This is a genomic window from Flavobacterium xueshanense (assembly GCF_900112975.1).
Lineage (GTDB): Bacteria > Bacteroidota > Bacteroidia > Flavobacteriales > Flavobacteriaceae > Flavobacterium > Flavobacterium xueshanense.
The window spans coordinates 115,343-230,685 of the sequence record NZ_FONQ01000002.1; the positions used below are offsets into that span (position 1 = coordinate 115,343).

Annotated in this window: 98 protein-coding genes and 1 tRNA gene (2 of these 99 running past the window's edge); 53 read left to right on the forward strand and 46 right to left on the reverse strand. The window is 35.8% G+C overall.

The features are described 5' to 3' along the window. Positions 1-214 carry the 5' portion of an aspartate--tRNA ligase gene (gene aspS, locus BMZ76_RS02705; protein WP_091203186.1) on the reverse strand. Its footprint begins 1,532 nt before the window's first position, so only the first 214 of its 1,746 coding nucleotides appear in the window; it begins with the start codon at positions 212-214; its stop codon lies beyond the left edge, outside the window. A gap of 226 nt (positions 215-440) precedes the next feature. Here aspS and BMZ76_RS02710 point away from each other — a divergent pair, with 226 nt between their 5' ends. Beyond that, a complete protein-coding gene (locus tag BMZ76_RS02710) occupies positions 441-785 on the forward strand; it encodes a toxin-antitoxin system YwqK family antitoxin (RefSeq protein ID WP_091203187.1) in 345 nt (114 codons plus the stop codon). Positions 786-1,075: 290 nt separating this feature from the next. On the opposite strand, the gene BMZ76_RS16355 is transcribed toward BMZ76_RS02710, so the two are convergent. From BMZ76_RS16355 to BMZ76_RS02720, 3 genes are all read right to left on the reverse strand, one after another. Then, positions 1,076-1,411 (reverse strand): hypothetical protein, encoded by a 336-nt coding sequence (locus BMZ76_RS16355; RefSeq protein WP_317615045.1) that lies wholly within the window; start codon positions 1,409-1,411, stop codon positions 1,076-1,078. A 76-nt stretch (positions 1,412-1,487) separates the two neighbouring features. After that, entirely contained in the window at positions 1,488-1,874 is a 387-nt protein-coding gene (locus BMZ76_RS16360; RefSeq protein WP_317615046.1) for a sodium:solute symporter family transporter, read from the reverse strand. 150 nt (positions 1,875-2,024) lie between these two features. Next, a tRNA-Leu gene (locus tag BMZ76_RS02720) sits at positions 2,025-2,104 on the reverse strand. Positions 2,105-2,393: 289 nt separating this feature from the next. Here BMZ76_RS02720 and BMZ76_RS02725 point away from each other — a divergent pair. The 3 genes from BMZ76_RS02725 to pth all read left to right on the forward strand — a co-directional run bounded on the left by BMZ76_RS02725 (position 2,394) and on the right by pth (position 5,054). Continuing rightward, positions 2,394-3,335, forward strand: coding sequence for a ribose-phosphate pyrophosphokinase (locus BMZ76_RS02725; RefSeq protein WP_091203188.1), 942 nt, complete (start codon positions 2,394-2,396; stop codon positions 3,333-3,335). Between the two features lie 106 nt (positions 3,336-3,441). Continuing rightward, entirely contained in the window at positions 3,442-4,053 is a 612-nt protein-coding gene (locus BMZ76_RS02730; RefSeq protein WP_091203189.1) for a 50S ribosomal protein L25/general stress protein Ctc, read from the forward strand. 326 nt (positions 4,054-4,379) lie between these two features. Next, positions 4,380-5,054, forward strand: coding sequence for an aminoacyl-tRNA hydrolase (gene pth, locus BMZ76_RS02735; RefSeq protein ID WP_091203190.1), 675 nt, complete (start codon positions 4,380-4,382; stop codon positions 5,052-5,054). Between the two features lie 51 nt (positions 5,055-5,105). Here the strand turns inward: pth and BMZ76_RS02740 are convergent, their stop codons facing one another. Next, entirely contained in the window at positions 5,106-7,787 is a 2,682-nt protein-coding gene (locus tag BMZ76_RS02740) for a zinc-dependent metalloprotease (RefSeq protein ID WP_091203191.1), read from the reverse strand. Between the two features lie 215 nt (positions 7,788-8,002). On the opposite strand from BMZ76_RS02740, the gene BMZ76_RS02745 reads away from it, so the two are divergent. From BMZ76_RS02745 to bioB, 3 genes are all read left to right on the forward strand, one after another. Further along, positions 8,003-8,956: a bifunctional riboflavin kinase/FAD synthetase gene (locus tag BMZ76_RS02745; protein ID WP_091203504.1), complete on the forward strand. Its 954-nt coding sequence runs from the start codon at positions 8,003-8,005 to the stop codon at positions 8,954-8,956. 115 nt (positions 8,957-9,071) lie between these two features. Continuing rightward, positions 9,072-9,527, forward strand: coding sequence for a hypothetical protein (locus BMZ76_RS02750; protein WP_091203192.1), 456 nt, complete (start codon positions 9,072-9,074; stop codon positions 9,525-9,527). A 284-nt stretch (positions 9,528-9,811) separates the two neighbouring features. Further along, a complete protein-coding gene (gene bioB, locus BMZ76_RS02755) occupies positions 9,812-10,897 on the forward strand; it encodes a biotin synthase BioB (RefSeq protein ID WP_091203193.1) in 1,086 nt (361 codons plus the stop codon). A gap of 63 nt (positions 10,898-10,960) precedes the next feature. Here bioB and BMZ76_RS02760 read toward each other — a convergent pair whose 3' ends face one another. From BMZ76_RS02760 to BMZ76_RS02775, 4 genes are all read right to left on the reverse strand, one after another. Then, complete coding sequence (locus BMZ76_RS02760) at positions 10,961-14,860, reverse strand: T9SS sorting signal type C domain-containing protein (RefSeq protein WP_091203194.1); 3,900 nt, start codon at positions 14,858-14,860, stop codon at positions 10,961-10,963. 267 nt (positions 14,861-15,127) lie between these two features. Further along, positions 15,128-19,885, reverse strand: coding sequence for a T9SS sorting signal type C domain-containing protein (locus tag BMZ76_RS02765; protein ID WP_167547405.1), 4,758 nt, complete (start codon positions 19,883-19,885; stop codon positions 15,128-15,130). Positions 19,886-20,306: 421 nt separating this feature from the next. After that, positions 20,307-22,481 (reverse strand): T9SS sorting signal type C domain-containing protein, encoded by a 2,175-nt coding sequence (locus tag BMZ76_RS02770; protein WP_091203196.1) that lies wholly within the window; start codon positions 22,479-22,481, stop codon positions 20,307-20,309. Then, complete coding sequence (locus BMZ76_RS02775) at positions 22,394-24,562, reverse strand: beta strand repeat-containing protein (protein ID WP_091203197.1); 2,169 nt, start codon at positions 24,560-24,562, stop codon at positions 22,394-22,396. The genes BMZ76_RS02770 and BMZ76_RS02775 overlap by 88 nt, the downstream gene beginning before the upstream one ends. Before the next feature lie 467 nt (positions 24,563-25,029). On the opposite strand from BMZ76_RS02775, the gene BMZ76_RS02780 reads away from it, so the two are divergent. Continuing rightward, positions 25,030-25,527: a regulatory protein RecX gene (locus BMZ76_RS02780; protein WP_091203198.1), complete on the forward strand. Its 498-nt coding sequence runs from the start codon at positions 25,030-25,032 to the stop codon at positions 25,525-25,527. Between the two features lie 171 nt (positions 25,528-25,698). Here BMZ76_RS02780 and BMZ76_RS02785 read toward each other — a convergent pair whose 3' ends face one another. The 5 genes from BMZ76_RS02785 to BMZ76_RS02805 all read right to left on the reverse strand — a co-directional run bounded on the left by BMZ76_RS02785 (position 25,699) and on the right by BMZ76_RS02805 (position 30,647). Then, a complete protein-coding gene (locus BMZ76_RS02785) occupies positions 25,699-26,853 on the reverse strand; it encodes a beta-ketoacyl synthase N-terminal-like domain-containing protein (RefSeq protein ID WP_091203199.1) in 1,155 nt (384 codons plus the stop codon). 314 nt (positions 26,854-27,167) lie between these two features. Then, positions 27,168-28,472: an adenosylmethionine--8-amino-7-oxononanoate transaminase gene (gene bioA / locus BMZ76_RS02790; RefSeq protein ID WP_091203200.1), complete on the reverse strand. Its 1,305-nt coding sequence runs from the start codon at positions 28,470-28,472 to the stop codon at positions 27,168-27,170. A gap of 2 nt (positions 28,473-28,474) precedes the next feature. After that, positions 28,475-29,092: a dethiobiotin synthase gene (bioD, locus tag BMZ76_RS02795; protein ID WP_091203201.1), complete on the reverse strand. Its 618-nt coding sequence runs from the start codon at positions 29,090-29,092 to the stop codon at positions 28,475-28,477. Beyond that, positions 29,093-29,503, reverse strand: a complete 411-nt coding sequence (locus BMZ76_RS02800; RefSeq protein WP_091203202.1) for a hypothetical protein — start codon at positions 29,501-29,503, stop codon at positions 29,093-29,095. It abuts the gene before it with no gap. Positions 29,504-29,507: 4 nt separating this feature from the next. Continuing rightward, positions 29,508-30,647: an aminotransferase class I/II-fold pyridoxal phosphate-dependent enzyme gene (locus BMZ76_RS02805; RefSeq protein ID WP_091203203.1), complete on the reverse strand. Its 1,140-nt coding sequence runs from the start codon at positions 30,645-30,647 to the stop codon at positions 29,508-29,510. 344 nt (positions 30,648-30,991) lie between these two features. On the opposite strand from BMZ76_RS02805, the gene BMZ76_RS02810 reads away from it, so the two are divergent. From BMZ76_RS02810 to BMZ76_RS02830, 5 genes are all read left to right on the forward strand, one after another. After that, positions 30,992-31,480: a hypothetical protein gene (locus tag BMZ76_RS02810; RefSeq protein WP_143071044.1), complete on the forward strand. Its 489-nt coding sequence runs from the start codon at positions 30,992-30,994 to the stop codon at positions 31,478-31,480. Between the two features lie 532 nt (positions 31,481-32,012). Further along, entirely contained in the window at positions 32,013-32,936 is a 924-nt protein-coding gene (locus BMZ76_RS02815; protein ID WP_091203205.1) for a transporter, read from the forward strand. Then, a complete protein-coding gene (locus BMZ76_RS02820; protein WP_091203206.1) occupies positions 32,926-34,482 on the forward strand; it encodes a vanadium-dependent haloperoxidase in 1,557 nt (518 codons plus the stop codon). Before BMZ76_RS02815 ends, BMZ76_RS02820 begins: the two co-directional genes overlap by 11 nt. 123 nt (positions 34,483-34,605) lie before the next feature. Beyond that, the gene (locus BMZ76_RS02825) at positions 34,606-35,004 is read left to right on the forward strand and encodes a DUF2975 domain-containing protein (protein WP_091203207.1); all 399 of its coding nucleotides are present in this window, start codon (positions 34,606-34,608) and stop codon (positions 35,002-35,004) included. Between the two features lie 2 nt (positions 35,005-35,006). After that, positions 35,007-35,216, forward strand: coding sequence for a helix-turn-helix domain-containing protein (locus BMZ76_RS02830; protein WP_091203208.1), 210 nt, complete (start codon positions 35,007-35,009; stop codon positions 35,214-35,216). Between the two features lie 167 nt (positions 35,217-35,383). Here BMZ76_RS02830 and BMZ76_RS02835 read toward each other — a convergent pair whose 3' ends face one another. The 7 genes from BMZ76_RS02835 to BMZ76_RS02865 form a co-directional block, all read right to left on the reverse strand. Beyond that, positions 35,384-35,665, reverse strand: a complete 282-nt coding sequence (locus BMZ76_RS02835) for a FoF1 ATP synthase subunit delta/epsilon (RefSeq protein WP_091203209.1) — start codon at positions 35,663-35,665, stop codon at positions 35,384-35,386. Positions 35,666-35,734: 69 nt separating this feature from the next. Further along, the gene (gene atpD, locus BMZ76_RS02840) at positions 35,735-37,246 is read right to left on the reverse strand and encodes a F0F1 ATP synthase subunit beta (RefSeq protein WP_091203210.1); all 1,512 of its coding nucleotides are present in this window, start codon (positions 37,244-37,246) and stop codon (positions 35,735-35,737) included. 257 nt (positions 37,247-37,503) lie between these two features. Continuing rightward, positions 37,504-38,997, reverse strand: coding sequence for an SGNH/GDSL hydrolase family protein (locus BMZ76_RS02845; protein WP_091203211.1), 1,494 nt, complete (start codon positions 38,995-38,997; stop codon positions 37,504-37,506). Between the two features lie 34 nt (positions 38,998-39,031). Next, positions 39,032-41,857, reverse strand: a complete 2,826-nt coding sequence (locus BMZ76_RS02850; RefSeq protein WP_091203212.1) for a carboxypeptidase-like regulatory domain-containing protein — start codon at positions 41,855-41,857, stop codon at positions 39,032-39,034. A 376-nt stretch (positions 41,858-42,233) separates the two neighbouring features. Then, on the reverse strand, positions 42,234-44,081 hold the full coding sequence (gene glmS, locus BMZ76_RS02855; protein ID WP_091203213.1) for a glutamine--fructose-6-phosphate transaminase (isomerizing): 1,848 nt from the start codon (positions 44,079-44,081) through the stop codon (positions 42,234-42,236). 9 nt (positions 44,082-44,090) lie between these two features. Continuing rightward, positions 44,091-45,752 carry a BamH family beta-barrel-assembly machinery protein gene (locus BMZ76_RS02860; protein WP_091203214.1) on the reverse strand — a complete coding sequence of 554 codons (1,662 nt, stop codon included), beginning with the start codon at positions 45,750-45,752 and terminating at the stop codon, positions 44,091-44,093. Positions 45,753-45,772: 20 nt separating this feature from the next. Beyond that, on the reverse strand, positions 45,773-46,579 hold the full coding sequence (locus tag BMZ76_RS02865; protein ID WP_091203215.1) for a glycogen/starch synthase: 807 nt from the start codon (positions 46,577-46,579) through the stop codon (positions 45,773-45,775). A gap of 108 nt (positions 46,580-46,687) precedes the next feature. Between BMZ76_RS02865 and panC the strand changes: the two genes are divergently transcribed. The 9 genes from panC (at position 46,688) to BMZ76_RS02910 (ending at position 55,782) form a co-directional block, all read left to right on the forward strand. Further along, on the forward strand, positions 46,688-47,536 hold the full coding sequence (gene panC, locus BMZ76_RS02870) for a pantoate--beta-alanine ligase (RefSeq protein ID WP_091203216.1): 849 nt from the start codon (positions 46,688-46,690) through the stop codon (positions 47,534-47,536). A gap of 14 nt (positions 47,537-47,550) precedes the next feature. After that, entirely contained in the window at positions 47,551-47,901 is a 351-nt protein-coding gene (gene panD / locus BMZ76_RS02875) for an aspartate 1-decarboxylase (RefSeq protein WP_091203217.1), read from the forward strand. A gap of 251 nt (positions 47,902-48,152) precedes the next feature. Beyond that, the gene (locus tag BMZ76_RS02880) at positions 48,153-49,301 is read left to right on the forward strand and encodes an alpha/beta hydrolase (RefSeq protein WP_091203218.1); all 1,149 of its coding nucleotides are present in this window, start codon (positions 48,153-48,155) and stop codon (positions 49,299-49,301) included. After that, a complete protein-coding gene (gene radA, locus BMZ76_RS02885) occupies positions 49,301-50,662 on the forward strand; it encodes a DNA repair protein RadA (RefSeq protein ID WP_091203219.1) in 1,362 nt (453 codons plus the stop codon). Before BMZ76_RS02880 ends, radA begins: the two co-directional genes overlap by 1 nt. 316 nt (positions 50,663-50,978) lie before the next feature. Then, positions 50,979-51,638 carry a hypothetical protein gene (locus BMZ76_RS02890; RefSeq protein WP_091203220.1) on the forward strand — a complete coding sequence of 220 codons (660 nt, stop codon included), beginning with the start codon at positions 50,979-50,981 and terminating at the stop codon, positions 51,636-51,638. A 170-nt stretch (positions 51,639-51,808) separates the two neighbouring features. Beyond that, a complete protein-coding gene (locus BMZ76_RS02895) occupies positions 51,809-52,183 on the forward strand; it encodes a hypothetical protein (protein WP_244281734.1) in 375 nt (124 codons plus the stop codon). Positions 52,184-52,456: 273 nt separating this feature from the next. Continuing rightward, complete coding sequence (locus tag BMZ76_RS02900; RefSeq protein ID WP_091203221.1) at positions 52,457-52,861, forward strand: hypothetical protein; 405 nt, start codon at positions 52,457-52,459, stop codon at positions 52,859-52,861. A gap of 307 nt (positions 52,862-53,168) precedes the next feature. Next, positions 53,169-53,609, forward strand: coding sequence for a hypothetical protein (locus BMZ76_RS02905; RefSeq protein WP_091203222.1), 441 nt, complete (start codon positions 53,169-53,171; stop codon positions 53,607-53,609). Positions 53,610-53,814: 205 nt separating this feature from the next. Next, entirely contained in the window at positions 53,815-55,782 is a 1,968-nt protein-coding gene (locus BMZ76_RS02910; RefSeq protein WP_091203223.1) for a transglycosylase domain-containing protein, read from the forward strand. A gap of 51 nt (positions 55,783-55,833) precedes the next feature. On the opposite strand, the gene BMZ76_RS02915 is transcribed toward BMZ76_RS02910, so the two are convergent. From BMZ76_RS02915 to BMZ76_RS02925, 3 genes are all read right to left on the reverse strand, one after another. After that, complete coding sequence (locus BMZ76_RS02915; protein ID WP_091203224.1) at positions 55,834-56,871, reverse strand: aldo/keto reductase; 1,038 nt, start codon at positions 56,869-56,871, stop codon at positions 55,834-55,836. A 263-nt stretch (positions 56,872-57,134) separates the two neighbouring features. Further along, positions 57,135-58,076 carry an OmpA/MotB family protein gene (locus BMZ76_RS02920; protein ID WP_091203225.1) on the reverse strand — a complete coding sequence of 314 codons (942 nt, stop codon included), beginning with the start codon at positions 58,074-58,076 and terminating at the stop codon, positions 57,135-57,137. A 195-nt stretch (positions 58,077-58,271) separates the two neighbouring features. Beyond that, the gene (locus tag BMZ76_RS02925) at positions 58,272-59,033 is read right to left on the reverse strand and encodes an exodeoxyribonuclease III (RefSeq protein WP_091203226.1); all 762 of its coding nucleotides are present in this window, start codon (positions 59,031-59,033) and stop codon (positions 58,272-58,274) included. A 205-nt stretch (positions 59,034-59,238) separates the two neighbouring features. On the opposite strand from BMZ76_RS02925, the gene BMZ76_RS02930 reads away from it, so the two are divergent. Next, positions 59,239-61,041 (forward strand): GNAT family N-acyltransferase, encoded by a 1,803-nt coding sequence (locus BMZ76_RS02930; RefSeq protein ID WP_091203227.1) that lies wholly within the window; start codon positions 59,239-59,241, stop codon positions 61,039-61,041. Positions 61,042-61,096: 55 nt separating this feature from the next. On the opposite strand, the gene BMZ76_RS02935 is transcribed toward BMZ76_RS02930, so the two are convergent. From BMZ76_RS02935 to BMZ76_RS02945, 3 genes are all read right to left on the reverse strand, one after another. Continuing rightward, the gene (locus BMZ76_RS02935) at positions 61,097-61,378 is read right to left on the reverse strand and encodes a TM2 domain-containing protein (protein ID WP_091203228.1); all 282 of its coding nucleotides are present in this window, start codon (positions 61,376-61,378) and stop codon (positions 61,097-61,099) included. Positions 61,379-61,463: 85 nt separating this feature from the next. Next, entirely contained in the window at positions 61,464-61,790 is a 327-nt protein-coding gene (locus BMZ76_RS02940; RefSeq protein ID WP_091203229.1) for a VOC family protein, read from the reverse strand. Positions 61,791-61,802: 12 nt separating this feature from the next. Further along, the gene (locus tag BMZ76_RS02945) at positions 61,803-62,774 is read right to left on the reverse strand and encodes a 2-hydroxyacid dehydrogenase (protein WP_091203230.1); all 972 of its coding nucleotides are present in this window, start codon (positions 62,772-62,774) and stop codon (positions 61,803-61,805) included. Between the two features lie 144 nt (positions 62,775-62,918). Here BMZ76_RS02945 and nhaA point away from each other — a divergent pair, with 144 nt between their 5' ends. Beyond that, positions 62,919-64,082, forward strand: coding sequence for a Na+/H+ antiporter NhaA (nhaA, locus tag BMZ76_RS02950; protein ID WP_091203505.1), 1,164 nt, complete (start codon positions 62,919-62,921; stop codon positions 64,080-64,082). A gap of 110 nt (positions 64,083-64,192) precedes the next feature. Here the strand turns inward: nhaA and BMZ76_RS02955 are convergent, their stop codons facing one another. Continuing rightward, a complete protein-coding gene (locus BMZ76_RS02955) occupies positions 64,193-64,573 on the reverse strand; it encodes a Dabb family protein (RefSeq protein ID WP_244281735.1) in 381 nt (126 codons plus the stop codon). A 153-nt stretch (positions 64,574-64,726) separates the two neighbouring features. Further along, positions 64,727-65,134 carry an MFS transporter gene (locus tag BMZ76_RS02960; RefSeq protein ID WP_091203231.1) on the reverse strand — a complete coding sequence of 136 codons (408 nt, stop codon included), beginning with the start codon at positions 65,132-65,134 and terminating at the stop codon, positions 64,727-64,729. Positions 65,135-65,554: 420 nt separating this feature from the next. Here BMZ76_RS02960 and BMZ76_RS02965 point away from each other — a divergent pair, with 420 nt between their 5' ends. Next, on the forward strand, positions 65,555-66,004 hold the full coding sequence (locus tag BMZ76_RS02965; RefSeq protein WP_091203232.1) for a PA2169 family four-helix-bundle protein: 450 nt from the start codon (positions 65,555-65,557) through the stop codon (positions 66,002-66,004). Positions 66,005-66,262: 258 nt separating this feature from the next. Here the strand turns inward: BMZ76_RS02965 and proC are convergent, their stop codons facing one another. The 10 genes from proC to BMZ76_RS03010 all read right to left on the reverse strand — a co-directional run bounded on the left by proC (position 66,263) and on the right by BMZ76_RS03010 (position 75,923). Then, positions 66,263-67,039 carry a pyrroline-5-carboxylate reductase gene (proC, locus tag BMZ76_RS02970; RefSeq protein WP_091203233.1) on the reverse strand — a complete coding sequence of 259 codons (777 nt, stop codon included), beginning with the start codon at positions 67,037-67,039 and terminating at the stop codon, positions 66,263-66,265. 233 nt (positions 67,040-67,272) lie between these two features. Then, on the reverse strand, positions 67,273-68,625 hold the full coding sequence (mgtE, locus tag BMZ76_RS02975; RefSeq protein ID WP_091203234.1) for a magnesium transporter: 1,353 nt from the start codon (positions 68,623-68,625) through the stop codon (positions 67,273-67,275). Next, complete coding sequence (rsmA, locus tag BMZ76_RS02980) at positions 68,615-69,394, reverse strand: 16S rRNA (adenine(1518)-N(6)/adenine(1519)-N(6))-dimethyltransferase RsmA (RefSeq protein WP_091203235.1); 780 nt, start codon at positions 69,392-69,394, stop codon at positions 68,615-68,617. The genes mgtE and rsmA overlap by 11 nt, the downstream gene beginning before the upstream one ends. A 193-nt stretch (positions 69,395-69,587) precedes the next feature. After that, positions 69,588-69,899: a DUF4286 family protein gene (locus BMZ76_RS02985; RefSeq protein WP_091203236.1), complete on the reverse strand. Its 312-nt coding sequence runs from the start codon at positions 69,897-69,899 to the stop codon at positions 69,588-69,590. Positions 69,900-69,967: 68 nt separating this feature from the next. After that, positions 69,968-71,743 (reverse strand): tetratricopeptide repeat protein, encoded by a 1,776-nt coding sequence (locus BMZ76_RS02990; protein ID WP_091203237.1) that lies wholly within the window; start codon positions 71,741-71,743, stop codon positions 69,968-69,970. Positions 71,744-71,798: 55 nt separating this feature from the next. After that, positions 71,799-72,380, reverse strand: a complete 582-nt coding sequence (locus BMZ76_RS02995) for an LOG family protein (protein ID WP_091203238.1) — start codon at positions 72,378-72,380, stop codon at positions 71,799-71,801. A 29-nt stretch (positions 72,381-72,409) separates the two neighbouring features. Next, positions 72,410-73,681 (reverse strand): serine--tRNA ligase, encoded by a 1,272-nt coding sequence (serS, locus tag BMZ76_RS03000; protein WP_091203239.1) that lies wholly within the window; start codon positions 73,679-73,681, stop codon positions 72,410-72,412. Positions 73,682-73,914: 233 nt separating this feature from the next. Then, positions 73,915-74,454: a DMP19 family protein gene (locus BMZ76_RS03005; RefSeq protein ID WP_091203240.1), complete on the reverse strand. Its 540-nt coding sequence runs from the start codon at positions 74,452-74,454 to the stop codon at positions 73,915-73,917. Between the two features lie 68 nt (positions 74,455-74,522). Further along, positions 74,523-74,693 (reverse strand): hypothetical protein, encoded by a 171-nt coding sequence (locus BMZ76_RS15830; RefSeq protein WP_167547406.1) that lies wholly within the window; start codon positions 74,691-74,693, stop codon positions 74,523-74,525. 99 nt (positions 74,694-74,792) lie between these two features. After that, a complete protein-coding gene (locus tag BMZ76_RS03010) occupies positions 74,793-75,923 on the reverse strand; it encodes a mycothiol transferase (RefSeq protein ID WP_091203241.1) in 1,131 nt (376 codons plus the stop codon). Positions 75,924-76,251: 328 nt separating this feature from the next. On the opposite strand from BMZ76_RS03010, the gene metG reads away from it, so the two are divergent. The 5 genes from metG (at position 76,252) to BMZ76_RS03035 (ending at position 82,067) form a co-directional block, all read left to right on the forward strand. Beyond that, entirely contained in the window at positions 76,252-78,312 is a 2,061-nt protein-coding gene (gene metG / locus BMZ76_RS03015) for a methionine--tRNA ligase (RefSeq protein WP_091203242.1), read from the forward strand. A gap of 74 nt (positions 78,313-78,386) precedes the next feature. Then, positions 78,387-78,977, forward strand: a complete 591-nt coding sequence (locus BMZ76_RS03020; protein ID WP_091203243.1) for a transposase — start codon at positions 78,387-78,389, stop codon at positions 78,975-78,977. A 64-nt stretch (positions 78,978-79,041) separates the two neighbouring features. Beyond that, positions 79,042-79,725, forward strand: coding sequence for an HAD family hydrolase (locus tag BMZ76_RS03025; RefSeq protein ID WP_091203244.1), 684 nt, complete (start codon positions 79,042-79,044; stop codon positions 79,723-79,725). A gap of 279 nt (positions 79,726-80,004) precedes the next feature. Continuing rightward, positions 80,005-81,261 (forward strand): OmpA family protein, encoded by a 1,257-nt coding sequence (locus BMZ76_RS03030; protein WP_091203245.1) that lies wholly within the window; start codon positions 80,005-80,007, stop codon positions 81,259-81,261. A gap of 176 nt (positions 81,262-81,437) precedes the next feature. Then, positions 81,438-82,067 (forward strand): chloramphenicol acetyltransferase, encoded by a 630-nt coding sequence (locus BMZ76_RS03035; RefSeq protein ID WP_091203246.1) that lies wholly within the window; start codon positions 81,438-81,440, stop codon positions 82,065-82,067. 84 nt (positions 82,068-82,151) lie between these two features. Here BMZ76_RS03035 and BMZ76_RS03040 read toward each other — a convergent pair whose 3' ends face one another. Then, positions 82,152-82,484 (reverse strand): single-stranded DNA-binding protein, encoded by a 333-nt coding sequence (locus BMZ76_RS03040; protein WP_091203247.1) that lies wholly within the window; start codon positions 82,482-82,484, stop codon positions 82,152-82,154. Positions 82,485-82,669: 185 nt separating this feature from the next. Between BMZ76_RS03040 and BMZ76_RS03045 the strand changes: the two genes are divergently transcribed. The 5 genes from BMZ76_RS03045 (at position 82,670) to BMZ76_RS03065 (ending at position 88,727) form a co-directional block, all read left to right on the forward strand. Beyond that, the gene (locus BMZ76_RS03045; protein ID WP_091203248.1) at positions 82,670-84,199 is read left to right on the forward strand and encodes a carbon-nitrogen hydrolase family protein; all 1,530 of its coding nucleotides are present in this window, start codon (positions 82,670-82,672) and stop codon (positions 84,197-84,199) included. Beyond that, positions 84,196-84,546 (forward strand): hypothetical protein, encoded by a 351-nt coding sequence (locus tag BMZ76_RS03050; protein WP_091203249.1) that lies wholly within the window; start codon positions 84,196-84,198, stop codon positions 84,544-84,546. The genes BMZ76_RS03045 and BMZ76_RS03050 overlap by 4 nt, the downstream gene beginning before the upstream one ends. 103 nt (positions 84,547-84,649) lie before the next feature. Further along, on the forward strand, positions 84,650-86,968 hold the full coding sequence (locus BMZ76_RS03055) for a M28 family peptidase (protein ID WP_091203507.1): 2,319 nt from the start codon (positions 84,650-84,652) through the stop codon (positions 86,966-86,968). A 12-nt stretch (positions 86,969-86,980) separates the two neighbouring features. Next, entirely contained in the window at positions 86,981-87,784 is an 804-nt protein-coding gene (locus BMZ76_RS03060) for an NAD(P)H-binding protein (protein WP_091203250.1), read from the forward strand. Position 87,785: 1 nt separating this feature from the next. Further along, entirely contained in the window at positions 87,786-88,727 is a 942-nt protein-coding gene (locus BMZ76_RS03065) for a DMT family transporter (RefSeq protein WP_244281737.1), read from the forward strand. A 104-nt stretch (positions 88,728-88,831) separates the two neighbouring features. Here BMZ76_RS03065 and BMZ76_RS03070 read toward each other — a convergent pair whose 3' ends face one another. The 3 genes from BMZ76_RS03070 to BMZ76_RS03080 all read right to left on the reverse strand — a co-directional run bounded on the left by BMZ76_RS03070 (position 88,832) and on the right by BMZ76_RS03080 (position 93,029). Next, positions 88,832-89,653: a hypothetical protein gene (locus tag BMZ76_RS03070; RefSeq protein WP_143071045.1), complete on the reverse strand. Its 822-nt coding sequence runs from the start codon at positions 89,651-89,653 to the stop codon at positions 88,832-88,834. 99 nt (positions 89,654-89,752) lie between these two features. Beyond that, entirely contained in the window at positions 89,753-90,679 is a 927-nt protein-coding gene (locus BMZ76_RS03075; protein ID WP_143071046.1) for a M23 family metallopeptidase, read from the reverse strand. Between the two features lie 286 nt (positions 90,680-90,965). Continuing rightward, positions 90,966-93,029 carry a M13 family metallopeptidase gene (locus BMZ76_RS03080; RefSeq protein WP_091203509.1) on the reverse strand — a complete coding sequence of 688 codons (2,064 nt, stop codon included), beginning with the start codon at positions 93,027-93,029 and terminating at the stop codon, positions 90,966-90,968. A gap of 225 nt (positions 93,030-93,254) precedes the next feature. Between BMZ76_RS03080 and BMZ76_RS03085 the strand changes: the two genes are divergently transcribed. The 4 genes from BMZ76_RS03085 to BMZ76_RS03100 all read left to right on the forward strand — a co-directional run bounded on the left by BMZ76_RS03085 (position 93,255) and on the right by BMZ76_RS03100 (position 98,744). Continuing rightward, positions 93,255-93,920, forward strand: coding sequence for an SCO family protein (locus BMZ76_RS03085; RefSeq protein WP_091203253.1), 666 nt, complete (start codon positions 93,255-93,257; stop codon positions 93,918-93,920). Positions 93,921-94,077: 157 nt separating this feature from the next. Further along, complete coding sequence (locus BMZ76_RS03090; RefSeq protein WP_091203254.1) at positions 94,078-94,320, forward strand: FeoA family protein; 243 nt, start codon at positions 94,078-94,080, stop codon at positions 94,318-94,320. Next, positions 94,314-96,416 (forward strand): ferrous iron transport protein B, encoded by a 2,103-nt coding sequence (feoB, locus tag BMZ76_RS03095; protein ID WP_091203255.1) that lies wholly within the window; start codon positions 94,314-94,316, stop codon positions 96,414-96,416. Before BMZ76_RS03090 ends, feoB begins: the two co-directional genes overlap by 7 nt. Before the next feature lie 99 nt (positions 96,417-96,515). Further along, positions 96,516-98,744, forward strand: a complete 2,229-nt coding sequence (locus BMZ76_RS03100) for a TonB-dependent receptor family protein (RefSeq protein WP_091203256.1) — start codon at positions 96,516-96,518, stop codon at positions 98,742-98,744. 197 nt (positions 98,745-98,941) lie between these two features. On the opposite strand, the gene BMZ76_RS03110 is transcribed toward BMZ76_RS03100, so the two are convergent. Genes BMZ76_RS03110 through BMZ76_RS03120 form a run of 3 tightly spaced genes read right to left on the reverse strand, consistent with a single transcriptional unit; the run spans position 98,942 to position 100,875 of the window. Then, entirely contained in the window at positions 98,942-99,358 is a 417-nt protein-coding gene (locus BMZ76_RS03110) for a hypothetical protein (RefSeq protein WP_091203258.1), read from the reverse strand. A gap of 48 nt (positions 99,359-99,406) precedes the next feature. Continuing rightward, on the reverse strand, positions 99,407-100,225 hold the full coding sequence (locus BMZ76_RS03115) for a ZIP family metal transporter (RefSeq protein ID WP_091203259.1): 819 nt from the start codon (positions 100,223-100,225) through the stop codon (positions 99,407-99,409). A gap of 2 nt (positions 100,226-100,227) precedes the next feature. Continuing rightward, positions 100,228-100,875: a metal-dependent transcriptional regulator gene (locus BMZ76_RS03120; RefSeq protein WP_091203260.1), complete on the reverse strand. Its 648-nt coding sequence runs from the start codon at positions 100,873-100,875 to the stop codon at positions 100,228-100,230. A 198-nt stretch (positions 100,876-101,073) separates the two neighbouring features. Here BMZ76_RS03120 and BMZ76_RS03125 point away from each other — a divergent pair, with 198 nt between their 5' ends. From BMZ76_RS03125 to BMZ76_RS03185, 14 genes are all read left to right on the forward strand, one after another. After that, the gene (locus BMZ76_RS03125) at positions 101,074-103,317 is read left to right on the forward strand and encodes a TonB-dependent receptor (RefSeq protein ID WP_091203510.1); all 2,244 of its coding nucleotides are present in this window, start codon (positions 101,074-101,076) and stop codon (positions 103,315-103,317) included. Next, positions 103,317-103,784 carry a thioredoxin family protein gene (locus tag BMZ76_RS03130; protein WP_091203261.1) on the forward strand — a complete coding sequence of 156 codons (468 nt, stop codon included), beginning with the start codon at positions 103,317-103,319 and terminating at the stop codon, positions 103,782-103,784. The genes BMZ76_RS03125 and BMZ76_RS03130 overlap by 1 nt, the downstream gene beginning before the upstream one ends. 35 nt (positions 103,785-103,819) lie before the next feature. Beyond that, positions 103,820-104,971 (forward strand): lycopene cyclase family protein, encoded by a 1,152-nt coding sequence (locus tag BMZ76_RS03135; RefSeq protein WP_091203511.1) that lies wholly within the window; start codon positions 103,820-103,822, stop codon positions 104,969-104,971. A gap of 101 nt (positions 104,972-105,072) precedes the next feature. Next, positions 105,073-105,483 carry a BrxA/BrxB family bacilliredoxin gene (locus BMZ76_RS03140; protein WP_091203262.1) on the forward strand — a complete coding sequence of 137 codons (411 nt, stop codon included), beginning with the start codon at positions 105,073-105,075 and terminating at the stop codon, positions 105,481-105,483. Between the two features lie 461 nt (positions 105,484-105,944). After that, entirely contained in the window at positions 105,945-106,244 is a 300-nt protein-coding gene (locus BMZ76_RS03145; protein ID WP_091203263.1) for a hypothetical protein, read from the forward strand. Between the two features lie 573 nt (positions 106,245-106,817). Further along, positions 106,818-108,173 carry an oxygen-dependent tRNA uridine(34) hydroxylase TrhO gene (gene trhO, locus BMZ76_RS03150; protein ID WP_091203264.1) on the forward strand — a complete coding sequence of 452 codons (1,356 nt, stop codon included), beginning with the start codon at positions 106,818-106,820 and terminating at the stop codon, positions 108,171-108,173. A gap of 21 nt (positions 108,174-108,194) precedes the next feature. Then, a complete protein-coding gene (gene tnpA / locus BMZ76_RS03155) occupies positions 108,195-108,635 on the forward strand; it encodes an IS200/IS605 family transposase (RefSeq protein WP_091203265.1) in 441 nt (146 codons plus the stop codon). A 288-nt stretch (positions 108,636-108,923) separates the two neighbouring features. Next, entirely contained in the window at positions 108,924-109,088 is a 165-nt protein-coding gene (locus BMZ76_RS15835; RefSeq protein ID WP_167547407.1) for a hypothetical protein, read from the forward strand. Positions 109,089-109,271: 183 nt separating this feature from the next. Beyond that, positions 109,272-110,513 (forward strand): peptidase U32 family protein, encoded by a 1,242-nt coding sequence (locus BMZ76_RS03160; protein WP_091203266.1) that lies wholly within the window; start codon positions 109,272-109,274, stop codon positions 110,511-110,513. Further along, positions 110,513-110,743: a ferredoxin gene (locus BMZ76_RS03165; protein WP_091203267.1), complete on the forward strand. Its 231-nt coding sequence runs from the start codon at positions 110,513-110,515 to the stop codon at positions 110,741-110,743. Before BMZ76_RS03160 ends, BMZ76_RS03165 begins: the two co-directional genes overlap by 1 nt. 187 nt (positions 110,744-110,930) lie before the next feature. Beyond that, positions 110,931-112,205, forward strand: a complete 1,275-nt coding sequence (locus BMZ76_RS03170) for a PSP1 domain-containing protein (protein ID WP_091203268.1) — start codon at positions 110,931-110,933, stop codon at positions 112,203-112,205. After that, positions 112,189-112,668, forward strand: a complete 480-nt coding sequence (locus tag BMZ76_RS03175) for a gliding motility lipoprotein GldH (protein ID WP_091203269.1) — start codon at positions 112,189-112,191, stop codon at positions 112,666-112,668. The genes BMZ76_RS03170 and BMZ76_RS03175 overlap by 17 nt, the downstream gene beginning before the upstream one ends. Positions 112,669-112,677: 9 nt before the next feature. After that, a complete protein-coding gene (locus tag BMZ76_RS03180; RefSeq protein WP_091203270.1) occupies positions 112,678-114,987 on the forward strand; it encodes a penicillin-binding protein 1A in 2,310 nt (769 codons plus the stop codon). A gap of 230 nt (positions 114,988-115,217) precedes the next feature. Continuing rightward, positions 115,218-115,343, forward strand: the start of a protein-coding gene (locus tag BMZ76_RS03185; RefSeq protein WP_091203271.1) for a CoA transferase subunit A. The gene runs 576 nt beyond the window's last position; only the first 126 of its 702 coding nucleotides appear in the window; its start codon is at positions 115,218-115,220; the stop codon falls past the right edge of the window.

Below are 115,343 nucleotides of genomic sequence, written 5' to 3' on the forward strand. Positions count from 1 at the left end.
TTACAAATTCACGACCGAGTGTTTTAGCCAGTTCAAAAACGGACTTTTCAGAACGACTTTCGTCAAAAATTAATTGCGTAATACCATAACGATCGCGCAAATCGACCCAATTCATAAAACCTTTATCACGCGATTTTTGAACCCATCCCGCAAGGGTAACTTCTGTATTAATATGAGTGGCATTTAATTCGCCACAATTATGACTTCTATACATGATTCAAATTTTAGATTATTTTCCCCTTTGGAGACGGGTGCAAATTTAGGACTAATTATGAATAATGAATTGAGAAACAAGAAATTTTAGTAATTGGTTTTTTGGCAAACTTTATAACTAATGTTAAATTTTACTCCAATGTTATTAAATTGTTAACTAAAAGTTTTTTTATTGTAAAGTGTTTTATACATTTGTTAAGCTAATATGAATTTAAAAAACCAAACACATGAAAAAATATATAATATTAACCGCACTGCTTTTTTCAGGAATAGCATTCGCTCAAGAAAATAATCCAAAATTAGAAGCTGTAGGTGAATTAGTTAAAACTACTTACTACTTTGAAAATGGAAAAGTACAACAAGAAGGTTTCTTTAAAAATGGAAAATTGGAAGGGGCTTGGACTTCATACGATACAAATGGAAACAAAAAATCGGTTGCTACCTATAAAAACGGAGAAAAAACTGGAAAATGGTTATTCTGGAATGGCAATAACTTAAGCGAAGTAGATTATTCCAACAGCAGAATTGCTTCTGTAAAAACTTGGAAACAAGACGCATTGGTGAATAATTAAAAAGAAATTCAAATATCACACAAAGCTTTCGTAATTCGAAGGCTTTTTTTGTGCCTTATATTTTTTGATTTGGCTACACATCAGAGTTTTGTTGCTTCCAATAAAAACAATTTACGTAAAAGACAACTTGCAAACACATATTTTCTTAAAAAAATATGAATCAGGTATTAAACAAACTTTACACGAATCTAAATTACTTCTACCAATTCTTTTTATACCTTACTTTTAAATAAAAAAGCGATGAATTCAATATAATTGAACGCATCGTTTTTTAGAATTTAGGCTATTTTCTAACAAAAAATTGTATAGAAAGCAGCAATAATCGAAAGTACAATCAACAACCCGACAGTAAAACCTGGTGACATTTTAAACATCGTACGGTCAATTTCAAGACCATTTGTTTTAACGCCTCTCGCTGTTTCGTACATACTTATGCTGTACATTCCGATTACGCAAATTAAGAATACAAATCCCATTCGGCCAATAAAAGGAATTTCATAAACACCATCAGCATTTGGTACTGAAAAACCAGTTGAATGGAGGAACGATAAGTCTACAAAAGCTGGCATGAATTTGAAAAGGATAGACAGCATAAATCCACCAATTGTTGCAAACAAAAGCCGCATTAGAAGTTGTTTTTTTCCAAAAGAAGCCTAAAATAAACATAGCGAAAACTCCCGGACTTACAAATCCCGTATATTCCTAAATGTACTGAAATCCTCCTTTTTTATCAATTCCTAAAAAAGGTGCCACCACAACTGCAATCAACATCGCCACTACAATTACTTTTTTGCCCACATTAACTAATTTTTTTTCATCGGCATTTACGTTCAGTTTTGTTTTATAAATACCCAATGTAAAAATAGTAGCGATACTATTCGCTTTTCCAGCCAATGACGCTATAATCGCCGCAGTCAAAGCAGCAAATGAAAGCCCTTTTAATCCCACCGGAAGCAAGTTTAGCAAAACAGGATACGCACGATCAGGATTTACAGTACCGTCTTGTAACATTTCGGTTCCAAAATGTCCGTTCTGATACAAGACAAAAGCCGCAATTCCCGGCAAAACAACAATTACAAGCTTTAACAATTATAATCAATTTTGAAGTCATGGGAAAGTTACTGGCACAAATGATTTTGAAAGGCAAAAAAGAGCAAATTGAGAACAAAAGTGCTTTGATTATCAGGAATTCATTGTGATATAAAACCAAAAAAACCGCTTCTTTCGAAGCGGTTTTTGTACCCGGAGCCGGAGTCGAACCGGCACGGTTTCCCACAGGTGTTTGAGACCAGCGCGTCTACCAATTCCGCCATCCGGGCTTAGCAGACATGAAATAACGACAGTTATTTCAACGCAATAAAAGAGGTGATTGTGTTTAAATCAACCATCAATTCCTTTAACACGGTGCAAATGTAAAAAATAATATTAAATGTTCAACTAAAAATACTTAATTTTTTCCTTTCAGAGTTGAATAAATTTTATAAATTTGCACCTCGTTAAAAACGGAACACACAACTAACTACACCCGAGGTATATACAAACTTACGGCTTTATTCAAATGACAAAGCCAACAGTATGAAGCGCAGCGGAATAAAAACAATAAATTAAATGTCACACCTAGAACCAGAAGCTAAAATTTTTGCTTGTTCACAAAGTGTCTATCTGGCTGATAAAATCGCAGAGCAATACGGAATCCCATTAGGGAAAATCACCATGTCAAAATACAGCGACGGTGAATTTCAACCTTCTTACGAAGAGTCTATCAGAGGATTACGCGTTTTTATCGTTTGTTCAACTTTTCCAACGGCAGATAATTTGATGGAAATGTTACTGATGATTGATGCTGCAAAACGAGCTTCGGCAAGACACATTACAGCAGTAATTCCTTACTTTGGTTGGGCGAGACAAGATAGAAAAGACAAGCCAAGAGTTCCGATAGGAGCTAAATTAGTAGCTAATTTATTAGATGCTGCAGGCGCAACAAGAGTAATGACCATGGATTTGCACGCAGATCAAATTCAAGGGTTCTTTGAAAAACCGGTAGATCATCTTTTTGCATCAACTATCTTTTTACCTTACGTAAAAAGTTTAGGTTTAGACAATCTGACTATTGCTTCTCCAGACATGGGAGGTTCAAAAAGAGCCTATGCGTACTCTAAATTCTTAGAATCGGATGTGGTGATTTGCTACAAGCAAAGAAAAGAAGCCAACATTATCGACACCATGGAATTAATTGGTGAGGTAAAAGGTAGAAATGTAATCTTAGTGGATGACATGATTGATACCGGAGGCACTTTGGCGAAAGCCGCAGATTTAATGATCGAAAAAGGAGCATTGAGCGTAAGAGCGATTTGTACCCACGCGATTTTATCTGGGGATGCTTACGAAAAAATAGAAAATTCTAAATTATTAGAATTAATAGTTACCGATTCTATTCCGTTGAAGAAAGAATCAAGCAAAATAAGAGTGTTGAGTTGTGCACCTCTTTTTGCTGAAGTTATGCACATGGTGCACCACAACAATTCCATTAGTGGAAAATTTATAATGTAGTACATTAGTCGTAAAGTCAAATGTCTTAAAATTATAAAGTCATGCTGATAGCCAAAAGCTAGAAGCCAAACAAGTAATATTATTTAATAACTATATTTTTTTTACAATGAAATCGATTACAATTAAAGGATCAGAAAGAGAAAGCGTGGGTAAAGTTGCGACTAAAGCCCTACGTAATGCTGGATTGGTTCCTTGCGTACTATACGGAGGAAATCAGGCAGTTCATTTCTCAGCAGAAGTTATGGCTTTCAAAAACTTGGTTTACACTCCAAACGCTCACACAGTTGAGATCGATCTTGGAAAAGGAAAATCATTTAACGCAATTTTACAAGACATTCAGGTTCACCCGGTGTCTGACAAGATTTTACACATTGACTTCTTTCAATTATTTGATGATAAAGAAATCACTATGGAAGTTCCTGTGAAAATTGTTGGAACTTCTCAGGGAGTTCTTGCTGGTGGTGTTTTACGTTTGAATACTCGTAAACTTAAAGTAAAAGCTTTACCAAAAAATCTTCCAGATTTTATTGAAGCTGACATTACTCCACTTGAAATGGGGAACAAATTGTACGTTACTAAATTAGTTAACGACAACTACAAGTTGGTTCACCCAGACAACACTGTTGTTGCTCAAGTAAGAATTTCTCGTGCGGCTATGAAAGCAGCTCAAGAAGCAGCAAAAGCAGCAAAAGCTCCTGTAAAAGGAAAGAAAAAATAATATTTTTTCAATCATTCAAGAAAGCATCAGTTGTAAAACTGGTGCTTTTTTTATGCGCATTACTTTTTGTCATTGCTAGGAACGAAATAATCTCATTATTCCATTCTTTATTATTAGGAGCACAAATATCTCCATTTCAATCACGAATCTTCCTGCTGTCCGTTGTATCTTTTACCTATTTACCCGGTCAGGATTTTGAACCCTGACCCGGTAAATAGGAAAAAGGATGCCACTTCCATCAGGGCTATTCAGAACTATTTTGTTCTCAATAACGATTTTTTAAAAATCTAATAGTCCGATACTCTAATTAAGTCTATTTTTGCAGCATGATAAAATGGTTTTCAAATTTATTCTCATCACCAAAAACAGAGGACATTACAGATTGTATGAAACCGGAGGTTCACGAACACCAAAAAAACAATATAGAAAGCGTGAGTAATAAATTTTTAATAGTTGGACTCGGCAACATTGGCGCCGAATATGTAAACACAAGACACAACATCGGATTTAAAATAGTGGATTTCCTCGCCCGAAAAGAAGGAGTCAATTTCGAAACCGTAAAACTTGGCGCACTGGCCGAATTTAGATTCAAAGGAAGAACCTTTTTACTGCTAAAACCCAACACTTACATGAATTTGAGTGGCAAAGCAGTTCAATATTGGATGGACAAAGAAAATATTCCGCTAGAAAATATTCTGGTTATTACCGATGATTTGAATCTTTCCTTTGGAACTATTCGCATCCGACAAAAAGGAAGCGACGGCGGGCACAACGGACTTAAAAACATCAACCTTGTGCTGAATACACAAAATTACGCACGATTCCGTTTTGGCATCAGCGATGAATTTAAAAAAGGAAAACAAGTTGATTATGTTCTTGGCGACTGGGACGATACTGAAAAAACAGCGCTTCCGGAGCGATTAGAACTAGCTTCAGAAATCATAAAATCTTTTGGAACAGCAGGATTAGAAATTACAATGACCGCATTTAACGGGAAATAGAAAAAGGGAAGCGTTTTACAACGCTTCCCTTTTTTAGTACTTCTATTTTAACTACTTAATTAAAATTTTTCTAACCTCTTTCCTATTTCCGTCAATAACCGTCAATAAATAAAGTCCGGGTTGAACATTTTTCAATTGGATGTTTTCATTAAAAATTGACTTGTTTTCAAATTCATTTTCGAAAAGCTTTCTTCCTAATAAATCATGCACCATTACCTTTACTCCAGCAGAGGATTTGTTTGTAAATTGAATATTAAAATTCCCTTTGTTTGGATTAGGATACACCACAAAATCATTGATTTCTACATCTGATATTCCTAAAGTATATGTTTTCGTACAAATTGTTATTGATGCCTGATCTACAGTCCCTATTTTTGTAGCATCCACATCTCGAACCCTAAAAGTCCAGACTCCTTGTGGATTTTGCCCATTAAATGCTGCCAATGGCTCAAATGGAGAAACGGTTTGAGCAGTAGTGCTTCCACAAACAAGTGAGCCTCCTAAGTCATCATAATCAAGTATCAAAGCATTGTTGGTACTTCCACAACTTCTATCAAATAATTTCACCTTAGTGCCTAGCGGACTTACTATCTCCATTTGTACATCAGACAAATACGAATGCGTAAGACTAACAGCAAAATTCACATCGGATATACTTCCTGTTGAAGTTGGAACTGTTATCGTTCTTGTAGTATAAGTAGCTATTGCATCCGGAATTACAACAGGAGTTGCAAACGTATATGTAGCACAGGATGAGGCAACTGAATAACCAATCGCAAAGGATTTGCTATTCACAGCATAATAAATATTTGCCGTAGGCTCAATTAAAATCCTACAATTGGTTGCTGTAATATTGGGTACAGTTATCGTTTCTGATCCGTCATTTGGAGTATTGGCGATTAAAAGTGTTGAAAACGTCAAACCTCCATCAGTAGAAAGCTTAATATTTATAGAGGCAGAACCTTCTAAACCATTTGATCCATTCACATTCCAAGTAATTGTTTGATTTGTGCCTTGGACCCAACTTAAATTTTCTGTATTTTGTGATGTAACTGCAAATGGGCCAACTGTTCCGTTTACAGTAACAATCATTTCATCGGTATTAGTTTGGGCAGTGCCAAGGGCAGCATTGTCTCTGCCTGTTAAAACAAAGTGAAGCGTTCTAGCAACTGTGGAAACGGATTCCCAAGTTGTGGTTAATTTATTGGACAATACCGTGCTGTAAGCAGGCATATAGCGAATTGGCGAACTACTTGGATATAAAGACCTAAAAAGAGGACCATCAATTTTAGTGGGAAAAGCGACGCTATTAACCCCACTCGTTGTTATAGCGCTATCATTTTGCTCCCAACAGTACGTAATAACATCACCATTACTGTCAGATCCCGAGCCTTTTAATATAAAGGCCGTACCATTAGGAATTGTATAATCTAAACCTGCACTGATTGCTGGAGGATTATTGGTAAGAACAGTACTCACGGGGCAAGTTTTAGACAAAAGATTATCTTGTATTTGCTTTATACTTGCATACGCAAAGTAATCGTCGGAACTAGCCTGAACATCATAATCCGAAGTAATTCCGGCATACCCCATAATGGTAGAACCACTTCCCGGCTCTACACTTATACCTGTTCCTTCTATTTCATAAGAAAAGGTATGATTCGCCCCTAACTGATGCCCCATTTCATGAGCGACAAAATCAATATCAAACGTATCTCCTTCCGGTTTCGCATCACTTGGTGATGTAAAGGCACTCCCTTTTGCTAATGGTTTAACCGTTGAAGGATTTACACATACGCAGCCTATACACCCTGCATTACCTCCACCTCCCGAGGCACCAAATAAATGTCCTATATCATATCCGCCATTTGTAATCACATTAGTTAAATTATCCTGCAACTCCTGATTCCAAGAACCCCCTGCTCCGGCAGTGGCATTAGAATACGGATCCGTAGCGGCATTGGTATAAATTATGAGATTGTTATTTGCAATGATTTGTAATTTTATGGCGAGGTCTTTATTAAATACACCATTAACTCTGGTCATAGTGGCATTCATAGCTGCCAAAGCTAAAGAAACAGTACCTCCATGATACGCAGTATATTCACCCGTACATGACAAAGCCAATCTCAAAGTTTTAAAAACTTTATTATTCGCTGAAATTTTGCCTGTTGTATTTAGCAACTGTTTGTTTAAAACTATATCCTCCGTTTTGCAGGTAAAGGGCAAACTACCTTTATTTCTGTTTTTGGAACGAAAAAGTACATAAACAGTACTATCTTTAGAATAGGGTTCAATAAATTCAGAACCACTATCCCCTCTTAAAATCATGCTCTGAATTCCCTTTGGTGATAAACTAAAATAAAGAGAAGCATTTCGATCTGTAATTCCAATACCGTTGTAAGCTCTTATATTAGGAAATTGCGTTTGCAGTTCCGGTTCAAAATTAGAAGATTCCCAAACTAAAAATCGTTCTAAATCACCATTCATGTTTGGAATAGTAATTTCAATTTTGCCCTCCGCAACTGTTTTATTTTGGAGTAATTCCAAAGTTTTTTTTATAGCAACTTCATTCAAATTAAACAATAACTGATTAGCAGCAATTGACTTTATATCGCTTCGATCAGAAACGCTACCGTTATTTTGAGCAATTTTTTTCCAATAAGTACCTTCTTGCGCATGAATTGCTGTAGTTGAAAAAATAATTATAAAAAACAGTAAAATTCTTTTCATAATTTTATATTATTTGAACTTCAAAATTAAGGCATTTATAGTAATGGTTGATTCATTTGTTTGATATTTTAAATCAAATATTGGAAAATTCAACAATTTTTTATTTTTAAAGCTTTTTTTTATGTTTTTTCTTAAAATTATATTGAAATTCAATCAGTCATACCGTTACTTTTGAATTAGATACCTTATTTTTGCACTTTTATAAAACACTTGCTTTGAAGATTTTTCATTCTATAAACGATTTTGCTTCCACAAAAAAAACAATCTTAACGTTGGGTACCTTTGATGGAGTTCACATTGGTCACAAAAAAATTCTTAATAAACTAACACAATCTCGTCCCGACGCTTCGGGATCGGGGACGGAGAACGAGAAATATGAAAGCGTGGTGCTTACCTTTTTTCCACATCCTCGCATGGTTTTACAGGAACATTCTGATATAAAATTGCTCAACACCATAGATGAAAAAATAGATTTGCTGAAAAAAATTGGCATCGAAAATTTAGTGATTCATCCTTTCGATGAAACATTTTCGAGATTGACTGCCGAAGAATTCGTAAGCACTATTCTTGTTGATCGATTTCACATTCACAAGATAATCATTGGGCATGACCATCGATTTGGAAGAAATCGAACGGCTAATATTGATGATCTTATCGATTTTGGAAAACAATATGATTTTAAAGTAGAACAAATATCCGTTCAGGAAATCAATGATATTTCCGTAAGTTCCACCAAAATCAGAAATGCTTTAATGGAAGGAGATATGGCTTTGTCCAACGAATATTTAGGGTATGAATATTTTTTAACGGGAAATATAATTCAAGGGAAACAATTGGGAAGAACCATTGGTTTTCCAACGGCTAATTTAAAAATCGACGAAAATTACAAATTAATTCCCAAAAACGGAGTTTATATTGTAAAAAGCTTAATTGATGGACAGACCATTTTTGGAATGATGAATATTGGTTTTAATCCTACTATTAACGGAAAAAAACAGTCTATTGAAATTCATTATTTCGATTTTAATTCTGATTTGTATAATCAAAAAATCAAGGTTTCAATACTGCAGAGGATTCGTTCAGAACAAAAATTTGAATCGGTAGATCTCCTAAAAGAACAACTTAAAAAAGACAAAAAAACAGCACTCAGTTTCTTGCAAAAATTTTAAATCGGAATAAAATCTTTTCTGTTTTTCATAAAAATTTATTATTTTTTCTGTAAATTTGATATAATATACCTATTTTCTCATAAAGGTATAATTCTTAAATTTTAAAACTGGATGTATGAAACTACCTAAAGAATTAATAAACGGATTCATTATTTTTATAGGAATAGGCTTTTATTTCTTATTAATGGAGCTTTTAGGTCTGGCAGATATTTATTTACTACGTCTGTTTAATGTTTTATTTGTGTTTTATGGAACGTACAGAACATTAAAATCTAATTTCATCGAAGGAAAAGCCGTATTAGTTACTAATGCTGTTTCGGCACTTTTTACAGCACTAACAGGAATATTCTTGAGCATTATTGGTTTAATTGCATACAGTTATATCAAAGGTGGAGACGCATACGTTGGGTCATTATCAAAAACTTTTTTATTTGGTGGTGAGCCATCTGTAATGACGTATTCTATTTCCTTATTGTTTGAAGGAATTGTATCCGCAGTAATTGTTACATTCATGCTCATGTTATACTGGGATACGCGTTATTCCTCAGACAAACACGGTGCTGAATCTTAAGTCAAACTACTGTTTACAGCCCGTAATTCTCTACTAAAACAAGCACCCCAATCAGAACATTAAAATCTATTTTTACGATGTTTATTTCTTAATAATTCCCAAATCCTTATACCCTTTAAGTGTAGTATTAAAATCCCCGTAACCCGAATTTAAAAATTCCAGAAAAAGCCTTACCCAATTGCATAACTTTAGTCATTAAAAATTTTACATCAGGCTTTTCAATACTATTGCATTGGTTCTTTAGAACAATTTAACTACTTTTGAAGCATCAAAAACCAGTATCGATGAGCATTACAAAACACAATTGGACCAAAGACGAAATTATCGCAATATATAACAAACCCATGATGGACTTGCTTTATGAAGCAGCTTCTATTCATAGGGAACATCACGATCCTAACGTGGTTCAGGTTTCAACTTTACTCTCTATAAAAACAGGTGGGTGTCCAGAAGATTGCGGCTATTGCCCGCAAGCTGCACGATATCATACTGAAATTGAAGGCAATGATTTAATGTCTGTTAGTCAAGTAAAAGCGCAAGCTTTACGTGCAAAATCCAGCGGATCGTCTCGTGTATGTATGGGAGCGGCTTGGAGAAATGTAAAAGATGGTCCTGAATTTGACCAAGTTCTTGAAATGGTGCGTACCATAAACAAACTGGACATGGAAGTGTGCTGTACCCTTGGAATGATTACTGAAAATCAAGCACATCGATTGGCGGAAGCTGGTTTATATGCCTACAATCACAATTTAGATACCTCTGAAGAATATTATAAAGAAGTAATCTCGACCCGTGGATTTGAAGACCGTTTGCAAACCATAGAAAATGTTCGTAAAACAAATGTTACCGTTTGTAGCGGCGGAATAATCGGGATGGGAGAAAGTATTGAAGACCGAGCCGGAATGCTTGTAGCTCTTTCTACTTTAAATCCGCAACCGGAATCAGTGCCTATAAATGCGTTGGTTGCCGTAGAAGGAACTCCGATGGAAGAAGAAAAACCAGTTGAAATATGGGAGATGATCCGAATGGTAGCAACAACCAGAATCATCATGCCCGAAACCCAAGTTCGTCTTTCCGCAGGAAGAATGAACATGAGCCGCGAAGGTCAAGCCATGTGCTTTTTTGCTGGTGCCAATTCCATTTTTGCGGGAGATAAGTTATTGACGACTCCAAATCCAGATGTAAATGAAGACATGAAAATGTTTGAAATGTTAGGGCTGAATCCACAAAAACCATTCACAAAAGTTTCTCAACCGCAAACTGTTGAGGCGCAAGATTCTCAATTTGCGCCATTAGGTGAAAAACCAAAATGGTCAAGACCAGGACATACTATCGAGCGAAATCTTGAAGCATCAGGTAAAGAAAAATAAACTTTATTTTAAATGAATATTTAAACCATCTTGTCTCGCAAGATGGTTTTTTTTTAGTTTATTTCAATGTAGCACTTTCTTGGTAACTGAATAACCACCCTGCAAAACTATTTTCACCAATACAATTTGATGCCCAGCAAGCAAATTCAACACCGAAAAATCACCAGCATTTATTTCCCTTTTTTGATATATTTTTCTTCCTGCCAAATTGTATATTGTAACCTCATCTATCAATTCTTTGGTTGAGTTTATTAGCAACTGTTTGTTTTTACTCGATACTAAAACGGATTTATTATCTTTTGCGAATTCATCTAAAGTCAAGGTTTTGTCTGTGTAACGCAATACAAAGCGATTATCAAATGTTCCCGCCGCTGTAGTAAAAGCAAAGCTTTCGTTTGTTATATCAACAGTGCTATTGTTTAATTTATCCTCAATAAAAACATTTTTATTGGCTAACAATCCATCTGTCTGATCAATTTTAATTCTAAAAGTTCCTTCAAGTGTACTTCTGAAACCCAATCTAATTTCATCTGTTTCTTCAAATGGCAACGCTCTTCCTTGAATGACTAAATTCTTATCCTGATTGATGCTATAAAAGTCTAAATATTGGTTTCCATCAAAACTCTCGCCGTCAAATGAACTGTCAAAATCATTAGTGGCTCCCGTTGCATATCCTACCAATATTTGTTTGAAAGCACCTTTCGCATTACTCAAATTCAACCAAATACGATGTTTTTCAATCTCATTCGATTTCAACTTTTTAGGTGAACTTGATTTAAAAAAGCTTCCATTCTGCCCAACTACGCGCATACTGTTGTTAAAAACGGCTGGTCCTCCACCATTAATACTGGTCACAAAAAAGGATTGCCCAGAGGCTATTTTACCATCAGGAATTGTATTATTAACTCCCGAATTTGTGGCAGCGCTCGTACCTACTCCTCCCAATAAGTTATAAACCGCATAATCATCTGAAGTATAAACATTTTTAGTGATTGCAGTATTGTGTGTCCAAAGATAGATAGTCCCGTCCATAATTTCTTTGTTCCTATTAATAAACAAATCTGCGTTTATCGCTGAAGGATACGGATTCCCAATTAGATTTGATGTGTCCGATATACTAATGGGAATTGATACTTCGCCATTATTTGGCACTCCAATAAAAACAGCTTCGTGGCGTGCGCCAACAGTTTCAGAAAAAGTTTGTGGCCCGCGAATAATGTAGCCTTTGCCAACAGTCATTACATTTGTTGCAATCTCATTAGCCCAAGAATCTTTAAAGGCATCAAAAGAATAAAACTTATCTGAAGGCGTATCAGGAGAAACATCAATCAATTTTTGACTTGAAACTGGCGATGACCAATAGGTATAATCTGTTATCAGAATAGGCGTTGTTTTTCTTTTCAATCGAATAATTCCGGAGTTACTTACTTTATCTTCGGATTGATACAATGCTGCATTATTTTCTAAAATCAATGTGCCTGAACCAGAATAATCGAAAACCAAACCTAAAGTATTTCCGTCTGGAATTGTAACTGTTTTTCCAGAACTGATTGTACATGAACAGGAATTTACAGTTACTGATGCGGTATAATTTTCGTTAAAAAAAAGTGTTTTTTCAGCTGACGGAATTCCATTACTCCAAGAAATCCCATTCCAATTAGAGCTATTTGTACAAAGCTTAATCCGAGCCACACGATGTTTTGTTACACCCGAAACAGAATTGAAATTACCACCGATAAGCACTTTATTATCTGGAGTAAAACAAATACTGTACAGCGTATTATTTAAATTCACTGAAAATGTAGTGTCATAAACTCCGCTTGCAAGCAGGCGAACCATGCGCTTTACAGCTGTTCCGTTGTAAGTTCCAGAAAACGTTCCACCAATTAATAATCGATCATCGGGTTGGATTAATACAGCTCTAATTTCACCATTGCTAAAGCCCAAACCCGTTGCAAAAGAGGTATCTGAACTCCCATCGCTGTTCAATCTCAAAAGTCTTTTTGCGGAAATGCCTTTATAACTTGTAAATGTCCCGCCAACAATCAGTTTATTGTCTGACTGTAATGCGACTGAATACACATTTTTGTCAAAACCGACTCCAATGAAAAAACCCGTATCTATACTTCCATCTGTATTCAAACGAACCATCCGATTATACGAAATCCCATTAAAAAAAGAAAACTGGCCACCCAAAACGATCTTTCCGTCTGGTTGTAACAAAATACTGTCTACGATAGCATCGGCTCCAGAACCAATTGTAAAACTAGAATCCAAAGTTCCATCAGGTAATAACCTTACTATTCTGTTCATCAAAACTCCATTGTAACTTGTGAAATTCCCGGCGACAATTATTTTTCCATCTGGCTGTAATACCAAGGCATATACTTGATTATTGAAGCCCGCTGTAATAGAGAAAGTCGCATCAATTTCTCCATTTACCAGAATTCTCGCAATTCTGTTTTTAACGATCCCATTGTAATTTGTAAAAACACCTGCAAAAACAACTTTCCCATCCGTTTGTACAACTGCGGTTTTAATAGTGTTATTTGCTCCGGTACCAGAATTATTAAAAGAAGAATCAATCGTACCGTCTTCAGATAACCGCGTAATTCTATTGCATATCGTTCCGTTGAATGTGGTGAAATTTCCGAAAGCCATCGTTTTGTTATCCGCTAAAGCGATTACTTTAAAAACAGAACTATCAAAACCGACCCCAGCAGTAAGATATCCAAAATCTAAAGTGCCAGAACCATCTATTTTAGCCAGCCGTCCATGAATCTGGGAATCGAAAACAGTAAATGACCCGCCAACATACCAAGAGTTCGCTAAATCCTCTGTAAGCGTATTCACTGTACCATTATGCGGTCCAGAACCGATATCAAATCCTGGATTTATCACTCCAGAACTATCCAAAAAAATTACTCTATTAACATCAGTTCCATTATAATTTCCCGTAAACGAACCCCCAACCATAATAGAGCCGGCAGCATTTACTTTTATAAATTCAACCACGCCATTACTAAATCCTGATCCGAAAATAAAGGAGCTGTCAATACTCCCATCAGGATTCAACCGAATTATTCTACTGGCGCCAACACCATTGAATTCTAAAAAAGCTCCACCCACTAAAATTTTACCATCAGACTGCGTTGTAAGAGCAGATATATCACCATTAAAACCTGTTCCTTGCACAAAAGTAGTATCAACAGTACCATCGGTATTCAATCGAATTATTTTGCCGCACGGAATGTTATTAAATGAAAGAAATGATCCTCCCAGAATGATCTTCCCGTCATGTTGAATATGAACTTCCTCAACAAGTGAACTTGCACCCAACCCAACTGCGAATGATGTGTCTAAACTTCCATTGGGTAAAACACGTGCTATCCTGGGTGATGCAATGCCATTGTAATTCGTGAAACTACCTCCAATAATAATGCTACCATCTGATTGTAAATCAAATGCATAAATAGTGTTAGTTGTAGTTCCCAGTGAAGAATTGAACGTAAAATCTCTCGAACCATCCACATTCAGACGGATTAGTTTTCCAACATTTGCACCATTGAAATTTGTAAAAGAACCGCCTAAAATAATCTTCCCATCCGGTTGTATTAGGGAACAATATACTTTGCCATTGATTCCGGAACCTAAATTGAACGAAAGATCTTTGAAGCCGTCTGATAACAGTCGGCATAAGAATGGAGTTGCCGTACCATTAAAATTTAAAAACTCACCTCCAACAATCAATTTTCCATCCGTTTGCAAAGCGACTGTTCTGACTGTTCCATCAAAACCGTCGCCCAGCAAACCGTCATCATAGGTATTGAATGTTACATCTGACTTACCCTGTTGTGAAAAAGCTACGTTGCTAAAAAGAAAGATGAAAAAAATAGTGAAGTATCTTGCTACTATATTTAAAATTAAACTGCTTCCGTTTGCCTGAACACTGCGGAAATTCATAACTGTAATAAATAATTTTTTTCCATATTGAATGATTTAAATGTGATCTATTTTTTTGTTAAAACTCATTTCATAAGAAACAGTCGAGATAACTTTTATAAATGTAGACACAAACTTTCTTTATCGCAATACCCACATTTAGTGATATTTACATCTGAAAATTTAAACATCAATAGGAGTACTTTTTTATTTAAAGTCAAAAAAAAATCCCATTCTGAACAAGCAGAATGGGACTTCCAATATGACTGGAAAATGAAATATCAATTTTTAATAAACAACTTTTTTAGAAATTACCTTTCCATTAGCTAACGTCAATTTCACCACGACCACTTGATTGCTAAGTTTAATAGTAGACGTTTGGAACTCATTAGAATTCACTGCAACTTTGTCAAATACTTTTCTTCCCAGTAAATCAAAAATAGTAATTCTATTTATAGTTTCAATTTCTGATTTTATCTTTAATTCATTTTTATCTTTAGCAATAAGAATACTGCTGTCGTTTAATTCAAAATCAGCTGACGCCAGAGTTTTATCCGTAAAACGCAGTTCAAAACGCTCATTAAAAGTACCTTTTTCAGAACTGAAACTGTATGGGTCTTCTTTTAAATTGTGAAATACATTTAATACTTTATCTTTTAAATAAATGTTTTGATTGTCTGAAAATAATCCATCCACTTTATCGATGCTGATTATTGCATTTCCGGCAACATTTATACTGTAACCAATAGGAATTACGTCGGTATCTACAAACGGCAAAGCTTTACTTTGAATCGCCATCTTTGCTGTTCCAATAAAACTATATAGCGAAAAAGTTTGGTTCTCATCATACACATAACTATCATATCCAGGGTCAAAATCATTGGTCGAATTCGAACCATAACCCACTAATGTTCCGGTCAAATCACCTGTCCCTTTTTGTAATTTCAGCCAAATTCTATGCCTGTCTTCTTGTGTGTTTTTGGTTTTCTTCTGTCTGTAGAAGTTAGTATTGTTTGAAATAACTCGCATGCTGTTGTCAAAGGTAACGTTGCCTACAAAATCATTCTCAACAAAAAATCCTTGACCAGATGCAATATACTGATTTGGATTAGTTAAATTTCCTGTTCCCGAACTTACACCAACAGCTCCAAATAAATTATAAGTGGCATAGTCCGAAGCTAAATAATCATTGCCTGACAAAGTGTGATTGTGTGTCCAAAAATATAAAGTTCCTGTAATGGTTTGGTTGATTGTCCCCGTTCCCAAAAGGTTGGCATTGATAAAAGCATCCGCATCTATAGCAGAAGGATATGGATTTCCTATCAATCGCTCCCCTACACCATCTGATGTTCTGACCGTCAACGGAATTTCAATTGTACCATTGTTAGGTACTCCAATAAACTTTAAAGAATCATCAACAGCAGGCATGCCAGGCGGAATCAATGTTCCTTCTGCTCGGATGGCATATCCTATTCCGGGAGCAAAAACGGTTATGAATGCATTTACATTAGCCCAATCATTATTGTAAATAAAATACTTGTCGCTCTGAGTGTTTGGCGAAAAATCAAGTAATGTTTGTGTTCCATTTGTTGGTGAAGACCAATAGGTGAAATCATCTAAAACAATTGGAGTTGTATTTCTTCTTACTATAATGTTCCCAACATTATTTCCTGTAAAATTAGTTTGGACTAAACTTGAATTATTTTGTAAAGTCAGTGTTCCAGGAGAAAACACTGTTACTGCACTATTAAGGTTTAAAGAAACAGAATCATTAACAGATACATCTCCCTTAGTAACATTAAATGTGTTAGCAACATCAATATTATTAGCGATAGTATAACTCCCTCCAATACCGGAAAAAAGAATATTGTAATAATTTCCTCCAGCTACCGTTTGTCCTACACCGTAATAATCAACAGTACCTGAAGGGAATGATAACCCATTAGAAGCACCTGAAAAACGGATTGTACCGTCCATGGAATCTAAAATATTATACGATAAATTACCGTTTTTCATATCCAGTATGGCACCAACTATTGAAATATTTAATGTGTTGGATGTTAAGTTAAAACCATTCATATCAAATGAAGGTGTGCCACCAACCGCAATATTCAATTTATCACCCGTACTAATATTGCCAGATGCGGTTTGATTTCCTGAAATGTTTTTCAATTCAAGAGAAGGTGTTCCGTTATAAGTCCCACCAACGATAGTTTGACCACCCGCTGAATTATTATAAATCACTTTGCAGGTCCAAGTTTTACCTGTAGGAATTGGAGTAGCTGCACTATTAGATGTTATAATTTGTCCATTACCCGCATTTGAAAAAGTATCTCCTCCAATTAATACAAAAGTAGCCATATCAAGCACTGATGACGGATTGGTAATATTCAATATATTGTTTACTGTAATTCCTTTTGCTGCTGTAACGGATGAAAGTATATTCAAGTTCGTGAAATTATAAAAAGTAGAAGCTGTTGTGCCTTCGACTATTTGAGGCAAAGATCCATTAAAATTTACCGTACTAATATCAGGTATAAAAGTTCCATTATTAGTCCAGTTCCCACTTACATTTAAGGTACTTAATCCTGAAATAATTAAAACCGCACCATTAGAAATAGTTATATTTCGCACACTCGTATTTGTACCCAAAGTGGGTTGATTTGTTGCTGCAACTGGTATTACAACATCAGTAGTGGCAGATGGTAATATTCCACCACACCAATTTTCTGCTGTATTCCAATTAGAACTCAAACTACCTAACCATGTTCCTTCTGCACATGAAAGCTTTACATTCAAAATACCTGTTGTGGTAGAACCAAACCGAATCACATCCCTGTTTGTTGCTGCTGAACCAGTACCTCCCCATGAGCCGATACTTTGTGTTGTAATTCCAAATGTTAAGGTTTGCGAAGAAGAGAAACCAGTTAAAAATAATGCGACCGCTGATCCGGTAATTTTTAAATCCCCTGCTATAATTGTTGCAGCAGGAAAGGTTTTATTCCCTGCACCACTAAGAATCAAGTTCCCGTAGACCTGTGTTGCAACCGTCTGAACATCTCCACTGTACTCCACTTTACTTATCGCATTCAGAGCTGTATTTGTAAATGAAGGAAAGGCACTTGTAGCAGTAAGTTTTAATAACCCGTCAGTAAGAACCGATAATGTTGATCCTCCCGAAATTACAAAACCTCCGTTATCTAAAGTTGCTCCACTAGCAATAGTAAGAGGCGAAGAAGCTCCAAAAGTTTTAATCCCGTTTACCGTGATTATTCCTGTATTCATTACCGTAACTCCACCAGTTGCTGCAAATGGTGTTCTCCACTCTAAACCAGAAACCTGAGACACAGTTCTATTGTATTGAAGCTTAGCCGCAGAACCATAATTTGGAACTGCTGAAACCGTTGCTGTTCCTTCCATTGAAAGAAACCCATTTATTGTAGGAATACCATTTAGCGTTTTTAACCCGGAATTTGAAAATATCAAGTTGTTGAATGTCGATGCTGCTGCCAATGTCTGTGCAATTCCGCTAAAGTTTACGGTTCCATTTCCTGCTATAAAATTAGTTCCTGTACCATTCCAAGCTGTAACACTATTTGCATTAACGTTAAGACTGCTTGAACCACCATTTAATATTCCGTTTGTTAAAGTTACAATACCTGTTAAACTATGTATCAATCCTGAACCTAGATTTAAAGTTCCCCCAGTTCCATTAATTGTTAATGCACCTCCGCTGACAGCACCTGTATAAGTTGCTGTACCTGCAGTTTTTAACATAGATATTGTTCCTGTCGTTGAAAAAGCTCCAATGCTTTGATTTGCTGTCCCAGCTATCGCAACACCGCCTGTAGTTCCCGTTACACTCCCGCCATTATTGATAAGATCTCCATTTAGAGTCAACAAAACAGTAGACAAATCTAACTTTCCGCCACTATTTACCGTTAAAGGAACTAAATTGTTGAACGTTTTAGCTAAATTTAAAGTAATTAATAAACTGCCATTAATAATAACTCCTCCAGAAGCGGTGAATGGAGTTATCCATTCTTCAGATGTAACCGTTCTTGCATTTGTAGTGTTGTATTCTAATGTTGCATTTGAACCGTAAGTAACAACTCCTGACGACACTACAACAGTTGCTGTTCCTGCTAGTGTAAGTTTTCCATTTACTGTTGGGGTCGTTGCAAATGTTTTTATACCTGTACCTGATAGTATTAGATTGTTGTAAGCAACAACTGCATTTGTTTGATTACCTAATCTATAATAATCGACCGTTCCTGTTCCTGCTATGAATGCACCTCCTGTTCCTGAAACACTTCCCCCAATTTTTACAAGACTAGACCCGCAATTCAATATACCGGTTCCCGCAGATCTTGTCCATATTCCTGAAAAAGTATGCGTCAATCCAACACCAAGATGTAATGTTCCTCCCGAACCATTGACAGTTAATCCAGCTCCACTTACATTGCCTATTAATGTCACTACTCCACCCGTTTTGAGCGTAGTAACTGTTCCTGTTGTGGTAAATCCTTGTATGGTTTGGTTTGCGGTTCCCGTGAATTGAACTTCTGAACTCGACAGTGTAACAGACCCAGAAGTGCTGTAATTTCCTCCTAACATTAGTCTTCCCGCTCCTGACAATGTAAAATTTCCAGAGTTATTGAAATTTCCAGTTGCAATGGTTAAGCGACCAGTAGTCAGCGTAAAATTACCTGAACTTGTAAAATTACCAGTGAGCGCAATAATTCCTGTTGTTCCCGTCAGCGTTCCGTTGTTCACAAAAAATCCAGTGGTAGTGAGTGTTCTATTGGCTATATTTAAAGTTGCCCCTGCATTAATAGTGACATTTATAATACTGGTACTTGTTCCTACTGTAACTGAATTTGCTCCGGTTGTTGCAATAATAACATCATCCCCTGGTATTGGTGCCACACCTCCAACCCAAGTAGAACCAGTTGCCCATGTTCCTCCGGCAGCAGTACTCGTTCTTGTAGCAGCGTTGACGACTGAAAAAGTAAAAAACAACACACAAACAACTGCGAGCTTCAAGATGTTATCGCTGATGATTTTAGATGGAAATAAAGGACTTAATGATTGTGAAGTATCGGTTGAACTATGCCTATGAAAAATATTATTTAAGAGATTTTTATCTTGGAAAGAAATTAGATTTTTTATCAAAAAAAAAGAAAAATGAGGAAATAATCTCTTAATCATAATTTGTTTTGGAATTTAAATTGAAACCTGCTGCGCAAATCGGCATTTAACAAAGGTTTAATTTAACAAAAACACATAAAATTATTATAAAATCAAAATTAAACCGTTAAACAGCAATTTTATTCGTTTAAAAGCATCTTTTTTTAAATAAAAAATACACACAACTATTCACATGACGAATATTTAAAGAAATTGACAAAAAAAGCCCATTTTGATTTAATAAAATGGGCCTGTAATCTACCGCAATAATGCGATTTTAATAAATCAATTTTGTAGTGACCGTTTGACCGTTTTGCAACAGTGTTTTTACAATCAAAACCTGTTCGCTAGATCCTAAATTAGGAATTACTAATTCATTAGTACCAACGTTTATCTTTCTAAATATTTGCTTACCAAGCATATCATAAATCAGAACTTTATCGATAGATTCTACTGATGAATTAATCTTAATCTGCTTGTTTTTCACGGATACTAAAACCTGTACATTAGTAGTATCAAAATCTCCAGTTCCTAAAGTTTTATCTGTATAACGCAGTACAAAACGATCATCAAAAGTTCCTATAGAAGTTCGAAAAGTATACCCCGATTTATTAAGATCATGAATACTACTGTTTAGTTTATCTTCCAAGTAAATGTTTTGAGACGTGAATAATCCATCTACCTCGTCAATACTGATAGTGAAACTACCTTCAATTGCAGAACTGTATCCCAATGCTACAACATCATTTTCTTCAAATGGCAACGCTCTTCCTTGAATGGTCAGCGTTTCATCATCAGTGATACTGTAAAAATCAATAAACTCATTTCCATTAAAACTTACTCCATCAAAAAACGGATCATCTGCATTTGTAGCTCCTGTAATATAACCGACTAAAAGTTGTTTGAAAGCACCTTGCGTATTAGTAAGATTCAACCATACTCGGTGATTTTCGTGAGCAGTTGTTACATCAGATTTTCCGCTTGCTGTTCTAAAAAACTGAGTGTTATCTCCTGTTAGACTACCAACACCTACTCGCATACTGTTTTCAAATTTTACTGTACCAGCAACTGAATTAATCCCTGCAAAAAAAGATTGGCCTGAGGCAATTTTTCCTGATGGTTTATTTCCAGTTTGAGCAATTCCTGCCACAATGTTTCCTGTAGAAACTACTGTAACTCCTCCAGTCAAATTATAAGTAGCATAGTCATCAGAGGTATAAGCTAAAGCTCCCGAGCCTTGGGAACCATTTGTAATATTTCCCACATTCTGAATTGCAGTATTGTGAGTCCAAAAATATAACGTTCCTTCTAATATCGAACTATTACCCCTTAAAAACGCATTGGCATCTAATGCTGATGGATAAGGGTTACCCAAGAGCGCTGACGACTCTGAATTTACAGCTGTAGAAGGTATTGGAACAGTAATTAAACCGTTATTTGGAATTCCAAAGAAAGACGCCTGATGAAGTCCTGGTGGCTTGGGTAATACATAATCAGCCCCTCGTATTATATAACCAACTCCATTCGTCATAGGTGAATTTGGATTTTCCTGCTTCCAATCATACGTGGCAACATCAAAAGAATAAAATTTATTTAAGGGAGTTAGTGGAGAAACATCTCTTAATATCTGACCTATAACGGGAGAAGACCAATAGATATAATCAAATGGTTTGTAGGGTGAGGTTAGCCGTTGATAGGTGATTTTCCCTGAATTTGTATTTGTTATACTATTTTCTGTTTGAACTAGACTTGCATTATTTTCAAAAGTCAATTCACCAGACCCTAAAACTTTAACATCATTTGTTACAGTCAAAGTATGCCCCAAAGTAGGATTTATATTTTTGAACACAACGTTTGCTCCACTATTAACAGTACAGTCACAACCAATCACATCTTTTGTGGAATTATAATTTCCCGCAAAAATAATCCTTGAATTAATGCTTGGTTCACCATTTGACCAACCACTACCGTTCCATGTGGTTGAAGATTTATCTACTATTGTAACAACAGGTGAAATCAAAGATTCACAGGTCCCATTATTCACTGCGAAATAATAATCACCCGCTGCTAAATCAGATATTGTCATTGTTGTAGCCGTGATTGGATAAGATTTAGTTATAAATCCTGTTTGCTTCAAGGTTCCTGAAATTGTTAAACCGCTCAATACAACACTACCCGCAGGAATAGCACAAGTGAGTGGAGTTATAGCGCCAATGGTAGGAGCCGCGGTTGTGTTTACTGTTACAGCACCACTTATTGTAGCCGCCGTACATGGCGCCGAATGTCCTGTTGTCGTTATGGTATAAGTGCCACTAGCTGTTGGAATACCACTAATAGTTATTGTACTTCCACTCACTACTGAAGTTAATCCTGTTGGTAAACCACTAACAGAAGCACTTGTTGCGCTTCCTCCAAAAGTATAAACCGTATTGTTATTGCGGTTCCCGAACAAACTGTGGGATTTTGTGTACCGCTAGTCAAAACAATAGTCGATGCAGCATTCCTGGTTACTGTGCCACTTATTGTAGCCGCCGTACATGGCGCCGTATGTCCTGTTGTTGTAATGATATAAGTGCCACTAGCTGTTGGAATACCACTAATAGTTATTGTACTTCCACTCACTACTGAAGTTAATCCTGTTGGTAAACCACTAACAGAAGCACTCGTTGCGCTTCCTCCAAAAGTGTAAACCGTATTTGTTATTGCAGTTCCCGAACAAACTGTTGGATTTTGAGTACCGCTAGTCAAAACAATGGTCGATGCAGCATTCCTGGTTACTATACCACTTACTGTAGCTGATGTACATGGCGCCGTATTTCCTGTTGTTGTAATGGTATAAGTGCCACTGGCTGTTGGAGTACCACTAATAGTTATTGTACTTCCACTCACTACTGAAGTTAATCCTGCTGGCAAACCGGTAACAGAAGCACTCGTTGCGCTTCCTCCAAAAGTATAAACCGTATTTGTTATTGCAGTTCCCGAACAAACTGTTGGACTTTGAGTACCGCTCGTCAAAACAATAGTGGATGCAGCATTTACCGTTACTGTTTTGCTACTTTGCCCAATTAGACCATCCCCAGTAGAAGCAGAAGCGGTAACTGTATAAATAGTGGTGGCTGTTGGATTCGCCGTTATTCCAGTATTTGTTGTTGACGGGGTTCCTGCACCGGCCGGGAGCCCTGAAGTTCCTGAAGGCGAAGCAGTCCAGCTATAATCATAGCTTGTACGCGTTCCTGATACAGTAACATTATCAATAGCCCACCAATAACCATAAGAGGCTTGGTAATTAAAACGAATTTGAAGCGAAGGAACCCCCAAATAGGCGCCAAGATTGATTGTAGTATTGGCAAAAGCACTAAAACTACCTTGTGTTGTTGTATAGGATTGTATAGTGGTCCAAGTCATTCCATTATTTGTTGTAACTTCCACTTTAGCGATAGAACCAGTATACTCTTGATAGTAATGATAAAATTCCAACGACAGCGAACTATATCCCAAAGTACTAATCACCGGAGATGTTAGTATCGTTTGGGTAGTTCCTCCTGGTCCTTGCGAATCGCTATCTGAAAGATAGAATTGACTGGCATCATTTGAATTGAATCTAAAAAGGTAATTCCAAGCTGGGTTTTTATTAATAATTATTGTATGATTATTAGGCCTCAATGTCCATGCTGCATTCCCAAGGGTTCCTCCTGTTGAGGGGTTGCTGGTTGTCCAATTATTAGTAGTATCATTAAAGCCTTCCGCTAGCAATACTCCCCTTGGATTTAAGGGTGTCGCCGAAGCCGTTAAGTTAACGTTTGCTCCAAAACATACTGTTGTTGGATTAGACGCGGCTGAAACCGTGATCCATGAAATTATAACCTGTCCATTTCCTCCTCTTCCGTTTGTTCGGCCGTTCCCCCCTTCACCACCACCGCCTCCGGGAAAAGTTCCAGAAAAACCAGCGCTATTATTATTTCCTCCAACACCTCCAGATGCACCAGCAGTACCAAAGCCCGAAAAACCTGCACCGCCAGCTTTTCCACCATTATTATCAGAAGTGTTACCACCAACGCCGCCCGCTCCTCCAGCCCCGGCTGACCCACCACCTCCAGCACCTGCGTTACCACTACTAGTGCCTCCGTTGCCTCCTGCATATCTAATTGTTCCTGTACTTGCTGCAACTGTTCCACCATTTGTGCCTATTGCTCCAGCGGCAACTACCAACGTACCAAAACTTGAAGCTTGCCCATTTCCACCAGTTGCCGCCCCTCCTTGCCCTACGGTAATAGTGTATGTTGTTAAGGGCACCACCGTAATTGCATTTATACCAGCAAAGGCGCCACCACCACCACCACCACCTGACGCAGACTTACCAGCTGCTCCGCCACCCCATGCTTCAACTTTAATAGTAGTCACACCGACCGGTACGGTAAAAGTAAAAGTTCCAGGTGTTGTATATATTGTTGGATTTTGCGAAAAAGCAGCAACAGAAAATAATAAGAAAAATAGGGGTACTAAATTTTTTAACGTGGGGTAATTTTTATTCATATTTTTTATTTTGAAATATTATCTAAACCCAAAATCATTTTGGAAAATCCGTAATCATCATTAAATCCGTTAAACTGTTCTTACAATCAGTCAATTTTTCAAAGGATAATGCTGTTTAGATTTTAGGCACAAAACTATAATCGTAGTTGTCCCCGTTTTGAATATTCATGAAAGAAAAGTGGTGGTAATTTTTCATTAAAATTGTAGTACGTAGGTTATATAATTAATAGATTTTTGGCATACAAATATTAAAAAATATTGTACCATAATACAATTAAGTCGGTAAAGTGCATTTATATCCGTTACACTACCGTTTTGCACGGATTATTTATTAATTTATTTTAAAAAAACAAAATTATATTTTATACACCCTCGACCATTCCTGTTTTTTAACAGTAAATTAGGATAAAAATAAGTGTCATTTTCAGCAAATAAATCGTTAATTTCAGACCTTTAAAAAACAACCCATGAATCCCGTTTACTCAATAAAAGAAGCTATAAATAAGATCGAAAATTACTGTGCTTATCAGGAACGCTGTCATGATGAAGTGATCCAGAAATTGCGCAGCATGAAAATGAATTCTGATGAAATCGACACTATTTTAGTGCATCTGATCAAAGATAATTTCCTGAATGAAAGTCGCTTTGCCTGCAGTTTTGCAAGAGGAAAACACCGCATTAAGTTTTGGGGGAAAATCAGAATTGTAAACGAATTAAAATTTCGAAAAATCACACAGTACAATATCAATTTGGCGCTCAAAGAAATCAATGCTGACGAATATTTATCGACTTTTCACACCGTTGCAGAAAGAAACTGGGGATCCATTCCCGAAAAAAATGTGCTAAAAAAACGAAAAAAATTCTGTGATTACTTGTTGCGCAAAGGCTTCGAGAGTAATTTGGTTTACGATAAAGCAAAAGAGCTTGAGAATTCGACCACAGATGACATGGCTGTAACGGATTAGTGCCAATTTTAAAATTCATGACGACCCTTTACTAATAACTACCTTAATTATTTCCGTCACGAATTACAACAATTTCCACGAATTCCTTTGCCCATTTTTAAAAAATTAGTGCAAATTAGAGTAATTATTGGTTAACTTTTTTTAAAAGTACGCATCCTATAAATTGAACAGTTACAAACTCAAAAGAACACTCACTGCGTTTCCACCAAAACCAACGGCATTAATCAGTACTTTTTTTATGGGTTTTGTTTGTATTTGTGCTTCCGCAAAAGGAACTCCTATAAATTTATTGTGTTGCATCATCAAAATAGCCAGTTCCATACTCAAAATACCTGAGGCGCCAAAAGTGTGACCTATTTTCCATTTATTGGTCGTTAATAAAGGTAGACTTTCGCCAAAAACTTTCTGTATCGCTTTATATTCCGTCAAGTCTCCTTTTATGGTTCCTGGAGCATGCATCACAATAGCATCAACTTCTGACAAATCGATATTTTGAAACGCCATTTTCATGGATTTCTGGAAACAATTCGCCTCGGCAGAAATAGAAATACTATGTTCCAAAATCTCCGTAGCGTAACCAATACCTTCGATGTATGCTAAGGCATTTTCTTTTTTTCCAATTTCGAGACAACAAATGCCGGCACCTTCGCCAAGAATCATGGTGTTTTGTTTTTTTTCCAAATCAAATGCTCGATTCGGATATTCTTCTATGCTGTTCGAATAAATTTTCAGGGCTCGCATTTGAGCAATCGTAAAATCAGTCAAAGGCGCTTCACTGCCACCGACCAGAAATTTATCCGCCATTCCTGCTCGAAGCCAAGCCACTCCGTTTAACACGGCGTGTAAAGCAGTAGAACAAGTAATGGAATGTGAAATTTCAGGGCCCGAACTTTGCAAATCATGAGCGACCCAAGAAGAAATATTTCCCAAAGTCGTCGTTGGAGAAGCTAGAGTCTGTGCTTTTCCAGTTTTTAAATACTCCTGATAATGTTTTTCAAATAAATCAGTGGCACCACGAGACGAACCAATATTGATTCCGAAAACATCATTTCGAGTCCAGCCCGCATTTTGCATCGCTTGTCGTGAAGCTGCCATGGCATACAAAACCGATTTGTCCAAGGATTTATATTTACTGTCTGAAGCTCGCAAAGCCGCAATAACTTGCTCTAAATCATCGAGCAACATAGCAACGAAAGTTTTTTTATGGTCTAAAATGTGTTCCGTAAAACAATGCTTTTCATTGAGATAATTTTCCCAAATTATTTTTGAGTCAGCACCCAAAGGTGAAATGGAAGCTATGGCGGTTATAGAGATTGTTTTAGACAAAATAGTACTGTTATTTAGCCACAAAGGTCGCAAAGTTTTTCATTAAATTGGTACACCGAGAGCACAGATACTCATGAAAAAAGCGGATTTTTATTCTTTTGACCTATGAAAATCCATTCAATCCGTTCAATCTGTTCAATCTGTGGCCTAAAAAAACAGAAATCAATCTTAATGAATTTTCTGCGTGCGTCGTCGTGAAAAAATAGCATGCAGATAACACGGATTTTAACAGATAAAAATCGATTTTTTTAATCTGTGAGAATCCTTTGAATCATTCAAACCTGCCTCTCGGAAGAAAGGTCTCTGACCTAAAATTAAACTATTTCTAAAGCATTTTCGACCACTTGATATACTTTTAGTAATTGCTCGTCTGTAATAATATATGGAGGCAAAATGTATACAATATTACCAACAGGACGCAGAATTACTCCGTTTTCGATAAAAAAATCATAGAGTTTGTTGCGCAAAGTTCCATAGTAACTGGCGGAACTTTCCGTTTTTATTTCTAATGCAAAAATGACTCCGAGCACACGAGTTGTAGTTACTTTAGGATGGTTTTTTATAAGTTCTTGAAAGTCCAAGTGGCTTTTATTTACTCTAATAATATTCGCTTGCATTTCATTAGTTTGCAACAATTCTAAACTGGCCAAAGCCGCCGCACAACCTGTAGGATTTGCTGTAAATGTATGTCCGTGAAACAACGCTTTATTAATATCATCGTCATAAAAAGCATCGAATAAATCCTGAGTAAAAGTTGTAATCGCCATAGGAATTGTTCCTCCGGTCAACGCTTTGGACAAACACATCATATCTGGTTTTTCCACCAAGTAATCCGTTGCAAAAGTTTTTCCGGTTTTTCCAAAACCTGTCATCACTTCGTCTGCAATGGTCAGCACATTATTTTCCTGACAAATTCGCATCAATTCATCTAATGACTCTTGCTCGTACATCACCATTCCTGCGGCTCCCTGAACCAGTGGCTCAAATATAAAACCAGCGCAACTGTGGTTTTTTATAACCAATTGTAACGCATCATAACTTTCTTGTTGTTGTCCTTTAACCGGAACCGGAATCCGAACCACATCAATGAACATCCCTTGAAAAGCTTGCGTATAAAAAGAAATTCCACTTGCCGCCATGGCCGCAAAAGTGTCACCATGAAAAGCATTTTCGAAAGCAATTATTGTAGTTTTCTTTTCTCCTTTATTGAAAAAATACTGCAAGGCTACCTTAATTGCAACCTCAACAGCAGTCGAACCATTATCGGAAAAGAATATTTTTTGTTGGTTTTTTGGTAAAATTTCCATCAACTTCTCGGCTACCAAAATAGCAGGTTCATGTGTAAATCCTCCAAACAGGACGTGCTCTAATGTCGTGAGTTGTTTATAAATCGCATCGGCAATAAATGTATTTGAATGTCCGTACGGATTCACCCACCACGAAGCGATTGCATCGATGTATTCTTTATTATTTTCGTCCCAAAGCAAAGCGCCTTTTCCTTTTTTTATGGCAATTGGTAACGCTGCGGTTTTATGTTGGGTATACGGATGCCAAAGATATTGGCTGTCTCTTTCAACAAGCCCCCTAGCCCCCGAAGGGGGAATGTTTGTGCTACTCATAATTATAAACTCAATAGATTTTCTCGAAATAAATCAGCATATTCTTTAATTACATTTTGGTCAAAATAGGGTTCTTGTTCTATTCTTCCAATGCATTTAACTTCGGTTTTAGACAAAATAATCGATTCGGTTGCTTTGTTTTCATGACCTGAAAAAACAATTCCTGCAACTGCTATTTTTCTGTTTTGTAAGGCTTCGATGGTCAATAAAGTATGATTGATACTACCCAAATAATGACGGGAAACCACAATTACTTTATAGTCTTTTTGAATTAAATCGATCACGCAATCTATATCATTTAATGGAACAAAAACACCTCCTGCGCCCTCAACAACCAAATTATTTTCTGTTTTGGGTTCAATGATTTTATTTAAATCAATAGTAACATCATCTAATTCAGCGGCGAAATGTGGACTTGCCGGAGTATTCAAAGCATAACTATTAGGATGAATCACCGTCTTTTTATTAGACAAAAATGATTTGACTTTATGGCTATCGGAGTTTTCTAAATCGCCGGCTTGTATGGGTTTCCAATAATCAGCTTCTAAAGCTTCCGTTATAATGGCTGATGCAATGGTCTTACCGACATCGGTTCCAATTCCTGTTATAAATAGTTTCATTTAATTAAATTCAAATTTACATGTGTTGCATTTGTAATTATACTTCGAATAAAAAGGCAATATGATCAGAAGAAGCGAAAAAAGAAATGATAAAAATGATTTGAAATCCGTTATTGAAGTTACCATATTTATCTGTTTGCCACCGCATTTTGGACAGTCGATAAATTCATTATTTTCATCCAATGAATATTTACTAACTTGGGAAAGAATAGTATTTGCTATAAAAAAATCTTCGCTTTTTACAAAAAGTTTTACCCCACCAACAGCATTACTATACAATGGATTTGTATCAACAGTATTGTTATCCCGCATAAAAACTTCAATCCCCTCTGACTCTAGTTTTCCTTTAAAAATTATTGCTTCTGATGTATATTGATATGTAGCAATTATTTTAAAAATTGATTTTTCCATTGCACTAATATACGAAGTTACTCAACAATCGCAACACTTCCGAGATTTCTTCAGTCGAATTATAACTGTGTAAACAAAAACGCAGGCGTTCCTGCCCTTCGGGAACGGTCGGAGAAAGTATCGCTTTTACATCAAATCCCTTTTTCTGAAATTGACCAGCGAGGGTTTTGACTTTTTCATTTCCGGGAATAATGGCCGATTGTATTGCCGATTTGCTTCGGACAAAAAGTGGTTTTAAACATAACAGATTTTTCTGCTGATTAAAAAAAACAATATTTTCTCTTATTTTTAGAATTGGAGCCGAATCCATTTCTAAATGCTGATACGCGACCAGTATCGTGGCAACCGAATGTGGTGAAAGCCCTGTGGTATAAATAAAACTTCGTGCAAAATTTACCAAATAAACCTTCAATGTAACCGAACCTAAAATCGCTGCTCCATGACAACCCAATCCTTTTCCAAAAGTCATAATTCGGGCAAAAACGTGATCTTGCAGGCCTAGCATTTGAACAAATCCTTCGCCATTAGAACCAAAAACTCCCAAAGCATGCGCCTCATCAACCACTAAATAACATTGGTGTTTATCCGAAAGCAAAACTAATTCTTCCAAATCTGGACAATCGCCATCCATAGAAAAAACAGATTCGGTGACAATATAAATAGCGGTGTCTGGATTCCGTAAAATTAACTTTTCTAAATCTTCAAAATCATTATGGTTGTATTTATAGGCTTTGGCATTCGATAATTGAATCCCATCCCGAATGGAAGCGTGACACAATTCATCGTATAAAATTAAATCGCCCTTTTGTGGAACCGAGCCAAAGAATCCAACATTTGCATCATAACCCGAATTAAAAATCAGCGCCGTTTCCGAGTGGTGGAACTTAGCTACAAAATCTTCTGTTTCTTGATACAGTTTGTGATTTCCGGATAATAACCTGGAACCGGTTGCTCCGTTTTGAATGATTTTATTATTAATTAAAAACTCGTGCGTTTCATTGAAAATAATTTGGGACTGAGAAAACCCTAGGTAATCATTAGAAGAAAAATCTATCTTTTTGTTTGACAAAGGCAATTTTCGTAACGCATTATTCTGCTTTCGAATCTCAAGTTTAGCCAATAGATTTTCTGGAAAATGTTTCATAGTCAGCAAAAATAAGCAACTTTTTTGGTTTATTGATTTTGTAAATTACTTGTTTGTTTTTTCATCAAACCTAAAAAGAATTAAGCTTTTTTCTTCAAATCAAAATTCGGTTTCTTCATCAAAAAAAATCAAATGCATTATAAATTAACAATGAAACAAAACCAATGAAAAAAAATATGTAAATTTTTTCGAAAATGCTTTCGATTTACAACCTTCGTAAAATTATGTTAAAAAAAACTTAAAATAAATATTGAAAATGTTAAGCAATGCAATAGTTTTTTACTTTCGACGAATATGAAACGAATTGCATCACTTTTTTTAGTAGTAACGTTGTTTACAACGTGATGGGATACTATCTCATGTTTGCTTATCAAGAAGAGCAAGCGTGGATATCTTCTATGGAAAAAAGACAGGATTCTGATTTTCAAGTAATCAAATTGAATGCAACTTTATACTCTTTTATCGAAGACACTGATTTTGAATACGTAAATGAAGATGTGGTCATCAACAACAAAAGCTATCATATTTTCAAGAAAAGAATTCAAAACAACATCTTAAGTCTGTATTACCTGCGCAATTCACATCAAGATGCAGTAAGTCGGGATTTAAAAGACATTGTTGACAATCAATTATTCAACGGATCTTCCTCAAAAGAGTCTCCGGTTAAAAAACTATTAAAATCTTTCCTTAAAGATTACGTATCAAACACTGCTGTTTGTTTCGCTTTTTCGCCTGAAAAAGAAGCAGAAGTTGTAGCGATTAATGAAAATCCTATAGCGTCTTTACGCTCGGGACACCGTGCTTTATCGTACACACCACCTGATTTTGATTAATTTACATTTTGCACCAAAAACATTACAATACTGAATATATAGTATTTAGTATTAATTTTTAAAATCAATATAACTCCTCCGGGTTCTGATATTAAAATTGAATAGTGTTTGCTACATCGGTGTAAATTTACGGCGAGAAGTACCTTATTCCTACAGGAAAATCATTGATTTGCCAATCCAATTAACATTATTATTTGATTTTTTTGTCAATTTTTTTTAAACAACTAAGACTATATCCTTTCATTTAAACCGTGAAAACATAGTAAACTCCGAGTAAAAAAAATCGTTCTTTTTGCATCAGTATCATTTGCGGTGGTTTGTAACCGTTCGCAAAGTGTTACCGACAAGAAGAATTCAACGACGACAGGCGCTCATGTTCAAGGTGATGCAGCTTTTGCTGATTACACAACAAACATAGGATTATCAACCAGATTTTAATTATTAAGCATCTGAAAATTTGTTGTTTTCTTAATAATTAAAACAAAATGTTTTTAAATACCAAACACCCGCTGTTAACCAAAACCATTTTTTAATGAAAAAAATTTACTTAAGTTGTCTGCTGTTGGCACCTTTATTTATGAATGCTCAAACAGAGATTGATGGAATTATGATGAGTAAAGGCAATTTTTGTTTTGGAACAATATACCAACGTAGTAGCTGGAACAAGTATTGGGAAGGAACCTTTAAAAGAGAAAACCTCAATTTTGGTACCGTATCCACAAAGTCAGTGGCTTTAATGGGAAACTATGGTGTTTCTGATAACTTAAATATTATTTTCAGCCTTCCGTACGTAGAAACTAAAGCTTCTGCTGGCACAATGGGAGGAGCAAAAGGATTACAGGACATCTCTTTTACCGTAAAATACATGCCGTTTGAAAAAACAATTGGCAAAGCTACTTACTCTTTATATGCTTTAGGAGGTCTATCAGCGCCTATTTCAGATTATCCAGCAGATTATTTACCATTAAGTATTGGCCTCAAAAGCAAGACTGCTTCCTTACGATTAATGGGCGATTATCAAAGAGGTCGCTTTTTCACCACGCTATCCGGAGCGTATGTAAAAAGAGCTAACGTAACCATTCACAGAAATTCCTATTACACAACCGAAATACATTACACCAATGAAGTTGCCCTGCCGAATGCTATATCCATAAACTACAGAATAGGCTATCGCTCCAGCAGATTAATAGCTGAAGCTGTTCTTGATAATTGGGTTACACAATCTGGTGGATTTGACATTACAACAAACAACATGCCTTTTCTAAGCAATACTATGAATGCATTAAAAATTGGTGTGAATACTAAATACACGCTTAAGAAAGTACCGGCATTATCTATTATTGGAGGGTGCAATTTTGTTACAGAAGGCCGAAATGTAGGGCAATCAAATACCTTTTACGGCGGTCTATTTTATATCCTTAATTTAAAAAAAACGATACAAGAAAATGAAAAATAAAGTACAAAAAATAGCCTGCAATAGTCTTCTGGTTTTGTTTCTTACGTTGAACTATTCTTGTAGTGACGAGTTAACAGAACGCAATGAGCAATTCCCTCAATTAAATCCCGCCAATACAGATTTATTAGCCGGAAGCTGGAAAACATTCCTATTGACTGCCCCAAATGAATTTTATTTGGATCCGCCAATAGCATCAAGCACACCTGCTTTTGCAAGAGAAATTAACGAAATAAAAAGTTACCAAGCAAGCATAACTCCGGAGCAGAAAAAAATAATACAATATTGGAGCGCCGGAGGCGTTTTACGTTGGAATGAAATTATGCGGACCTTAGTGGCAAGACACAATCGTCCACCATATCAAAATGAAGACGGAACATATCCTGCACCATCTGGAGCAAATCCATTTGCGAATCCTCAATTTCCTTTTTCAAATCCTCCTTACGCAGCCAGAGCTTATGCGTATGTGAGCGCTGCGCAATACGATGCGATGGTTGCAACTTGGCATTATAAAAAACTTTATAATAGAGATGCACCATTTATAGTTGACGCAACTTTACCCGTTCTAATCCCGAAGAGCAGCTTACCTTCCTATCCATCTGAAGATGCTGTTTTAGCAGGAGTTACTGTTGAATTATTAAAATTATTATTCCCAACAGAAATCGCTTACATCCAAGAAAAAGCAGAGGAACAGAAATTATATCGCATTATTAGTGGCGCCAATGTTCGAAGTGATGTTGATGCCGGAATTATTTTAGGCAGAAAAATTGCCGCCAAATTTATCGCCAGAGCTGCCGCTGACGGAACAGGGGCAGCTATTGGCAATCAAGCACTTTGGACACAACTTGAAACTCTAACTGCAGCCACTGGAGAAACTCCATGGAAATCACTAGATATTCCCGCAAGACCTCCAATGTTACCATTGTTTGGAAAAGTAAAATCATTCCTTATGACCCCTGAAATGGTTCTTGCCAGTCGTCCGGTTCCACCGCCTTCCACGAAATCAGAACAATTTGCAAAAGAATTAGCTGAAGTAAAAACCAACAGCAAAAATGCCACTAGAAAAAATATGGGAATTGTTACCTTTTGGGCTGATGGTGTGGGTATACACACACCGCCAGGCCACTGGAATGCTATTGCAGCTGAAGAATTTGTAGCCCAAAATTACAGCGAAGTACGATGGGCCAGAAATATGGCGTTATTGAATATTGCCATGATGGATGCGGCTATCAGTTGCTGGGATGCAAAATACTTTTATTTTAATCCAAGGCCTTATCAGATGGATCCATCCATCAAAACATTAACAGGGATTCCGAATTTTCCTGCTTATGTATCAGGTCACTCGACCTTTAGTGGTGCTGCCAGTGCCGTATTATCGCATATTATTCCTGCAAAAGCGCAAAATTTTTCAATTATGGCTAAACAGGCTTCTGATTCGCGCTTGCTTGGCGCCATTCATTATAAGAGTGATTGTGAAAAAGGACTTGAATTAGGGAAAAAAGTAGGTGGCTTTGCTGTTGCAAGAGCTTCAATAGATGGAGCTGAATAATTAAAATATAAGTTGATAATTTGTAAATGGTTTGTTTTAATATTTGTTATCAACCAAAGCCTAACAGACGTTGGAAACCTGTTTTGCTTTTTTTATAAAAAAATATTAAAAAATGACTTTTCCTTGAAACGGTGGTATAAGAGGTCTAGCGAAGCAACTGCTTTAATTTACAAGGAATCTATTTTTGGAAATTTAAGTCCTTATATAATGTTATTACGAATAGCTGTCTTAATATTGGCTTTATTTAATATTCAAAAAGGGTTGCAAGCATTTATAAAAGAAGGCCTTTTTAATTTTAAAAGCTCAGAGAGATTTAAAAGAAGTGGCTACCTTTTGTTGCTGTTAAGCGTTTCTGGGATCATAATTAGACTGGTGGGCATGAGTCAGACTGCAAAGGACCAAATACTTTCTGATATTATTATGTATTTGTTATTACTTGCGATTGGCATTGGGTTATTAGCTTTTTCTGATGTTATTAAAAAAGGAAATATCATAGAAACTGAAAATAATCTAACAATATAACCATGTCTATAATCATCAACTTAGACATTATGCTCGCTACACGAAAGATGCGCTCCAATGAACTAGCGGAACGAATGGGAATCAATACCGCTAACCTATCTATTTTAAAAACCGGAAAAGCAAAGGCGATTCGGTTTTCCACTTTAGAACTGATTTGTGAAATTCTGGAATGTCAACCCGGAGATATTATGGAGTTTGTAAAGGATGAATAATCTCTTGTTCTCGACTTTTTAGCCCAGATGGAAACGGCATCCTTTTACAAAGCTTCCAGCCTTTTGAAGGCTGGAAGCTTTGTAAAAGATATAGTGGACAGCTGGAAATAGCTCCAAAAAAAAAGCCTCACAAATTGTGAAGCTTTGATTTATATATCGAAATTATTTTAGTCGACTAAAACAATAACTTTGTTGTCTTTCATTTCGATTGTCCCAGAATTGATAGCAAGTGTGTAATTTTGGGCGTCTAATTTAGTGAATTTACTCGCCACTTCTTTTGCGAAAGCAAAGTTGGAAGCGGTAATTTTCACTACACCTTTTTCTAATATAGAAACAATTGGCGCGTGGTTATTCAAAATCTGAAAGCTTCCATCAACTCCTGGCAGTGTTACCGAAGTTACTTCTGCTGAAAATAATTTTGCTTCTGGTGAAATTATTTCTAATAACATATTTTTTAGTTTATAGTCTCAGTTTACAGTCTCAGTACTGAATACTGAGACTGAACACTGAACACTAATTTATGCTTCCGCTAACATTTTCTCTCCAGCTTCGATAGCTTCTTCAATCGTACCTTTAAGGTTAAAAGCGGATTCTGGCAAGTGATCTAATTCTCCATCAATAATCATATTAAATCCTTTGATAGTATCTTTAATATCAACTAAAACTCCTTTTAATCCTGTAAATTGCTCCGCAACGTGGAAAGGTTGAGATAAGAAACGTTGTACACGACGTGCTCTCGAAACGGCTAATTTATCATCTTCTGATAATTCTTCCATACCAAGAATCGCAATGATATCTTGTAATTGTTTGTATTTTTGTAAAATTTCTTTTACTCTTTGTGCACAGTCATAATGCTCATCCCCTAAAATTTGAGGCGTAAGTATTCTTGAAGTTGAATCCAATGGATCCACTGCAGGATAAATACCTAACTCAGCAATTTTACGAGACAATACTGTTGTTGCATCTAAGTGAGCAAAAGTTGTAGCTGGAGCTGGATCCGTTAAATCATCCGCAGGAACGTAAACCGCTTGAACAGATGTAATAGAACCTTTGTTTGTAGATGTGATACGCTCTTGCATTGCACCCATTTCAGTTGCTAATGTTGGTTGGTATCCTACTGCAGATGGCATACGACCTAAAAGTGCCGAAACCTCAGAACCTGCTTGTGTAAAACGGAAGATATTATCCACGAAGAACAATACATCTTTACCTTGATCAGTTCCTGCTCCATCACGGAAATATTCAGCGATCGACAATCCAGAAAGTGCCACACGAGCACGAGCTCCTGGAGGCTCATTCATTTGTCCGAAAACGAAAGTGGCTTTAGACTCTCTCATTCCTACTAAATCTACTTTAGATAAATCCCATCCTCCATTTTCCATAGAGTGCATGAATTCATCCCCGTATTTTATAATTCCTGACTCTAACATCTCACGAAGTAAGTCATTCCCTTCACGTGTTCTTTCTCCTACTCCTGCGAATACGGAAAGCCCACCGTGACCTTTTGCAATATTGTTAATTAACTCCTGAATCAATACTGTTTTACCAACTCCAGCACCACCAAACAATCCAATTTTTCCCCCTTTTGAGTAAGGCTCAATTAAATCGATTACTTTAATACCTGTGAATAAAACTTCAGAAGAAGTAGATAAATCTTCGAATTTTGGAGCTGCTCTGTGAATCGACATTCCGTTTTCACCTGTTTTTGGCAATTCCGGCAAACCATCAATCGCATCTCCAATTACGTTAAATAAACGTCCGTAAACATCAGCACCAATTGGCATTTGGATAGGATTACCTGTTCCAACTACTTCATAACCTCTACTCAAACCATCTGTTGAGTCCATCGAAATGGTACGAACTGTGTTTTCACCAATGTGAGATTGTACTTCAAGTACTAATAAAGTACCATCTTTTTTTGTGATTTCTAATGAATCATAAATTTTTGGAAGTTCAACATCCTTACCGTTGAAAACTACGTCAACTACTGGTCCAATGATCTGGGCAACTTTTCCTATTACTTTCGACATTACTTATGTATTTATTAAATAGCTATTTAGGTTTATGAAATAGTACTAACCGAAATGTATCGATTAAATGCTTTTTTCAGTGTGCAAAGATAATTTTTTAAAATATAAAATCAATAATTTTTTATAAAAAAAGGATATTTTTAATAGATAATGGAGAAATGACTTTGAAACAGACAAAAGATCGCAATATCCTTAAAAACAAATAACCACCACGTCAAGAAACGGGTGGTTATTTTTACAAAAAAAAGAGGTTCAAATTATTGAATAGTAGCTGGATATTGAATTCCATACAAACCTAAATCAACACCTTTCAAATTAGAACCATATTTAGCATTTATAGCCTCCAAGAATTTATTAGCAATTAATGCATATCCTCTTGGACTTGGGTGAACTCCATCTAAAGAAAAAGTACCTCCTGTAACATAAGCAGCAGTCATGTGAAAAGTACCAAAACGAATTCCTCCATTATTCAACTGATTCAAAATTGAAGCTGTATCAACGAAAGCCAAATTGTTTGATTCAGCCGCAGTTTTAATCGTTACGTTATAGGCGTCTGTCGCTAATTTTATCTCCAAAACCTCTGAAGCTGTCAAAACCCTATTGTCTTGCAATGGAAAAGTCACCCCAACGGTATTAAAAGGAGCCGGAACTCCAGCTTGTGGTGTTCCAATAACCGTTCTGGTTGTAAGCAATACAAAATCTTTGTCAGTAACATTTGCACCACCATTAGCATGACGCGCTTGTCCATAAAGACTACCCATTAAAGCTGCTTGCTGCGCCGGAACACCAGCTGCAGTTAGCGCACCCGTAATTTGAGCACTGTAATTAACCAACGTTTCATCTCTTATCAATAAAGGATTTGTAGCTGAAGCAGACAATGTTTTGATTCTGCTTCCAGCGCCTAGAGCTGTAAGAATTTGTTTTACTGGCCCCAACAACTGTGTATTCAATTGTGTTGCAGTTGCAGCATCTAAAGGAACTGGGTTAAAAGGAACCGTAGTAAAAAACGGTAGATTGTTGATATAAGGTAAATTGGCAACAACTCCTTTTTTACCTCCTGCCGCAAGAGCAGTAGCTAAAGCATTATAAGCCGCATTAAAAGTACCCGTGGGAGTAATGTTATTTCCTGCAACAGGATCTTGCGAAGTGGGTATACCACCATTAGTAGCATATCCTAAAACATCATTTCCTCCAATAAACAAAGAGAAGAAGGTTGGATTTTGATCCATAGCATCTTTTATTACACTTGACATTGCCGTTTTCGCAAATCGTCCAAAATATGGATTAGCTTGTCCGTAACCTGCCACACTTAAATGTATTGCTTTTGCACCTGGAACACCCATATTGCTATATGCTCCAGATATACTAGCACCAAGAACTGTTCCCGAAACCCCTGAAACATTTACTGGTCCAGCACCATTGAAATACAAACGTGTTGGGAATTGAGGAACTTGATTTCCTCCAATTGAAAATCCACCTCTATTGTCATCTGCCATGAATGGATTCGTAAAAGCACCTCCGCCAACTAAAGCAAATTGCCCTGCCAAGATATTAGGGTATGAATTTTTTTGACCAGCTTTAAAAAGAGCGCCATCACTATATCCCGCCGCAAACGAATCTCCTAAAGCAACATATTTAGAAAAATCGGCCGTACCCGCTGTTAGCGGCTCTTCGGCAATTACCTCATCATCGTTATTACAAGCTGCGAAGGTTAGCGAAATCAACAACAGCCATTTGAAATTTTTTATCATAATATATTTTTTAAAATTATTGACCTTTTTATAATTATGGGTTGATTGTCCAAGAAGCAAACCATTGTTGCCCTATTGCTCCAGCTCCAATTACCTGAAGATAATCTTTTCCACCAATATTGGTAGCACCAATTTTAAGTACAGATTTTAACTTTGGAAAACCATAATTAATTTGAGCATCTAATACAGTGTTTTCCGGAACCATTCCGTCAGCAAAAGAAGACTGCCATAAATACTCCGTATTGTATCTTGCATTAACATTGAAACCAAAGTTTTTAAACAATTTAGCGTTACCAATAGATGTTTTTACTCTGTGTTTAGGAGTATTAAAACCAGCTATAAAACTGGGGTCTTCTTCTTGATTAAAATTAAACTCAGCATAATTATAATTTACACCAACTTCAAAATCCCCGTACACTTTTTTAGACAAACCTACACCAAAACCTAATGAAGTAATTTTTGCAACAGTATTGGTGTATACTTGATACACTCTTCTGTCTCCATTGCTCAAAGCAGAAAGCGTAGCCAAAGTTGCAGGATTACCAAAATCAAAAGCGGTATTAACATTTCCGTAATACGGACTAATCACTCTTGAAGTATTCATGAAATCATTATAAATATTATAATATCCATTAATATCAATTGACAAATCATTGTTAACTACAGAACGATATCCTAATTCTATAGCCTGAACCTCTTCAGGCTTTACCAATCTTGGATTAGCCACTTTTAATAAAGCTGCTGCTGCAGGAACGTTCGTTGGGTTTGCTGCAATTGCAGCGCTAAACGCCTGAACTGATGTCAAAGTATAAGAATTAGTATAGGCATTTTGACCTGTTAAAGTTAAAGTTGCAGGAACTCCCAATGCTTGACCAGCAGCACTAACTCCTCTAATTTCCGTAAAACGATCTAAATTCTCAGGAGCAGAACCAATCAAAGCGAATGGTCCTAGATCTAAACCAATGTATTGATCTTGAGTAGTTGGATTTCTAAATCCAGTTTGATAAGAAACTCTAAAGTTATGTCTTTTAGTTGCTCCGGCAGAATAAACAAAAGATACGCGAGGCGAAATATTTCCATCAAAATTTTGACTTTTATCATAACGAGCAGATCCTGTAAATTTCAACCTGTCATCCATGAATTTTTTGGTCAATTGTCCGTAAGCACCGTACTCATTATATCTTAATGGACCGTCAAAATCAGTGAAGATTGTTCCTTGTGAGTTCATTTCATATTGTCTGAATGAACCTCCTAATTGAATCTCTGCAAATTTTACCAAATCTTTAAAATTGTAATTTACATCAGAATGGTAAATTTTAGACTGATCTATAAATTTAGCTCCTTTAGTTAAATCAGGTTCAGCTACTGCTGCTGCCAAAGCGCTTATGAATTGCGCTGAACCTGGTTCAAATCTTGGACTCCCTGTTGGAGTTGCTAAAAAAGGCAAACCTGTTGGTTTGATATTGTAATCTGCATAATTTCTTGCATTTGTAGCAGATTGATGTGCGTTAGTACCTAATACAGCACCGGATAACTGATACGCAGTAGCATAATTAGTAAACCATTCTGTATCTGATTTTGCAGCCCTGTTAACATTCCATGCAGCAAAACGCATGTCGTAAGAATTACCAGCATCTTCGTCAGTAACATATCCTCTTACAAAGAAATTTTTCCCTTTTATCTCGATTTTAGATTGTTGCATAAAGAAATCATTTAATGCATATCTGTTTGCTCCTTGATAAATCGTACTTCCTAAACCTAATTTATGTTGTAATATAATTTCGGTTTCACCTTCCCAAGGTTTAAAATGCAAAGAGAAATCTGCTTTCACACTTCTAACTTTATTGTCATTCAAATCCTGCTCGCGGTATCCTGTTCTACTTACTTGACCCACATTAGTAATAAAAGTTGTAACCTCATCACCATACAAGTTCAAACCGTCATAGTTTTGATTGTTAGCGTGCCCAATTGAACCACCTGTTAAACTTCTGTCATCAGCAGCAATCCATTCTGTAGCTCTCAAAAAATTGAAATTTGCTTTGGCTGCAAAATGCTTAGTGAAAGCCTTTGCTGCTCTCAATCCAAAATCAAAATAATCATTTGTACCAGCAGCTTTCTGAGTGGTTTGCCCGTATTTTACGTAAGTACTAATTCCTTGATTCGCAAAAGGATTTTTACTGTTCATGAACAAAATACCATTAAAAGCATTTGCGCCATAAAGAGCGGAAGATGCACCCGGAAGCAACTCAACGTTAGCAACATCAATATCAGACAGTCCGATAAGATTTCCTAAAACAAAGTTCAATGCCGGTGAAGAGTTGTCCATACCGTCCACCAATTGCATAAAACGAGTATTGGCAACTGTAGAAAAACCTCTTGTATTTATAGATTTGAACGAAATACTACTCGTATTAAAATGCACCTCTTTAAGATTTTCTAAACCATCATAAAATGTCGGTGCGGTAGTACTTTTTATTTGTTGTATACCCATTCTTTCAATAGTAACCGGTGATTCAATAACTCTTTCAGGAGTTCTTGATGCAGAAACTACAATTTCATCCAGTTTATTTTCTTCATCTAAAAGCTTAACAGAAATTCTTTGATTAGCAGAGGAAACGTTGATCTTTTGAGTTCCAAACCCTACACTTGTAATCTCAATTACGAAAGGAGGCTTTTTAGCAGTTTGTAACGTAAATGATCCGTCTAAATCGGAAATAGCACCCGAAGAGTCTCCAACAATCTTTATGTTGGCTCCAGGAATAGGTTGGTTGTTACTGTCTGTAACAATACCTGAAATTGAGTTTTGAGCAAAAGTTAAGCTACAAAAAAACAATGACAAAAAAAGTAAATACACTCTCATTGGGTTATAATTTGTTGGTTTATGAAGCCAAAGTACAAATATTTTTGATATTAATAAAAAAGGACTGAAAAAATTTCATATTCATCAGTTATTTTGCACCATTTACGCTTATTTCACATTTAAAATTAATTATTTAATGTTAAAATTTATGCTAAAAAAATAGAATATCACTATGCATGCATATAAAAAATACATATATCACAAAATAATTATTAATTTTTAGATATTTGATAAAAGTTCAAAAAGTCCCAAAATTTACCTTTTATTTCACTTTTCTAACATCTAAGAATACTTATTTAAATAAATTACAAAACACAAAAAAAGCCTCGAAAAAAACTTCCGAGGCTGATTATTTTTAAGGCAGTTAACTACAAATTTATTCTACAGTAACTGATTTCGCAAGATTACGAGGTTGATCTACATTACATTCACGCATAACAGCAATGTGATACGATAACAATTGCAATGGAATAGTAGTAATCAACGGTGATAATGCATCCGAAGTTTCCGGAATTTCAATAACATAATCCGCTAATTCCCGTACTTGTGTATCTCCTTTAGTAACTACTGCTATAATTTTTCCACTTCTGGATTTAATTTCTTGAATATTACTAACAATTTTATCGTAATGCCCTTGTTTTGGCGCAATTACAACCACCGGCATGTGCTCGTCAATTAAGGCAATTGGTCCATGTTTCATTTCCGCTGCAGGATATCCTTCAGCATGAATATAGGAGATCTCTTTTAATTTTAAAGCACCTTCAAGAGCCACTGGAAAATTATACCCTCTTCCCAAATACAAACAATTAGGAGCGTCTTTGAAAACTGCAGCAATTTCTTTTGCTCTGTCATTTGTTTCTAAAGCCTCTTTTACTTTTTCAGGAATAATTTCTAATTCTTGTAAATAGGTGTGAAAAGCTGAATTTGATAATGTTCCTTTGGCTTTAGCTAAACGCAACGCAATCATTGTCAACACCGTAATTTGAGTTGTAAATGCTTTTGTAGATGCGACACCAATTTCAGGTCCCGCATGAGTATAAGCACCGGCGTGAGTTTCTCTTGAAATAGAAGATCCTACTACATTACATACTCCAAAAACAAACGCACCATTTTCTTTGGCCAATTTTATAGCGGCCATGGTATCAGCCGTTTCTCCAGATTGAGAAATAGCAATAACGATATCTTTACTATTTATGATTGGATTTCTGTATCTAAATTCAGAAGCATATTCCACTTCAACTGGGATTCTTGCAAATTCTTCAAAAATATACTCTGCAACTAAACCAGCGTGCCATGAAGTTCCACAAGCAACGATTATGATTCTTTCCGCGTTTAAGAACTTTTCTAAATTATCCTCAACACCTGCCATTTGAATCAAACCTTCATTAGCATGAAGTCTTCCACGATATGTGTCTTTGATAACGCTTGGTTGCTCATAAATTTCTTTTAACATAAAATGATCGTAACCACCTTTTTCAATTTGTTCCAAATTCATTTGAAGCTCTTGAATAGTAGGATTAACTAAAGAGTCATCTTTAATTTTACGAACTTTCATTTGTTTATGTAATCTAATATTTGCCATTTCACCATCTTCCAGATAAATCGCATTAGATGTATATTCTATAAAAGGAGAAGCGTCTGAAGCTATAAAAAACTCTCCTTCACCAACACCAATTGCTAATGGGCTTCCTAAACGGGCAGCAACGATTTCATTTGGAGTTTTTTTGTCAAAAACAGCAATGGCATACGCTCCTACTACCTGATTCAAAGCCACCTGAACTGCTTTTCCTAATTTTAAATTATCTTTTTTCTGTACTTCTTCAATAAGATTAATTAATACTTCAGTATCCGTATCAGAATGAAAAACGTATCCTCTTTTGATCAACTCTGCTTTTAAAGGCGCATAATTTTCAATAATTCCGTTATGAACTATTGCTAAGTCCCCTGAATTTGAAATATGTGGATGCGAGTTTACATCATTTGGAACACCGTGCGTTGCCCAGCGTGTATGACCTATCCCAATGCTTCCATTAATGGTAATCTCTTTTGAAGCTCTCTCCTCAAGATCTGAAACTTTCCCTTTTGTTTTAGAAACCTTAAGGTTTTCACCGTCATACAACATGACACCAGCACTATCATAGCCTCTATATTCGAGTCTTTTTAATCCTTTAATTACAATAGGATAAGCTTCTCTGTATCCAATATATCCAACAATTCCACACATAGTCTTGGTTTAATTAGGTTTTGTATAATAAATTTCAAGTTTTAATCTTTTAGCCTCATTTACGGTAGATTTTCCGCTGTACAAAATTGTTCCTAATGGGTTCATAACCGAAGTCTTTGGCGCTTGAGAAATAAATGTATTTGGAGTTTTTAACTTATAAGATGTTACTATTCCTATGTCTTCCGTAACTACAAGACCTAATTTAACATTAGTGGAATCCTTATTATTGATCAGATTTCGTATTTGATTGGTTACTCTAATTTTATAAGTCACCCCTTTTTTACTAGTGGCATCTTTCTTTATAATGCCATCCAAAATAGTTCTAGATTTTTTTGGATCCGTACTATTAGTAGTGGGGTCCAGGTAATAATCTGTCAAAGGTCGGCTGTTTTTAAAATCATACAAATAAATTCTTTGTGGCTCATAACTGTTGGCCATAGCAGCAGCGTCAATATGAAAAACAAGATTTGCTTCATTAATCAATATTTTTTTACCATCTGCCGGGTTTCTTAAGTCATCTAATTGATCTGAAATTTTATTAGGACCTGTTAACACTCCATTAGCATCATATCCTTTTACATCTGTTTTATCAAAAAGCTCTAAAACCGCTACAGAACCTTCACCACCTTTTAAAAATAATTTCTCATCTCCTTCAGTTGTGTTTCCAGTCGTTGGCAAGGCATTATACGCACTTCCATTAGCGCTAAAATCGTTATTCAACAAACTAACAGTATTTCCTGTCATGTTTAGAACAATCGTTTTCTTTACTCGCGTTGTAGCCCCACCTGTTGTAGAAACTAAATCCTCATTATAAGTAATGGTTATTTTACCTGCTTTAAAATTCAGCATCGCTAAATTCCCTTGACCACCTCCGGATTTCTCCATTTTAAAATAAAGACCTCTAAAATAATTTTTAAAAACTTCATTTGAGGCTAACTTACCAGAATTAACCGCATCAATAATCTTGGCTTTAAAATAATCCTTATTCAAATTCAGCTTCATTCCCGGAGCAATGTATGCTGTTGATTTTGCCTTCGTTACCGTATCTGTTGTTACAACGACATGCTCTGCAGGATTAAAAAAGAACTCATCATTCTGAGCCTTATCAGGGTTGTCATTTAAACGAGTCGGAATTTTTAAATTATCGAATTCAGTATTCTGATCTGTAAAGTATTTTTGAGATTGTTGAAATCCTCCAATAGGATCCGCATCTCTCATAAAATAACCTGATTCATAGATACTTAATTTCATTTTGGCCTTATCCGGACCATAAATAGAGTCTAGTACATACACATGGCTTCCGTCAGCATTCGTTTTTGTTTGGGTTGCGTCAGTATAATACGGAATGGTAAGCACTACACTTTCCACAAAAGGTTTTGTACTTACTGAAGTAATAAGAGCCGGTAAAGTTAACTGAGTATTGAAGTTTGCGGTTGTTTCACCAAAATTTGTACTGCTGTAAATTCCCAATGGATTTACTTCAAGATTATTGGATTGTATAGGTCCTGTTTTTTGATTGTAACCAGAAACACTATATGTTTCTTTTTTAAAATCAAAATTATTTTCACCGATTAAATCTCCACCAATTTCGTTATAATCTTTATCACAAGAATATAAAAAAACAACACTTGCTACTAAAAGAATTTTCTTAAAAAAAGAATTATTGTACATATTTATTAAAAAAGTTTAATTTAAAGAACCTCGTTTCTATAAAAATTTGTATACGCTTCCGCGAATGCATCTTTCGGTGCGAAAGGTAAAAAAGGTTTTCCTGAAGATTCTATAAATTTTGTTAAACTTGGAGACAGGTTTTCTGAAGCAATAATCACTGCGTCAGAATGTTTAATAGTTGCTTTGATGATATTTTCGTAGTTTGGAATCTCAAGATCTGCTATTGCATCATCTGGAACACCATCAAATTTTACTTTATTAATCATTTCCACATTCAAAGTCCCATCAAAAGATTGGCTGTACACAGAAGTAACAATCTTTGTTTCCGAAAACAATGCTTCGTTTTTATAAAAATGCTTTAAATAAATAGGTAGCATTGCAGCCATCCATCCATGAACATGAATAATATCCGGAACCCAATTGAGTTTCTTAACCGTCTCAACAACTCCTTTTGCAAAGAAAATTGCACGTTCATCATTATCTGGATACATCACCCCTTCTTCATCAGCAAACGTAGCTTTTCTTTTGAAATACTCGTCATTATCAATAAAGTAGACTTGTATTCTTTCCTTTGGAATAGAAGCCACTTTAATAATTAATGGCATATCCAAGTCATTTACTACCAAATTCATCCCCGAAAGTCTAATTACCTCGTGCAATTGGTGTCTTCTCTCGTTAATATTTCCATACCTTGGCATAAAAATTCTTATCTGTCCGCCTTGATCATTAATCATTTTTGGAACGTCATAAGACATTAAAGAGACCTCGGTTTCAGCGAGATACGGCACCACTTCAGATGATACATATAATATCCTCTTATCTTTCATATCGTAATTTACTTAATTTATTGGCAATAAAAACCATGCAAAATTACAAAAATTTATGCAGTTATTAACTAAAATAGTAAGTTTGCATTTAATTTTAATAATACTGCCATGCATATTTTCTACGGAAAAGCATCTTTAATGGACTATTTGAAATCTATAAAAACCATCCATTCCACCATTGGATTTGTTCCAACTATGGGCGCTTTACATCAAGGTCATTTGGCTTTAATGCAGAAATCATTGCTGGAAAACGACACTACCGTTGTCAGTATTTTTGTAAATCCCACCCAATTCAATAATCCGGAAGACCTGGCAAAATACCCGAGAACACTGGACGAAGATGTAAAAAAACTTACCAATCTGAATCCAAATATCATTTTGTACGCGCCAACTGTCGAGGATATTTATGACGGGAAACCGGTCTCGGAATCGTTCGATTTTGACGGGTTGGAAAACCAAATGGAAGGCAAATTTAGACCAGGACATTTTAATGGTGTAGGCACTATTGTAAAGCGACTTTTTGAAATTATCGAATGTACTAACGCTTATTTTGGTGAGAAAGATTTTCAACAATTGCAAATTGTAAAAAAGATGGTTGCAAAAAATCACTTAAAAGTAAACGTAATTGGCTGTCCCATTTATAGAGAATCCAATGATGTAGCCATGAGTTCCAGAAACGAGCGTTTATCAGCGCGGGAAAGAGATGAAGCCGCCATTATTTACAAAGTGCTTACTGCTGTAAAAGAGCAATTTGCAACAAAAAGTACCGCTGTAATTTCAGAATGGGTTCAAAAATCATTCGGCAACAATCCTCACTTTACATTGGAATACTTCACCATTGCAGACGAAGCAACTCTTTTATCGTGTACCCGAAAAAATAAAAATAAAAAATACCGTGCTTTTATTGCCGTATTAGTCAACAATATTCGTTTGATTGACACCATTTCATTAAATTAATTTACTTTTGTAGCATGCAAATTCAAGTATTAAAATCAAAAATTCACCGCGTTAAAGTAACCGGCGCCGATTTAAATTATATCGGATCCATTACTATTGACGAGTCATTACTAGAAGCTTCCAATATCATTGAAGGCGAAAAAGTCTCCATCGTAAACATCAATAACGGAGAACGTTTTGATACTTACGCAATCAAAGGCGAGAAAAATTCAGGAACCATAACACTCAACGGACCTGCTGCCAGAAAAGTGCAAAAAGACGATATCATCATCATCATTTCTTACGCAAGCATGGATTTTGAAAAAGCTAAAACCTTCAAACCATGGGTTATTTTTCCAAATGAAAATGACAATTCGTTGACTTAATTTATATTCGAATAAAAAACCAAAAACTATTTTTTTAGCTACTGATTTTCTGATTTTGCATTTTAAAATCCGAGAATCAGTAGCTGTTTTTTTTTAACGCTGTTTTACTAAACAAATAAACGCTGATTTCGCCTTTGAAATCAAAGCGCATTCTTAACATTTACTGGCATTCATTTTCAATTAAAAGTAATAATGTTTATATTGCTTGCTCTTATTTAGAGTAAATCATAATTTCTAAAACAAACTAAATCATGAAAAAACTAATACTCTTATTACTCTTTTCTTTTTCCGCATTTTCACAAAAAACTACGATTGCTTTCGATTCTCAAGTGCTTGGTGAAAGTCGGGAAATCACCATTGGACTTCCGCCTTCTTTTGAAAAAAACCCCAATAAAAAATACCCGATTCTCGTTTTATTGGATGGCGATTACTTATTTGAACCTTTTTATGGCGCTTTAAATTATGGAGCCTATTGGGATGATTTACCGGAAACCATTATCGTTGGCATCAGCCAAAACAAAAATAAGGAACGATTTGACGACAGCAATTATGACGAAGCAGATGGCGTTCCTTCTGGAAAAGGAGCGAAATTTTTTGAGTTTATTGGTACCGAATTACTACCATACATCGAAAAAAAATATCCTGTTGCGCCTTTCCGCATCATCGCCGGTCATGACACGACTGCTGGATTTTTGAACTTTTTTCTGTACAAAGACAATCCCCTTTTCAATGCCTATATTTCATTAAGTCCCGAATTAGCGCCTGATATGGAAAATCGCATTCCGGAGCAACTTTCCAAAATCAAACAACCTATTTTTTATTATCAGTCAAATGGTGATGGCGATGTAAAAAAACTACAGACTTCCATCAAGAAATTAGACATCAATATAAAACAGGTTACCAATCCGCTACTGAATTATAAGTTTGATAATTTTGCGGGAGCTTCCCATTATTCACTTGTTTTGTATTCGATTCCAAATGCTTTGTACCAATTTTTCGACACTTATAAACCCATTTCTTCTACCGAATATTCGGAGAAAATTGTCATCCTTCAATCGGGATATGTAGATTACCTGACCAATAAATACGAGGTTTTGTCTAAAAATTTAGGTCTAAAAATGCCCATTCGCGTAAACGATTTCAAAGCTATCGAAGCTGCAATTCTTAAAAATAAAGCGTATTCAGAACTGGATAAATTAGCTGAAATTGCCAACAAAAATTATCCAAAATCAATGCTAGCCGATTATGAATTGGGTTTAATGTATGAAAAAATGGGCGACCTTAAAAAAGCGGCAAAACGGTACCAAACCGCGTCCCAATTAGAGGAAATTGGCAACCTGACAAAAAATATGATGATGGAAAAATACGATGATATGACCAGTCAAACACCAAAAAAATAATGTCAAAAGTAAAAACAACTTTTTTTTGCCAAAACTGTGGCGCACAATATGCAAAATGGCAAGGACAATGCAATTCTTGTAAAGAATGGAATACCATTGCAGAAGAAATTATCCAAAAACAAGAAAAAACAGCTTGGAAAAGTGAAACGTCTACCAGCAGTAAGGCACCAAAACCATTACGAATAAACGAAATTGATTCGGCGCAGGAAATCCGAATGGACACCACTGATGGCGAATTGAATCGCGTTTTGGGTGGCGGAATAGTTCCCGGTTCCTTGATTCTTTTAGGCGGTGAACCCGGAATTGGAAAAAGTACTCTTTTGCTTCAAATTTCTTTAAAATTACCTTATAAAACCTTATATGTTTCGGGCGAAGAAAGTCAGAAACAAATAAAAATGCGTGCCGAAAGAATCACGCCCAGCGGCGACAATTGCTATATTCTTACCGAGACCAAAACACAAAATATCTTCAAGCAAATTGAAGCCATACAACCGGAAATCGTGATTATCGATTCAATTCAAACTTTGCATACGGATTATATTGAATCCACTCCGGGAAGTATTTCTCAAATACGTGAAACCACCGCCGAACTGATTAAATTTGCCAAAGAAACCAATATCCCCGTGATTCTGATTGGTCATATCACCAAAGACGGAAATATTGCCGGACCAAAAATCCTGGAACACATGGTGGACACGGTTTTGCAATTTGAAGGCGACCGGAATCACGTGTATCGCATTTTACGTTCGTTAAAAAACCGTTTTGGTTCCACTGCTGAAATTGGTATTTATGAAATGTTGGGCAATGGTTTGCGCGAAGTTTCTAATCCTTCAGAAATATTGATATCACACAAAGACGAACAATTATCAGGAACAGCAATTGCGTCGACTTTAGAAGGCATGCGCCCGTTGATGATTGAAATCCAAGCCTTGGTAAGCACCGCAGTTTACGGAACACCGCAACGCAGCACCACGGGTTATAATGCCAAAAGACTCAATATGATTCTGGCCGTATTAGAGAAAAGAGCTGGTTTTAGGCTTGGCGCCAAAGACGTATTCCTGAACATAACCGGAGGAATTTCAGTAGATGATCCTGCGATCGATTTGGCTGTTGTTGCCGCCATTTTATCCTCGAATGAAGATATCGCGGTAAATAAAGATTTTTGTTTTGCCGGCGAAGTGGGACTTTCTGGCGAAATACGTCCGGTAAACCGCGTAGACCAACGCATTCAGGAAGCAGAAAAATTAGGTTTTTCGACCATTTTTGTATCCAAATACAATAAAATTGCGTTGAAAAATTCCGGAATCAAAATTCGATTGGTAGCCAAAATTGAAGATGTTGCGAGTGAGTTGTTTGGATGATATTTATTGACAAATCTAAAATCGTTATCCTATTCATAGATTCATTGCTTCAAGAAATTACGATTGCTTGGTGAATGAAGTAGAAGTTGTAGTATTGGATTTGTTTTGAAATACTCTAAGGGCACGGATTGCAAATCCGCGCGATCGGGAAAATAAACAATACTTTTGATAATTTGTACTAAAAATATTATTTATATATTCGTTTGGTATTCGCTAGTGAATAGCGAGAATCTAATCAATTACGGGTGTGTAGTCGCTACATTGGAGCGATTATAATCAAGGTAGTGGCAAGCTTCCCTAAGAACCAACAAGTCAGATGATAATAGATAGTCAGATATGGAAATATGAACTAAAAAAAGAAGTAAATGATATTATAGACTTTTTTGACAATACAAATTTCGAAGATGAATTTGAAGAATCTGAAATACTTGATGATGATACAATAGAAGAGTATGAAGAAGTGTATAATAAAGCCTTTATTAAACTGCAAAAATTCGCAATTTATACCTCAATAGTAATTCGAAAACTTATTGAGGCTAATAAAATATCATTCGAGCTTTTGGGCGAAAATTTTTCAATAATTTCATACGAGAAAAATCTAAATGAGAAAATAACTAATTGGAATTCCTATGATATTGATAAAATCTATTATTTGCATTCTCCTCAAAGAGTAAATATTTCAATTAAAGATTTAGTTGATAAGTTAATCCACAGTTTTCATTTTATGCCAAAATATATTTGGGAAAAAACAGATATTTCGCTACCTGATGAAGACAGTGAAAATTGGTTAAATAATGGATTTGAAGGGTTTTACTTTTCTTCAGATAAATCAAAAAACAAAGAACTTTTATTTATTTCACTTGAAAAATATATAGCCATTATTGAAAAAATTAATTCTGATTGTATTGTCCGACAAATTTATGAAGGCGGAAAAATAGTTGTTAATTCTTGTAATAACTTAAATAATACCAGTTAACAATAGCTCCTACAACGGAATTGTGTAATTGGCTTAATGGAAAGTTAGTTTTGTATTAGGGGTGATTTTCCCAAACCTAACCGATCAGCCACATCAATGCAACAACAGCTAGGATTTGCAATCCATTCTCACAACATTGAGCAGAAAACATAAAATAGTTATAACGCAAAATGAAATCGTATCCAGAACACTTACAAATCGTCAATACCTTTCATGAACTTGGAGAAACCATTGCTGCTGGCCAATTTTTAATTAAAGAATATGGTCTAGAAAACCTAAATTTCAAAGGCTTTGAATTAAGGGAAAAAGCCCAACCGGAATTTATCCTGATGACTACCGAAGGCCTTCTTGGCGAACCTCAAATCATCCGCATTCCTGAAAACACTTTCGAATATCCGCTGCACTTAATGCTCAATCTGCTGATGCATGAAATGATTCACGTGAGTCAAAAAACGAAAGAAAACTTGATTGAAGATAAAAATGAAAGGGAATGGCAAGCCTATTATGAAATGCTTTTTCATAAAAAAATTTACTCAAATTCCTGAACTTCCTGATTTCAACAAACGCTTCTTTGCAAAAAAAGCGTTGGAATACTACAATAGAATGGGCGAAGGTTCTGAACTTCAATTAAAATACGCCAATCAAAAACTGGAAACAGACAATCTGCTGTCGTTTCTAGAGGCAAAAACGAAATAGATTTTTTACTTCCGTAACTTCCCTTTATTAACATTATTTATTTCAAATAAAAACGACAATGCTGAAAAAGGATTCATTATTTTTTGTAACTTTATGTTTAACAATTTGTTACGAACATAAAAATGAAACCTTCACACCAAACTATGACTCATTTATACGAACATTTAGGCAAAGTGTTCTATTCTATTGCGACCATAGACAAAATTATTCGTGAAGAAGAAATTAAGAAACTGAAACAAATTATCAAGACAGAATGGCTTCCGCTGGAAAACAGTTTCAATATATTTGGCGATGATACCGCTTATGAAATCGAAATTGTTTTTGACTGGCTGGTCGCCAATGAATGGGAATTGGAACAAGTGATGCCCGACTTTAAAATTTTCAGAGCAGAACACCAACACTTGTTCACTCAGGAAATTAATGTTTTAATTCTAAAAACAGTCAACGCCATCGCTTCTTCATTTTCAGCGAAAAATAAATCAGAACAAGTTTTAATAAGCGAACTGACGTTCATTTTGAATGGATGAAAATTAAATGAATACCGGTTGGACGTAATTAATAAAATTTCAACTAATCATAAATAAAAAATTGAACCACATAGAAACATACAAAAAAAAGAGTCAGATAGCGCAATTATTGGGTTCACATAACTATGATTTTCTCTAAAAAAGTGAAACGCCTTCCAAAATTTTAAAATCTATGTTTCTAGCCTGCGCAGAGCGAAGTTGAAGTGGAGTTAAAAATTTAAACATATTGAAGTACACCAAACGGATTAAATGAAAATTAAAATAAAGCTGTTTTATAACAATCTACTTTAACTTAAAAATCAAAGACATGAAAAGACAAACTGGCATTTGGATAGATTCGTCAAAAGCAATAATTGTTGCTCTTGATGGTGATACAGAAAAAATTACTGAAATCGATTCTGAGGTTGAAAATGACGTGTATCATAACAGAGAAGGCAACAAAGGCACTTTCAACGGTGGGCATCATAGCACTAACGAATCACAATTTGAGGCTCGAAAAGAAGAACAACTCAATTATTTTATAAAATCCGTTTTGTCTTATGTCAAAAAATCGGATGAACTTATTGTTTTTGGTCCGGCACAAACCAAAACAAGATTAGAAAAAAAATTAATAGATGGAAATTTAATCGAACCCGGAAAACTAAAAGCCGTAGAAACCGCAGATAAAATGACTTTAAACCAAATTGTGGAAAAAGTAAGACGCTATTATAATCCTTCCGAATATAAAAAACCAGAACCCAATAGCTAATATCGCTGCTCCTAAGAAATTCTGAAACTACAACGCAGTTATGTTGTAGTTTTTTTATGTCCTAAAATGGAATAGAAATCATTTTTCCCAATCAACCTCCTAAAGAAAATTATAAAAAACTTTCCTTTCGTATTATTTTCCTTTTCTTTATGACCAATATTCCAAACGCCTGTTGTTTTAGATTCTATTACTTATTAAACCGTTTATGAAAACCAAAAAACAAAAAATATTTTTAGCTGCAAAAATACTTTTTGTACTATTTGCAGTTTTTGTTATTGGTTTTTATATGTTTCGTGATGCCGTTTTACAGCAGACTATTGCAAAAGTTTCCCATGAAATGGAAGTGGATTATAACAGTACTTTTACGATAAAAAAAGCTTCTTTTGACGGATTATCGGGCTTGAATCTTACCGAAATAATACTGGTTCCAAAAAATGCCGACACGCTTTTAAAAATACAAAAATTAAAAACCAGCGTCAATTTATTGCGCTTGGTTACGGGCGATGTACAACTTGGAACTTTAGAAATACAGAATGGTTTTGTACAGCTGATAAAAACAGGAAAAACAGGAAATTACGATGCTTTTCTAAAAAAAGACACTCAAACTGAAATTCACGACGAGAAAAGAGATTACGCTCAGTTTGCTTACAGAATTATTTCAAAAGCACTGAATGTAGTCCCAACGGATATGATTTTGGACAATCTTTCTTTCCGACTTATTGATAACGGGAAAAAGGCAACCATCAATTTCCAAAAATTGCGATTAGTCAACAAGCAATTGGAAACTTCAATAAAAGTTCAAACCAACACCATTTCACAACGATGGAAAATTAAAGGTTTTGCCGATCCAAGAAACAAAAAAGCCGATATCCGTTTTGTAAATATAGATACTGGCGCCATCAAAATGCCATATTTAGACGAACGTTTCAACCTGAAATCAAGCTTTGATTCCATCCGATTGAATATTCAAAACATAGAGAAAAATGGTAATGAATTGCATATTGATGGATTTATGGTTATTGCCAATTTAAAACTCAACCATCCTAAAATTGCCAGTAAAGATGTATTGCTAAAAAACGCCAGATTTGATTACCGATTCTTATTGGGTTCCGATTTTATTTCGATTGACAGCAGCTCAACGGTTCAATTGAACAAGATAAAATTTCATCCTTACGCGGCTTATGAAACGGAAAAAGATACGATTTACAAACTCAAAGTAAGCATCCCAAAAATGACAGCGCAGGACTTTATTACTTCGCTTCCTGACGGTTTATTTGCCAATTTTCAAGGCATGAAAGCCAGCGGTACTTTTGATTATAAATTGGATTTTGCATTCAACCAAAACAAACCCAATCAACTGGTTTTCGATAGTAAATTGAAGAAAGAAAATCTAAAAATTACAAAGTATGGCGAAGCCAACCTGAACAAACTCAATGGCGAATTTGTGTACCGCGCACTTATAAAAAACGTGTTGCAACGTCCGGTTTTAGTGGCTTCGGCTAATCCAAATTACACGCCACTGGACCAAATTTCACCATATTTACGAAAGTCGGTTTTGACAACGGAAGATCCTTCTTTCTTTTCACATCGTGGGTTCATCAAAGAAGCTTTCAAACAATCCATTATCAAAAATATTAAAACTAAAAAATTCTCCCGCGGTGCCAGTACCATCAGTATGCAGTTAGTGAAAAATGTTTTTCTGAGCCGGGAGAAAACAGTGTCGCGTAAACTGGAAGAAATTTTATTGGTTTACATTCTGGAAAACAACCGGATTGTGAGCAAAGAACGTATGCTCGAAGTGTATTTTAATATTATCGAATGGGGTCCAAATGTTTATGGAATTGGCGAAGCAAGTCAGTTCTATTTCCAAAAAACGCCTTCGGAATTATCGCTGAACGAATGCTTGTATCTGGCCCGAATTATCCCAAGTCCAAAAAAATTCATGTATCAGTTCAACGATCAAGGGATGTTGAAAGATTTTGCGATACAACAAGAATCGTTCTTAACCAATATTATGTTTCGAAGAGGACTTTTGAGTGCTGATGACACCATTTACAAGTCCTTACCAATATTGATTTCAGGACCTGCAAAATCTTTTATCAAATTTAAAGTACAAGATTCCACGCAAATAAAAGTGGATTCCGTGGCCGTCGATGACGAATTTGATCTTTAATTATTAGAAATAACCCTGTCAGAGTTTAGAACTCTGACAGGGTTTCTTATTTTAGGGTGCCGGGTCAGGAATTACCGCTTGCACTTCATCAATAGCTCTTAGAATTTCATCCGAAAGTGACACTTGAATTGTATCAATATTTTCTTTTAATTGTTCCAATGTGGTTGCGCCAATAATTGTGCTGGTTACAAACGGCTGCTGTTCTATAAATGCCAACGACAATTCCGTCAAGGTTAATCCGTTTTTCTTGGCAATTTCCTGATACATCCGTGTGGCTTCGATGCATTGTGGACTGTTGTATCTGGAATACTGTGGAAACAATTTGATTCTGGCATTTGGATGTTCTTCACCCGTAAGGAATTTTCCGGACAAAACCCCAAAAGCCATTGGAGAATACGCCAATAAACCAACATTTTCTCTCAGGCAAATTTCAGCGGAACCGTTTTCAAAAAGTCGATTTAATAACGAATACGGATTTTGAATCGTTTTTATTCTTGGCAAATTGTTGTATTTGCTTTCTTCCAGAAAACGCATAATTCCCCATGGATTTTCATTTGAAAGTCCAATATGGTTTATTTTTCCTTCTTTGACAAAGCCATCTAATGTTTCAAGTACATTATGAATATTATCTTCCCAAGCATCGTCCTGCGCTTTAAAACCGCGTTGCCCAAAATAATTGGTTTTGCGTTCCGGCCAGTGCAATTGGTACACATCAATATAATCAGTTTGCAGGCGCAATAAACTTTGATCTAATGCAAACTTGATACTGGCTGGCGAGAAATCTAATTTCTCTCTCATGTATCCAAAATTTGGATTGGGTCCCGCAATTTTGGATGTCAAAACTATATCTTCTCTTTTACCCGATTTTTTAAACCAAGTGCCAAGAATTTTCTCAGTACTTCCGTAAGTCTCCTGACGTCCTGGAACCGAATACATCTCAGCCGTATCAAAAAAATTGATTCCGTTTTCTAAGGCATAATCCATTTGGGCATGGCCATCAGCCTCGGTGTTTTGCTGTCCAAAAGTCATGGTGCCAAGGCAAATTTTGCTGACTTTTACATCAGTATTTGGTAAAGTGGTGTATTTCATATTTAAGGAAATTGTATTTTATTTTTTCGAAAACAAAGATAAAATTAGTTTGTCGTTACCATTTGCTGTTAACAGAAAATTGAGAAACGTTTATAAAATATAACCGCCAATTCGCAAATTAAAAGCCTTCAATCGAAAGATAAAATTAGCGAATTAGCGGTTAAAGGAAAATTCTTTTTTAAACCATTGCTACATTAAGTTTCATTAAGAATCAGAACTTAATTTTCTTAATGGTAAAACTTATAACATTAGATGTTTTAATCTTAATTTATCTCATTCAACATTTCGGCAATTTCATCTAATCTTGGTGTTAGAATGATTTCAATTCTACGGTTCTTCGCTTTTCCTTCCGCGGTTGCATTGCTTCCTAATGGTGAAAATTCTCCTCTTCCGGCAGCCGTTAGATTTTCCTTATTGATTTTCTTGTTTTCACTCAAAATAGCGACAATTGACGTAGCTCTTTTGGTAGACAAATCCCAGTTGTCCGCAATAGGTCCTGAAGCCGTGAACGCGTCATCATCTGTATGACCTTCAATAAGCACAGAAATATCCGGGTTGTCACCCAAAACTTTACCTAATTCTACAACTGCTTTTTTACCTTCGGAACCTACAGCCCAACTTCCCGAATTGAAAAGTAATTTATTCTCCATGGAAACATACACTTTCCCGTTTTTTTGTTGAACGGTCAGCCCTTTTCCTTCAAAACTATTCAAGGCTTTAGATAAGGTTTCTTTTAGTTTTTTCATGCTAGCTTCTTTGGCAGCTATCAAATCTTCCAGTTCTTGCAAACGTTGTGCGCTTTTGCTCAATCGCTCTTGTTCGAATGCCAATGCTTTTCCTTTTTCGTCTAATTGTTCCAGCAAATCACGATTTTTCTTCATGTTGCTTTGCAAAGCGTCTCCACTATTTTTTTCTAAAGCGAGGTAGGAATCCTGCAGGACTTTGAACTTATTTTGAGCCGCTGCGTAATCTGCTTTAAATTTATCCAGTTCCATTTTGGATTTGCTTAAATCAGTTTTTAACCCGTCGCGGTCTAATTCTAATTGGTTTTTAGCTTTTAGCAAATCGGCATTTTCATCTGCTAAACTTCTGTTTTCTTTTCTGGAATCGGCGTATTTACTTTCTAAATCATTGTATATTTTCTTGGATACGCAAGAAGTGGAAAGCGCTAGTATTAATAATCCGATGGAAACTCTTATAATCATTTTGTTGGTATTTATGTTGTTTCTAATGTTGCGATGAAAGCTAAAATTAAATTATAATCGGATGCCTTAGCCCCGATAAAAGTGAAAATCCTTTCTAGTCCTGAACTTGTTTCAGGATCCTGAAACAAGTTCAGGACTAGAAAGATTGTAACGGATAGCGGGAAATAGCTCCTCCTTCTACTCCGCTCAGGATGACTACTCTAATTCCACCAAAACAGGGCAATGATCTGAATGCACTGCATCTGGAAGAATAACAGCCCTTTTGAGTTTATGCTTTAGGGTGTCGCTCACTAAATTGTAATCGATGCGCCAGCCCTTGTTGTTTCCTCTGGCTCCAGCGCGGTAACTCCACCATGAATATTGGTGCGGCTCACTGTTGAAGTGGCGGAAACTATCCACAAATCCGGATTTCATGAATCCGTCGAGCCAGGCTCTTTCTTGCGGTAAAAACCCAGAAATGTTCTTATTTCTTATAGGATCATGGATGTCGATTGCTTCGTGACAAATGTTATAATCCCCGCAAATAATTAGATTTGGCGTTTCTTTTTTGAGTTCGTTAATGTAGGTTTGAAAATCATCCATGAACGTGAATTTATGACCCAATCGATCAATATTTGTCCCCGATGGCAGGTACAAACTCATCACTGAAAAGTCATCAAAATCAGCGCGGAGGTTTCTTCCTTCGAAATCCATGTGGTGAATTCCGGTACCGTGAAAGACATTGTTGGGTTTGATTTTAGAGAGAATCGCTACGCCGCTATAGCCTTTTTTAGTTGCTGAATAATAGTATTGGTACGGATAACCTGCTTTTGTAATATCTTCGACAGGAATTTGATCTTCGGTCGCTTTAATTTCCTGAAGACAAATAATATCCGGATTTGCGTGTTGCAACCAATCGATAAATCCTTTAGAAATGGCGGCTCTAATTCCGTTTACATTGTATGAAATAATTCTCATTGAAAAATAAAATTTGAATTTTTTCCGGAAAATTATCTTTGCCTGCGGTTGTCAGGAACCCACTTTTTTATTTTCTCGGAAAAAATTATATTGTTTGGATGTGGGTTCCAAATGTAACAAAAAAGTACAAGTTTGATTGAGAAAAATAGAGAAAATGGAGTTTTTTGCTATCTTTGTTTCTTGCTCCAAAAAAAACAAAAAATACATGGGTTTAGTAACCGCGAAAGAAGTTGCAAAAGCAATAAATGCTGATAAGTACGGAGTTTTAGGTACTTTTTCTGGCTGGATAATGATGAAGGTGCTAAAAATCTCTACCTTAAATAAAGTATACGACAGAAACAAACATCTTCAGGATGTTGCCTTTTTAAATGGAATACTAGATGATTTACAAATAAAATTTGAAATACCGGAAGAGGATCTAAAACGATTGCCAAAAGAAGGGGCGTATATCACCATTTCAAATCATCCGTTAGGAGGAATTGACGGGGTTTTGTTACTGAAATTGATGCTGGAAAGAGAACCAAATTTCAAAATTATCGCTAATTTCCTTTTGCATCGCATTGAACCGCTCAAGAAATACATCATGCCGGTGAATCCTTTTGAAAATCATAAGGATACTAAATCGAGTGTGGTAGGAATCAAAGAGACTTTTCGCCATTTGAGTGACGGAAAACCGTTAGGTATTTTCCCTGCCGGAGAAGTTTCAACTTATAAAGACGGAAAATTAATGGTAGATAAACCTTGGGAAGAAGGCGCTATCAAAGTAATACGAAAAGCCCAAGTTCCTGTCGTTCCCATTTATTTTCATGCTAAAAACAGTCGGTTATTTTATTTGCTTTCTAAAATCAGCGGGACTTTTAGAACCGCAAAACTACCGTCAGAAGTATTTAGCCAGAAACATCGTGTGATAAAAGTGCGCATTGGGAAACCGATTTCAGTAAGCGAACAAAACGAACATACTACGCTAGAGGAATACTCAGAATTTTTACGAAAGAAAACGTACATGCTGGCAAATCCTTTTGAAAAAGAAAGTACTTTTTTACCAACGCCTACTTTAAAAATTCTTAAAAGTCCGAAGAAAATTGTCACTGCCGCCAATCAGGACAAAATGACTAAGGAAGTGGATGCATTGCGAAGCACGGATTGTCGCCTTTTACAAAGTAAAAATTACGAAGTGTTTCTCGCTGAAGCAAAAAAAATACCCAATATCCTGCACGAAATTGGTCGTCTTCGAGAAATAACTTTCAGAGAAGTTGGCGAAGGAACCAATGAGTCTATTGATTTAGACAAGCACGATCAATATTACCATCACCTGTTTTTATGGGATAATGAAGCTAATAAAATTGCCGGTGCCTACCGAATGGGACTGGGTTCAGAAATTTATCCGAAATACGGAATAAATGGTTTTTACCTCAATGATCTCTTCCGATTTGAACCAGAATTACATGATATGATGCACAAATCCATAGAAATGGGGCGCGCCTTTATCATCAAAGAATACCAACAAAAACCAATGCCGCTTTTCTTGCTTTGGAAAGGAATTATGCACACCACTTTACGCTATCCGGAACATAAATTTTTATTGGGAGGCGTGAGTATCAGCAATCAATTCTCTGATTTTTCGAAATCACTGATGATTGAATTCATGAAATCTAATTATTACGATCCGTATATTGCGCAATACATTCATCCAAAGAAAGCGTACAAGGTCAAACTGAAGGATGCCGATAAAGATTTCATTTTTGATGAAGCTGAATCCGATTTAAATAAGTTTGATAAAATTATTGATGAGCTCGAACCAGGAAGTTTGCGTTTGCCGGTTTTGATTAAAAAATACATCAAACAAAACGCAAAAGTGGTCGCTTTTAATGTCGATCCGTTGTTTAATAATGCCGTTGATGGATTGATGTACATCCGGATTGCAGATATTCCAGAAAGTACCATGAAACCCGTAATGGAAGAGTTTCAGGCTGAATTGGAACGCAAACTGAGCGAGAAAGAAGATTGACTGCAGAATGCCTGTTTATAAAAAAATCCCGAACTTATTCGGGATTTTTTATGTTTTAAAACCACGCTTTTTTTCCAACTTGATACGTTTGATAAAACTCTTCGTCAGATTTTGTTAAATAAATTATTCCTTCAATAAGTCCCAATAAACCGGTTACGGTTCCACAAGTGCATAAACTAATCACTAACCAAATAATCCCTACTGTGGTGTAACCTAAAAAAAATTTGTGAATCGCAAAAGGCCCTAGAAGTATAGCAAGCAACCCTGCCGCAAGTTTCTTATTGTCTTGCCGAACTAATCGCGGATTATTCCATTCTTCAATCTTCGAGTTTTCCATAAATTGTTGGTACTAGGTTGTTTTTCAGTGATTAAAAATATAAAAATTATTGAAATGCAGTATCAATTGGCTCCCAAGATTCTGTCTAAACACTCTCGCTATCCAGAATATAACCAAATTTTCCATACTCATTAGACTGCATATCACCCACAATTGTTACACCCTCATCAGATAATTTTTTTAATAAATTCTCTAAATCACACACGCGGAAATTTTGCATCAATTGTTTCTCGCTTGGTGCAAAATAAGTAGTATCCTCCACAAATGGCGACCACTGTGTAGAACAATCATTATCCACTTTGTCTTTCCACCAAAAAGTAACACCATATTGATCGGTTTTTAAACCCAAATGTTTTCCATACCAAGTCACCAGTTCTTTTGAGTTTTTTGATTTAAAAAAGAAACCGCCAATTCCCGTAACGCGTTACTCCGGCTCTACATCTTTGGCTTGACCGAAATATTTAGCTTTTATCTTATCTACAATTACTTGCGCCAATCGCTGGTGACTTTCAAATGTCCAACCGGCAACATGCGGCGTCAAAATTACATTCTTGGCTTTCAACAAATATTGAAAAGCTTCTGGAGTGTGTTTATCATTAAAAAGAGTTTCAAAAGATAATTTCTCGTATTCCAAAACATCCAAACCAGCACCGAGAATTTTGCCGGATTGCAGGGCCGCAACCAAATCAGCAGTGACAATATTCTTGCCACGAGACGTATTGATAATCCAAAAGGGTTTAGTAAATCCATTGATAAAATCACTGTCAACCATTTTATTCGTTTCGGGACTCCACGGAATGTGCAAACTCAATACATCCACTTTTTGCTGAAATTCTGTTAGTGAAAGTTGCTTCGCATTAGCATCACCTACATTTTCCTGAATATCATAACACAACACTTTGACATCAAAACCACGAAGTTTTTTTGCAAAAGATTTTCCCATGTTTCCGTAACCAATAATCCCCACCGTTTTACCGTCGAGTTCATGACCGCGGTTACTTTCCCGGTTCCAATGTCCAGCTCGTATCTCGCTGTCGGCTTGGTTTAATTTATTAAAAAGTGACAAAATCATTCCCAATGTATGTTCGGCAACCGCATTTCTGTTTCCTTCCGGAGCAGCGATTAGCGTGATGTTTTTGGATGTGGCATACTCACAATCGATACTTTCTAATCCTGCTCCCACGCGCGCAATAAATTGCAAATTAGCGGCTTTGTCCAAAAATGTTTTGTCAATCTTGAATCGACTCCTAATAACAATTCCCTGATAGTCTTGAATTTTGGCTTCGATTTCTTCTTTTGACGAATTAAAATCACTGTGATTTATAAATCCGGAATGCTGTAATTGATCCCAAAGTACGGGATGATTGCTGTCTATATGAAGGATTTTGATGTCCATAATTGTTCGGTTTTTAATACTTCAAATTAACAAAAAAATTACGGTTTATTGTTTTAACAACTGAGATTAAAGTTGTAATTTGTAAATTTGCCTTCTGAATTTTTTATTATAAACCTGATGCTTATAATAAATAAAAACCAAAAAATGAAATTAACAAAAACATTCAAAGCTTTTTTTGAAAGTGAAAAAGCAGGTGGCCTTTTATTACTTTTTGTTACGATACTCTCTCTTTTATTAGCCAATTCGCCCGTTCAAACTGGCTATATTGCGTTTTGGGAAACCAATATTGGCAGCCATTCGATAACGCACTGGATTAACGATGGTTTAATGGCTATATTCTTTCTTCTCATTGGTTTAGAATTAGAACGCGAAATGTATCAAGGAGAATTATCCAGTATTCAAAATGCGGCTTTACCCATTTTTGGAGCGTTGGGCGGCATGGTTGTTCCGGCAGGAATCTTTTTACTGCTGAATTTTGGAACTAGTACACAAAATGGAGCCGGAATCCCTATGGCGACCGACATTGCATTTGCCATTGGTATTCTGTCCCTTTTAGGAAATCGCGTACCTACATCACTGAAAGTATTTTTGACTGCGCTTGCCGTAATCGATGATTTAGGTGCCATTGTGGTAATTGCCATATTTTACACAGACACGATTGCTTATATGAATTTGTTCATTGCTTTTGCCATTATGGGAGGTTTGTTTATTTTGAACCGAAGAAAAGTACACAGCCTAATTCCTTATTTGATTGGTGGAGCGGCGATGTGGTATTTCATGTTAAATTCTGGGGTTCACGCGACGATAACCGGAGTATTATTGGCCTTTGTAATTCCGTTTGGAAATGGTGACAAAAAAACATCTTCGTACCGATTACAGCATTTTTTACACAAACCAGTTGCCTTTTTTATTCTTCCTTTGTTTGCTATAGCAAATACGTGTATTGCCATAAAATCAGATTGGTATGAAGGCTTGAATCATCCCAACACGATTGGAATTATGTTAGGTCTCGTGGTAGGAAAACCATTAGGGATATGGTTGTTTTCGTTTCTTGCCGTGAGTTTAGGGATTTGTAAGCTTCCAAGAGATCTAAAATGGAGCAGTATTGTGGGCGCAGGAATGCTGGGCGGAATAGGTTTCACGATGTCTATTTTCATAACCTTGCTTGCTTTTAAAAACGACGGAGAAGAAGTAATTATCTATTCTAAAATTGCAATTTTGATTGCTTCCTTTATTGCGGGAACCGTTGGTTTCTTATGGTTGAAATTTAGTTTAAAATCCGGGAAAGCAAAAAAAACAACTAAATAGTTCTTCATCAGATTCCACTTCCCATAAAAAAGCCTCGTTTAGTTAGTATTAAACGAGGCTTTTTTAGGTTTTTTAAAAGCTAACTCCGTGATACTGATTGTGTCTTTCTTTTACTTCTTAACCCAATAATCAACTACTGTAACTTTATCCGGCGCCGGACTTAAAACCGCTACAAAAGCTTTATGAGCCGGATGAATTAAATACGCATCTCTATCCGATTCACTCCTGAAAGTCAAAACAAAACAATGAGTCAAACCACTATTTAAGTTTTCAGGACTGTTGTTGATTCCCCATTCATAAGCTTTGATTAATTTGATTTTATGTTCCAAATTTCCAAAAGCAGTTACCACTTTGTCAATTGCTGCGGCATCTGTGCCCGGTTTCCAACCAAACATTACCACATGCCTAAGCAGTTGTTTTTGTTTATTTTGTTGGGCGTTTACGGTATAACTTGAAATTAAAATAAACGTTAGTAAGAGTAGTTTTTTCACGGTAGTTTTTTTTCAAATATAGGATTTATTTGAATTTTTTACACGAAAACGAAATATTGATATTTATGAAGTTCAAGTAAAAAAATTGCGCAAAGTCAAAGACGTTTGCGCAACTTGTATGATGAACACTTTGCAAAAAAAGCTTAATTGCCGTTATATTGCTTTAGATAACGCACTATTAACTCTATCTTCTGTTGGTCTTAAAAATACAAGATATACTATTATCAAAATTCCAAGTATCAATAAATCTTGTTTTAAAAACAAAATAACTAAGGCTGAAGCTTCAAGAATGGCCCACCGAATAATTGAAGCGGTCTGGTAAATAGGCAGATTCTCTTCAGGTTTTAGTTTAACGTCGACGTGTTTAAGTTGCGATTGAAATAAAAAATTGCTCACGAAAAAAGCTAAAATTGGGATAGCAAAATATATCAAATCTGAGAAATCAATGATCGCTATTTTTAAACTTTCAATTGAAAGCTGTCCAATAAATAAATAAGCAATTACTGTTCCCGCGCAAATAGCAAGATGAATAATTTGAAGTACTTTGATTTTCTCGTTCATTTTTTTTGATTTTAAAATTAAGTTCCTGCGAACCTAAATTTAGAGACATTTGCGCAGCTTACATGATGAACATTTTGCGGAGCATGACGTTTTTTCAAATATAAGATTTATTTTATAAATCAATTCTCTATCAAATCCATTTAAAGGAAAACACATTCTTTTATGACTTCCCACATTTGTATAAAAAAAACAAATTGATTGCTGATTTTTGATTGTTGATGTAAAGTATTGTGCGAGTTAAAAATGTATTGAATTCACAATTAAAACTTTTTACTGCAGCATATCTTACATTCTGTTTGTCAAATACTTAACAATGTGTGAATGTTGCAAATTTTAAAAAAAATTGTGTAAAAGTTTTATTGTAAAGTATACTGATATTTGTGTAAGTGAAAACTAATTCTCTTAATAAATACCAAAAAGATGAACACTGATAAAGCAATTGACACATTAAATTCGTTAATCCAAATCAACAACGATAGAATTACAGGTTACGAAACTGCTTCAAAAGAAGCTGATGAAACAGATTTGAAAACATTGTTTTCTCATTTTACTGAAACAAGTCTAAAATGCAAATCAGAACTTGTTGCGGAAGTAAAAAGATTAGGTGGAACACCTACAGAAGGAACAACTACATCCGGTAAATTGTTTAGAGTATGGATGGATATCAAATCTGCCATGACCGGTAGCGACAGAAAAGCGATAATCAATTCATGTGAATATGGAGAAGAAGCTGCACTTGAAACCTACGATGACGCATTAAGTCATGATGAAGATTTATCCGCGGAACAACTAATGATGATCAAACAACAACATGCTGTTATAAAAGCAAACTACCAAAAAATAAAAGATTTAAGCGATCATATGGCTTAAATTTTTGCTGAAGGAAGCGGGCACTAATCAAAATTCAATTTACTAACCCGTTGTTTGAACTTATATCAAGAAAAAAATATTGCTTAGCTGTTAATCAAGATACTAAATTTCAGAATCTTGATTAATAGCGAAGCAATTTCTATTTGGAGTTTTATAGAAAATTCTTTTGGGACCTTTATAAATTGCTTAGTCAGCACGGCAGACCGGCACGCATTATTTAACTAATAATTTGAGGAGCAGGACAAGCCCAAACGACACTTAACCCTTGATTTGTTTCAAGGACGTTTTGATTCCTCGTATCAAGGACGAACTGAATCCGTGCATTTCCATTTCGTTCAATCCCGCAATCGTGCAACCTTGTGGTGTGGTGACACGGTCAATTAATTGTTCTGGGTGTACTTTTTCTTCCAGAAGCATTTCGGCAGCGCCTTTTACGGTTTGTGCAGAAATAGCTAATGCCGTTTGCCAGTCAAATCCTATTTCGATTCCGGCTTGCATCGAAGCGCGAATGTATCGCAATGCAAAAGCAGTTCCGCTGGCCGCGAGGACCGTTGCAGCATCCATTAATTTTTCATCAATAATAGGAGCAGTTCCCAAACTTTGAAAAAAAGAAACTACTTGTTCAGCCTTTTCTTTGTCTTTTTCATGAAACGCAATACAAGTAGCTGACGCGCCAAACTGTGCCGCAATATTGGGCATGATTCGGATTACACTATTAGCAGTACCAATTTTGTTTTGTAAATTTTCGATTGATAATCCACTCACGGCCGAAGCGATAATTTTATTGGAAATTACAGGAAGGATTTCGGCTAAAACGGCATCTACCTGGTACGGTTTTATCGTCAAAATGATAACATCGGCTTCCTGAATCTGATGGGTATTATTTACTGTAACCGTAGCACCTGATTTTTCAAGATACAGAATGCTGGAGGTGTTTCTTCGGGTTATCGTGACTTGGTTTTCTGGTGAAAATTTTAATAGTCCTAGTGCGATAGAAACGCCTAAGTTTCCTCCGCCAATGATGTGTACTTTCATGCTGGTTGTAGTTTTCCTCTCCCCAACCCTCTACAAAGGAGAAGGATCCAATATGGGAAAGTGTTAGTTTTTATTGAATTTTTTAGATTCTTTTATAAAAATTAGAATCTAATTTACTTTTGATTTCTATCGTCTATAGTCTTATTTTTTATTCCGTTTTACTTCACAAAAAATTAAAATAACGTTTTAAAATTGTCCTTACAATTTCTTTTCTCTTTATTCTTGTTTCTTTCTTAAAACCCCAAAATCATTTTTGCTATCGAAAAATAAATCAGAATTCCACAAATGTCATTGCTGGTAGTTATAAACGGCCCAGTTGCCAGCGCGGGATCTATACCAAATTTATCCAGTAGTAATGGGATAAAAGTTCCTATTAACGAGGCAATTATAATTACAGACATTAATGCTATAGTCACAATAATCCCAATGATGAATTCGACATTCAACAGAAAATGACTTCCTAAAAATAATATCGTAGCCAGAATTACTCCGTTTAATAAACTTAGTGAAACTTCTTTGATCAATCTATTAAACAAGGATCCGCTCAATGAATTGTTTGCCAAGCCCTGCACAATAATTGCCGATGATTGCACCCCTACGTTTCCTGCCATAGCGGCAATAAGTGGCGTAAAAAAAAATAAATTTCCATGTTCGAGCATGGCTCCTTCAAACAACCCCAACACTCTTACGGTGATGAATCCGCCCAAAAGCGCCAAAACCAGCCAAGGCAATCGTGCTTTTGTATGTTCAAAGATGCTGTCATCCGCTTCAACGTCTTGGGAAATACCCGCCGCTAATTGATAATCCTGATCGGCTTCGTCTTTTATTACGTCTACAATGTCATCAATGGTAATTCTTCCTACTAATCGTCCCATTTCGTCTACGACAGGAATAGCTTCTAAATCGTACTTTTGCATGATCCGGGCCACCTCAACATCTTCAGTATCTACTTTTACGGAGTTTAGTTTTCGGATGTAAACATCATTAATTGGTGTTCTGGAAGAAGTAGTCAACAAATCCTTGAGTGACAAACGTCCTTTCAGTCGGTCTTCATCATCCACCACATAAATTGAATGGACTCTGGAAATATTTTCGGCCTGAATGCGCATTTCTTTTACACAAGTAAGTACATTCCAATTTTCATTGACTTTAACCAATTCCTTGTGCATGATTCCACCTGCGGTATCTTCATCATAACGCAATAAGTCGACAATATCTTTGGCATGCTCAACATCCTGAAGTTCTGATATTACTTCGGCTTTCAAATCTTTGGAAAGCTCCGCAATAATATCGGCCGCATCATTCGTTTCCAGCTCATCTAATTCTTCCGCAATCTCTTTTGCTGAAAGCCTGCTTAATATATTCTCCCGCAAATCATCTTCCAGTTCAAGAAGAATTTCGGCGGTTTTTTCACTGTCTAAAACTTTAAAAATATAGGTCGCTTCATTAAAATCAAGCTCATCGAGAATTTCAGCAATATCAGCATGGTGCATGTCATTCAATAATACGCCTAATTGTTGGTCGTTTTTATTTTGAATGAGTTGCTCTAATTCCTGAATTAATTCTTTGCTGATTTTAAACTCCATCGGCTTCTATTTTTTGGGTGAGCTCTATGAACTGTTCTACATTTAATTGTTCTGGTCGAAGGTCAAAAATTCTATCTTCTCTCAAACTATCCGACAAATTTAAGGTTTTTAAACTATTTCTTAACGTTTTGCGTCGTTGTTGAAAAGCCGTTTTCACTACGGTAAAAAACAATTTTTCGCCGCAAGGCAAACTATAATCTTTCTTCCTGCGCAAACGTAAAACTCCTGATTTTACCTTTGGCGGCGGAATAAATACATTTTCGTCTACTGTAAATAAATATTCGGCATCATAAAAAGCCTGAACCAATACCGACAGAATTCCATAGGCTTTGGTTCCTTTTTTTTCACAAATACGTTGCGCCACTTCTTTCTGGAACATTCCTGCAAATTCCGGAATCTGGTCGCGGTATTCCAAAGTTCTAAACACAATCTGTGTTGAAATATTGTACGGGAAATTCCCAATAATAGCGAATTGTTTCCCTTCAAAAATATCGTTAATATTGTATTTTAAGAAATCTTTAGAAATGATTCTGTCTTTTAATTTTGGATAATTTTGGTCCAAATAAGTCACTGATTCCGTATCGATTTCAATAACGTAAGTATTCACTGGCTTACCCAACAAATATTTTGTCAAAACTCCCATTCCCGGACCTATCTCTAATATATCCTCATATCCTTCTAAGTTCAACGTGTCAGCAATGTCTTTTGCAATGCTTTCGTCTTTTAAGAAATGCTGTCCGAGGTGTTTTTTGGCTGTTACTTTTTCCATGTTTTATGTTTTGCCACGAAGGCACTAAGGCGCAAAGTGTTTTTGTTTGTCTTTGTAGATCGGAGGTCACAAGTTGTAATCTCCAATTTTTTTTTATCTTTTTACAGCCCGACTTATTCTCTCAAATTGCGACTTTAAGATTGTGAATTAAAACGACACCCTAAAGATGATTACTTTGTTGCTAACAATGACTTTAATAATCAGCAATCAATTCTAATTCCGTTCTAAACGCCAGCATTTTATCTCCAAATAATTTCAATCCTTCTTCACGAAAAGCCGGTGCATCTTCTTGGTAATATTTCTCCAAAGTTTCTTTACTCTCTGTGGCATATTGAACCGAATAGGTTACTCCGCCCATTTCTTCTTCAATTAAAACGCGCACCATTCTTGCAGAAGAGAATTTCCCTGTAGCCAGAATTTCAGGAATGTGCTTGTGCTGCATCCAAATCATCCATTGATCGTGAACGCTTTCGTGTATGTTTGTGGTAACGTTGTATAATATCATTTTTAACTGTTTAGTCGTTGATTTGTTTAATTGGTTATTCGTATAAACTAATAACCAATTTACCTTTTTTATAAATTAGTATCGCCTCGCAATTGCCTAAATTTCTTCCTCGCTTCCACAAAATAAATACTGTCCTGATGATGGAACAATACTTTTTCATACAACGGTTTCGCTTTTTCAGGAATCAATTGCTTGTTATAAATTTCTGCAGAAAAATACAACGCTTCATCTATATAAATTCCGTCGCTATGTTGGTCGATAATAGTCTGGTATTGGCTTAAAGCCAAAGCAAAATCGCCTTTCTTTTCATATATTTTTCCTAATCGCAACAAGGTCACAGCTTCTATTTCTTGTCCTTTGTAGTTTTTCAAAATCGATTGAAACTGTGTTATAGCTTCCTGATTTCTGTTTTGATACAACAGATAATCTCCTTTTGCAAATTGTTTCAGTACCGTTTGCGTCGAATCAGCTACGGTATTGTCGTTGATTAACAGAAAATATTCCAAAGCATCATTCGCAATCAGCTGCGTATTGGCTGATTTTAATTCCTTGAATTGTTTCAACGCCCAGGCAAAATCGGTTTTAAAATAACTGGTTTTTGCAGCTTTCAAACTGGCTTCATGCGCCATCACATCATTTTTTAAATCCAATTCAATTTGAGAATAATAGATTAAAGCCTGATTGAATTTTTCTTCGTACAGCAAAATATCGGCCAGTTCCATTTTGGCATTTGCCACTTCATAATCATTCAATTGCAATTCCAGCGCTCGCTTGACTATTGCCTTTCCTTCCTCAGGTTTTTTTAAATTAAATGCTGTGAAATGTGCCTGAATCAACTGCAAAGATAAGGTAAAAGGTCGTATCTCAAATTGTTTCAACAAACCGTCTAATGCTGTGCTGATGGCTGCAAACTCGTTTTCGGATGCTTTTTCAATCTTCATGCTTATCAGATACGAATTCGCTTGAATAAGCAATTCTAAATCTTGCGTATTTTCCAATACAAAACTCAAAATTTCTTTGGCTGCTTCTTGATTCTCGTCTTCAATTGCCAATTGCCCTAAATTTACAATATTGGCAAGCGATTCCGCATTGCGTTTATAAATGGCTTTTTCCTGAATAAATGCTTTTTCGAACTCTTTTTGTTGGACGTAAAACCAACTCAAATAATGATTCCAAAACAGATCTTGATTTTTTTGGGTTCTTACAATAAGCGCCTTTCGTAATATTTCATTGAAATTAGCGTCACCTTCGTCCACCATAAAACGAACCAGCTGATTTTGTATTCTAATGGAATTTTGAGGATTGGCATACGCCTCATCCAAAAACGTAGAAATCATCATTTCCATATTGGATAATTGACCGTATAGCAATCCAATTTGATAATTAAAATTAAAATTTTTATCAAGTTCTGTAGCGGTTTGATACGATTTTAGCGCATATACGAGCAAAACTTTTCTCTCAAAAGCGTTGGAAATTCCGTAAACATCATTTGGATTTTTTTTTATTCGGTTTAACGCCTGTTCGTAGTAAATTTTGGCTTTAGCTTCATTTTTTTGCAACTGAAAATTGTATCCTAATTCTACCAGAAGATTTCCTTGATTGTATTTTTCAAGTCGTTGTTGAATGGCTTTTTCGGCGCTTTCAAACTGCTGTAATTGCTGAGAACAATCTATTATTCTTAAAAAATACTGTGAATTTTGTGGAATCTCCTGCAGCAACTCTTCATAACTGATCTTCGCTTTCTCAAAATCGCCTTTATCATAATAATACTGCGCCAATTGTTCGTTTTGAGCAAACGCAAATAGCGATAAAAACAGGTGTATTAAGAGAACGATTTTTTTCATTTTTTTATCTGTTTTTCTAATTCAGATTTAGGTTTTTGAATAAACATTCGTGTCTTTATTCATTTCCTTTTTTAATCCATTTTCCAACTTCCGGCGCTGTGTAATTTTCCATTTTGCTCAATAAGTCTTCCGCATTATCACTAACCAAAATCATCTTTTGATTGATTTCTTTTAAAAAACCGCTATCGACCATTTTTTGGATGAATTGCAATAATAAATCATAAAATTTATCAACGTTTAAAATCCCAATGGGTTTCTTATGAAGTCCGAGTTGCCCCCACGTCAGCATTTCGAAAAACTCCTCTAAAGTTCCAAATCCGCCAGGCAATGCAATTACGCCATCGCTTAATTCATTCATTCTGGTTTTTCTTTCGTGCATGCTTTCTACAATAATTAATTCTGTCAAATTATCGTGAGCCACTTCTTTAGACATCAAAAAACCGGGTAAAACACCAAATACTTTTCCGTTTTCACTCAAAACACCATCTGCAACCGCACCCATTAGACCAACTTTTGCGCCACCGTAAACCAAATCAATGTTCTTCTTGGCCATTACCTGTCCCAGCAAAATAGCTTGAACCTCATGATTTTTTTCATTCCCACAACTGGATCCACAGAACACCGTAATTCTTTTCATCAACAAAATGTTTTTCAGTAGTATTTTGTTTAATTTATAATATCAAACCCGCAATACGGACGCAATACTTCTGGAATTACAATTCCTTCCGGCGTTTGGTAGTTTTCTAAAATCCCAGCCAAAACTCGTGGCAAAGCTAATGCACTTCCGTTTAAGGTGTGTGCCAACTGGTTTTTTCCATCTTTGTCTTTGAAACGCAATTTCAAACGATTCGCTTGAAAAGTCTCAAAATTAGAAACCGAACTGATTTCTAACCAACGGTCTTGCGCGGTAGAAAACACTTCGAAGTCATACGTCAAAGCTGCTGTGAAACCCATATCGCCGCCACAAAGGCGCAATATTCTGTATGGTAATTTCAATTCTTGAAGAATATTTTTAACGTGTTCGACCATTCCGTCCAAAGCTTCGTACGATTTATCGGGATGTTCTACACGAACAATTTCCACTTTGTCAAATTGATGCAAACGGTTTAATCCACGCACATGCGCGCCATAAGAACCTGCTTCTCTTCGGAAACATGGCGTGTAAGCCGTCGTTAAAACTGGCAATTCATTTTCGTTTAAAATTACATCCCGAAACAAATTAGTTACCGGAACTTCAGCCGTTGGGATTAAGTATAAATCATCGGTTTTATCATGGTACATTTGTCCCTCTTTGTCTGGCAATTGTCCCGTTCCATAAGCAGATGCTTCGTTTACCATGTGCGGAACCTGAACTTCGTTGTACCCTGCAGCGGTATTTTTATCCAAGAAATAATTGATTAGGGCACGTTGTAATCGTGCTCCTTTCCCTTTGTACACCGGAAATCCTGCACCCGCGATTTTTACTCCTAATTCAAAATCAATGATATCGAATTTTTTTACCAATTCCCAATGGGGTTGTGCGCCTTCGTGCAAAACTGGAATCTCCCCTTCTTCAAAAACGTTTAGGTTTTCCTCTGGTGTTATACCAACAGGAACGATATCAGCAGGAAGATTGGGTAATGTGTATAATTTTTCCAAAAGTTCTGCGGCAAGTACATCAGCAGTTTCGGATAATTTCTTACTTTTTTCTTTTAATAAAACTGTTTTTTCTTTTAAGATTGCGGCTTTCGACTTCTCTCCAGCTTTCATCAATTCACCAATATCTTTGGATAATTTATTAGATTCGGATAAAATTCCGTCTAACTCTACTTGCGTAGCGCGACGTTTTTCATCTAGTTGTACCACTTCTTCAACAACACTTGTGGCATCGATGTTTCTCTTTGCCAAAGCGGTGATTACTTTTTCTTGATTCTCTCTAATAAATGCGATTTGTAACATAGTTGATTTTTTTAACGCTAACTTATATAATAATGGCAGCAAATTTAAGGAAATGTTTGGTAGAAATAAGGGAAAGTTTGTCCAAAAGTCGCAAGTCTTAATGTCTTAAAGTCAAATGCACCGATTAGCACCCGATTAGTATCGCAGCTTATTTGCCATCAATAGAATAAAGTCGGCAACCAACTAAACGCAATAATAATGAGACTTTAAGAATTGCGACTTTGGACTTTAGATTACTCTCTTTTAATCTCGTGCCCCACAAATTCTTCTAAAGTGGCAAACATGTCGTCTACAGAAAGGACTTCAAAATCTGGGTGGGTTTTCAAGAAGCTAGCGTTCAAAGTAACTAAGTTTTCTACTATTTCAAAAAAAGTGTCATTGTTAAGCAAATCTCGGATAGGATTTACGCCTTCCAGTTTCCCTTTCAGGAATTTATTCAACTTAACACTGCTCATTAATTTTACTTTTTTGGATTGCTGTTGGAACAATTCCAAATGTTTTTCGGCGCCAATAAGTGCCAAACCTTCTTCTATCAATTCGTTTAGTTCTTTGTCCCAACCCGAATTGTATACAAATTGAGCAAAATTCCCTTCTGTATATTGTGACGTATAATAATCTAAATAATAACTCATTATGGCGTCTTCATGAATCAAATCATCACTAACCCCTTCCTCACGCATTAAGTTAATTACCGAAATATTAGAGTGAATTACATCTTGAAGATTTTCACTGTTCATTGCTGTTTCTGAAATAATTATTCTACCGAATTCCATAGGTTTTGTGTTTGAATATCTGCTGCAAATTTCGGGTAAATTAAAACAGAAAAGAAATACAATTTGATTTATATGACATCAGATTGGTTGTTACTCTTTTTCTGATTCATTTTTGTAACCAAAGCTTTTAAACGTAAGACTTTTTCTTTTTTTTTCTCCTGAATTTTAGTCTTTTTCCGATTGAGCAATTTGGTGTGTAAAGCCTTATTTTGGGTGTTTTTTTCGGGTCCTTTTGCCATGATTTACAGTCTTCATTAATTGCATTTGTAAAGATAAAAAAAGCCACATTAAAAACGTGGCTTTCCTACTTAATGTGCTATTGATGAAATTTTATTAAGTTAGTTTTTAATCCTTTGTTCTAAATCCACCGCCATCTGCGGCGGAATCCTTTTCTTTAAAAATAAAATTTGCCCTAAATGACTGGATTGGTGTTCCATAACATGAAACCAACAATATTGGTTTGTTACACCATATTTTTTATGTTCTATAGCAAACCAAGCATCATCTTTCTTTTTTAGCTCGGTTATCGTTTTTGCTCTAACTTCATTATATAGATCTAAATAATACTGTATGTCATGCCCTTTTATCTCATTACGACCACCCTTATCTAAATCTAAAGCCAGACCCCACTTTTTCTTTTCTTCTGGATTAAATTCTCTATTTTCAAAAGTGACAACTTGATAATAAGCCTCGGCTGCCGCTAAATGCATAACCAAAGCCCCAATCCTATTAGCTTCTTCATCATGTAAATAATCAATTTCGTATTTATCCATATTTTTGACTGTGTTTTCAACACGGTCTTTTAAATCTTCAAGCATCGAAATCATTGCGCCAATTTGAGGTGAAGCTCCTTCAACATTACCAATCTTTCCAGTCTCTTTTATTTTTATACCACTTCCCTCGATCAATAACCCCAACTTTCCATCAACGCTACTTTTATCAGATATAATTTTATATTCTTTTACTTTAACTATTTTGTTTTTGGATATCCCTAAGTCCCATTTTGGAATATCACCATTTTTAACAGGAGTTTCAAAACTTGCATTTAAAACCGTAATTGGTTCAAAAATGCCTTTTTCATTTTCAATAAGCAATTCAAATTTATCGAAATAGAATTTTCCATTATATAAACACAAGCCACCAAAACTTAATGATTTAGTATTAGCATCGATAATTCCTTCAACAGTATAGGATTGCCAAGCTTTTGCTTTAATTGGTCTATCATTCATGTTATCAAAAAAGCCATCTTCTTCATTTTTGGTATCTACTCTAGCCCAAACTCCAGCCCAAGCCATAGGTTCTTCGGACTCCATTTTTACAGAGGCAATTACTTTAAACTTTTTTGACACAGCAGTTTGAATGGTTATAGTTTGGTTAAAAGAAGTCCAATCGCTGGAAACTTCTTTTTGAGTTTGAGAATGAACAGAAAAAACACATAAAAACAGTAACAGTATCGTTATTTTTTTCATTTTAATAAATAGTTGAATTTAATTGTAGTTGTTTAGATTTAAAATACTTTGGTAAAAAAATGTAAATATAATACTATTTTTTAGAGTTTTATATTGCTGATCTTAAGTTTTTGAATCTTTCAGTATTGATAGATAACTAAATATGCTTAGCGTAAAAAGTTGTCGCCACACGAAATCCCTTAGCCCCGATGGCAGTGAAAATCCTTTCTATTTTTTCTTTAAAAATAGAAAGATTACAACGGATAGCGGGAAATAGGTCCAAATAAAAATTCTATTGCTTATTTTTGCAGCTCGTTCTGAATTAATTTCAGAATCTAAAAATAATTTTATGATACAGAATCCAAAAAGATATACCATTACAGCGGCATTGCCTTATACGAACGGACCGATTCACATTGGCCATTTGGCGGGTGTTTACGTGCCTTCGGACATCTATTCCAGATATTTAAGATTGCAGGGAAGAGACGTTTTGTTTGTTTGCGGAAGTGACGAGCACGGTGTGGCGATTTCGATGAAAGCTAAAAAAGAAGGCATTACGCCACAGGAAGTAATCGATAAATATGATGGAATTATCCGCAAATCGTTCTCTGATTTTGGAATTTCGTTTGATAATTATTCCAGAACTTCGGCTAAAATCCATCATGATACGGCTTCGGAATTTTTTAGAAAATTGTATGAACAAGGCGATTTTATTGAGGAAGTAACCGAGCAATTGTATGATGCGAAAGCAGACCAATTCTTGGCAGACCGCTTTGTGGTGGGAACTTGCCCAAAATGCGGCAACGAAGAAGCCTACGGCGATCAATGCGAAAAATGCGGTTCAACCTTGAATGCTACGGATTTGATTAATCCAAAATCGACCATTACGGGAGAAACTCCGATTATGAAATCAACGAAACACTGGTTTTTGCCTTTGGACCGTTATGAAGATTTCCTGAAAGAATGGATTCTTGTTGGACATAAAAACGACTGGAAACCGAATGTTTACGGACAAGTAAAATCCTGGATTGACGGCGGTTTAGAGCCTCGTGCAGTAACTCGTGACTTGGATTGGGGAATTGATGTTCCCGTTGAAGGTGCCGAAGGTAAAAAATTATACGTGTGGTTTGACGCGCCGATTGGCTATATTTCTTCCACTAAAGAATGGGCTTTGCGCGAAGGAAAAGATTGGGAACCGTACTGGAAAGATCAGGATACAAAACTGGTTCACTTTATTGGGAAAGATAATATTGTTTTCCATTGTATCATTTTCCCGGCGATGTTGAAAGCCGAAGGAAGTTATATTTTGCCAGACAATGTGCCTGCGAATGAGTTTTTGAATTTGGAAGGGAATAAATTGTCGACTTCTAAAAACTGGGCGGTTTGGTTGCACGAATATTTGGAAGAATTCCCAAATCAGCAAGATGTTTTGCGCTATGCGTTGACCTCAAATGCACCGGAAACGAAGGATAATGATTTTACCTGGAAAGATTTTCAGGCGAGAAATAATAATGAATTAGTAGCGATTTACGGGAATTTCATTAATCGCGTGGTGGTTTTAACCAATAAATATTACTCCGGAATTGTTCCGCAACCAAATGTGTTGTCAGAAGTCGACGAAGCTACTTTAACCGAATTGAAAGCGTATCCAGCTGTGATTTCAAGTTCTTTAGAGCGTTACAGATTCCGTGAAGCCTTGGGTGAATTGATGAATGTGGCTCGTTTAGGAAATAAATATTTGGCCGATGAAGAGCCTTGGAAAGTCATCAAAGACAATCCGGAACGCGTGCAAACACAAATGTATGTAGCGTTGCAAATTGCTGCTGCTTTGAGTTCACTTTGCGAACCGTTCTTGCCTTTTACAGCTACAAAATTATCAAGAATTCTAAAAATAGAAAGTCCATTGAACTGGAATACTATTGCTCAAACTTCTTATTTAATTCTGGCGGGACACCAAATTGGTGAGGCGGAATTATTGTTTGCCAAAATTGAAGACGAGGAAATTCAAAAACAAATAGACAAATTAGAAGCGACTAAAACAGCTAACAAAGCAGAAAATAAAATATCCGAACCACAGAAAGAAGAAATCCAATTTGAGGATTTTGCTAAAATGGATATTCGTACAGGAACGATTCTGGAAGCAGAAAAAATGCCGAAAGCGAACAAACTTTTGATTTTGAAAATAGATACTGGAATTGACGTGCGCACCATCGTTTCTGGAATTGCCGAGAGTTTTAAACCGGAAGACATTGTCGGGAAGAGAGTTACTGTTCTAGTGAATTTGGCTCCAAGAAACCTTCGTGGTGTTGAAAGTCAAGGAATGATTTTGATGACCACAAATGCCGAAGGAAAATTGGTGTTTGTAAATCCAGATACGGATGGAGTTGCCAATGGAGAGACGATAAATTAAACATTCATATATCCACGATTACGTAGAGACGTTGCAATGCAACGTCTCTATCTGATAAATCCGAACGAAATAATATGAATACCAAATTCCAAAATAAATACCGCATACCCTCTGCCCGATTGAAAAATTGGGATTATGGAAATAACGGTGCCTATTTTATAACGATTTGTACTTCAGACCGGGAACATTTTTTTGGCGAAATCGTTTTGGTTAATGATGAAAATGAAATGCAGTTAAATGAAATCGGAAAATTGACGGATCAATTTTGGGCAGAAATCCCCCAACATTTCCCATTTGTTGAATTGGGAAATTATGTTATTATGCCGAATCACATTCATGGAATATTGATAATTGACAAAAAAAATGTTAATGAATCAAATACCGTTGTAAAGACGTTACATTGCAACGTCTCTACAAATAATACAGATATTGTAATAATAAATGAAACAATGTCAAAAATTTCTCCTAAACGAGGAACGATTTCCACCATAATTCGTTCCTACAAATCGGTGGTAACCAAAAATGCGCATTTTATCCATGCTGATTTTGAATGGCAAGCACGTTTTCATGACCATATTATTCGTGATTCCGAATCATTTGAGAGAATACAAAATTATATAGAAACCAATCCTGAACTGTGGAAAGAAGACAAATTTTACAACTAAACTAGTTGCAAAATTATAATTCAGAATTAGCTTTTGTAATTATCCCCAAAAAACATAACACACTATGAACCTAAAAGTAATTGCTTTCGACGCTGATGATACCTTATGGATCAACGAAACGTATTTTGATGAAACCGAGAAAAAATTCTGTGGTTTGATGGAAGATTATTTGTCGCATCAAGGAATTTCCAAAGAATTATTCAAAGTCGAAATTGATAATTTAAAATTGTACGGATACGGAATCAAAGGCTATATTCTCTCGATGATTGAAGCAGCCATGAATATTTCAAATAATACCATTCCTATTGAAATCATTGAAAAAATCATTCAATATGGAAAAGAATTACTCGAAAAACCGATTGTTTTATTAGAAGGTGTCGAAGAAACTTTAGCAGCTTTACACGGAAATTACAAATTAGTGGTTGCCACCAAAGGCGATTTATTAGACCAACGAAGAAAATTACACAATTCGGGTTTGGGTCATTACTTTCACCACATCGAAGTGATGTCAGACAAGCAAGAAATTGATTATTCCGATTTAATCAAACGATTGGAAATACAACCTGAAGAATTTTTAATGATTGGAAATTCCTTGAAATCTGATGTCTTGCCAGTTTTGGCCATCGGCGGACACGCCGTTCATATTCCGTTTCATACGACTTGGGAACACGAAAAAATCGACCATAAAGTGGAGCATGAAAACTTCAGTGCTTTCGAAAAAATCACGGAGGTTTTAAAACAATTATAAAACACTAAATCTGCTATCAAAAACAAAAACTAAGTATCTATTAATCAAGTATCTGAAAACCTGCCGAACGCTTAAAAGCCAGCATTTAATTCCAATGCGCCATAAAAATTTTTTAGATTCTAAAATAATTTTCTCTTCTTATCTTACAAATAATTCAACAAAAGCACTTTTTGAACCCAATTTTTATAGAATTACAATAAATCCTTATATAATTTACTGTTTTTCGTATATCTATCGATTTTGTGCTGTAATTTTGCAGGAAATTAAAATTTTCTCAAAATGAAAAAAATCATACTTACGTTAGTTTTTGCTTCAGCTATTACTACAATGAGTGCTCAAACAGAAACTGTAAAAAGTACTGAAAACGACTATAACAAATGGTCTGTTGAAATTGCAGGTGGTGTCAATAAACCACAACGACCAATGACTGCTGGTTATTTTACTTCTACACCAAGTCCTTTCGTGGCTGATCTTGGAGTTAGATATATGTTTAACAACAAATTTGGTTTAAAAGCTGATTTTGGAATGAACAGTTTTGAAGGAAAAAACAATTCAATTGATTTTGATACTAAATATTACAGAGTAGACTTACAAGCTGTTGCTAACTTAGGAAGAATCATGAATTTTGAAAATTGGACCAATACACTTGGTTTAATAGGTCATGCTGGTTTTGGTTTAGCGCAATTAGAAGATCAAAATTCTGCTTTGAAAGACAGAATGGGTAATTTCATTGCTGGTGTAACTGGGCAAATCAAACTATCAAACAGAATTGCTTTGACAGGAGATTTCACAACTATCCTTAATGCTGCTCAAGATGCTGCTTTTGATGGCGCAAGCACTCGTAATGCAAGAGGATTTTCAGGAATTCTTTTTAATGGTACTGTAGGTTTAACCGTTTACTTAGGTAAAAACGAAAAACATGCTGACTGGGTGATTGACAATGAAGGTAGATTCGACGCAATTGACCAAAGATTTATGGCTATTGAAAATAAAATGTTAGACACAGATAAAGATGGTGTAGCTGATTATTTAGATCAAGAAGCTAATACACCTGAAGGTGCAATGGTGGATACAAAAGGAAGATCAATTGACAAGAACAACAACAATGTTGCTGATGATACTGAAGCATACATCTTGAAAAATTATGCAGGAAATACTGGTGACGGTTCTGTTATCTACAATAACGATTTGATCAAAAGTTTAATCAACGGTGGTTATGTTGCTGTTTATTTTGATTACAATAAATCTACTCCAACAAATGTTTCTACAGAAGGTACAGATTTTATCTTGACATATTTAAGAAACAATCCTACTGCTACAGTTGACATTATTGGTCACGCTGACGAATTAGGCAGATCAGAATATAATGATAAATTATCTGCTGCAAGAGCAAATAACGTAAAAAATACTTTGATAAAAGCTAATATTGATGCATCAAGATTGAATGTCGTTGCTGCTGGTGAAGACACTTCAGTTGATAAAGATTCAGATGCTGCAAGAAAATTAGTTAGAAGAGTTACTTTCAGAGTAAAATAATTATTTCTCCGTATTCTATAAAAACCCTAAAAGAAATTTCTTTTAGGGTTTTTTTATGTCTTTTTGTCCCATTTGAAAAACATTTGCTCAGTTCCTAAACAAAAATTCCAAAAAAAACGGATTTATGATTCAAAACATTAGCAGTACTTTTGAAAAATAAATAAAATTATCCCATTTTGAGAACCCTTTTAGATATAGAAAATTGGTCAAGAAAAGAACACTTCCATTTTTTCAGACAGTTTGAAGAACCCTTTTTTGGCGCCACTGTCGAAATTGATTGTACCAAAGCCTACACAACTGCAAAAGCATTGAAAGCTTCCTTTTTCAGTTACTATTTACATAAAACATTGATCGCAGTGAATACGATTGAATCGTTTCGCTATCGAATTTCAGACAACAATATATATGTTTGTGACCAAGTTCATGCTTCAGCGACTATTGGTCGGGAAGACGGGACGTTTGGTTTTTCTTTGATTGAATACAATTCTGATTTTTCAGTTTTTGCAACAAACGCTTCTAACGAAATCGAACGTATTCAAACCACAACCGGACTCTTTACCCGATCATTTGACGATGATAATGTCATTCACTTTTCGGCGATTCCGTGGTTGGATTTCACTTCCCTATCCCATGCCAGAAGTTATGCTTTTCCGGATAGTTGCCCTAAAATTTCGTTTGGAAAAATGAAGATTACTGACAACGGCAAAAGAACCATGGCAATGTCAGTTCATGTCCATCACGGATTAATGGATGGTTTTCATCTCGGACAATTTGCGGATTGTTTTCAGGAATTAATGAACCAATAAAAGCGTTCAATTTTTGTTAAAAAAAAAGTCCCGGTTTGCAGTAAAATTTAGCTGCAACCCGGGACTTCCTATTGGGAACTGATTTTATTTTCCTAAAAGCATTACCTCATTAACAACTACTTCGGTGACATATCTTTTTTCGCCATTTTTATCGTCGTAACTTCTGTGGGTTAATTTTCCTTCGATAGCAATTTCTTTGCCTTTGGTAACATACTTTTCTATGATTTCAGCCGTTTTCCCCCAAGCCACTAATTTGTGCCATTGAGTTTCCTCTACTTTTTCTCCTTTGTCGTTTTTGTAGCTTTCGTTAGTTGCTAATGTAAAATTGGCCAACTTTTTTCCTCCGTCAAATGATTTGATTTCCGGATCATTCCCAACGTGTCCAATTAACTGTACTTTGTTTCTTAATGTGCTCATGGCGTGTAAAATTTAAATGTTAGTGTATATAAGTTATTTGTTGAATTGTTCTTTCAAATCAACACTGCAAAGATGCGCTGACTGTAAAAAAGTATTCGGTTGCTAACTATTTACTTTCGGTTGTAACTATTTGTAAGCGTTTGTAAATGGAAAAATTTATTTATATTTGATAAAATAAAATTTTTATGCAAACCAAAATAAACAAAGTAGAGTTACGAAATCTGAAATTTGATGATTATAAAGAGTTAAAAAACTCTATGGTAGAATCGTATAAGGAAATGGTAGGTTCCTACTGGAGAGAACATCATATTGAAAAATTATTAAGCCTTTTTCCCGAAGGTCAACTGGTAATTTTAGTAGATGGAAAAGTAGTTGGTTCTGCTTTGTCTCTAATTGTTGACGAAAGTTTAGTAGATAAAAATCATAATTATTCTGACATAACCGGAAAATACACCTTCTCTACCCATAACCCAAAAGGAGATGTTTTATACGGAATAGATGTTTTTATTCATCCAAATTACAGAGGTCTGCGCCTTGGAAGACGATTATACGACGCCCGAAAAGAATTGTGTGAACAATTAAATTTGAAAGCGATTGTTTTTGCCGGTAGGATTCCAAACTACGGACAACATGCGGAATCACTCACTCCTAAAAATTATATTGAAAAAGTAAAAAGAAAAGAATTGCATGACCCTGTTCTTTCTTTTCAGTTAAGTAATGATTTTCACGTGATCCGAGTACTGAAAAACTACTTGGAAGGCGACTCAGACTCTAAAGAATTTGCCGTTTTACTGGAATGGAATAACATTTATTACGACGAAAGTCCAAAACTGATAAACCTCGCAAAAAGCGTAATCCGATTGGGACTCGTTCAATGGCAAATGCGTCAATTGAATAATCTGGAAGCTTTATTCGAACAATGTGAATTTTTTGTTGACGTTGTTTCCGGCTACGGAAGTGATTTCGCCTTATTTCCGGAATTGTTCACCGCTCCATTGATGGCAGATTACAATCATTTATCGGAAGCCGAAGCCATACGCGAATTAGCCAAACATGCAGAACCTGTTCGCAAACGCTTTCAGGAATTAGCAATTTCTTATAATATCAACATCATCACGGGAAGCATGCCTTTCCTAGAAAATGGCACGTTATACAATGTTGGTTTTCTTTGTAAAAGAGACGGAACTTCTGAAATGTATGCTAAAATTCACGTCACTCCAAACGAAGTACAGCACTGGGGAATGACAGGTGGATCACAAATTAAGACTTTTGATACCGATTGCGGAAAAATAGGCATCATGATTTGTTATGATGTTGAATTCCCTGAATTATCCCGATTAATGGCAGATGAGGGAATGAACATTTTATTCGTTCCGTTCTTGACTGATACTCAAAATGCCTACACCAGAGTCAAACATTGTGCGCAGGCCAGAGCGATTGAAAATGAATGTTATGTTGCTATAGCTGGCTGTGTGGGTAATCTTCCAAAGGTGAACAACATGGACATTCAATATGCGCAATCCGCAGTATTTACGCCTTCTGATTTTGCCTTTCCAAGTAACGGAATCAAGGCTGAAGCAACTCCAAATACGGAGATGACACTGATTGTCGACGTAGATTTAGATTTACTGAAAGAACTTCACGAACATGGAAGTGTTCGAATTCTAAAAGATCGTAGAACTGACTTATACGACATCAAAAAAATCAATCCATGAACAAAACCTGCTTAGAATGTGAAGAAAAAATTGTGGGCCGTGAGGACAAAAAGTTTTGTAGCGACGGTTGTCGTAACGCTTTCAATAATAAAATAAACAAAGACAGTACTAATTTTATGCGCAACATCAACAATAAGTTGCGCAAAAACTATCGCATTTTATCTGAAATTAATACTGACGGAAAATCAAAAACCACACGGGCAAAACTCCTGAGTAAAGGTTTCGATTTTGAATTTTTTACAAATATTTTACAAACCAAAACTGGAAATACCTACTATTTCCTATATGACCAAGGTTATATGGTTTTGGACAATGATTTTTATATTTTAGTCAAAAAAGATATTTAATACCACACCCCCCAAATCTACCTAACTAAAAATGAAAAAAGATTATTCCTCCATTTTTGCCGGTTTATTTATTCTGGGAATCCTAGGATTGATTTACTTAACCATGATGCCACATTGGACTTCTGATGAAGAAAGTTCCCTTGCTGAGTTTTCGACCAAAAGAGCTTTGACCCAAGTAGAAGCTATTGCAAAAAAACCGCATTATGTAGGTTCCAAAGAACATGAAGTAGTCGCTGATTATCTTGTGAAAGAGCTTAACAAGTTAGGACTGGAAACTTCCGTCCAGCAAGGATATACCTTGAGTGATTGGGGAAATCTGGTACAGTCAAAAAATATATTAGCCCGAATAAAAGGTTCCAATAGTTCAAAGGCTTTGCTACTCCTTTCTCATTATGACAGCGCGCCACATTCCTACTCGAAAGGGGCGAGCGATGCGGGTTCTGGTGTAGCGACAATTCTGGAGAGTATTCGTGCTTTTTTGTACAATAAAACTCCGCACAAAAATGACATTATTATTCTCTTTTCAGATGCGGAAGAATTAGGATTAAACGGCGCTGCACTTTTTGTAACGCAACATCAATGGGCTAAAGAAATAGGTTTGGTCCTTAATTTTGAAGCACGTGGTTCTTCCGGACCCAGTTATATGTTGATGGAAACTAACAACGGAAATGCAGGATTAGTAAAAGAGTTCGCTGCCGCAAAAGTGACTTTTCCAGTTTCAAATTCCTTGATGTACAGCATTTATAAAATGTTGCCCAATGATACCGATTTGACTATTTTTAGGGAACAAGGCGATATTCGAGGCTATAATTTTGCTTTTATCGACGACCATTTTAACTATCATACTGCTCAGGACGATATCCATCATTTGAACAAAAATACACTGGCACATCAAGGTTCTTATTTGATACCGTTGTTAAATTATTTTTCAAATACCAATTTAAACACGACACAAGCCAGCGAAGATTATGTCTACTTTACCATTCCATATACTTTTATAAGTTATCCTTTTAGCTGGGTTTTACCAATGGTCATAATCGCACTGGCACTATTTATTTTCCTGTTATTTTTAGGAAAAGCCAAGCGTATTCTATCGTTCCGCGTAATTATAAAAGGATTTATTCCGTTTTTCGGTTCGATAATTAGTACTGGATTAATTACGTTCTTTGGCTGGAAAGCATTGCTAAAAGTGTATCCGCAATACGATGATTTACTCAACGGATTTACGTATAACGGACACGCTTATATTGCCGCATTTGTACTTTTGGCTTTGGCGATAAGCATGCTGTTTTATCATTTATTTTCAGAACGAAAAGTAACCATCAATCATTACGTAGCGCCATTATTTATTTGGATTTTGATAAATGGAGCTCTTGCTTTTAGTTTACAAGGAGCCGGATTTTTGATTATCCCAGTGTACTTTGGTCTGATTATTTTTGGTATTTTCATTGTTACTCAAAAATCAAATAAAACATTAAATCTTTTTTTAAGCATTCCTGCTTTGATCATCATAGCGCCTTTCATCCAAATGTTTCCTATTGGTTTGGGATTAAAAGTGCTTTTTGGAAGTGCTATTCTTACTGTTTTGACCTTTGCAATATTGTTACCCGTTTTTGGGGCTTTCGCCAAAAAAGGAATTTGGTCTTTAGTGTTTTTGGCTCTTACCATTGGCTTTTTTGCAAAAGCACACTCCGAATCAGGTTACGAATATGGAAAAGCCAAATCAAACAGCTTACTGTATTTGTACAATGCCGATACAAACCAAGCCAATTGGGCAACTTATGACACCAATCTTGACTCCTGGACCAAAGGCTATTTAGGTGAAAACCCGAAAAACGCAACCGCTCTGAACGAAATACCATTGTTCAGCAAATACAATTCTGGTTTTACGTATGCTTCCGAAGCGCCTAAAAAAGACATTCTGAAACCAAGTGTAGAATTTCTGGAAGATAGAATCGTAGGCAATCAAAGATTTTTTAAAATTAAAATTTCGCCGAATCGAAACGTAAATCGCTATGATATTTTTGCAAATGAAAAAATGGCTATTCATAATTTCAAAGCCAATGGCGTGACCACATTAGGCCAGAAAAATTCGCTTTACCAACGAAAAGGAAGGAAAATATTGAGTTATTATGTTGTTGGAAACGCACCTTTAGAAATGCAGTTCAGCATAAATGCCTCAACAGTTTTAGACATGGAACTGATGGAAAGCTCTTTTGATTTAATGACAAACCCTTTATTTCAAATAACAAAAAGAGAAAACTGGATGATGCCTACACCTTTTGTTTTGAATGATGCTGTGGTCATTAGACAAAAAATAAAGTCGACACCAGTTGTTCCTGCAAATGATTTAAAAAGTGTTACTAATCCTGTAATAAAAGATAGTTTAACAGTTGTGAAAGACAGTTTAAAAGTCAAATAATTTAAACATAAAATGACAAAAATTAGTATTCTGGGTTGTGGTTGGTTGGGTTTTCCTTTGGCGAAAGCCTTATTAAAAAAGAACTATTTAGTAAATGGCTCTACGACATCTGCAGAAAAATTAGACGTATTGAAAAATGCAGGAATTGCCCCTTTTTTAATTGTGCTTTCAGAAAATAAAACAACTGAAAACCTAACGAATTTTCTGGAAAATTCTGAAATTTTAATCATCGATGTTCCACCGAAACTTCGAGGTAGAGAGACCGAAAATTTTGTTTCCAAAATTAGAAATGTAATTCCGTTTATAGAAAAATCTTCCGTTAAAAATGTGCTTTTTATCAGTTCAACATCTGTTTATAATGATGACGATCCGTTTGTTACTGAAAAAACAATCCCAAAACCGGACACTGAAAGCGGCAAACAATTATTGGAGACCGAACAGCTTTTGCAAAACAGCAGTCATTTCGAAACGACAGTATTGCGTTTTGGAGGCTTAATTGGCGAGGACCGTCATCCAATACATTTTCTGGCTGGTCGTGAGAATTTAGATAATCCTAATGCACCTATTAATTTAATTCATAAGGAAGATTGCATTGGTATAATTCTAAAAATTATAGAAAATGATGCTTGGAATGAAGCTTTCAATGCGGTCGCTCCATCTCATCCTTCCCGAGAAATGTATTACAGTCAAAAAGCGCTGGATTTAGATTTGGCTTTGCCAAGATTTAATCCTGATAATAATTTTGGCGAAAAAATAATTTTGAGTGCTCGTTTAGAAAAGGTTTTAAATTATACTTTTACGAAACCAAATTTATAACGTGAGAACTAAAATTAAGAATGCTGTTTCGTCTAAAATTAATGCCATAGGATTACCGATGTTAGCTTTATGCTGGGTCAGTTTTTTTTGGGGAACTACTTGGATTGCTTCAAAAGAAGGCGTAAAACACATGCCCGCATTACAATTGGTAGCCATTAGACAATTTCTTGGAGGATTCCTTTACATTTCTTTTTTTCTATTTAAAAAAGCGCCTTGGCCTAAAGGAAAACAATGGAAAACGATCATTATTCTGAGTATTTTGAATTTTATGTTGAGCAATGCTCTGAGCACTTGGGGCGTGAAATACATCAGTAGTGGACTTGGGGCAATCATTGGAGCAATCGTTCCTTTGTGGATTGTTATCATTACTTTTTTTAGAGGAGAACGTTTATCCAGAATATCAGTTGTAGGCTTGATCGTTAGTTTTAGTGGCGTCTGTGTTATTTTTTACGACCACTTGCATGATTTCTTAATCCCAAATTTTAGATTTGGAATTATAATTTCCATAATTTCTACTTTAACTTGGGCTTTTGGAACATTGTACACGAAGAAAAAAGCAGCAACTTTTAATCCCTATTTTAGTTTAGGGATACAAATGTTCTTGTCCAGTATCTTGCTTTTTGCTTACACAGGCGCAACCGCAACTTCCGTTAGTTTAAGCGCTATTCCCGCGTTATCGTGGTGGTCTATTGGTTATTTGGTTATTTTTGGTTCTGTACTGACTTTCATTGCATTTATCTATGCACTTCAAAACCTTCCTGCTGAAATAAGCAGTGTTTACGCGTATATCAATCCAATTATAGCCGTGATTTTAGGCGCTGTGATTTTTGGTGAAGTCCTTAATGCAGCCATCGCCATTGGTGGCGGAGTTACACTGTTTGGATTGTATATGGTGAATTATTCGTTGCGGAAAGGAAGGAAAAATAGCAGCGAAATTATATAAAACAAAAATCCCATTCGACTGAACGAATGGGATTTGTAAAATCTTATTTATTTTGAAAATTACCAGAGTTAACTTTTACATTTATGAGCTACGGTAAAAGCTTGTTACCAATAAACAATGTCGATCAACACTGTATTAACCAAAACATTATTTTCAAATTTTTCTTGTTTAATTATGTTTCCAATCTTATCGAAGGAATATTTGTATTCTACAACAATATTCTTCGGTGTTTTAGGCAAAGAAAAAGTTTTTAATAAGTTATTTCGCTTGTCATATTCATTAATTGTAACTGAATAATATTTAGCCTTTTTAAATTCTAATTCTGATTTGATTCTATTTCCGTTTTTATCAAAAATACATTTTAAATAACCGTCTTTAAGTTCTCCTTGTTTATTGTATGAATAGGTAATTAAAGATTTGTTTTTGTAGTCAATAGTTGTTTTTTCTGTAAATTTTAGTTCTCCATTTCCATCAAAATGTTCGACTACTATTCTATTTCCTCTTTTGTCATATTGTGTTACTCTCTTGTTATTTAGCTTTTTGTCAAAGTAGGCTAAATACTCTATTTCGTTGCTCTTTTTATCATACTTGTGCTCCATCATTAATTCTGGGCTATTGGTATTTGATTTTGTAATTGATTTGATTACTAATCCATTTTGATAAAAAAATAAAGTTTCGTCAAAATAATCTTTTGCATAAAGGTCTTTTTGTGCAATTTTACGACCTTCTCTGTTCCAGTTTGAAATTAGTTCGAAAGGTATTGTCTCTGGGTCTATAACAGAAGATCCTTTTATGTTTTTGACTTTTATTTCCTTTACGTGACCTTTGATATCTTGAATGTCACCATCGGGCATGGGGATTTTTTTTATTTTAATAGGAGCACAAGAGGCTAATAATGACAAAACTATAAACAAGAATATTCGCATAATTAGTAAATTTTGTAAAGTAGAAAAATGATAAAAAGTTGTTTTCTCAACTAGGATTGCATTGTTTAACTCTTTTAAATACGACAACATCGATTGCATTTATCTCTTTAAAAAAGCTTTAATTTCTTTTTTGGACATCTCGGTTGAAATGAATTCTTCTTTAACTAATGCGGTATATTCCTCACCGTTAACCAATTGTACGTCACCTTCGGTGGTGTGAAAATAAGGAGTTAAATAATTGTGTGACAGCATTGATTTATGATCATTGTTGTTTATTTCTTTGACAGGATAGTAGATGTCAAAATTTAGAAGGTAGTACTCTTTGTTAAATTCATCAATGACTCCTAAAAAGCTTGATGGATAAACAGCATCACCCTCTTTAACACTAATTGAGCTAGATTTAAAACCATTGTAGTTTGCATAGGTACCATCTTCATGTTCCACACGTATACTATTTCTATCTGTGGTAAAAACTAAGTCATCTTGGTAAGTTTTATTAGATTGCTTATTGGCAACCTCAATAACAATTCCTTTTCGCATGGCATAAATGCTATCAGGATTTTTGGCTCGAATAGCGTACGACTTGAACACGATGTCTTTTTTTTTGTTAAAATACACTTCATTAACATTCTTGCTCTCATAAACTACATAATTCTTACCATTTTTAAATGGCAGAAGATAGCAATAAGTACTGTCAACTTTAGCTTTGAAGTTTCCAGGAACATAAAAGACTGTATAACTGTATCCAATACCTTTATTTGGATCCCTTGGACGTAAAGTATACAATGTTCCAGATTTGTCTTTTACAATTTTCTCAATATCACTTGATGATGTGTTTTCTAAATTTTTAAATTTTAGATAGACTGTATAAGTACCCGGTTTGAATTTTTCATAAGAAATCTCAACTGAATTGTTTTGATTTTTTACCGCATTAACAATAATTACTCTTTCTTGTGCTTGTGCAACACTAAAGAAAATCAAAATCCAAAACAATGATATCGAGGGGACGATTTTTCTATTATACATATGTTAATAATTATTTATTTTAACAGGTTTTGTCTTTCACACCAAAGCTATAGATAAAAATATTAAATATAGATTGAAGTAGATGATTTTTTAATTTTTTTATTCTAAAGTGAATTTTAAGAAAATCGTTTAAAGCCAAATGGAATTCATCCATAATAGTATCTTTAACTAGTTAACCACCTAACTCAAAAGATAAGAAGTATTTTAAACATATATATTTCACACCAACAAAAAAGCCCATTCACTATTGTGAATGGGCTTTTTGAAATTTTATTTATTTTGAAAATTACCAGATTCTTACACGCTTTTCAGGTGCAATGTACATTCCGTCATTAGCTTTTATATCAAAAGCTTGATAAAACGTGTCAATGTTTTGCAAGGGAACATAAGCACGGTACATTCCTGGAGAGTGCGGGTCTGTTTTTACTTGATTTTTTAAAGCTTCATCACGCATTTTTGAACGCCAGATAGTCGACCAAGAAATAAAGAAACGTTGTTCTGGAGTATATCCGTCGATTAATCCCGGATTTCCGTTTTCTTTCAAATACAATTGTAAACCATCATAAGCGGCATTTACTCCACCTAAATCCCCAATGTTTTCACCCAATGTAAATTTACCATCTACAAAAGTTCCAGGAATAGGTTGCAAAGCGCTGTATTGAGCGGCTAGTGCTCCTGTCAAAGCAGAGAATTGTTTCAAATCTTCAGCCGTCCACCAGTCTACTAAGTTTCCGTCAGCGTTGTAACGAGATCCTGAATCATCAAAACCATGTGAAATTTCGTGACCAATAACACCACCAATTCCACCATAATTTACCGCTTCATCTGCTTGGTAATTGTAAAAAGGCGGTTGCAAAATTGCTGCCGGGAATACAATTTCATTATTTGATGGATTGTAATACGCATTTACCGTTTGCGGTGACATTCCCCATTTTTCTTTATCAACTGGTTTATTCAACTCAGCAATATTCTCATTGAAACGCCATTGAGACATATTTTTAGCGTTTTCAAAATACGTTCCGCCTTCTGCCGGACTTTTTATCGTCAAGGCCGAATAATCTTTCCATTTGTCAGGGTAACCAATTTTTATTCTTGATTTATGCAATTTAGCAAGCGCGCTCACCTTTGTTTCTGCTGACATCCAAGACAAATTATTGATTCTGTTTTCGAAAGCTGAAAATATATTTTTGATCATTTTCTCCGCTTTGGCTTTGGCTTCAGCCGGAAATTTTTTCTCTACATATAATTTTCCTAAAGCTTCTCCTACTGCTCCGTTGATTGTTTGAAGCGCTCTTTCATCACGTGGTCTTTGGCTTACTGCACCAGTCAACGTTTTTCCGTAAAACTCAAAGTTTGCGTTTTCAATTTCAGTTGACAACTGGCTGGAAGCTCTGTTCAACAAACTCCAACGCATGTATGCTTTCCAGTCTTCTACTTTATTTTCTTTAAAAATAATTTCTAGCGCCGTCATGTATTTCGGTTGCGATACAATAACGGTATCTACTTTTGCCAATCCAATTTTTGTGAAATAATTATTCCAGTTGATTGATGGAGTTAATTTACTCAATTCATTCAATGTCATTGGATTGTAAGACTTGCGACGGTCTCTGCGTTCTACTCTGTCCAATCTTGGTTTGGACATCGCAATTTCAAGAGCCAGGATTTTTTCAGCATTCGTCTTAGCCACTGCTGGTTTATCCCCAAGGTATTGCAACATTTTGGCAACGTGTAAAACATATTTCGCACGTTTCTCTTTAGAATCGGCATCCTCAGAAACATAATAATCTCTGTCTGGCAAACCTACGCCTCCAGGACCTAAATTAATAACGTTTCTACTGCTGTTCTTCGCATCAGTTCCTACGCCAGCACCCATAAATCCAATGCCACCGATAGGTTCCATCTCAATCATTAATGCTTCTAAATCTTTGGCGTTTTTAACCGCGTCAATTTTTTTCAAATACGGTTTCAACGGAGCAATACCTAACTTATTTCTTCCTACGGTATCAAGAATAGACTTGTATAAATTTACCGCTTTGCCTTGATCTGTATTAGATTTGTAGCTGGGATTTGTTGTAGCTTCTTTTAAAATCGCCAATGCATCAGCATCCGTTTTTTGACGCAATTCATCAAAACTACCCCAACGGGTTCTATCAGCTGGAATCTCCGTATTGTTCAACCAAGTTCCATTCACATAGCGAAAGAAATCATTACTTGGTTTTACATTTTTGTCCATGTAATTCACATTGATTCCCGGTTCTTTAGCTGCCGGAACACTCTGTGCTTGGCTCACCGCAAAACCCATGATTGCGGGAATCACAAAAAGCAATTGCTTATTGCTGGTTTTTTTCATTTTTTTCATTTTTTAGTTATGTTAACAAAGCTATTAATAAATTATTTGATTTTGTACTAAAACAAAATATATGCGGAAACTTTGACACCAAAATTTATAAAAGGTTTAATCAAAAAAAAAATTAATTTACACTCTTTATTTGGAAAGAATCCGCTTAAAATAAGATTGTGTTAATTTGAATTAAAAACAAACCCCGTTTTTGTATTTTTGCATTAAAATAGCACCATGTCAGATTTTATAAAAAAATACCGTCTCTTTTTTGGAGTTTTCATTGTTTTTTCGGCAATTATTTTATCCTTATTTTATTTGGCTTTAAAGCCAAAAAAAACACTTCCCATTTTCAATCCCGCAGATGTAAATCCAGAATTAGTAGACAGCACCGTTCAGTATAAAAGCAAATATCATACGATTGCCGATTTTTCATTCATTAATCAAAATGGGAAAACCATCACCCAAAAAGATTATGAAGGCAAAATATATGTCGCTGATTTCTTCTTTACCACTTGTGGCTCCATTTGTCCAAAGATGACGACCAATTTATCTGATATTCAAAAAGCTTTCGCCAATAATCCAAAGGTAAAATTGCTTTCTTTTACCGTTTTTCCAGAGACTGACAGTGTTCCCGTTTTGAAGGCTTACGCCAAAAAACACGATGTTGATGACAACAAATGGAACTTAGTCACCGGAGATAAAAAAGAAATTTACACGATGGCCAGAAAATCCTATTTGGCTGTAAAACTTGGTAAACCAAGTGAACTCTACGATATGGTTCACACCGAAAATTTTGTTTTGGTGGATACTAAAAAAAGAGTGCGTGGTTTTTATGACGGGACCAATAAAGAGGACATGAAACGATTAATTGAGGACATCACTTTTTTGAGTAACAAATAATAAGCATAAAGACGGATTTCTACTTTACAAATAACTGTTTTTATAAAAGACAACCGCTGTCTCGATTTGTTTTAATTACCGTATAAATGTGATAATTATCATTTGTATTTGTATTAAAATGTGTATTTTTGCAATCTTAATTCAATCTAAATAAGTTTTGCAAACAACGATACATTCTCTCAAAAAAGGCGAACAAGCCATTATAAAAGATTTTGACATCGATACCGTTCCATTAAAATTATTGGAGATGGGTTGCTTACCAGGCAATCTGGTAGAATTACTTCAAATTGCACCTTTTGGAGATCCTTTGTATTTGAATATTAATGGTTCATACGTAGCAATCAGGGTGGAAACCGCAAAAGAAATTGAGGTTGAGATTATAAAAACCAACTTATGGTAAGCAAGCAAAACATCAATGTCGCTTTAATTGGGAATCCGAATGTGGGCAAAACTTCCGTTTTTAATCAGCTGACGGGCTTGAATCAACAAGTGGGTAATTATCCCGGAATTACCGTTGAAAAAAAGATAGGTTTTTGCAAATTACCCAATAATATTAAAGCTAATATTCTGGATTTACCCGGAACCTACAGCTTGAATGCCAGTTCGATTGATGAGAATGTGGTCATTGAATTATTACTGAACAAAAACGACAAATTATATCCTGATGTAGCGCTTGTAGTTACCGATGTAGAAAATTTAAAACGAAACTTACTTCTTTTTACCCAAATTAAAGACCTAGAAATTCCTACTATTTTAGTCATCAACATGGCCGATAGAATGAAATTTAAAGGAATTACACTGGACATTCCATATCTGGAAGAACACTTAAAAACAAAGATTGCATTAATCAGTTCCAGAAAAGGGTATGGAATTGATGAATTGAAAAAGTTGATTGTAAGCTACCGAACCATTTCGAGCGAACCTTGCCTGAATGCCTCCGTAATTGATCCCGATTATTTCAACAGTTTGCGTAAAGCCTTCCCAAATCAATTGCTGTATAAATTGTGGCTGGTTATTACACAAGACGTAAATTTCCTGAATTTAGAACGAAATGAAATCCGAAGCTCGTTTACGAAATCGCACTCTGATTTAAAACGTTTGCAACAAAAAGAAACTATAAAACGCTATCAATTCATTAATGATGTTTTGAAAGTGGGACTAAAAATCGATTCTTCCGTTGCAAGAGATTACCGAAGCAGATTGGATCGCGTGCTGACACACAAAGTTTGGGGATACGTCATTTTCTTTCTTATTTTGTTTGTTATTTTCCAATCCATTTTCGAATGGTCTAAAATTCCAATGGATTTCATCGATACTTCTTTTGCTTCCTTGAGCACGCTTGCTGCCGAAGGATTGCCAGCCGGAGTTTTAACCAACTTAATTTCGCAGGGAATCATCCCGGGAATTGGAGGAATTTTGATCTTTATTCCACAAATCGCCTTTCTGTTTATGTTTATTTCAATACTCGAAGAAAGCGGTTACATGAGCCGTGTGGTTTTCTTGATGGACAAAATCATGCGAAAATTTGGTTTATCGGGCAAAAGTGTTGTACCGCTTATTTCCGGAACAGCCTGCGCCATTCCTGCGATTATGGCAACTCGAAACATCGAAAACTGGAAAGAAAGATTGATTACTATACTCGTAACTCCATTCACCACCTGTTCTGCCAGATTGCCGGTTTACGCCATTATTATCGCTTTGGTAATTCCGGATAACCGCATTTTTGGTTTTCTGAACATGCAAGGAATGACCTTGATGCTGTTGTATCTTTTGGGTTTTGGAATGGCTATTTTTTCAGCTTACATTTTGAATAAAATTCTGAAAATAAAAGGAAAGACATACTTCGTCGTCGAAATGCCCAATTATAAATTACCACTTTTCAAGAACGTAGGTATCAATGTAATTGAAAAAACAAAGGCTTTTATTTATGGAGCTGGAAAAATCATTTTGGCCATTTCCATCGTATTGTGGTTTTTAGCTTCTTACGGACCAGGTGAAAAATTTAATAACGCGGAAAAAATTGTTGTTGAAAACACGAAGCAAAATCCATTGCCGGAAGATGAATTTGAAAACGCTGTCGCTTCGCAAAAACTGGAAAATTCCTATATTGGAATTATGGGAAAAGCCATTGAACCCGCCATTTCGCCTTTGGGTTACGACTGGAAAATAGGTATTGCCATTATCAGTTCCTTTGCGGCCAGAGAAGTTTTTGTGGGAACATTAGCCACGATTTACAGCGTTGGCGGGAGCGATAATGAAGTTACCATCAAAAACAAAATGGCTGCCGAAATCAATCCGGTTACCGGTGAAAAGATTTTCAACTTCGCCTCAGGAATTTCATTGTTGTTGTTCTATGCTTTTGCGATGCAATGCGCCAGTACACTAGCGGTTACCAAAAAAGAAACCAATTCATGGAAATGGCCGGCCGGGCAATTAATCTTTATGTCTGGATTTGCTTATGTTGTGGCGTTACTTGCGTACCAAATTCTGAAATAAATATTGAACAAAAGTTAAATTTGACAATTTAATTATTTTTATCTTGTCTAAATAAGAATTAGATTCTACCTTTGCCGCGTAGAATTAATCTAAATAAAAATGAAAAATATTATAATTACCGGTTCACTCCTTGTTACATCAGTGTTATTTGCACAACAAAAAGAACTTTCAAAAACTCAAAAGGACAGTATTGAAAGTTTAAATGAAGTCATCATTACTACCGATGCTATTATCGGCAGTAAATTCAAAGCTAAAAACAAAGCCGGTTCTACTTATTTTATTTCTCCAAAAGAATTAAAAACCTTCAATTACGACGACGTTTCCCGAATTCTAAGAACAGTGCCCGGAGTTACTATTCAGGAAGAAGATGGTTTTGGTTTACGTCCAAATATCGGAATGCGAGGAACTAGTCCCAACCGAAGTGAAAAAATTACTTTGATGGAAGATGGAATTCTTATTGCTCCGGCTCCTTACTCCGCTCCTGCGGCTTATTATTTTCCAACGGTAAACAGAATGCAATCTTTCGAGATACTGAAAGGCGGAAGCCAAATTCAATACGGACCCTACACCACTGGAGGAGCGATGAATATGGTTTCGACGCAAATTCCAAATCGTTTTTCAGGTCGCGTAATCGCCAGTATTGGAAGCTTTAATACCAAAAAAACCTATGTGAATATTGGTGACGAGCATAAAAATTTTGGTTATGTTTTAGAATACAACAACCGCAATTCTGATGGATTCAAAAAAATTGACAACAGCTCAAAAAACACCGGTTTTCAAGGAAATGATTATGTAGCAAAATTCAGAATTAATACGGATGCTGATGCAAAAATTTACCAATCGTTAACTGCAAAAATTCAGTACAGCGAGGATTTGGCAAACGAAACGTATCTTGGCTTGACCGATGCCGATTACGCTGAAAATCCTTACCGAAGATACATTGGCTCGAGTGAAGATTATATTGAAACGGAACATAAACAAATTATGCTGACGCACTTGATAAAACCTTTTCAAAACTTCAGTATCACGACCAAAGCTTATAAAAATGATTTTGCCAGAAACTGGTATAAATTGGATGCTTTGAAACTTGGCGCTTCAAAGGTTAGTATCAATAATATTTTGACAAATCCTACCATTTACAATGCAGAATACCGCGCTGTAACTGCTGCCGATAACACAAGCGATAATGCCTTATTGGTAAAAGCTAATAACCGTGTTTATGAAGCTAAAGGAATTCAAACGGTGGCGAACTACACTTTTGAAACGGGAAAAGCAAAACACGATATTGATTTTGGTATCCGTTACCACGAAGACTTTAAAGATCGTTTCCAATGGGTTGACGGATATGCAATTCAAAACGGAGTGATGAACAGAACCAGCAACGGAACTCCCGGAACTGACGCCAATGCTATCGTAAAGGCAGAAGCCATTGCTGCTCATATTCTTTACAATCTGAATATTGATAAATTTACTTTCACACCCGGAATTCGCTACGAAGACATCAAATTGAATTCATTGAATTATGGAACAAAGGATGTCACGAGAGCAGGTACAACTTTGGCGAAAGCCAATAATAAAACAAATGTTTGGATTCCAGGAATAGGGATTCTGTATAAAATAAATGACGATTACAATATTTTTACAAGTGTGCACAAAGGTTTTTCGCCTCCAGGTGTAAAAGCGGGTGAAGACGCTGAAAGCAGTTTGAATACAGAAATGGGTTTCCGTTTTCACAAAAATGCATTACAAGGGGAAATCATCGGTTATTACAACAACTTTTCTAATCTTCAAGGTTCAGATTCGATGTCAGGCGGAGGAGCTGGGACTGGTGATTTATTCAATGCGGGAGAAGCTATCGTAAAAGGAATTGAAGTTTTGGCAACCTATGACGTTATCAACAACCAAGAAAAAGGGTTTAAAATACCGGTTACCGTTTCCTATACTTTAACAGATACCGAATTGAAAAATAATTTCAAAAGCACCATTTGGGGAACTGTAGAAAGTGGAGACGAAATTCCATACATCGCGAAAAATCAGTTGGCTATCACAACCGCATTTGAAACTGAAAAATTCAATTTTGCCCTTAGCGGAAAATATGTCGATGCTTTCCGAACTGAAGCTGGTGTTGGAACTATTCCGGCAAACAACAGAGTGGCTTCAAATTTCATTATAGATTTTTCAGCTAAATACCACCTTACTAACAACATCAGTTTGATGGGAAATATCATAAATTTATTAGACAAAGAATACGCAGTTTCGAGAGTTCCTGCAGGTTTACGACCAGGACAGCCTTTTGGAATTAACTTTGGAATAATGGCACAGTTGTAAAAACTTTGTCATTAGTTTAACTCAAAAAAGCAACCTTTTTCGGTTGCTTTTTCTTATTTTTACAATATGGATATTCAAGAAATTTTAGCTTTTTTAGCGCTCGGAATAGCACTGGCTTTTTTGATTAAAAAATTCTTCTTCAAAAAGAAAAAATCGGATAAAGATTGCGGTAGCGGCGATTGTGGCTGCAACTAATCCTATCTCAAATAACCAATTTTCAGGTGATACTCTTCTGGATTAATCTTGGTTCCTTCTTTTGGATAGGGCAATAAACGAATGCTTTTTATATTCTTTTGTTTCGCTGGTAAATAAGTTGCAAACCATTTCTTATTGTCTTCTTCATTTTTCATCGAAAACACCAAAGTCGTATCTTTAATCAATTTTGAATCTTTATACACTGAAACAACGGCTGTAACTTCTCCTGCCCAAATACATGTCACGCCTTCCGGACATCGGGAATCAGTAGCAATCGCTTTTAAAACCAACTGAAATCCTTTTTGATTGGGACATACTTTTTGCTTTATGGATACGTATTTAACCTTTTGTGATTTTTGGCTTTGCGCCAAAACTATACTGCTGATAATCATAAAAAAGAATAGCACTAACTTTTTCATATATTGTATTTGAAGATTTAAAAATTTTATTGAAAGACAACGAAATTTCTAACTTAAAGCTACGTCCAAAACCATCATCACAATAAATCCTCCGACGAATCCCAGCGTGGCGATATCGGTATTTTTATCTTGTTGCGTTTCCGGAATTACTTCTTCCACTACTACAAAAATCATTGCGCCTGCGGCAAAAGCCAAAGCATACGGTAAAATCGGAGTGAAAAATGTGACTGCAAAAGCACCTAAAACAGCGGCAACCGGCTCCACTAAAGCTGAAGATTGTCCGTACATAAAACTTTTCCATCTGCTCATTCCCATACGTCGCAAAGGCATAGCAACAGCGATTCCTTCCGGAAAGTTCTGAATTCCAATACCAATCGCTAACGTTACAGCACCGGCAATGGAAGCCTCCGGAATCCCGGCGGCCACGCCTCCAAAAAGAACTCCAACAGCCAATCCTTCCGGAATATTGTGCAATGTAATTGCCGAAACCAACAAAGTGGTGCGTTGCCAAGGCGACTTAATTCCTTCGGTGACTTTAAAATTGATGTGAAGATGAGGTAAGACTTTGTCGATTCCGAAAATAAAAAGCGCGCCTAGGAAAAAACCAAAAGCTGCGGGAATGACTTTTGCAAAGCCTTCACCACCGGTCATTTCTATAGCTGGTGCCAATAAACTCCAAAAACTGGCCGCAACCATTACGCCACCGGTAAATCCGAGCATTCCGTCAAGAACCGTCCGATTCATAGTTTTAAACATAAAAACGAAAGAAGCTCCCAAAGCCGTTAAGAACCAAGTGAACAAACTTGCATACAAAGCGGCTAAAATTGGATCGATGCTCGTGAAATAATCTATTACAGATTGAAACATAATTATTTGATGTATATATTACTGGCTATTTTATTTGAAACTGTTATTTCTTTGTTTCCAACCCGAATTCTGAAAGAGGAATCAAAACTTTCCTTTTCGATAATTTCAATTTGGGAACCCAAAGCGATTTCTTGTTTGTCTAAATATTTTAAAAAATCCGAAGAAGTATCTTTTACTCCCACACAAATCCCCATTTGGTTTTTCTCGAATTCAGAAAGCAATTGTTTTTCTACTTTTATAATTCTTCCGTTAGCATCCGGAATCGGATCTCCATGTGGATCTTCAGTGGGATTTCCCAGAAAATCATCCAACTTATTGATGAGTTTTTCAGATTTGATGTGTTCCAATTGTTCGGCAATCTCGTGTACCTCATCCCAAGAAAAATCCAACTTTTCCACTAAAAAACATTCCCAAAGACGGTGTTTTCTAACGATCATCTTCGCCGCTAATTTCCCTTTTTCAGTAAGAGAAACGCCTTGGTATTTTACATAGTTCACCAAGTCTTTCTCGGAGAGTTTCTTTAGCATATCAGTAACGGATGATGCTTTAGTTTCCATTTTTTCAGCAATGGCATTGGTACTGATATCAGCATCCGAAACTGCCGTAAGATGGTAAATGGTCTTGAGATAATTTTCTTCTGAAAAGGTCATGCTGTGCTTTTTGAATACTCTTTTTTAATTTTAATACAAACTGATTTATTAATTTCTTCTTGAAGACTTCTCACTAAACCAATTAAGTTATTGATACAAATGTAATTAAAAAATTGGATTTGCAAAATATAATTTTTAGCTTTGTCTAAATTTAATTTAAGTATTGTGAAAAAAATATACGCATTAGTGCTTTTTTTGATGTTTCACTTTGGCTATACCCAAGAAAAAACAAGTCTTTCGGGATTTGTTTCATCAGAAAAAAAAGGGATTTCGGAGGTCCGCGTTTTTTTAATTGGTACAAAATACGCCACTCAAACGGATAGTTTAGGCAAGTATATCATCGAGAATATTGATGTCGGAAGTTATAAAATTCAAGTTGTCGCTACCGGTTTTCAAACTTTGAAAAAGAACATCGCCGTCAAAATCAATGAAAACAACATTTTGGATTTTGAACTTTCAAATACCGAAAATCAACTTAACGAAGTCGTGGTTTCGGGAACATTAAAAGCGGTAAAAAGGTTAGAAAGCGCCGTTCCTGTCGAGGTTTATTCCCCAATATTTTTCAAGAAAAATCCAACGGCCAGTATTTATGAAGCATTACAGAATGTAAATGGTGTAAGACCACAGCTTAATTGTGGCGTTTGCAACACAGGCGACATCCATATTAATGGGCTTGAAGGTCCGTACACTTTGGTTCTAATTGACGGAATGCCCATCGTGAGCAGTTTATCGACGGTGTACGGATTATCTGGAATTCCGAATTCACTGGTGGAACGAATTGAAATCGTAAAAGGTCCCGCTTCGTCTTTATACGGTAGTGAAGCTGTGGGCGGTTTGATCAATATCATTACCAAAAACCCAAAAAACACTCCCCTATTCTCCGCAGATGTGTTTTCTACTTCTTGGTTGGAAACCAATGTTGACTTAGGAGTAAAACTCAATGTAGGCAAGAAAGCGACAGCTCTTTTGGGTCTAAATTATTTCAGATACAATCAAAAAATAGATAACGACAACGACAATTTTACCGATGTGACGCTTTCTGACCGTATTTCCCTTTTTCAAAAATGGACTTTCAACAGAAATGAAAATCGATTGTTCACCATTGCGGCGCGTGGCGTTTATGAAGAGCGTTTTGGTGGCGATGTACGTTGGGAGAAAAAACACCGTGGCGGAGACGAAATCTATGGCGAAAGCATTTATACCAAACGAGCCGAATTGATTGGAAGTTACCAATTGCCTTTTCCGGAAAAACTGGTGCTGTCTTTTTCAGGGAATGTACATTTTCAAGACAGTCGCTACGGTACAACGAGCTATATTGCCAACCAAAAAATTGGCTTTTTACAGCTGACTTGGGATAAAAAAATAGGGAGAAATGATTTACTAACCGGAATTGCTACCCGATACAATTATTACGATGACAATACAGCTGCAACTTCAAAACTTGGAAATAACAATCCAGAAAAAACGTGGTTGCCGGGAATTTTTGTTCAAAACGAAATTACATTCACTGAAAAACACAAGATACTTCTGGGACTACGTTACGATCACAACTCGTTTCACGGAAGTATCTTGACGCCACGAATTGCCTATAAATGGAAATTGAATGACAATAATATTATTCGATTGAATGCTGGCACGGGTTTTAGAGTAGTGAATTTATTTACCGAAGATCACGCTGCTTTAACCGGCGCTCGTGAAATTATAATCGCAAATAACCTGAAACCGGAACAATCGATAAATGCCAATTTAAATTATATCAAGAAAATAAATTTCGAAAACGGCACCTTTATTGGCATTGAAACTTCACTTTTTCATACCAGATTTAGTAATAAAATTGTTTCGGATTATGTTACTGATCCCAACCAAATCATTTACGACAACATCAATGGTTACGCGATAAGTCAAGGAATCAGTATGAATATCGATTTCAATTTCCCAAATGGATTAAAAATGATCACAGGCGCTTCTTTACTAGACAACAAAAACGTTCAAAATGGCCGAAAAGAAACGCCTTTTCTAACCGAAAAATTTACGGCAACGTGGAGCGTTTCGTATAAAATTCAAGATATCGATTTGAATATAGATTACACTGGAAATGTGTACAGCCGCATGCAATTGCCTCTTTTAAGCGCTTTAGATCCTCGTGCTCCAGAGTCGCCTTGGTACAGTTTGCAAAACATTCAGTTTACCTATTCTGGTTTAAAAAACGTTGAATTTTATGCCGGAATTAAAAACCTGTTGAGCTTTTTGCCCAAACAAAATAACCCTTTTTTAATTGCAAGAACAAATGATCCTTTTGATAAAAATGTAACGTACAACTCGAACGGACAAGTATTGGCAACGCCTGAAAACCCGTATGGGTTGACGTTTGACACGACGTATGTGTATGGACCAAATCAAGGAATCAGAAGTTTTTTTGGACTTCGATATACGTTACGATAATGAAAAATAAACTTGCTATACTGTTGCTTTTATGCTGTGCGATTCCTGCTGGATTTGCGCAGTTGCATTCGGCTTCATTCGAACAAATCGACAGTTTGCAAAAGATCGAAAAGAGAAATACGATTGTTTTTATTCAAACCGATTGGTGCCAGTTTTGTCATGCCATGAAAAACACCACTTTTAAAAACGAGGAAATCATCAAGAAACTCAACAACACTTTTTATTTTGTTAATTTCAACGCCGAAGAAAAACGAAGCATTGTTTTCAACAAAACTACTTTTCAATTCAGGCCCACGGGAAACAACTCCGGAACCCATGAGCTGGCCATCGCATTAGCAACAGTCAATAAGCAACTAAACTTTCCTGTTTTGTGTGTTTTGAATAGTGAAAATGAGATTGTTTTTCAGCACAGCGGCTACTTAAAACCAACAGAATTTAAGCTGATTTTAGAGAAACTAAAAGAATAAAATTGTTTATTTTTGGGGAAATGTTAAATTCCCAAATGAAACACTACGATTATATTTTTACCGGTGCAGGATTATCGGCTTTGATGACCGTGTATAAAATGGTGCAATCCGGAAAATTTAAAGATAAAAGTATTTTGTTGCTGGATGAAAATACCAAAAAAACCAACGACAGAACGTGGTGTTTTTGGAAAACCAACGATTCACTTTGGGAACAATCAATTTCAAAAAAATGGGACTCGGCTTTGTTTGCCAATGAAGACTTCCGCAGGGATTTAGACTTAAAACCGTACCGCTACAATATGGTGAAAGGGTTGGATTTTTACACTCAGGTATTTGATTTGATTTCGAAACAAGAAAATATCACTTTCATCCATGAAAAAGTATTGGAAATTGAAGAATCTGAAACTATAATTCTAATACAAACCGAAAGCGAATCCTTTTCGTGCTCGAAATTGTTTAATAGTATTTACAACAAACAAAAAGCAGCAAGCCAGACCTCATATCCTTTGTTGCAGCAGCATTTTATTGGTTGGTTTATCAAAAGTGAACAGCCTGTTTTCAATCCAGAACAAGCTACATTCATGGATTTTTCGGTGGAGCAAAAAGGAAATACCCGTTTTATGTATGTGTTGCCCACTTCCAAAACTGAAGCTTTACTGGAATATACGTTGTTTTCACACCACCATTTAAAAACTGAGGAATACGAAAACGAAATCCAGCATTACATCGCAAAACTTGGGATTACAAACTATGAAATCGTCGAAAAAGAGCAAGGCAGCATTCCCATGACGTGTTATCCTTTTTGGAAAGCGAATACGAAAAACGCAATCAACATAGGAACTTCCGGTGGTTGGACGAAAGCCAGTACGGGTTACACTTTCAAAAATTCTGATAAAAAATCAACAGAATTGGTAGCTTTTTTGCAAAGGGAAACCGACTTTACTAAGTTTCACAAAAGAACCAAATTCTGGTTTTACGATTTGCTTTTATTAGACATTTTAGACCGAAAAAATGAATTGGGTTCTTCTATCTTTTCTTCAATGTTCAAAAAAGGAAATTCAACATTAATTTTTAAATTCTTGGACGAGGAAACTACATTTAAGGAAGACATTGAAGTAATTTTAAAATGCCCAAAAATGCTATTCATTAAAGCTATTTTTCATGTGGCTTTCAAATCATTGAAATAGCAATAAAACTATAACAAAACTTTATAATTCAACTCCTGTTCTTGAATGTAAACTTTGTAACTTTGCAACTTAAAATTAGTATTGATTTAAAATATAAAAATATGTATCCAGAAGAAATGGTAAAACCAATGCAAGAGGAACTAACCGCTGCAGGTTTTCAAGATTTACATAGTGCTGAAGCAGTAGAGAACGCAATGAAATTAGAAGGAACAACACTAGTAGTTGTAAATTCGGTTTGTGGTTGTGCTGCCAGAAACGCACGTCCCGGAGCAAAAATGAGTTTAGATGGCGCTAAGAAACCAGACCATTTAATCACTGTTTTTGCAGGAGTTGACAAAGAAGCAGTTGATGCTGCAAGACAACACATGTTCCCTTTTCCTCCATCATCGCCGAGTATGGCTTTGTTCAAAAACGGAGAATTAGTGCACATGCTAGAGCGTCACCACATTGAAGGTCGCCCGGCTGAACTAATTGCTGAAAACTTGAAAGATGCTTTCAACGAATATTGCTAAAATTTACATTTTAGAATGTATCAACCCTTTCTGAGTTCTAAACTCTGAAAGGGTTTTTTATTTATAAACTAGGTGAACTTTGTATAATTTTTTTATTTGGAGCTATTTAGCTTCGCTGAATCTTCGATGTCCAGCTATTCGTTTCAATCTTTTTTCCCGCTGAAAAAAGCGGATAAAAAAGGATTTCCACTGCTCTCTGGGCTAGAAAAGGTTTTATGCTAAAAAGATGTGTATATTTGATAATTGCTACCAATAAAAAGCAATTTATACATTTAACACCTATGAAACATTTTTTCACATTCATATCTTTGCTCTCACTAGCATCTTGTAATTCAATAGTTAAAGATACATATCAAAAAGTTAGTCTTAAGAATTATGCAGAAGAAGCCATAAAGGATTAGTTACTTGGAGCCAGTCCAATAGTAGTCATCTCAAAAGAATCAGTCAAAATATATTCCAAAATGAAATTAAATCATCCTGTATTATCTAATCTAAATAGAAAAGGTCTAGTCATTATTCCAAAAAATTCAGATGTGATTGAAGATATTTTCGATGTCGAAAGTAAATTAAATGGAGTAATCGTTTTCATGGAAGCACACGAACTAAAACCAGATTTTAAAAAGTTACGATATGTACTAAATGGAAAAGAAATTGGAAAATCTGTATCAGATTCAATTGATATGAAAAATATAAAAAGTTTTGTAGTAATTCAAAAATGGAATACCAATCAATGTGTTGCTTTTTTAAATACTAAATACTAAAAATAGTATATTAAAATTTAGATAAAACAATATCTATCTTCGTTCTTACTTAAAATAAGTAATAATTTTAAAAAATGAAAATAAACTACTGATAATTAGCATACTGTTCATGTTCTTATAGTCTTGTAATAAAAAAAGACAACACTAATGGTGAAAATCATAATATTACAATTGCTCCCCGCTGCCGCACGAATCCTTTCGTGTGGCTCGAAGCGATAATTCCAATTTTGGAAAACTAACCATTTTATTTATCACTAATACCCCGCTCACGCACGAATCCTTTCATCCGGCTCGAAGCGGTAATTACGATTTTGGAAAACAAACATTCTATTTTTCACTAATGCCCTAGCCCAGATTGCAGCGGCATCCTCTTGTTGTAGCAATAGCGGAAACAAGAGATATAGCGAAAAGCTGGAAATAGCTCCCAAAAAATTAAACCATTAAGACATTACGGTAAATTAAGCATGTGTTGTTATTGTTTTTGAACCTTAGTTCCTTCAAAACTTTGCTCCTCTGAACCTTTTTCCATACTTTTGCAAAAAATATATTTCTCAACTTAAAACTGTTTATAGCATGCAACTGTATAACACATTAAGCGCAGAGGAAAGAGCCATCATGATTGATGATGCCGGAAAACAACGTCTTACGCTGTCTTTCTATGCTTATGCGCAAATCTCAAATCCAACACAATTTCGTAACAAATTATTTCTAGCGTGGAACTCACTTGAAGTTCTGGGTAGAATTTATGTAGCCAGTGAGGGAATCAATGCCCAATTATCATTGCCTGCGGATAATTTTTATGCGTTCAAAGATACTATTGAAGTCTATGATTTCATGAAAGGAATCCGATTAAATATTGCCGTAGAACAAGACGATCATTCGTTTTTGAAACTTACCGTAAAAGTCCGTGATAAGATTGTGGCTGACGGTTTAGCCGATGAAACTTTTGATGTAACAAATATCGGAATTCATTTAAAAGCTAAGGAATTCAACGAATTACTCGACGATCCAAACACGATTGTAGTTGATATGCGAAATCATTACGAAAGTGAAATTGGACATTTTACCAAAGCTATCAAACCAGATGTGGATACTTTTCGTGAAAGTTTACCCATCATCGAAGAACAACTTGCGGAACACAAACAAGACAAAAAACTATTGATGTATTGCACCGGGGGAATCCGTTGCGAGAAAGCCAGCGCTTATTTCAAACACAAAGGTTTTGAAAATGTGTACCAACTCGAAGGCGGAATTATTGAATACACACGTCAGGTAAAAGCCGAAGGATTAGAAAGTAAATTCATTGGAAAAAACTTCGTATTTGATCATCGCTTGGGCGAAAGAATCACGGACGATATTGTTTCGCAATGCCATCAATGTGGCGCGCCGTGTGATGTGCATACGAATTGCGTGAACGAAGGCTGTCATTTACTTTTCATCCAATGTGACTCTTGCAAAGAAAAAATGGAAGGTTGCTGTTCTGCAGAATGTGTGAGTGTCATTCGCTTGCCGGAAGAAGAACAAAAAGCCATTCGAAGAGGCATTAAAAACGGAAATAAGATTTTCAAAAAAGGAAAATCAGACGTCTTGACTTTCAAAAATAACGAAGAAACTCATGGAGTTTTTGTTGCAGAAAAACCAAAAACTGCCGTTAAAAAAGAACCTAAGATTAAGAAAATGTATATTGGAAAAGGAACTCACTTTTTTCCAAAACCAAGTATTGGTCAGTTTTTAATTGAAGAAAACGAAATCAAAATTGGCGATACGATTCTAATAAAAGGCGCCACAACCGGCGAACAAAAAATAGTAATCAAAGAAATGCTTGTTAACGATTTAGAAAAAGAAAAAGCAGTTTCTGGAGATACTTGTACCTTCAAATTACCGTTCCGGATTCGATTATCTGATAAATTATATAAAATTGTAGATTAGTGGAAATTTAAAACTAATTATATGCCGCATTCTTTTAATAAAATATGGATTCATGCTATTTGGGCAACCAAAAATCGTCAGGAATTAATAGATTTTTCAATAGAGAAACAAGTATATGAATACATCCGAGAGGAATTAATTGACTTTGGATGTCCCGTCAGAATCATTAATGGAATGCCGGATCATGTTCACGCCTTATTTTTATTAAATCCACAAAAATCAATTGCAGATGTAATAAAACAAATTAAAGGCAGCTCCTCACATTCTATAAATGGAGAGAATTTAATGCTTGAAAAATTTGCTTGGCAAACAGGTTATGCCGCTTATTCCGTTAGTGAATTTCAATTAGAAGCCGTTTATAATTATATAAAGAATCAAAAGCAACATCATTTAAAGAAAAATTCTCAAGATGAATATGACGAATTTATAAAATTACATGGATTAAACTCTTCCCACGATTGAAACGTAATCTATGCACAAAATGAGAACAAACATGAAACCATAGCCAACCGTTTCAACGGTTGGAGACAATCGTGGGGAAACAATTTTTGAAAAACAATGTGGTGATTCATGTATTGATTCATACGATAACCACGGTTGAAACCGTCGGCTATGTGCAAAATGAGTCAAGCATTAAAACATAACCAACCATTTCAACGGTTGGAGACAATCGTGGAGAAACAATTATAAAAAAAACAATCTGGTGATTCATTACGTCCATTACGTTCCCCACAGTTGAAACCGTGGGCTGTGTTTAAAACACACACAAACCATAGCCAACCGTTTCAACGGTTGGAGACAATCGTGGGGAAACAATTTTTGAAAAACGATGTGGTGATTCATGTATTGATTCATACGATAACCACGGTTGAAACCGTGGGCTACGTGCAAAATGAGCCAAGCATTAAAACATAACCAACCGTTTTAACGGTTGGAGACAATCGTGGGGGAACAATTTTTGAAAAACAATGTGGTGATTCATGTATTGATTCATACGTTACCCACGGTTGAAACCGTGGGCTATGTGCAAAATGAGTCAAGCATTAAAACATAACCAACCATTTCAACGGTTGGAGACAATCATAAGAAAAAAATAAAATGACATCGAATAACAAAATAGAACTTATGGCTCCCGCTGGGAACTTTGAGTCGCTTCAAGCCGGATTAGACAATGGTGCAGATTCTATTTACTTTGGCGTAGAGCAATTGAACATGCGCGCCAGAGCCACCGTGAATTTCACCATGGACGATTTACCGGAAATTGCCAAACGTTGCGAAGCTAAAAATGTTCGAAGTTACTTGACCTTGAACACTATAATTTACGATCACGATTTATCCGTCGTAAAAACCTTATTGAACAAAGCCAAAGATGCGAATATCACTGCGGTGATTGCTTCTGATCAAGCGGTCATCGCTATGGCGAGAGGCATCGGAATGGAGGTCCATATTTCAACTCAATTAAATGTGACCAACATTGAAACCATAAAATTCTACAGTTTATTTGCAGACACGATGGTTTTAAGTCGGGAATTGAGTTTACGACAAGTAAAAAGCATCACCGCTCAAATCGAAAAAGAACAAATTAAAGGCCCAAACGGAAACTTAGTGGAAATTGAAATTTTTGGTCATGGTGCTTTGTGTATGGCAGTTTCAGGAAAATGTTATTTGAGTTTACACTCCAATAATTCCTCCGCCAATCGTGGTGCGTGTAAACAAAATTGCCGCAAGAAATACACTGTTATAGATCAGGAAACCGGTTTTGAAATCGAAGTCGACAACGAATATTTAATGTCTCCAAAAGATTTATGCACTTTAGATTTTTTGGACCAAGTCATTGATTCCGGTATTAAGGTATTAAAAATTGAAGGCCGTGGCCGTGCTCCTGAATATGTTGCCACCGTTATCAAAACGTATTGCGAAGCCATTGAAAGTTATTATGAAGATTCATTTTCTAAAGAAAAAGTAGCAGATTGGATGGAAGCTTTAAACACGGTTTATAATCGTGGTTTTTGGTCCGGTTATTATCTCGGACAAGAATTGGGCGAATGGAGTGATGTTTCCGGATCTATGGCTACACAGAAAAAAGTCTATGTAGGAAAAGGAACCCATTATTTCCCGAAAGCCAACATTGGTCAATTCAAAATTGAAGCTTACGATATCAAAATTGGAGATAAAATTTTGGTAACAGGCCCAAGCACCGGAGCGCAGGAAATGATTATCAACGAAATGTTTGTCAATGATATTACGGCTGACAAAGCCACCAAAGGCGATGATTGCACTTTAAAATTACCTTTCAGAATCCGAATGTCGGACAAATTATATAAAATTGTGGAAGCCTAATGGTTATTGTTACGTTACAAAGGGACAAATGCATTGGCTGTAATTATTGTGTTGAAATGGCGCCGGTTCAATTTCAAATGTCCAAGAAAGACGGGAAATCAGTTTTGATCCATTCGCAAAACGCCAAAGGTTTTTTTACTTTAAAATCAAATGACCACACGATTGTTGAAAGTTGCGAATTGGCTGCAAAAGCCTGTCCAGTTAAAATAATTTCGGTGAAAGAAACCTAAATTTTTTATTAAAAATAGATTTAGAGTCAACCCATTACAAGCTGATTCGTAATGGGTTTTTTTATTAAAAATTTATGGTTTATTGGCGCAGATAGGCATTGTGCCGTAAAATTAAAAAATACTATCTTTACGCTTTAAACGTTTTAAGAACTTAAGTTGTGCTCGTCGCAACACTATATATAAAATTATGGCATGTACAAGTTGTTCAACTTCTGATGGTGGCGCACCTAAGGGTTGTAAAAATAATGGGACTTGCGGCACCGATAGCTGCAATAAATTAACGGTTTTCGATTGGCTTTCTAATATGAGTTTGCCTAATGGTGACGCCCCTTTTGACTGTGTTGAGGTACGTTTCAAAAACGGAAGAAAAGAATTTTACCGCAATACCGAAAAATTAACTTTAAGCATGGGCGACATCGTTGCTACTGTTGCTTCCCCGGGTCATGATATAGGAATTGTTACTTTGACAGGAGAATTAGTTAAAATTCAAATGAAGAAAAAAGGAGCCAATTACTTGGGTACTGAAATTCCAAAAATTTACAGAAAAGCATCCCAAAAAGATATTGACATTTGGTCTACAGCAAGGGACAAAGAAGAGCCGATGAAGGTTCGCGCACGGGAACTGGCGATTGCTCAAAAACTGGAAATGAAAATTTCGGATATTGAATTTCAAGGGGATGGGTCAAAAGCTACGTTTTATTACACTGCAAATGACCGTATTGACTTTCGTGCGTTGATTAAAGATTTCGCTAAAGAATTCAGTACCCGAATAGAAATGAAACAAGTAGGTTTCCGTCAGGAAGCAGCTCGTTTAGGCGGGATTGGTTCTTGCGGAAGAGAATTGTGCTGTTCTACTTGGTTGACGGATTTTAGAAGTGTAAACACCTCAGCGGCTCGTTACCAACAACTGTCTTTAAATCCACAAAAATTGGCTGGACAATGCGGAAAATTAAAATGCTGCTTGAATTATGAGTTGGATACTTACATGGATGCGTTGAAAGATTTTCCGGATTTCGAAACAAAACTGGTAACCGAAAAAGGAGATGCCATTTGCCAGAAACAAGATATTTTTAAAGGTTTAATGTGGTTTGCTTATACGAATAATTTCGCCAATTGGCATGTTCTAAAAATTGATCAGGTCAAAGAAATTGTTGCTGAAAACAAACTAAAAAACAAAGTTACATCGTTAGAAGATTATGCTATCGAGCTAATTGTTGAGCCAGAGAAAAACTTCAATAACGCGATGGGCCAGGAAAGTCTAACTCGTTTTGACCAACCTAAAGCAAAGAAAAAACCGAATAAAAAACGCAAACCGGCTAGTGAAAATGCAATTGTTGCCAACAATAACAAACCCGAAAACAACAATAGAACTACAAGTAATATCCGCCAAACTCCGGCAGAAAAAAAACCTGCAGAGCCAAGAAAACCAATAATTATTACTAAAAATGTGGATAAAAAATAGCGCTTTACTTCTTTTAACGGTGATTCTTTTTTCTTCTTGTGATAAAAAAAGAGTTTTTGATGAATATAAATCTGTTGGTAGTGCTTGGCACAAAGACAGCATTGTAAAGTTCAATTTACCGGAATTAGACTCAACAAAACGATATAATTTATTTGTAAATTTAAGAGCCAACAACGATTATTTATACAATAATTTGTTTTTGATTGTAGCGATGGAATTGCCAAATGGTTTTACAAAAGTGGATACACTTGAATACCAAATGGCAGACCCGGATGGAACATTGTTAGGTAACGGTTTCTCAGATTTAAAAGAAAGCAAACTCTTTTACAAAGAAAATGTAAGGTTCAAATCAAAATACAAAGTGTATATCAAACAGGCAGTTAGAGAAAACGGCAAAGTTCCCGGTGTAACGGATTTGGATGGAATTACAGAGGTAGGTTTTAGAATAGAAAAAAAAGAATAAAATAGTATTATGGCTATCAAAAAAAATAACAATCCAACAAGAGGTAATGTAAATGACATTGCACATTATCAAAGGAAATTTTGGAAAATATTCTTCATAGGCTTGGGAAGTGTCGGTTTGTTTTTCTTATTTGCTTCATGGGGAATCTTCGGTTCAATGCCTTCCTTTGAAGATTTAGAAAATCCTGATTCTAATTTAGCAACAGAAATAATATCGGCTGACGGAGTGGTTCTGGGTAAATATTTTGAAAAAAACAGGTCGCAGTTAAAATACGCTGACTTACCAAAAAACTTAATAGATGCATTGATTGCTACTGAAGATGCTCGTTTTTACGAACATTCCGGTATCGATGGAAGAGGAACTTTGAGAGCGATTTCTAGTTTTGGAACCAGCGGTGGAGCGAGTACATTGACACAGCAGTTAGCCAAACAATTATTCCACGGCGAAGGGTCCAAATTTCTGCCTTTTAGAATTGTACAAAAAATAAAAGAATGGATTATCGCTATTCGATTAGAAAGACAATACACTAAAAATGAAATCATTGCGATGTATTGTAACGTTTATGATTTTGGAAACAATTCTGTTGGAGTAAGTTCCGCGGCGAAAACCTATTTTTCAAAAGAACCAAAGGATTTAACCATCAGTGAATCGGCTATATTAGTCGGAATGTTTAAAAATTCTGGTTTATACAATCCTATCAGAAACCCACAAGGAGTGAAAAACCGCAGAAATGTAGTTCTTTCGCAAATGGAAAAAGGAAAAATGATCACAGAAGCTGAAAAGGAAAAATTACAAAGTTTACCTATTAAGTTGAATTTCAAATTAGAAACCCATAAAGAAGGAACGGCAACGTATTTCAGAGAATACCTGCGTGATTACATGAAAAAATGGGCTGAAGAAAATAAAAAACCGGACGGTTCTGATTACGATATTTACAAAGATGGTCTGAAAATTTATACGACAATTGATTCCAGAATGCAATTGCATGCCGAAGAAGCAGTTACGGCGCACATGGCAAACCTTCAGGAAGAGTTTTTCAATCAATCTAAAGGGAATAAAAATGCACCTTTTGTAAATATTTCGAGTGCAGAAACACAAAAAATATTAAATCAGGCGATGAAATCATCCAACCGATGGGCTGTGATGAAATCAATGGATAAAAGCGATGAAGAAATTATAAAATCGTTTAGCGAAAAAACAGAAATGACCGTCTTTTCCTGGAAAGGAGAAAAAGATACCATAATGACACCATTGGATTCTATTCGATATTATAAACATTTTCTACAATCCGGATTGATGGCTATGGAACCTCAAACCGGCAATGTAAAAGCTTGGGTTGGTGGCATCAACTACAAATATTTCCAATACGATCACGTAGGACAAGGTGCCAGACAAGTAGGTTCGACTTTCAAACCGTTTGTTTATGCCACTGCTATAGAACAATTGAATATGTCCCCTTGCGACTCCATTATTGACGGACCTTTTATGATTCGAAAAGGGCGTCATAATGTTACTGAAGACTGGGAGCCAAAAAACTCAGACAACCGATACCGCGGAATGGTTACCTTAAAAAGAGGTTTGGCCAATTCGATAAACACCATTTCAGCAAAATTAATGGACAAAGTTGGTCCGGAAGCAGTAGTTGATTTAGCCCATAAATTAGGAGTAAAATCTGAGATTCCTTTGCAGCCTTCCATAGCTTTAGGAGCAGTAGAAATAACCGTTGAAGACATGGTTGCCGCTTACAGTACCTTTGCCAATCAAGGTGTTTACATGAAACCACAATTTATATCTAAAATTGAAGATAAAAGTGGCGTGATCATCTACGAGCCAATTCCTGAGTCTCATGATGTATTAAATAAAGATATCGCTTATGCTGTTGTCAAACTACTGGAAGGTGTTACTGAAGGTGGATCTGGAGATCGTTTGCGTACCACTGGTGGCGGAAGCGGAGACAACCGTTGGACCGGTTATCCGTATCAATTTAAAAATCCAATTGCGGGAAAAACAGGAACCACGCAAAACCAATCTGATGGTTGGTTTATGGGAATGGTTCCGAATCTTGTAACGGGAATTTGGGTAGGTTGCGAGGACCGTTCGGCTCGTTTCAAAAGTATCACTTATGGTCAGGGAGCTACAGCGGCACTGCCGGTTTGGGGTTATTTTATGAAATTGTGTTATTCTGATCCGGCACTTAAAGTTTCTAAGGAACGCTTTGAAAGACCCGCAAATCTTTCTATAAAAGTAGACTGTTATGTACCCAGAAAAGTAGTAGACACGACAGCAGTAGAACAAGATACTGAAGAATTTGAATTGTAAAATTTTAATTAGGAGCTAATCCAGCTATACGTTGCAAACAAAGTTCACTGAACTCCAATGAAAATAAAAGTATAGTGAAGTAATCTTTTTTTCGGTAAAAACCTCAAAAAAGGATTTCCACTACTATCTGGGCTAAGGCATTCGTCCTTCGAACTATATCTTGAGGTTCCTAGATTATTACAACTTAATTCATCGATAGATTAAAATTAGAAAAATAGCACCTCATTTATATGATTAACAAAAAAGTAAATAACGTTCAGGATGCCCTTCAAGGAATTGAAAACGGGATGACTATCATGCTTGGCGGTTTCGGATTATGTGGTATTCCAGAAAATTCGATTGCCGAAATAGTAAAA

Coding starts and splice junctions, on each gene's coding strand:
- BMZ76_RS02860 (WP_091203214.1), bottom strand. CDS start 45,752: ATGTACAATAATTCTTTTTTTAAGAAAATTCTTTTAGTAGCAAGTGTT.
- BMZ76_RS02930 (WP_091203227.1), top strand. CDS start 59,239: ATGGGTTTAGTAACCGCGAAAGAAGTTGCAAAAGCAATAAATGCTGAT.
- BMZ76_RS03175 (WP_091203269.1), top strand. CDS start 112,189: ATGTGGATAAAAAATAGCGCTTTACTTCTTTTAACGGTGATTCTTTTT.
- trhO (WP_091203264.1), top strand. CDS start 106,818: ATGCAACTGTATAACACATTAAGCGCAGAGGAAAGAGCCATCATGATT.
- BMZ76_RS15830 (WP_167547406.1), bottom strand. CDS start 74,693: ATGGCAAAAGGACCCGAAAAAAACACCCAAAATAAGGCTTTACACACC.
- BMZ76_RS03135 (WP_091203511.1), top strand. CDS start 103,820: ATGAAACACTACGATTATATTTTTACCGGTGCAGGATTATCGGCTTTG.
- BMZ76_RS03060 (WP_091203250.1), top strand. CDS start 86,981: ATGACAAAAATTAGTATTCTGGGTTGTGGTTGGTTGGGTTTTCCTTTG.
- BMZ76_RS02990 (WP_091203237.1), bottom strand. CDS start 71,743: ATGAAAAAAATCGTTCTCTTAATACACCTGTTTTTATCGCTATTTGCG.
- BMZ76_RS02730 (WP_091203189.1), top strand. CDS start 3,442: ATGAAATCGATTACAATTAAAGGATCAGAAAGAGAAAGCGTGGGTAAA.
- BMZ76_RS03100 (WP_091203256.1), top strand. CDS start 96,516: ATGAAAAATATTATAATTACCGGTTCACTCCTTGTTACATCAGTGTTA.
- BMZ76_RS03010 (WP_091203241.1), bottom strand. CDS start 75,923: ATGAAAAAAATAACGATACTGTTACTGTTTTTATGTGTTTTTTCTGTT.
- BMZ76_RS02830 (WP_091203208.1), top strand. CDS start 35,007: ATGTCTATAATCATCAACTTAGACATTATGCTCGCTACACGAAAGATG.
- BMZ76_RS02850 (WP_091203212.1), bottom strand. CDS start 41,857: ATGAGAGTGTATTTACTTTTTTTGTCATTGTTTTTTTGTAGCTTAACT.
- BMZ76_RS02960 (WP_091203231.1), bottom strand. CDS start 65,134: ATGAACGAGAAAATCAAAGTACTTCAAATTATTCATCTTGCTATTTGC.
- BMZ76_RS02800 (WP_091203202.1), bottom strand. CDS start 29,503: ATGGAAAAATCAATTTTTAAAATAATTGCTACATATCAATATACATCA.
- bioB (WP_091203193.1), top strand. CDS start 9,812: ATGAGCATTACAAAACACAATTGGACCAAAGACGAAATTATCGCAATA.
- BMZ76_RS03170 (WP_091203268.1), top strand. CDS start 110,931: ATGGCATGTACAAGTTGTTCAACTTCTGATGGTGGCGCACCTAAGGGT.
- bioA (WP_091203200.1), bottom strand. CDS start 28,472: ATGAGTAGCACAAACATTCCCCCTTCGGGGGCTAGGGGGCTTGTTGAA.
- BMZ76_RS02935 (WP_091203228.1), bottom strand. CDS start 61,378: ATGGAAAACTCGAAGATTGAAGAATGGAATAATCCGCGATTAGTTCGG.
- BMZ76_RS03120 (WP_091203260.1), bottom strand. CDS start 100,875: ATGACCTTTTCAGAAGAAAATTATCTCAAGACCATTTACCATCTTACG.
- BMZ76_RS02895 (WP_244281734.1), top strand. CDS start 51,809: ATGAAATCGTATCCAGAACACTTACAAATCGTCAATACCTTTCATGAA.
- BMZ76_RS03070 (WP_143071045.1), bottom strand. CDS start 89,653: ATGCGAATATTCTTGTTTATAGTTTTGTCATTATTAGCCTCTTGTGCT.
- BMZ76_RS02925 (WP_091203226.1), bottom strand. CDS start 59,033: ATGAGAATTATTTCATACAATGTAAACGGAATTAGAGCCGCCATTTCT.
- BMZ76_RS03080 (WP_091203509.1), bottom strand. CDS start 93,029: ATGAAAAAAACCAGCAATAAGCAATTGCTTTTTGTGATTCCCGCAATC.
- BMZ76_RS02910 (WP_091203223.1), top strand. CDS start 53,815: ATGAAAACCAAAAAACAAAAAATATTTTTAGCTGCAAAAATACTTTTT.
- serS (WP_091203239.1), bottom strand. CDS start 73,681: ATGTTACAAATCGCATTTATTAGAGAGAATCAAGAAAAAGTAATCACC.
- panD (WP_091203217.1), top strand. CDS start 47,551: ATGCAAATTCAAGTATTAAAATCAAAAATTCACCGCGTTAAAGTAACC.
- BMZ76_RS03140 (WP_091203262.1), top strand. CDS start 105,073: ATGTATCCAGAAGAAATGGTAAAACCAATGCAAGAGGAACTAACCGCT.
- BMZ76_RS02985 (WP_091203236.1), bottom strand. CDS start 69,899: ATGATATTATACAACGTTACCACAAACATACACGAAAGCGTTCACGAT.
- BMZ76_RS16355 (WP_317615045.1), bottom strand. CDS start 1,411: ATGCGGCTTTTGTTTGCAACAATTGGTGGATTTATGCTGTCTATCCTT.
- BMZ76_RS02835 (WP_091203209.1), bottom strand. CDS start 35,665: ATGTTATTAGAAATAATTTCACCAGAAGCAAAATTATTTTCAGCAGAA.
- BMZ76_RS03130 (WP_091203261.1), top strand. CDS start 103,317: ATGAAAAATAAACTTGCTATACTGTTGCTTTTATGCTGTGCGATTCCT.
- BMZ76_RS03030 (WP_091203245.1), top strand. CDS start 80,005: ATGAAAAAAATCATACTTACGTTAGTTTTTGCTTCAGCTATTACTACA.
- BMZ76_RS02890 (WP_091203220.1), top strand. CDS start 50,979: ATGATAATAGATAGTCAGATATGGAAATATGAACTAAAAAAAGAAGTA.
- BMZ76_RS02905 (WP_091203222.1), top strand. CDS start 53,169: ATGAAAAGACAAACTGGCATTTGGATAGATTCGTCAAAAGCAATAATT.
- BMZ76_RS03160 (WP_091203266.1), top strand. CDS start 109,272: ATGACATCGAATAACAAAATAGAACTTATGGCTCCCGCTGGGAACTTT.
- proC (WP_091203233.1), bottom strand. CDS start 67,039: ATGAAAGTACACATCATTGGCGGAGGAAACTTAGGCGTTTCTATCGCA.
- BMZ76_RS02810 (WP_143071044.1), top strand. CDS start 30,992: ATGGGATACTATCTCATGTTTGCTTATCAAGAAGAGCAAGCGTGGATA.
- BMZ76_RS02750 (WP_091203192.1), top strand. CDS start 9,072: ATGAAACTACCTAAAGAATTAATAAACGGATTCATTATTTTTATAGGA.
- BMZ76_RS03115 (WP_091203259.1), bottom strand. CDS start 100,225: ATGTTTCAATCTGTAATAGATTATTTCACGAGCATCGATCCAATTTTA.
- BMZ76_RS02710 (WP_091203187.1), top strand. CDS start 441: ATGAAAAAATATATAATATTAACCGCACTGCTTTTTTCAGGAATAGCA.
- BMZ76_RS02820 (WP_091203206.1), top strand. CDS start 32,926: ATGAAAAATAAAGTACAAAAAATAGCCTGCAATAGTCTTCTGGTTTTG.
- feoB (WP_091203255.1), top strand. CDS start 94,314: ATGGTAAGCAAGCAAAACATCAATGTCGCTTTAATTGGGAATCCGAAT.
- BMZ76_RS03020 (WP_091203243.1), top strand. CDS start 78,387: ATGAATACCAAATTCCAAAATAAATACCGCATACCCTCTGCCCGATTG.
- BMZ76_RS02805 (WP_091203203.1), bottom strand. CDS start 30,647: ATGAAACATTTTCCAGAAAATCTATTGGCTAAACTTGAGATTCGAAAG.
- BMZ76_RS02725 (WP_091203188.1), top strand. CDS start 2,394: ATGTCACACCTAGAACCAGAAGCTAAAATTTTTGCTTGTTCACAAAGT.
- BMZ76_RS02920 (WP_091203225.1), bottom strand. CDS start 58,076: ATGATTATAAGAGTTTCCATCGGATTATTAATACTAGCGCTTTCCACT.
- BMZ76_RS03045 (WP_091203248.1), top strand. CDS start 82,670: ATGCAAACCAAAATAAACAAAGTAGAGTTACGAAATCTGAAATTTGAT.
- BMZ76_RS03145 (WP_091203263.1), top strand. CDS start 105,945: ATGAAATTAAATCATCCTGTATTATCTAATCTAAATAGAAAAGGTCTA.
- BMZ76_RS02865 (WP_091203215.1), bottom strand. CDS start 46,579: ATGAAAGATAAGAGGATATTATATGTATCATCTGAAGTGGTGCCGTAT.
- bioD (WP_091203201.1), bottom strand. CDS start 29,092: ATGAAACTATTTATAACAGGAATTGGAACCGATGTCGGTAAGACCATT.
- tnpA (WP_091203265.1), top strand. CDS start 108,195: ATGCCGCATTCTTTTAATAAAATATGGATTCATGCTATTTGGGCAACC.
- BMZ76_RS02740 (WP_091203191.1), bottom strand. CDS start 7,787: ATGAAAAGAATTTTACTGTTTTTTATAATTATTTTTTCAACTACAGCA.
- BMZ76_RS02945 (WP_091203230.1), bottom strand. CDS start 62,774: ATGGACATCAAAATCCTTCATATAGACAGCAATCATCCCGTACTTTGG.
- BMZ76_RS03085 (WP_091203253.1), top strand. CDS start 93,255: ATGTCAGATTTTATAAAAAAATACCGTCTCTTTTTTGGAGTTTTCATT.
- glmS (WP_091203213.1), bottom strand. CDS start 44,081: ATGTGTGGAATTGTTGGATATATTGGATACAGAGAAGCTTATCCTATT.
- BMZ76_RS03040 (WP_091203247.1), bottom strand. CDS start 82,484: ATGAGCACATTAAGAAACAAAGTACAGTTAATTGGACACGTTGGGAAT.
- BMZ76_RS02760 (WP_091203194.1), bottom strand. CDS start 14,860: ATGAATTTCCGCAGTGTTCAGGCAAACGGAAGCAGTTTAATTTTAAAT.
- BMZ76_RS02900 (WP_091203221.1), top strand. CDS start 52,457: ATGAAACCTTCACACCAAACTATGACTCATTTATACGAACATTTAGGC.
- BMZ76_RS02880 (WP_091203218.1), top strand. CDS start 48,153: ATGAAAAAACTAATACTCTTATTACTCTTTTCTTTTTCCGCATTTTCA.
- BMZ76_RS03055 (WP_091203507.1), top strand. CDS start 84,650: ATGATGCCACATTGGACTTCTGATGAAGAAAGTTCCCTTGCTGAGTTT.
- BMZ76_RS02815 (WP_091203205.1), top strand. CDS start 32,013: ATGAAAAAAATTTACTTAAGTTGTCTGCTGTTGGCACCTTTATTTATG.
- BMZ76_RS02965 (WP_091203232.1), top strand. CDS start 65,555: ATGAACACTGATAAAGCAATTGACACATTAAATTCGTTAATCCAAATC.
- BMZ76_RS03110 (WP_091203258.1), bottom strand. CDS start 99,358: ATGAAAAAGTTAGTGCTATTCTTTTTTATGATTATCAGCAGTATAGTT.
- atpD (WP_091203210.1), bottom strand. CDS start 37,246: ATGTCGAAAGTAATAGGAAAAGTTGCCCAGATCATTGGACCAGTAGTT.
- metG (WP_091203242.1), top strand. CDS start 76,252: ATGATACAGAATCCAAAAAGATATACCATTACAGCGGCATTGCCTTAT.
- BMZ76_RS03025 (WP_091203244.1), top strand. CDS start 79,042: ATGAACCTAAAAGTAATTGCTTTCGACGCTGATGATACCTTATGGATC.
- BMZ76_RS03165 (WP_091203267.1), top strand. CDS start 110,513: ATGGTTATTGTTACGTTACAAAGGGACAAATGCATTGGCTGTAATTAT.
- BMZ76_RS02995 (WP_091203238.1), bottom strand. CDS start 72,380: ATGAAAAGAATTACGGTGTTCTGTGGATCCAGTTGTGGGAATGAAAAA.
- nhaA (WP_091203505.1), top strand. CDS start 62,919: ATGAAATTAACAAAAACATTCAAAGCTTTTTTTGAAAGTGAAAAAGCA.
- BMZ76_RS02915 (WP_091203224.1), bottom strand. CDS start 56,871: ATGAAATACACCACTTTACCAAATACTGATGTAAAAGTCAGCAAAATT.
- pth (WP_091203190.1), top strand. CDS start 4,380: ATGATAAAATGGTTTTCAAATTTATTCTCATCACCAAAAACAGAGGAC.
- panC (WP_091203216.1), top strand. CDS start 46,688: ATGCATATTTTCTACGGAAAAGCATCTTTAATGGACTATTTGAAATCT.
- BMZ76_RS03075 (WP_143071046.1), bottom strand. CDS start 90,679: ATGTATAATAGAAAAATCGTCCCCTCGATATCATTGTTTTGGATTTTG.
- BMZ76_RS02775 (WP_091203197.1), bottom strand. CDS start 24,562: ATGAATAAAAATTACCCCACGTTAAAAAATTTAGTACCCCTATTTTTC.
- BMZ76_RS02845 (WP_091203211.1), bottom strand. CDS start 38,997: ATGATAAAAAATTTCAAATGGCTGTTGTTGATTTCGCTAACCTTCGCA.
- BMZ76_RS03180 (WP_091203270.1), top strand. CDS start 112,678: ATGGCTATCAAAAAAAATAACAATCCAACAAGAGGTAATGTAAATGAC.
- BMZ76_RS03050 (WP_091203249.1), top strand. CDS start 84,196: ATGAACAAAACCTGCTTAGAATGTGAAGAAAAAATTGTGGGCCGTGAG.
- mgtE (WP_091203234.1), bottom strand. CDS start 68,625: ATGGAGTTTAAAATCAGCAAAGAATTAATTCAGGAATTAGAGCAACTC.
- BMZ76_RS03005 (WP_091203240.1), bottom strand. CDS start 74,454: ATGGAATTCGGTAGAATAATTATTTCAGAAACAGCAATGAACAGTGAA.
- radA (WP_091203219.1), top strand. CDS start 49,301: ATGTCAAAAGTAAAAACAACTTTTTTTTGCCAAAACTGTGGCGCACAA.
- rsmA (WP_091203235.1), bottom strand. CDS start 69,394: ATGGAAAAAGTAACAGCCAAAAAACACCTCGGACAGCATTTCTTAAAA.
- BMZ76_RS03125 (WP_091203510.1), top strand. CDS start 101,074: ATGTTTCACTTTGGCTATACCCAAGAAAAAACAAGTCTTTCGGGATTT.
- BMZ76_RS02780 (WP_091203198.1), top strand. CDS start 25,030: ATGAATCCCGTTTACTCAATAAAAGAAGCTATAAATAAGATCGAAAAT.